At 58.4% G+C, this 115,343-nt stretch carries 104 protein-coding genes and 3 tRNA genes (2 of these 107 only partly in view); 26 read left to right on the top strand and 81 right to left on the bottom strand.

The genetic code is table 11. The features are described 5' to 3' along the window. From AC2T9U_RS02680 to AC2T9U_RS02665, 4 genes are all read left to right on the top strand, one after another. Positions 1-13, top strand: the 3' portion of a protein-coding gene (locus AC2T9U_RS02680) for a glycosyltransferase (RefSeq protein WP_208303798.1). Its footprint begins 1,385 nt before the window's first position; the window shows 13 of its 1,398 coding nt (coding positions 1,386-1,398); its start codon lies beyond the left edge, outside the window; it ends in the stop codon at positions 11-13. After that, positions 10-807 carry a hypothetical protein gene (locus AC2T9U_RS02675; RefSeq protein ID WP_115031155.1) on the top strand — a complete coding sequence of 266 codons (798 nt, stop codon included), beginning with the start codon at positions 10-12 and terminating at the stop codon, positions 805-807. Before AC2T9U_RS02680 ends, AC2T9U_RS02675 begins: the two co-directional genes overlap by 4 nt. Before the next feature lie 122 nt (positions 808-929). Continuing rightward, positions 930-1,685: a response regulator transcription factor gene (locus AC2T9U_RS02670; protein ID WP_493696566.1), complete on the top strand. Its 756-nt coding sequence runs from the start codon at positions 930-932 to the stop codon at positions 1,683-1,685. Further along, positions 1,682-2,959 carry a HAMP domain-containing sensor histidine kinase gene (locus tag AC2T9U_RS02665; RefSeq protein WP_493696565.1) on the top strand — a complete coding sequence of 426 codons (1,278 nt, stop codon included), beginning with the start codon at positions 1,682-1,684 and terminating at the stop codon, positions 2,957-2,959. Before AC2T9U_RS02670 ends, AC2T9U_RS02665 begins: the two co-directional genes overlap by 4 nt. 6 nt (positions 2,960-2,965) lie before the next feature. Here AC2T9U_RS02665 and AC2T9U_RS02660 read toward each other — a convergent pair whose 3' ends face one another. Then, on the bottom strand, positions 2,966-3,481 hold the full coding sequence (locus AC2T9U_RS02660; protein ID WP_115031158.1) for a hypothetical protein: 516 nt from the start codon (positions 3,479-3,481) through the stop codon (positions 2,966-2,968). Between the two features lie 106 nt (positions 3,482-3,587). After that, positions 3,588-4,025 (bottom strand): hypothetical protein, encoded by a 438-nt coding sequence (locus AC2T9U_RS02655; RefSeq protein WP_115031159.1) that lies wholly within the window; start codon positions 4,023-4,025, stop codon positions 3,588-3,590. A 370-nt stretch (positions 4,026-4,395) separates the two neighbouring features. Between AC2T9U_RS02655 and AC2T9U_RS02650 the strand changes: the two genes are divergently transcribed. Beyond that, positions 4,396-5,847 carry a DUF1846 domain-containing protein gene (locus AC2T9U_RS02650; RefSeq protein ID WP_243889217.1) on the top strand — a complete coding sequence of 484 codons (1,452 nt, stop codon included), beginning with the start codon at positions 4,396-4,398 and terminating at the stop codon, positions 5,845-5,847. A gap of 85 nt (positions 5,848-5,932) precedes the next feature. On the opposite strand, the gene AC2T9U_RS02645 is transcribed toward AC2T9U_RS02650, so the two are convergent. Continuing rightward, positions 5,933-8,599, bottom strand: a complete 2,667-nt coding sequence (locus AC2T9U_RS02645; RefSeq protein WP_493696564.1) for a glycosyltransferase family 4 protein — start codon at positions 8,597-8,599, stop codon at positions 5,933-5,935. A gap of 79 nt (positions 8,600-8,678) precedes the next feature. Between AC2T9U_RS02645 and AC2T9U_RS02640 the strand changes: the two genes are divergently transcribed. Further along, entirely contained in the window at positions 8,679-10,118 is a 1,440-nt protein-coding gene (locus AC2T9U_RS02640; protein WP_493696563.1) for an O-antigen ligase family protein, read from the top strand. Here the strand turns inward: AC2T9U_RS02640 and AC2T9U_RS02635 are convergent. The 10 genes from AC2T9U_RS02635 to AC2T9U_RS02590 all read right to left on the bottom strand — a co-directional run bounded on the left by AC2T9U_RS02635 (position 10,086) and on the right by AC2T9U_RS02590 (position 23,143). Continuing rightward, on the bottom strand, positions 10,086-12,512 hold the full coding sequence (locus tag AC2T9U_RS02635; protein ID WP_493696562.1) for a glycosyltransferase: 2,427 nt from the start codon (positions 12,510-12,512) through the stop codon (positions 10,086-10,088). The two genes, AC2T9U_RS02640 and AC2T9U_RS02635, sit on opposite strands and share 33 nt — an antisense overlap. A 172-nt stretch (positions 12,513-12,684) precedes the next feature. Beyond that, entirely contained in the window at positions 12,685-13,803 is a 1,119-nt protein-coding gene (locus AC2T9U_RS02630; protein ID WP_493696561.1) for a glycosyltransferase, read from the bottom strand. Between the two features lie 76 nt (positions 13,804-13,879). After that, positions 13,880-14,866: an ABC transporter ATP-binding protein gene (locus tag AC2T9U_RS02625; RefSeq protein ID WP_197697054.1), complete on the bottom strand. Its 987-nt coding sequence runs from the start codon at positions 14,864-14,866 to the stop codon at positions 13,880-13,882. Between the two features lie 46 nt (positions 14,867-14,912). After that, complete coding sequence (locus AC2T9U_RS02620) at positions 14,913-15,827, bottom strand: ABC transporter permease (protein WP_231935394.1); 915 nt, start codon at positions 15,825-15,827, stop codon at positions 14,913-14,915. Between the two features lie 3 nt (positions 15,828-15,830). Then, the gene (locus AC2T9U_RS02615) at positions 15,831-17,144 is read right to left on the bottom strand and encodes a glycosyltransferase (protein ID WP_493696560.1); all 1,314 of its coding nucleotides are present in this window, start codon (positions 17,142-17,144) and stop codon (positions 15,831-15,833) included. A gap of 8 nt (positions 17,145-17,152) precedes the next feature. After that, positions 17,153-18,238, bottom strand: coding sequence for a glycosyltransferase family 2 protein (locus tag AC2T9U_RS02610; protein ID WP_115031162.1), 1,086 nt, complete (start codon positions 18,236-18,238; stop codon positions 17,153-17,155). 5 nt (positions 18,239-18,243) lie between these two features. Continuing rightward, positions 18,244-19,890, bottom strand: a complete 1,647-nt coding sequence (locus AC2T9U_RS02605; protein WP_493696559.1) for an LCP family protein — start codon at positions 19,888-19,890, stop codon at positions 18,244-18,246. A 479-nt stretch (positions 19,891-20,369) separates the two neighbouring features. Continuing rightward, positions 20,370-21,017, bottom strand: coding sequence for a histidine phosphatase family protein (locus AC2T9U_RS02600; protein WP_115031164.1), 648 nt, complete (start codon positions 21,015-21,017; stop codon positions 20,370-20,372). 51 nt (positions 21,018-21,068) lie between these two features. Next, a complete protein-coding gene (locus AC2T9U_RS02595) occupies positions 21,069-21,767 on the bottom strand; it encodes a potassium channel family protein (protein WP_051277212.1) in 699 nt (232 codons plus the stop codon). Positions 21,768-21,802: 35 nt separating this feature from the next. Beyond that, on the bottom strand, positions 21,803-23,143 hold the full coding sequence (locus AC2T9U_RS02590) for a TrkH family potassium uptake protein (protein ID WP_493696558.1): 1,341 nt from the start codon (positions 23,141-23,143) through the stop codon (positions 21,803-21,805). A 373-nt stretch (positions 23,144-23,516) separates the two neighbouring features. Between AC2T9U_RS02590 and AC2T9U_RS02585 the strand changes: the two genes are divergently transcribed. From AC2T9U_RS02585 to AC2T9U_RS02575, 3 genes are all read left to right on the top strand, one after another. Continuing rightward, positions 23,517-23,589: transfer RNA gene (locus AC2T9U_RS02585), tRNA-Glu, on the top strand. Between the two features lie 124 nt (positions 23,590-23,713). Beyond that, positions 23,714-23,790: transfer RNA gene (locus tag AC2T9U_RS02580), tRNA-Asp, on the top strand. A 97-nt stretch (positions 23,791-23,887) separates the two neighbouring features. After that, positions 23,888-23,961, top strand: a tRNA-Phe gene (locus AC2T9U_RS02575). An 83-nt stretch (positions 23,962-24,044) separates the two neighbouring features. Here AC2T9U_RS02575 and AC2T9U_RS02570 read toward each other — a convergent pair. Next, positions 24,045-25,082: a DUF2891 family protein gene (locus tag AC2T9U_RS02570; protein WP_493696557.1), complete on the bottom strand. Its 1,038-nt coding sequence runs from the start codon at positions 25,080-25,082 to the stop codon at positions 24,045-24,047. A gap of 198 nt (positions 25,083-25,280) precedes the next feature. Here AC2T9U_RS02570 and AC2T9U_RS02565 point away from each other — a divergent pair, with 198 nt between their 5' ends. After that, complete coding sequence (locus AC2T9U_RS02565) at positions 25,281-25,931, top strand: histidine phosphatase family protein (protein ID WP_493696556.1); 651 nt, start codon at positions 25,281-25,283, stop codon at positions 25,929-25,931. 408 nt (positions 25,932-26,339) lie between these two features. After that, on the top strand, positions 26,340-26,993 hold the full coding sequence (locus AC2T9U_RS02560; protein ID WP_115031165.1) for a GntR family transcriptional regulator: 654 nt from the start codon (positions 26,340-26,342) through the stop codon (positions 26,991-26,993). Between the two features lie 79 nt (positions 26,994-27,072). Here the strand turns inward: AC2T9U_RS02560 and AC2T9U_RS02555 are convergent, their stop codons facing one another. The 32 genes from AC2T9U_RS02555 to AC2T9U_RS02400 form a co-directional block, all read right to left on the bottom strand. After that, entirely contained in the window at positions 27,073-27,480 is a 408-nt protein-coding gene (locus AC2T9U_RS02555) for a hypothetical protein (RefSeq protein WP_028326724.1), read from the bottom strand. After that, positions 27,458-29,503, bottom strand: coding sequence for a flagellar biosynthesis protein FlhA (flhA, locus tag AC2T9U_RS02550; protein WP_493696555.1), 2,046 nt, complete (start codon positions 29,501-29,503; stop codon positions 27,458-27,460). The genes AC2T9U_RS02555 and flhA overlap by 23 nt, the downstream gene beginning before the upstream one ends. A gap of 125 nt (positions 29,504-29,628) precedes the next feature. Then, the gene (locus AC2T9U_RS02545; RefSeq protein WP_115031167.1) at positions 29,629-30,825 is read right to left on the bottom strand and encodes an EscU/YscU/HrcU family type III secretion system export apparatus switch protein; all 1,197 of its coding nucleotides are present in this window, start codon (positions 30,823-30,825) and stop codon (positions 29,629-29,631) included. Beyond that, positions 30,825-31,610, bottom strand: coding sequence for a flagellar biosynthetic protein FliR (gene fliR, locus AC2T9U_RS02540; RefSeq protein ID WP_208303812.1), 786 nt, complete (start codon positions 31,608-31,610; stop codon positions 30,825-30,827). The genes AC2T9U_RS02545 and fliR overlap by 1 nt, the downstream gene beginning before the upstream one ends. Positions 31,611-31,616: 6 nt before the next feature. Then, positions 31,617-31,889 (bottom strand): flagellar biosynthetic protein FliQ, encoded by a 273-nt coding sequence (locus AC2T9U_RS02535; protein ID WP_028326727.1) that lies wholly within the window; start codon positions 31,887-31,889, stop codon positions 31,617-31,619. Between the two features lie 21 nt (positions 31,890-31,910). Continuing rightward, positions 31,911-32,774, bottom strand: coding sequence for a flagellar type III secretion system pore protein FliP (fliP, locus tag AC2T9U_RS02530; protein ID WP_493696554.1), 864 nt, complete (start codon positions 32,772-32,774; stop codon positions 31,911-31,913). After that, positions 32,771-33,250 (bottom strand): flagellar biosynthetic protein FliO, encoded by a 480-nt coding sequence (locus AC2T9U_RS02525; RefSeq protein ID WP_208303814.1) that lies wholly within the window; start codon positions 33,248-33,250, stop codon positions 32,771-32,773. The genes fliP and AC2T9U_RS02525 overlap by 4 nt, the downstream gene beginning before the upstream one ends. Then, positions 33,247-34,356: a flagellar motor switch protein FliN gene (gene fliN / locus AC2T9U_RS02520; protein ID WP_493696553.1), complete on the bottom strand. Its 1,110-nt coding sequence runs from the start codon at positions 34,354-34,356 to the stop codon at positions 33,247-33,249. Before fliN ends, AC2T9U_RS02525 begins: the two co-directional genes overlap by 4 nt. Positions 34,357-34,374: 18 nt before the next feature. Next, complete coding sequence (locus AC2T9U_RS02515; protein ID WP_493696552.1) at positions 34,375-35,169, bottom strand: flagellar motor switch protein FliM; 795 nt, start codon at positions 35,167-35,169, stop codon at positions 34,375-34,377. A gap of 248 nt (positions 35,170-35,417) precedes the next feature. Continuing rightward, positions 35,418-35,894, bottom strand: a complete 477-nt coding sequence (locus AC2T9U_RS02510; RefSeq protein ID WP_208303817.1) for a flagellar basal body-associated FliL family protein — start codon at positions 35,892-35,894, stop codon at positions 35,418-35,420. Positions 35,895-35,946: 52 nt separating this feature from the next. Continuing rightward, positions 35,947-36,849 (bottom strand): OmpA/MotB family protein, encoded by a 903-nt coding sequence (locus tag AC2T9U_RS02505; RefSeq protein ID WP_208303818.1) that lies wholly within the window; start codon positions 36,847-36,849, stop codon positions 35,947-35,949. Next, positions 36,849-37,634, bottom strand: coding sequence for a motility protein A (locus AC2T9U_RS02500; RefSeq protein WP_028326733.1), 786 nt, complete (start codon positions 37,632-37,634; stop codon positions 36,849-36,851). The genes AC2T9U_RS02505 and AC2T9U_RS02500 overlap by 1 nt, the downstream gene beginning before the upstream one ends. 2 nt (positions 37,635-37,636) lie before the next feature. Next, positions 37,637-37,891: a flagellar FlbD family protein gene (locus tag AC2T9U_RS02495; RefSeq protein WP_493696551.1), complete on the bottom strand. Its 255-nt coding sequence runs from the start codon at positions 37,889-37,891 to the stop codon at positions 37,637-37,639. A 241-nt stretch (positions 37,892-38,132) separates the two neighbouring features. Beyond that, positions 38,133-38,936: a flagellar hook-basal body protein gene (locus AC2T9U_RS02490; protein WP_493696550.1), complete on the bottom strand. Its 804-nt coding sequence runs from the start codon at positions 38,934-38,936 to the stop codon at positions 38,133-38,135. 123 nt (positions 38,937-39,059) lie between these two features. Beyond that, a complete protein-coding gene (locus AC2T9U_RS02485; RefSeq protein ID WP_493696549.1) occupies positions 39,060-39,962 on the bottom strand; it encodes a flagellar hook-basal body protein in 903 nt (300 codons plus the stop codon). A gap of 285 nt (positions 39,963-40,247) precedes the next feature. Continuing rightward, positions 40,248-40,961, bottom strand: coding sequence for a flagellar hook capping FlgD N-terminal domain-containing protein (locus tag AC2T9U_RS02480; protein WP_493696548.1), 714 nt, complete (start codon positions 40,959-40,961; stop codon positions 40,248-40,250). Positions 40,962-41,059: 98 nt separating this feature from the next. Further along, positions 41,060-43,429, bottom strand: coding sequence for a flagellar hook-length control protein FliK (locus AC2T9U_RS02475; protein WP_493696547.1), 2,370 nt, complete (start codon positions 43,427-43,429; stop codon positions 41,060-41,062). Beyond that, positions 43,429-44,634, bottom strand: coding sequence for a transglycosylase SLT domain-containing protein (locus AC2T9U_RS02470; RefSeq protein ID WP_493696546.1), 1,206 nt, complete (start codon positions 44,632-44,634; stop codon positions 43,429-43,431). Before AC2T9U_RS02470 ends, AC2T9U_RS02475 begins: the two co-directional genes overlap by 1 nt. Then, positions 44,634-45,152 carry a flagellar FliJ family protein gene (locus AC2T9U_RS02465; protein WP_115031181.1) on the bottom strand — a complete coding sequence of 173 codons (519 nt, stop codon included), beginning with the start codon at positions 45,150-45,152 and terminating at the stop codon, positions 44,634-44,636. Before AC2T9U_RS02465 ends, AC2T9U_RS02470 begins: the two co-directional genes overlap by 1 nt. A 164-nt stretch (positions 45,153-45,316) precedes the next feature. Continuing rightward, positions 45,317-46,246, bottom strand: a complete 930-nt coding sequence (locus tag AC2T9U_RS02460) for a DUF4300 family protein (RefSeq protein ID WP_493696545.1) — start codon at positions 46,244-46,246, stop codon at positions 45,317-45,319. Between the two features lie 131 nt (positions 46,247-46,377). After that, positions 46,378-47,652, bottom strand: coding sequence for a FliI/YscN family ATPase (locus AC2T9U_RS02455; RefSeq protein WP_115032761.1), 1,275 nt, complete (start codon positions 47,650-47,652; stop codon positions 46,378-46,380). Between the two features lie 77 nt (positions 47,653-47,729). Next, positions 47,730-48,479: a FliH/SctL family protein gene (locus AC2T9U_RS02450; protein WP_493696544.1), complete on the bottom strand. Its 750-nt coding sequence runs from the start codon at positions 48,477-48,479 to the stop codon at positions 47,730-47,732. Then, complete coding sequence (gene fliG / locus AC2T9U_RS02445) at positions 48,472-49,482, bottom strand: flagellar motor switch protein FliG (RefSeq protein WP_115031184.1); 1,011 nt, start codon at positions 49,480-49,482, stop codon at positions 48,472-48,474. Before fliG ends, AC2T9U_RS02450 begins: the two co-directional genes overlap by 8 nt. Positions 49,483-49,488: 6 nt before the next feature. Beyond that, positions 49,489-51,126 carry a flagellar basal-body MS-ring/collar protein FliF gene (fliF, locus tag AC2T9U_RS02440; RefSeq protein WP_493696543.1) on the bottom strand — a complete coding sequence of 546 codons (1,638 nt, stop codon included), beginning with the start codon at positions 51,124-51,126 and terminating at the stop codon, positions 49,489-49,491. After that, a complete protein-coding gene (fliE, locus tag AC2T9U_RS02435; RefSeq protein ID WP_208303827.1) occupies positions 51,123-51,476 on the bottom strand; it encodes a flagellar hook-basal body complex protein FliE in 354 nt (117 codons plus the stop codon). Before fliE ends, fliF begins: the two co-directional genes overlap by 4 nt. Continuing rightward, positions 51,473-51,871: a flagellar basal body rod protein FlgC gene (locus AC2T9U_RS02430; RefSeq protein ID WP_028326744.1), complete on the bottom strand. Its 399-nt coding sequence runs from the start codon at positions 51,869-51,871 to the stop codon at positions 51,473-51,475. Before AC2T9U_RS02430 ends, fliE begins: the two co-directional genes overlap by 4 nt. Positions 51,872-51,938: 67 nt before the next feature. After that, complete coding sequence (locus tag AC2T9U_RS02425) at positions 51,939-52,292, bottom strand: flagellar basal body rod protein FlgB (RefSeq protein WP_115031190.1); 354 nt, start codon at positions 52,290-52,292, stop codon at positions 51,939-51,941. Between the two features lie 256 nt (positions 52,293-52,548). Continuing rightward, positions 52,549-53,367, bottom strand: a complete 819-nt coding sequence (locus AC2T9U_RS02420; RefSeq protein ID WP_028326746.1) for a CheR family methyltransferase — start codon at positions 53,365-53,367, stop codon at positions 52,549-52,551. A gap of 3 nt (positions 53,368-53,370) precedes the next feature. Then, positions 53,371-54,558, bottom strand: a complete 1,188-nt coding sequence (locus AC2T9U_RS02415; protein WP_493696542.1) for a protein-glutamate methylesterase/protein-glutamine glutaminase — start codon at positions 54,556-54,558, stop codon at positions 53,371-53,373. Next, on the bottom strand, positions 54,558-54,923 hold the full coding sequence (locus AC2T9U_RS02410) for a response regulator (protein ID WP_028326748.1): 366 nt from the start codon (positions 54,921-54,923) through the stop codon (positions 54,558-54,560). Before AC2T9U_RS02410 ends, AC2T9U_RS02415 begins: the two co-directional genes overlap by 1 nt. A gap of 129 nt (positions 54,924-55,052) precedes the next feature. Then, positions 55,053-55,490 (bottom strand): chemotaxis protein CheW, encoded by a 438-nt coding sequence (locus AC2T9U_RS02405; protein ID WP_493696541.1) that lies wholly within the window; start codon positions 55,488-55,490, stop codon positions 55,053-55,055. Continuing rightward, positions 55,490-57,964, bottom strand: a complete 2,475-nt coding sequence (locus AC2T9U_RS02400) for a chemotaxis protein CheW (protein WP_493696540.1) — start codon at positions 57,962-57,964, stop codon at positions 55,490-55,492. The genes AC2T9U_RS02405 and AC2T9U_RS02400 overlap by 1 nt, the downstream gene beginning before the upstream one ends. Positions 57,965-58,358: 394 nt before the next feature. On the opposite strand from AC2T9U_RS02400, the gene AC2T9U_RS02395 reads away from it, so the two are divergent. From AC2T9U_RS02395 to AC2T9U_RS02385, 3 genes are all read left to right on the top strand, one after another. Further along, complete coding sequence (locus AC2T9U_RS02395) at positions 58,359-58,808, top strand: chemotaxis protein CheX (protein WP_493696539.1); 450 nt, start codon at positions 58,359-58,361, stop codon at positions 58,806-58,808. Between the two features lie 112 nt (positions 58,809-58,920). Next, positions 58,921-59,283 (top strand): response regulator, encoded by a 363-nt coding sequence (locus AC2T9U_RS02390; protein ID WP_028326752.1) that lies wholly within the window; start codon positions 58,921-58,923, stop codon positions 59,281-59,283. 6 nt (positions 59,284-59,289) lie between these two features. Next, the gene (locus AC2T9U_RS02385; RefSeq protein WP_115031200.1) at positions 59,290-59,778 is read left to right on the top strand and encodes a hypothetical protein; all 489 of its coding nucleotides are present in this window, start codon (positions 59,290-59,292) and stop codon (positions 59,776-59,778) included. A 75-nt stretch (positions 59,779-59,853) separates the two neighbouring features. Here the strand turns inward: AC2T9U_RS02385 and AC2T9U_RS02380 are convergent, their stop codons facing one another. The 15 genes from AC2T9U_RS02380 to AC2T9U_RS02310 form a co-directional block, all read right to left on the bottom strand. Beyond that, positions 59,854-60,837 carry a GDP-L-fucose synthase family protein gene (locus tag AC2T9U_RS02380; protein ID WP_115031202.1) on the bottom strand — a complete coding sequence of 328 codons (984 nt, stop codon included), beginning with the start codon at positions 60,835-60,837 and terminating at the stop codon, positions 59,854-59,856. A 111-nt stretch (positions 60,838-60,948) separates the two neighbouring features. After that, on the bottom strand, positions 60,949-61,521 hold the full coding sequence (locus tag AC2T9U_RS02375; RefSeq protein ID WP_493696538.1) for a hypothetical protein: 573 nt from the start codon (positions 61,519-61,521) through the stop codon (positions 60,949-60,951). A gap of 116 nt (positions 61,522-61,637) precedes the next feature. Continuing rightward, positions 61,638-62,537, bottom strand: a complete 900-nt coding sequence (gene flgL, locus AC2T9U_RS02370; protein ID WP_493696537.1) for a flagellar hook-associated protein FlgL — start codon at positions 62,535-62,537, stop codon at positions 61,638-61,640. A gap of 31 nt (positions 62,538-62,568) precedes the next feature. Beyond that, positions 62,569-64,056 (bottom strand): flagellar hook-associated protein FlgK, encoded by a 1,488-nt coding sequence (gene flgK / locus AC2T9U_RS02365; RefSeq protein ID WP_493696536.1) that lies wholly within the window; start codon positions 64,054-64,056, stop codon positions 62,569-62,571. 188 nt (positions 64,057-64,244) lie between these two features. Further along, positions 64,245-64,559: a hypothetical protein gene (locus tag AC2T9U_RS02360; protein WP_493696535.1), complete on the bottom strand. Its 315-nt coding sequence runs from the start codon at positions 64,557-64,559 to the stop codon at positions 64,245-64,247. 6 nt (positions 64,560-64,565) lie between these two features. Then, on the bottom strand, positions 64,566-64,955 hold the full coding sequence (gene fliS, locus AC2T9U_RS02355) for a flagellar export chaperone FliS (protein ID WP_493696534.1): 390 nt from the start codon (positions 64,953-64,955) through the stop codon (positions 64,566-64,568). Positions 64,956-65,140: 185 nt separating this feature from the next. Then, the gene (fliD, locus tag AC2T9U_RS02350) at positions 65,141-66,487 is read right to left on the bottom strand and encodes a flagellar filament capping protein FliD (RefSeq protein ID WP_493696533.1); all 1,347 of its coding nucleotides are present in this window, start codon (positions 66,485-66,487) and stop codon (positions 65,141-65,143) included. 132 nt (positions 66,488-66,619) lie between these two features. Next, on the bottom strand, positions 66,620-67,438 hold the full coding sequence (locus tag AC2T9U_RS02345) for a flagellin N-terminal helical domain-containing protein (protein ID WP_493696532.1): 819 nt from the start codon (positions 67,436-67,438) through the stop codon (positions 66,620-66,622). 203 nt (positions 67,439-67,641) lie between these two features. Beyond that, a complete protein-coding gene (locus AC2T9U_RS02340; RefSeq protein ID WP_493696531.1) occupies positions 67,642-71,037 on the bottom strand; it encodes a glycosyltransferase in 3,396 nt (1,131 codons plus the stop codon). After that, positions 71,034-71,543, bottom strand: a complete 510-nt coding sequence (locus AC2T9U_RS02335) for a histidine kinase (protein ID WP_493696530.1) — start codon at positions 71,541-71,543, stop codon at positions 71,034-71,036. Before AC2T9U_RS02335 ends, AC2T9U_RS02340 begins: the two co-directional genes overlap by 4 nt. A 279-nt stretch (positions 71,544-71,822) precedes the next feature. Further along, on the bottom strand, positions 71,823-72,851 hold the full coding sequence (locus AC2T9U_RS02330; RefSeq protein ID WP_493696529.1) for an acyl-CoA reductase: 1,029 nt from the start codon (positions 72,849-72,851) through the stop codon (positions 71,823-71,825). A 209-nt stretch (positions 72,852-73,060) separates the two neighbouring features. Beyond that, on the bottom strand, positions 73,061-74,161 hold the full coding sequence (locus AC2T9U_RS02325; RefSeq protein ID WP_493696528.1) for a LuxE/PaaK family acyltransferase: 1,101 nt from the start codon (positions 74,159-74,161) through the stop codon (positions 73,061-73,063). After that, complete coding sequence (locus AC2T9U_RS02320) at positions 74,158-75,588, bottom strand: AMP-binding protein (protein WP_493696527.1); 1,431 nt, start codon at positions 75,586-75,588, stop codon at positions 74,158-74,160. The genes AC2T9U_RS02325 and AC2T9U_RS02320 overlap by 4 nt, the downstream gene beginning before the upstream one ends. Beyond that, on the bottom strand, positions 75,585-76,310 hold the full coding sequence (locus tag AC2T9U_RS02315; RefSeq protein WP_493696526.1) for an SDR family NAD(P)-dependent oxidoreductase: 726 nt from the start codon (positions 76,308-76,310) through the stop codon (positions 75,585-75,587). Before AC2T9U_RS02315 ends, AC2T9U_RS02320 begins: the two co-directional genes overlap by 4 nt. Next, positions 76,307-76,546, bottom strand: coding sequence for an acyl carrier protein (locus AC2T9U_RS02310; RefSeq protein ID WP_493696525.1), 240 nt, complete (start codon positions 76,544-76,546; stop codon positions 76,307-76,309). The genes AC2T9U_RS02315 and AC2T9U_RS02310 overlap by 4 nt, the downstream gene beginning before the upstream one ends. 200 nt (positions 76,547-76,746) lie before the next feature. Between AC2T9U_RS02310 and AC2T9U_RS02305 the strand changes: the two genes are divergently transcribed. Together AC2T9U_RS02305 and AC2T9U_RS02300 are read left to right on the top strand one after the other, a co-directional pair. Continuing rightward, positions 76,747-77,772 (top strand): hypothetical protein, encoded by a 1,026-nt coding sequence (locus tag AC2T9U_RS02305; RefSeq protein WP_493696524.1) that lies wholly within the window; start codon positions 76,747-76,749, stop codon positions 77,770-77,772. Next, the gene (locus AC2T9U_RS02300; RefSeq protein WP_493696523.1) at positions 77,772-78,881 is read left to right on the top strand and encodes a glycosyltransferase family 4 protein; all 1,110 of its coding nucleotides are present in this window, start codon (positions 77,772-77,774) and stop codon (positions 78,879-78,881) included. Before AC2T9U_RS02305 ends, AC2T9U_RS02300 begins: the two co-directional genes overlap by 1 nt. A gap of 216 nt (positions 78,882-79,097) precedes the next feature. Here AC2T9U_RS02300 and AC2T9U_RS02295 read toward each other — a convergent pair whose 3' ends face one another. From AC2T9U_RS02295 to AC2T9U_RS02285, 3 genes are all read right to left on the bottom strand, one after another. Then, a complete protein-coding gene (locus AC2T9U_RS02295) occupies positions 79,098-79,898 on the bottom strand; it encodes a trypsin-like peptidase domain-containing protein (protein ID WP_028326764.1) in 801 nt (266 codons plus the stop codon). Between the two features lie 389 nt (positions 79,899-80,287). Then, positions 80,288-82,189, bottom strand: a complete 1,902-nt coding sequence (locus tag AC2T9U_RS02290; RefSeq protein ID WP_493696522.1) for a chorismate-binding protein — start codon at positions 82,187-82,189, stop codon at positions 80,288-80,290. 89 nt (positions 82,190-82,278) lie between these two features. Next, positions 82,279-84,756, bottom strand: a complete 2,478-nt coding sequence (locus AC2T9U_RS02285) for a glycogen/starch/alpha-glucan phosphorylase (RefSeq protein WP_493696914.1) — start codon at positions 84,754-84,756, stop codon at positions 82,279-82,281. Positions 84,757-85,019: 263 nt separating this feature from the next. Here AC2T9U_RS02285 and AC2T9U_RS02280 point away from each other — a divergent pair, with 263 nt between their 5' ends. After that, positions 85,020-85,940 carry an NADP-dependent oxidoreductase gene (locus AC2T9U_RS02280; protein ID WP_493696913.1) on the top strand — a complete coding sequence of 307 codons (921 nt, stop codon included), beginning with the start codon at positions 85,020-85,022 and terminating at the stop codon, positions 85,938-85,940. Here AC2T9U_RS02280 and AC2T9U_RS02275 read toward each other — a convergent pair. The 7 genes from AC2T9U_RS02275 to AC2T9U_RS02245 form a co-directional block, all read right to left on the bottom strand. After that, positions 85,927-87,015 carry a flagellin N-terminal helical domain-containing protein gene (locus tag AC2T9U_RS02275; protein ID WP_493696521.1) on the bottom strand — a complete coding sequence of 363 codons (1,089 nt, stop codon included), beginning with the start codon at positions 87,013-87,015 and terminating at the stop codon, positions 85,927-85,929. The genes AC2T9U_RS02280 and AC2T9U_RS02275 overlap by 14 nt on opposite strands. A 123-nt stretch (positions 87,016-87,138) precedes the next feature. Continuing rightward, on the bottom strand, positions 87,139-87,819 hold the full coding sequence (locus AC2T9U_RS02270; protein WP_493696520.1) for a Wzz/FepE/Etk N-terminal domain-containing protein: 681 nt from the start codon (positions 87,817-87,819) through the stop codon (positions 87,139-87,141). A gap of 72 nt (positions 87,820-87,891) precedes the next feature. After that, positions 87,892-89,637 (bottom strand): glycoside hydrolase family 71/99 protein, encoded by a 1,746-nt coding sequence (locus AC2T9U_RS02265; RefSeq protein ID WP_493696519.1) that lies wholly within the window; start codon positions 89,635-89,637, stop codon positions 87,892-87,894. A gap of 34 nt (positions 89,638-89,671) precedes the next feature. Next, positions 89,672-90,949, bottom strand: a complete 1,278-nt coding sequence (locus tag AC2T9U_RS02260; RefSeq protein WP_493696518.1) for a hypothetical protein — start codon at positions 90,947-90,949, stop codon at positions 89,672-89,674. Positions 90,950-91,125: 176 nt separating this feature from the next. Further along, positions 91,126-92,466, bottom strand: a complete 1,341-nt coding sequence (locus tag AC2T9U_RS02255; RefSeq protein WP_493696517.1) for a glycosyltransferase family 2 protein — start codon at positions 92,464-92,466, stop codon at positions 91,126-91,128. Positions 92,467-92,468: 2 nt separating this feature from the next. Continuing rightward, the gene (locus AC2T9U_RS02250) at positions 92,469-93,545 is read right to left on the bottom strand and encodes a glycosyltransferase family protein (RefSeq protein WP_208303851.1); all 1,077 of its coding nucleotides are present in this window, start codon (positions 93,543-93,545) and stop codon (positions 92,469-92,471) included. Positions 93,546-94,100: 555 nt separating this feature from the next. After that, positions 94,101-95,117, bottom strand: coding sequence for a sigma-70 family RNA polymerase sigma factor (locus AC2T9U_RS02245; protein ID WP_493696516.1), 1,017 nt, complete (start codon positions 95,115-95,117; stop codon positions 94,101-94,103). 385 nt (positions 95,118-95,502) lie between these two features. Between AC2T9U_RS02245 and AC2T9U_RS02240 the strand changes: the two genes are divergently transcribed. Then, positions 95,503-96,918, top strand: a complete 1,416-nt coding sequence (locus AC2T9U_RS02240; RefSeq protein ID WP_493696515.1) for a class I SAM-dependent methyltransferase — start codon at positions 95,503-95,505, stop codon at positions 96,916-96,918. A gap of 312 nt (positions 96,919-97,230) precedes the next feature. On the opposite strand, the gene AC2T9U_RS02235 is transcribed toward AC2T9U_RS02240, so the two are convergent. Continuing rightward, positions 97,231-98,151, bottom strand: coding sequence for a sigma-70 family RNA polymerase sigma factor (locus tag AC2T9U_RS02235; protein ID WP_258553216.1), 921 nt, complete (start codon positions 98,149-98,151; stop codon positions 97,231-97,233). A gap of 453 nt (positions 98,152-98,604) precedes the next feature. Here AC2T9U_RS02235 and flgN point away from each other — a divergent pair, with 453 nt between their 5' ends. From flgN to AC2T9U_RS02215, 4 genes are all read left to right on the top strand, one after another. Then, positions 98,605-99,132: a flagellar export chaperone FlgN gene (flgN, locus tag AC2T9U_RS02230; protein WP_115031247.1), complete on the top strand. Its 528-nt coding sequence runs from the start codon at positions 98,605-98,607 to the stop codon at positions 99,130-99,132. An 88-nt stretch (positions 99,133-99,220) separates the two neighbouring features. Continuing rightward, complete coding sequence (locus AC2T9U_RS02225) at positions 99,221-99,622, top strand: flagellar assembly protein FliW (RefSeq protein ID WP_115031249.1); 402 nt, start codon at positions 99,221-99,223, stop codon at positions 99,620-99,622. A gap of 80 nt (positions 99,623-99,702) precedes the next feature. Then, on the top strand, positions 99,703-100,011 hold the full coding sequence (gene csrA, locus AC2T9U_RS02220) for a carbon storage regulator CsrA (protein ID WP_208302099.1): 309 nt from the start codon (positions 99,703-99,705) through the stop codon (positions 100,009-100,011). Between the two features lie 270 nt (positions 100,012-100,281). Beyond that, positions 100,282-100,488, top strand: a complete 207-nt coding sequence (locus AC2T9U_RS02215; protein WP_028326778.1) for a DUF3073 domain-containing protein — start codon at positions 100,282-100,284, stop codon at positions 100,486-100,488. A 163-nt stretch (positions 100,489-100,651) separates the two neighbouring features. On the opposite strand, the gene purM is transcribed toward AC2T9U_RS02215, so the two are convergent. The 4 genes from purM to AC2T9U_RS02195 form a co-directional block, all read right to left on the bottom strand. Next, the gene (purM, locus tag AC2T9U_RS02210) at positions 100,652-101,788 is read right to left on the bottom strand and encodes a phosphoribosylformylglycinamidine cyclo-ligase (protein ID WP_493696514.1); all 1,137 of its coding nucleotides are present in this window, start codon (positions 101,786-101,788) and stop codon (positions 100,652-100,654) included. A gap of 31 nt (positions 101,789-101,819) precedes the next feature. Continuing rightward, positions 101,820-103,421: an amidophosphoribosyltransferase gene (purF, locus tag AC2T9U_RS02205; RefSeq protein ID WP_493696513.1), complete on the bottom strand. Its 1,602-nt coding sequence runs from the start codon at positions 103,419-103,421 to the stop codon at positions 101,820-101,822. 60 nt (positions 103,422-103,481) lie between these two features. After that, positions 103,482-103,826: a magnesium transporter gene (locus AC2T9U_RS02200; RefSeq protein ID WP_147279234.1), complete on the bottom strand. Its 345-nt coding sequence runs from the start codon at positions 103,824-103,826 to the stop codon at positions 103,482-103,484. 104 nt (positions 103,827-103,930) lie between these two features. Then, entirely contained in the window at positions 103,931-104,323 is a 393-nt protein-coding gene (locus AC2T9U_RS02195) for a sterol carrier family protein (RefSeq protein WP_493696912.1), read from the bottom strand. A 135-nt stretch (positions 104,324-104,458) separates the two neighbouring features. On the opposite strand from AC2T9U_RS02195, the gene AC2T9U_RS02190 reads away from it, so the two are divergent. Further along, complete coding sequence (locus AC2T9U_RS02190) at positions 104,459-105,391, top strand: spermidine synthase (RefSeq protein ID WP_493696512.1); 933 nt, start codon at positions 104,459-104,461, stop codon at positions 105,389-105,391. A gap of 38 nt (positions 105,392-105,429) precedes the next feature. On the opposite strand, the gene AC2T9U_RS02185 is transcribed toward AC2T9U_RS02190, so the two are convergent. Both AC2T9U_RS02185 and purD read right to left on the bottom strand, forming a co-directional pair. After that, on the bottom strand, positions 105,430-106,350 hold the full coding sequence (locus tag AC2T9U_RS02185) for a phosphoribosylaminoimidazolesuccinocarboxamide synthase (protein ID WP_493696511.1): 921 nt from the start codon (positions 106,348-106,350) through the stop codon (positions 105,430-105,432). A gap of 6 nt (positions 106,351-106,356) precedes the next feature. Beyond that, entirely contained in the window at positions 106,357-107,682 is a 1,326-nt protein-coding gene (purD, locus tag AC2T9U_RS02180; protein ID WP_493696510.1) for a phosphoribosylamine--glycine ligase, read from the bottom strand. Between the two features lie 74 nt (positions 107,683-107,756). Between purD and AC2T9U_RS02175 the strand changes: the two genes are divergently transcribed. Further along, a complete protein-coding gene (locus AC2T9U_RS02175; RefSeq protein ID WP_493696509.1) occupies positions 107,757-108,443 on the top strand; it encodes a helix-turn-helix transcriptional regulator in 687 nt (228 codons plus the stop codon). Positions 108,444-108,536: 93 nt separating this feature from the next. Further along, complete coding sequence (locus AC2T9U_RS02170) at positions 108,537-110,858, top strand: HelD family protein (RefSeq protein WP_493696508.1); 2,322 nt, start codon at positions 108,537-108,539, stop codon at positions 110,856-110,858. A 74-nt stretch (positions 110,859-110,932) separates the two neighbouring features. On the opposite strand, the gene AC2T9U_RS02165 is transcribed toward AC2T9U_RS02170, so the two are convergent. Together AC2T9U_RS02165 and AC2T9U_RS02160 are read right to left on the bottom strand one after the other, a co-directional pair. Then, positions 110,933-112,696 carry a lysine--tRNA ligase gene (locus AC2T9U_RS02165; RefSeq protein WP_493696507.1) on the bottom strand — a complete coding sequence of 588 codons (1,764 nt, stop codon included), beginning with the start codon at positions 112,694-112,696 and terminating at the stop codon, positions 110,933-110,935. Between the two features lie 14 nt (positions 112,697-112,710). After that, positions 112,711-113,994, bottom strand: a complete 1,284-nt coding sequence (locus AC2T9U_RS02160; RefSeq protein WP_493696506.1) for an adenylosuccinate synthase — start codon at positions 113,992-113,994, stop codon at positions 112,711-112,713. Between the two features lie 534 nt (positions 113,995-114,528). On the opposite strand from AC2T9U_RS02160, the gene AC2T9U_RS02155 reads away from it, so the two are divergent. After that, positions 114,529-115,080 (top strand): hypothetical protein, encoded by a 552-nt coding sequence (locus AC2T9U_RS02155; protein ID WP_115031266.1) that lies wholly within the window; start codon positions 114,529-114,531, stop codon positions 115,078-115,080. A gap of 107 nt (positions 115,081-115,187) precedes the next feature. Here AC2T9U_RS02155 and fbaA read toward each other — a convergent pair whose 3' ends face one another. Beyond that, positions 115,188-115,343, bottom strand: partial view of a class II fructose-bisphosphate aldolase gene (fbaA, locus tag AC2T9U_RS02150; RefSeq protein ID WP_115031268.1) — the 3' end only. Its footprint extends 876 nt past the window's final position; the window shows 156 of its 1,032 coding nt (coding positions 877-1,032); its start codon lies off the right edge, out of view; it ends in the stop codon at positions 115,188-115,190.

The following is a 115,343-nucleotide window of genomic DNA, read 5'->3' as shown; positions in this document are numbered from 1 at the left end:
GGAGCAGGCGTGAAGATTGTTTTGCTTGATACGGGTCGGGGTGTTTCTGCTGAGACGATCCGGATGTGGCGGGAGAATTTGGAGCTGTTGGACACTGATGAGGTGGAGTTGTTGGCGTGGCAGCCGCCGGTTGAGCCGTTGCCGGTGGCTCGGCATTTTGTGTTTGGTCCGCGGTTGGACGTGCGTCGGCCGGAGCCGTTGAGCGTGCAGACGTTGGGTGGCTCTGGTGTTGGCGCTGATGTTGCTGATTTGGTTGCCGAATCGGCTCCGGGTGAGCGTGGTGGAGTTGTTGGTGCAGGAGGTGAGGAGTCTCCGGTGAGCGTGTCTGATCTTGCTGGTCAGATGGGTGAGGTGGTGCAGGATCACGTGACTCCGGGGCGTATTGCTGACCCCAATGGTGGGGTGTATCGCACGGGTGCGGAGGCGCGTGCTTCGGTCTCGTTGCCGAAGTATCATCCGGAGCGGGTGCGGCAGGGGGTGAAGTGGCGTAGCCGTAGGGTTAAGGCCAAGGCTGTGCAGGTCAAGCGAGCGGCAAAAGCAAATATTAAGGCTAGTGATAGGCCGTTGGCGAAGGTGGCGCAGCAGGCGATTGCGGTGAGGCACGGCAGTATTTCGACGCGGTTTGCGGTGGCGTTGTCGCGGTCTCGGACGGCCTCGGAGGTGTTTGCGGGAGCGGATTTGGTGTTCCCTGTGGATGCGCGGTCGCAGCGGGGTGCGTGGTTGTTGGCTCGTCGGCATCCTGGACCGGATGTGGTGGTGGGGTATCCGGCGGCGAAGCGGGCGTTGCAGGCGCGGCGCGCACGGTGATGTGTGTTTTTAAGCAGGGGCGAGGCTGTGTGGCTTCGCCCCTGCTTGTGTGTGTTGTGGGTGGTTGATGGTGCTGGTGAGGGTCCGTGAGATGGGCTGCTTGGGTCTCTACCCTTGTGTGTATGGATGCTGACGTGAAAAGCGGCGACGAGGGTGGGCTGCGGGTGCTCGTGGTGGAGGATGACGACGATCTTCGGATGACGACGTCGTTGGTGTTGCGTAAGCAGGGGTTTGTGGTGGAGACGGCTGCTGATGGTGTGGATGCGTTGGAGTTGTTGGCGCGTTTAGATCGTGAGGGGCTTTCACCGCAGGTGGCGGTGGTGGATATTGCGATGCCTCGGATGGATGGGATCACGTTGACGCGTCGGTTGCGTGAGCGTGCTGCTCCGTTGGGGGTGATTATGTTGACGGCGCGGGAGTTGCCGTATGACCAGTTGGCTGGGTTTGAGGCCGGGGCTGATGACTATGTCATTAAGCCGTTCGATGGGGCTATTTTGGCGGCCCGGATTGTGGCTGTGTCACGACGTTCTATGGCCGCTGGGGTTCAGGCGGGTGCGGGGGCTGGGTCACGGTTGTCTGCGCCGCATGTGCAGGCAGTGGGTGATTTGCGGGTGGATCGGGATGGGATGACGGTGTTTCGGCATAGCGATGGGGTTGAGATCACTTTGTCGGGCACGGAGTTTCGTTTGTTGGCGACGTTTTTGGATCGTCCGGGCAGGGTACTGACTAAGTCGCAGCTTTTGGATTTGGTGTGGGATATCGGTGATTGGGGTGATGACCACGTGGTTGAGGTCAGTATTGGTCGATTGCGTTCGAAGATTGGTCCGGGGATTATCCATACGGTGCGGGGGCTGGGATACAAGCTGGTGGTGGAGTGAGTTTCGCTGGGTCTTCGTGTAGGTCGAGGAAGGGGTTGCCTGCATTACGGCGGTTGAGGTCGGTGCGGGTGTACATCACGGTGGCGGTGGCGGTGACATCGCTGTTGGTCTCGTGTGTGGTCAGTGGTGTGCTGGCAGTGCGGGCTGCGGATTCGGCGACGGATGCGGTGCGGGGGCAGGCGTTGGCACGGTTGATCGCTGCCAGTGAAGGGTATTCCTTGGATGGCCGGTTACGTTTGGGGGCTTCGATGGATACGGATTCTGCTCCTGAGGCGGTGCGTTCGGCACTGGCTGACCCGAATACGAAGGAGAAGACCACCTATTACGACGGCGCGCATATGTGGGCTGCAGCCAGGTTGGGACCAGAGGTGGCGTTGGTGGTTCAGCTGGATGCTTCAACGTTGGCTAAGCAGAACGAAGATCGTCTGCAGACGTTGGGTATCGCAGCTGCGGCGTCGTTAGTGCTGTCGGGTTTGTTGGGGTGGATTGCGGGTATCACTATCTCTTCACGGCTTCGCCGGGCAGCTGATGGGGTGGTGATGATCGCTGATGGTGAGGATGTTTCGGTGAGCCAGAAAGGTCACGATGAGGTGGCCGTGTTGACTGCTGCCATCGATGACATGGCGGCTACGCTGCGTGGGCGGGTGGAGTTGGAGCGTGCGTTTACCTCAGACGTAGCACATGAGTTGCGTACGCCGTTGACGGCGTTGGTCAGTGCTGCGGAATTGTTGCCCGATGACGAGTCTTCTTCAATTGTGCGACGGCAGGTGACTCGGCTGCGTCGTCTAGTAGATGACCTGTTGGAGTTGTCGCGACTGGATCGGGCTGCTGAATCTGCTGATGTGGAGCGGGTGGATTTGGCGGTGACGGTTCAGGAGTCATTGCGACGTCTGGGTGATGTGGGCGCTGAGGTGGAGTTCGTGGCTGGTTCGGCGGCGGAGGTGCTGGTCGATACTCGACGGTTGGATCGGGTGATCAGCAACTTGGTAACTAACGTGGTGCGCCACGGTGGTGGTCAAGCGCTATTTCAGGTGGATGGCAATACGTTGACGGTGCGTGATGCGGGACCTGGTTATCCGCAAGACGTTATTGAGAATGGTCCGCGCCCGTTTCATGCTGGGACTGGTAGTAAGGGATCAGGGTTGGGGCTGACGATTGCGTTTAAGCACGCTGAGACGATGGGGGCCGTGGTGACATTAGGCCGTTCTGAGCCTGATGCCCGGCATCCGGGGCTGTCTGGTGCGCAAACTGAGGTGACGTTTATGAGCGCGTGAGTCGCGTCAGCGTCGAGCGCTCCATACCGTGGTTTTATCTTGTCCTTCGGGGACTTTGTCGGTGTAGGTAATTTCGATGCTGGTGTAGGCGCCAGCGCCGTTAGCGGTAAGGGCGCCGGTGGCTTTGATCCGCACTGGGTAGGAGACAGGTTTTCCTTCAGCACAGTTAGGGACACAGCTGTTCTCGCGTAGGACTGCGCTGCCTGTGGCTTGGGTATCTCCCCAATTGTCCCATTTCACTGAATCGAGGGCGGAGTTTGAATCAGCGCATGCAAGGGTGAAAGAGGAGGGGCGTTGCACAAGTGACTTGTCACAGTCTTGGAGGTAGAACTGGCCTTTTTTCGCTGCGCTATTCAACGCGGCGTGGTCTTCTCCGCTGGCAGGAGTTACTGCTGGCAGGGCCGATCCATGTGCCGCGGTCACGGTTCCTTGGTCGGGGACGGAGCAGCCGGTGAGAGAGATAAGAAGCGCTAGCGCCGCAGTTGCAGCCATTTTTGCGCGGTTATTCATGGGCTGTGCCATGCCTTATGTCCTCTCATGGGACTGATCGTGTAGTGAGGGTAAGCCTGCCGGCCGGTGGGGTTGCGTTCTCTGGGGAGTTTCCGACCGGCAGGCGAGTAAGGGGAAATCAGTTGCTGTGAACGATGGCGTTCGCGGTGCGCCCATCCGGGGCAATAAGTGTGAGACGGATCCAGGAACCTTTAAGGTCGGCGGGGATCATGATGTCTGTGGTGAGTGCTCCTGCATCCGCGGCTGGGTGGAGGGTGCCTTTAATGCCGTGTGGCCCAACAACGGTGGCGTGGGTGAAGCTGCGTCCAGATTTGTCGCTGCCTGCGTCTGCGAACACGGTCAGCTGCTGTCCGTGCTTGAAGGTGGACTCGGTCCAGAGGCGGACGCTGGGTAGTTTGGGCCCGGCGGTCTTGCGCACGTTGGCGACTGTTTGGGCTTCTGTCGGTGCGGCCGAGGCGGTGCTGTCTTGAGCGATGATGCTGAGCGAGGGTCCTGCGATGAGGGAGACCGCCAAGACTGCAGAGGCGACTTTACCTACGGAAAAACGAGCGGACATTGTCTTCTCCTTCACATGACCATCGACACCGTCGGTGGTGCGTCCAGTGTCTTTGACGGTGGGGAACGCCTCGCGTGAGCGAGGCGCCCGGCCCCTGATTTCCGGGTTTCCCTACCGACATCTAGAACTCTGGGGCACGAACCTCACAAGAACCTCACATGACTTTCACGTCCCCCACACATATATTTTGGCGAGCCGTTAGTAGGTATTTGGGCGATGGAAAGCTCTCGTTGAAGCAGTTATTGATGTGATTGGGATGCGTCACATCGCACGTACTGGCAGGCCAAAACGATAAGCTCCCTGCGGCATACCCTGGGGAGGAATTGTGAACGCACACGCCATTGGCTTTGACCGCGACAAGTACATCCGTATGCAGACCGAGCACATCAGTGCACGTCGAGCACAGTTCGGTGGGAAGCTGTATCTGGAGTTTGGTGGAAAGCTCTTTGATGACCATCACGCCTCGCGTGTGCTGCCCGGTTTCACTCCGGACAACAAGCTGGTGATGCTCGAGTCGATGAAAGACGACGTCGAGATGGTCGTTGTTGTTAACGCTCGAGACCTTGCTTCTAACAAGGTCCGTGGCGATTTGGGTATCGGCTACGACGCAGATGTGCTCCGCCTAGTTGATGAGTTCCGCACCTATGGCTTGTACGTCGGCAGCGTGGTGATTTCTCACTGGAGCGAAGACAACCGCACCGCGAAAGCTTTCAAACGCAAACTCGAACGTTTGGGGCTGACTGTCTACCGTCACTACCCCATCAAGGGTTACCCCAACGATGTCGCGCTCGTTGTGAGTGAAGAGGGTTACGGACGCAACGACTACATCGAAACCACCCGCAACCTTATCGTTGTCACTGCCCCCGGCCCAGGTTCAGGAAAGATGGCTACGTGTCTTTCGCAGCTTTATCAGGACCATCAGCGCGGTGTGGAGTCTGGCTACGCGAAGTTCGAAACTTTCCCGATCTGGAACCTGCCACTGGATCATCCCGTGAACCTGGCTTATGAGGCCGCTACTGCCGACCTCGACGATGTCAACATGATTGACCCGTTCCATCTGGCTGCGCATGGTGAGCAGACAGTGAACTACAACCGTGACGTCGAAGTTTTCCCGGTCTTAAATCTGCTGTTCGAGCAGATTATGGGGGCTTCTCCCTACGCCTCCCCCACCGACATGGGTGTCAACATGGTGGGCTTTTGCATCAGCGATGACGAGGTCGTCCGCTATGCCTCTAAGCAGGAAGTGATCCGCCGCTACTTCAAGGCTTTAGCCCGCGAGCACAAAGAGCAGATCGAACCAGTTGAGAGCGAACGTATCGCGCTAACGATGAGCAAACTCGGGGTCGTCGACACTGATCGTCCTGTCGTTGAACCTGCCCGCAAGCTCGCTAAGCGTTCTAAGGGCCCTGCCGCTGCGATCGAACTACCTGATGGGCGCATCATCGCTGGCAAGACCAGCTCGCTGCTAGGACCGAGCTCGGCAATCCTGCTTGACGCACTCAAAGCATTAGCTGGCATCGACGACAAGGTGCATCTGCTCTCCCCCGACACGGTCGCCCCCATCCAAGCGCTCAAGACACAGCATCTGGGCAGTCACAACCCGCGTCTGCACACCGATGAGGTGCTTATTGCCCTGGCTGTGGGCGCCAAGCACGATGAAAACGCTCGCTTAGCTCTGGAGCAGCTGCAGAATCTGCGTGGCTGCGATGTGCACTCCTCCACCATCTTGGGCAGCGTCGATGAGGGCATTTTCCGGAACCTGGGCGTACAGGTCACCTGCGAACCCGCTTACGCAACGAAGAAGCTCTACCGCAAGAGCTGATCTGCCTTGCCGCTGAGGGGGCTTTCCATCGCTTGTGTCTGTTGGAAAGCCCCCTCACCGTTGCAGTGAAACTGGTGCAGTTTTCTCAGGAGTGGATGTTCAGCTGCTCAGCCAGCACTGCCGCGGATCGGGTGCCGTCATGCACTTGGCGCACAAACTCTGGTCCAGAAGCAGCCACTGCGCTGAATCCGTCACGATCAGTGAGGACCTCACGCAACACTGCCTCTAAACGGTCTGCAGGTGCCTCAACCACCGGTACTTCCAGCCCCGTTTGAGACTTCACATGCTCACGAACTTCTTCGATGACATGTCCAAGCACAAGTTTTCCTGCCGCCATCGCTTCACACGCGGCTACCCCGTACCCGCCTAAAGCGAATTGGTCGAGCACAATGTCAGCGCCTTTGACCAGGTCGACCATTTCTTTTTGGGTGGCGCCTTCTACCCGCTCATATCTGATAAGCCCTTCTTCGACGAGCGGCCCCACCGCGGCTTCAACGTGAGCGCTTCCTTTCAACGAGGAACGGCTCGGTGTGTGGAGCACTACAGGTACCGGTTTATCCAGCACAGCCGACTCAGCGCTCCACATCTGGACATCAACCACCACTGGAAGCCAATACGCACCCGGCATGTGCCGCAACAAATCTGGTGTTGAGACAAACACAGGACCGCCGAAGGCCTCGTCAGCCATGAAGGCTCGCACTTTCGGCGCGAGGATATCCACTACCCGTTGTAACCGAGCAGTTTGCTCATCTGCCGGGTCAGCGAAAGGCGACCATGGTGTCTGCTGGGCATTGATTGACGGGTTACGGATCTCACTGCCGTGCAACAGCAGCCCCACCCGTACACCTGCCGCGCGCAACACTTTCACATCCCCAACAAAGTCATGACCATGCCGCAACCCGAACACAGGCCGCCCGGCCTCCACCAGGGCATGCGTCCAGTCCTTCACTGCACGATTTTCCAGTGCCTGCGCCCACTTGACATCACGCCGATAGGTTGTCGTCTCGACCCACGTGTCATGCGGATACCGGAACTTCTGTCCCCGGTCCACTTCCATCACAGAGGTGCTCACCCCGGGTATCGCTCGCTCGAGTGCCTTAGCCCATTGCCATGCCTGGCCAGCCATATTTGCTGGCCCAAACCCAACGTAACTTGCCCGGTCATCATGACTAATTGGCCGCTCTACCATCTCTTCTAGAGTCGAACTAGATTGCGGCTCGCTTATCCCTGCATCCCCGACCGCGACACTATTCGCTCGCACCATCAACGACTTTCCTACCGGAAGCCCTCGACGGAATAGGTCGCGGTATAGCTCACGTAGTGTTTTTTCCTGATACTCCCAGGCGTATGGCGTCAATAGGTCGGTGTTTTGGCGGATACGTTTCTGAAATTCATCTTTACGCGATAGTGCTTCTTTGACCACTGTCGCGAATGAGGCTGGGTTGCCTGCCTCATGAACTAGCCCTACCTGTTCACGCTCAACGAACTCTTTCTGTGCACGCGTATCACTGACAACCACTGGTAGACCGGCAAATAAGTACTCAAACAACTTGTTCGCGAGCGCGAACTCGTGGCTACCGAAGTGCAGGATGGGGATGAGTCCGAGGTCTGCTTCGGCGACAAAACCGCTCACGTGATCTGGGCGCACCGGTTCGATGAAGTGCACTCGGTCCTCAACGCCACAGGTTCGCGCCAATTCGGTGAGTTCACGTACTGGGGCTGTGGTGGTTCGTGGCACACATACCACTGCCACATGCACCTCAGGTAGTGCGAGTAACGCGCGTACGGCTGTATCGACGCCTCGGGCGGCAGTGACCCCTCCCGAATACACCAGTAGTGGTGTTTTCTTATCAACGCCGCATACCTCACGAAGTGAGACCTCCGCCGAGCGTTCAGCTGCGGAAAGCACTGGGGCGTTCATCACCACTGTTGGTTGTCTGGCTAGGTCGTAGTCTTTCTGCAGCTGCTCAGCCAGGGGTTGTGTCACTGTGACCACGGCGTCGGCGTCGCGGATGTATTCGTTCTGCAGATCGAGGTAGGCGGCTCGTTTGCGCACTGGCCTGCCCGGATAGATTGAAAGACCAGCTACGTATTCGTGAGCGTCGTAAACCCAGGCTGCTTCCTTACCGTTGGCTCGCCTACGTGCTACCGCACGCGCGGCGATACCAACCATGTGCACGTCGTGGGCGTGAATGATGTCCCATTCCAGGGAATCAATTACTGGGTCAAATGCGAGCGCGTAGTCGTCAATTTCGGGGATATCGCGACGCCAGGCTACGAGGGCGGCAGAGTTGTCGATTGATTCGTACAGTTTTTGACGCCAGTTATCTTCGTACTTGCTCAAGCGTGTGGCCTGTTGTTCAAGCTTTGTTTGCGCTACTCGCCATAGGGCGGCTCGGGTAGCGCGATTTGCTCCGTTAGCGCCTTTTTGTTCGGCAGCTTCGCGTTGGCGCAGGCTGAGTTGAAGTTCGCGCAGTCTTTTTTCGCGCGGAGATGGCTCGTTTACCACAATGAGGCGTTTGTCTCGTCGTGCTTTGCGGGCGGCGTTAGCTCGGTCACGGAATCGCCATGCCACCGGTACGCGCACGATGCGTACTGGGCCCAGCGTTGATTGTTCCCGCACTCCTGTGGAGCTGTATCCCAAGATGGTGACCTCAATATCACCGTCGGCTAGCGCCAGCGCAGTTTTGAGGACACGGGTGTCGTGGCGAATGTCATTGCCAACCATCATGAGAACGCGTCGCGGAGTCACCTGTACCACTGTAGTTCCTGACTGTTTTCACGGTGGCGTATCCCCTGTATGGGCCGTAACGCCGATACGCTCAATTCTTATGCGAGGCGAAGATATTGATGAGGCGTCAGGCTTACTGGCCAGTGGCGAATTCAACACTTCTCGCCCACTGTCGGTGACGTGGTTTTCCTATCTCGTCGCTGCGGGGGGAGCTTGCGCCGTTGTTTTTACTGTGGCTGGCGGCTTGGTCTCTCTTCCCTTGCATGAGATGGGGCTAGAGAACGCTTTTTTGTGTGTTGTCGCTGCCGTAGCGTTTGTTGCTTTTATCAGTAGTGGCCCGCGCATTTTCCGACCTGCTGCGTGGGCTTTTCCCTTTTTTGTAGCCGCTTTTGTTTTCTGGTCTCCGTATGCTTTGGCTCGCACTCCTGACGTACGTGCTGGTGAGCTTGAGTTGACGCGACTGTTTACGGCTTTTGTTATGGCTTTAGCTGTTTATGCGTGCACGCAAGCAACCAGCGTTGGGATGACTGGTATGCGGCTGGGCTGGTTTTTTGGACTTGTGTTGTCAGTTGTTGTAGCTGGGTGGGAGATTTTTACACGGCAGCATTTGTGGACCTCTGCGAGGAATCCGTTTATTTTTCCTGAACCTGTCGTGGTGGGCACTTATATCAATCCCAATAATTTCGCGACTGCTTTGGTGGCGATGATCGTTGGGGCGATTGCGTTAGCGGCGCAGTCGCGTTCGCGCCTGTTTTCTGTGGTTGTGCTGGGTGTGGTTGCTGCTGGTTGTGTGGCGGTGGTTGTTACTCAAAGCCGTTCGGGGGTGTTGGCGCTGGTTGTTGTGCTGGCGTTGGAGGTGCGGCGGCGGATGCTTACTCGTCGTGGGGAACGTTCATTGGTTTGGCGGCAGCGGTGTGCTGGCGTATCTGGACGATCCCGTGTGCTGGTGAGGGTGGCGTGTGGGGTTATCTGCTGTGGGGTTGTTGCTGCTTTCACCGTGCCAGCGTTAGTGGCGCGTAATCCTGTTATGCAGATGCTGGTGGCGCAGGCTGGGGCAGAAACACGGCGTTCAGACACTCTTCGGTTGCAGTTACTGAAGGCTGCGTGGCGTTATTTGCGTGATTCTGGGTGGCTTGGTTCGGGGGCTGGTTCTTTTGAGTATTTGTTGTGGCATGATCCGGCTCCTGCAACTTTGAAGCTGACGAATCTTCACAACGCTTTTATGGAGTTGCTGACCCAGTACGGTGTTCCTATTGCTGTTTGTTACGGCATGTTCGTAGTTGGGGTGCTGGTGACGCTGGTGGGGTCTGTGCGTGTTCCTGATACCCGTGTCGCACGGTATGAGGCAATCGGTTATCTCATTGCGCTAGGTGCTTTGGGTGTTGCGGCCAGTTCAGCTCTGCATGTTTCGACGTGGTGGGTCATGCATGCAGCTGCTGGTGCGTGTGCGTGGCGGGTTGCTACGCACACGCACCGTTTGCCGTTATGGGGACAGGAAGGTGCGGGGTCAGTTGATCCAGGTGGCAAGGACATTTGCTGACTTAGTGCCGTCGTGTACTGCTCGAACGAAGTCTTGCCCTGCTTGACTGAGCGCTATTCTCCGCTGTGGATCTTCTGCCAGGCTGCGTAGCACCTGTTCGATCTGATCTGGCTTAGCCTCAACGATAGGTAGCTCTAGACCGGTGTCCGCGGTGATTTGTTCGCGGGTTTTTTCGGTCACGTGCCCTACGACAACTCGTCCTGCCGCCATCGCTTCACATGCAGTGACACCGTAGGTGCCAAGCGCGAATTGGTCGAGAACGACGTCGGCTGCTGCGTATCGGGCTCGCATACGGCTCGGCGCAGTGCCACCAACGTTGGAGTATGTGATGACGCCTTTGCGGGCCAGGTCGGTGACGGCTGGTTCGATAAGCATCGTTCCTTGCAACAGCGAGTGGCTGGGGGCGTGCATCACGCGCATCACCCCTTCGTGGGGGTTTTGTTCTTCGCTTTGCCAAGAGTCGACATCGACGACGATTGGGCACCAACGCGCCTGAGGCACGTAGTCGAGTAGGTCAGGAGTGGAAACGAACGTGTGCCCGCAGAATTGGGTCATCGCTTCGATGGTGCGTTGTGCGCGTTGTTCCAGAACTTCGAGGGAGGGCACACCGTCCCAGGTTTCGCCGTAAGGAGACCAAGGGTGTTCTTTACGGTGAATGCTGGGAACGCGCACATCTGCGCCGTGGGCGATGAGCGCGACGTTTAGGCCTGCTTCGCGCAGTACTGGTATCTCGCCGGTGGCGCGGGTTCCATGTCGGAAACCGGTCACGGGCCGCAACGCTTCGATGAGAATGTGCGTGTAGAACTCGCCGAGATAGCGTTCTTGCCGTTCGCTCCAGCTTTCGTCGGAAAAGAATGTTGGGTCGATCTGATAGTCGCTGGGAAAGCGCAGGAGATGGCCGCGGGTTGCCATCGAGGTAGCGGATACGCCATCTAGGTGAGTGCGCAGGGCGCGTGCCCAAGCTGTCCCTTGCCCGGCGAGGTTAGCTGGCCCGATGAACACTCGTCGTGCAGCGGTGAGATCGGGGACAGGTTTGAAAGGGGCTACTGGTTCGGCTTCGCGTTCAGCGAGTGCGTCGGTGGCGGTAGCAATTTTCCCGCCGGTGAAATGCTCGGAGAGCACTTTCGCTGATAGTCGCCCGTCATGAATTTCGGCGACGTAGTCCGGCCCTTTCGCGGCGAAGGCACGGGCGCTATCGCGGTCGGTGATGATGTCGAGGAGGACTTCGCGCAGGGTTTCTACAGTTGCTTCTTTAATAGGAATATCCAGTCCGGAGACTTCTTTGACACGCTGACGCACCACGTCACCCAGGAATGCCACAACTACGCGGCCAGCGGCGAGTCCTTCAATTGCAGTTACTCCGTACAACCCCATGACGAGTTGGTCGATAACAATGTCAGCTTCGCTGAACTCGCGTTGAATGTCAGTGTGAGATACGCCTCGGGGGGTGCGGTATTCGATGTGCCCTTCTTCAGCGAGCTGGGTGCAGATCTCGTCGATGAAGTCGCTTCCTTTGAGCTTGCCGTTGCTGGGAATGTGCACCACGCGTGGGATAGGGCGTGCCAGGAGGGGCCAGTCTGAATCCCAGTGGTAGGTATCGATGACGGTGGGGCACCAGTGGGCGCGCGGGGCATAGTCGATGAGATCTGGGGTGGAAACAAAAACGGGCCCATCGAACTGTTCGATGATGCGGGCGTTGTTGAGGGCCCGCTTTTCGAGGATTTGGTACGTCCTGTCCTCCGGGTCATCGAAGGGGCTGTGCGGGAACATTTGTGCGTGTTTAGAAGGGATGCGTAGGTCAGATCCGTGGGATATCAACGCAACAGCTAGCCCCGCTTCGGTGAGCCGGCTGATTTCGATCTCGCAGGTATTGCCGTATCGGGTTCCAAATAGGGGACGTTCGGCTTCGATGAGGGCGTGGGTGTAGTGAGCAAAGACGTATTTTTCTTGCTCTTTTTGCCAGCCGATGTCGCGGTAGGCCTCAGGGGCTACTTCTTGATCGACGGGGAATCGGATAGCTCCTTTAACAGCCATGGAGCGGGCTCCGACGCCGGTGATGTGTGTCTCCATCGCGTCTGCCCAGGCTTTTCCTTGGCCTGCGAAGTTCGCGGGGGCTACCCATACTCGAACAGGTTCGTTGGGTAGGAATGGCCGACGGGAGGCTGCGGCCAGTACCGCTGGGTCGATCGGTGCTGCTGGGGTTTTGCCTGTGCTGGCGTCGACAATGCGTACGGCGGCGGCGGGTAGGTGACGTCGTACGACACGCAGCTGTGTTTTGACCGGATCAGGCAAAGCTTTCCGAAGAGGTGATTGCGGACCAAGCGCGAGCCGTAGTGCCTTTCGTGCCGCTTTGCTCGCGGCTCGTCGTGCGTTGTTCGGGGTGGACGCGCTCATGGAAGTGGCCTCCCTCTCGTTGGGCGCTTTGTCGTGTGCTGTGGAGTTGGGCCTGCGGCGGCGGTGGAAGCGCGTGTGAGGCGTCCGGGGTTCATTCTGCCGTGTTTTGGGCGCTGTGGCCCGTCGTCAGGCTGGGTGATTCGCGCGCGTCTTCCCGCTTGAAAATGAATTATCAGCGGACTGTAAGAAGTTCACTAATAGCGTCGGCGAAGTCGTCGTAGCCGCTGCGAGCAGATCGCAGGCGGGTAGCCTCGGTGAGCGCAGCGGCGCGAGCGCGGGCGTGGATCTCTGGCAGCTCGGACCATTTCTGCATGTGGGCAGCAACTGCGGCACCGACAGCAGCATCTTCTCCTACCGGCACGAGGATTCCGGCTTCCGTGTCGGCCAGAACATCATGCTGTCGCGGCAGGTCGGTGCTGATTACTGGCAGTCCGCACGCAAGGTATTCGCCGAGCTTACTTGGCAGTGCCTGTTGGAAGGCAGGAGTCTCAGCGAGAAGTACTAAACCTGCCCAGGCTCCGCGCGCTATCTCCCATGCGGCGTGTGGCGGACGGCGTCCATGCAGGCGGACTCTCTCAGCTAGGCGGTTGTCGCTATCGCAGCTAGCAGTGAGTTCTTCTGCATCGGCGGGCGCTACTGGCCCGACAATGTCCAAAGTCCAGTCCGGAGCCAGACGTAGCGCCTCGATCATTGCGAATAAACCTCGGGATCTGCGCACATCACCGATATACACAGCCCGGGGTTTAGGGTCGGGGTCGGCGGGGTCTGGCAGGAGAGCTGGCACGGGCTCGTTGCGCAGAACGAGTCGATTTCGTGCCTCCAATGGAGGTACGTGATCGTCAGCGACAAGAGTTAGCGCGGCTCGTTTGGCGATGGTGGTAAATGCTTCTACGACACCGTTTCCAATGATGCCGGGTAATCCTGCTGCTTTGTTTGCCCATGGCCGGTCACGTAGGAGGGCTGCGTAGTCTTCATGAATATCGACGACAAGAACTCGACCGGAAGACATGACGATGGTTCCTGCAGCGACTGCTGAGTCAGGGTCGAGGGTGACCAGAACACGCCCACCGGCTGAAGCGGCCATCCTGGCTGCCAGTGGAGCTCGAGCGATGATGTGCGGGCGTTTCCACGTTCGCACAGACGCGCAGGTGGGGCCGTCTGCAGGGTCACCGAGTCCGAGAACTTCCACGGACATGCCGCGGGCCACCAGGGCCTGCACTTCACGATGCAGGCGGGCATCAGCGACATCGTGACCGCTTGTCACGAAGGACACGTCGTAGGAAGAACGCATGGTCCACGTTTACCAGGTGAGCGGGGGCGGAGCGAACCTGTTAGTACTATCCGCCCCCTGCTCGATGGTCACGAGGTTAGATTTCGTCCATGGTGGCAGGTGTTTTTCCGACCTTGACGAATTCGGTGTAGGCATCGATGCATTCCTCTGGGGAGGCGTGCATCATGATGCGTCCCTTGTGCAGCCAAATGGCGTCATTGCACATTTCTTTGATGCTAGACAGACCGTGAGAAACGAGGAACATTGCTCGCGCGGAGGCACGCAGTTCAGCCATTTTCGCGTTGGCTTTGGCGCGGAAGGTGGCATCACCGGTAGATAGCGCCTCGTCGATCATGAGGATATCGGGCTTCATGTGCACTGCCACAGCGAAGGCTAGGCGGGAGTACATACCAGAGGAGTACGTGCGCATGGGTGCATCAATGAATGCTCCCAGTTCGGCCCATTCGGCAACTTCTTCGGCCCGTTCTTCTACTTCCGCGCGTGACAGACCTGAGGCAAGCCCACCGAGGATGATGTTTTCGCGCCCGGAGAGCATGCCGTTGAATCCGACGCCGAGGGCCAAGAGAGTGCTGGCTCTACCCCACACCTCAATTTGCCCGTGGTTGGGTGGGAGGATGCCGGCGATGGCGCGTAGGAGGGTGGATTTCCCTGCTCCGTTGGCGCCGATAATGCCTATGGCAGTGCCGTTGGGAACATCGAAGCTGATGTCGTTGATCGCGTTGACTTCGATGACTGCGCGTTCGCCTCGTCCGGCACGGACGATGGCGTTTTTGAACGTTGGCACTCGCTCGAAGGTGGTGCGGTAAGTGATGTGCAAGTGCTGCACTGAGACTGCCAGGTCGGTACGGCCGGTGTTGTCGCGCAGTTGCTCTTTCTCACCGCGATAGCGGATTGAACCGGTTTTGGCGCTTTTGCCTGAGCGCATAGAGAAAACGCCACCGACAAGTGCCTCGCTGTTGCTACCGGGTTTAGCTTCGGAAGCTGCGCGCTCAGCAGATGCTGCGCGGGCTTTTTCCTGTGCGGCGAGCTTTTGTGCCTCGCGGTTGTTTTGTTCCTCGGTCATTTTGGCGCCTCCGTCGGTACCAGGGCCCGGTGTTGCGGGGGTGTTATCAGAGACGGACAGCGAACTCACGCTCCCTCGACAAGAAGAAGAACGAACCTGCGGCGACAGATACCACGCTCCACCCGATGGCCATGAGCCACAGGTCGAGCGAAGGAACGACGCCTTCTTGAAGTACCTGGTTGTACCCACCGATGAGGGAGTACAGGGGGTTGAAGGGGATGAGAGCTTTCATGACCGGGTAACGGTCAATGAGATCCACCGTCCACAGCACGGGAGATACGTACAGCCAAATTCGCATGATGTATGGCAGGAAGCTGCTGGTGTCACGGAAGTACACCTGGGCGGTGGAGAAAAGCGCTGCGAGCCCAAAAGTGAAAAGGGTGAGCAGGGCCAAGAAGATCGGGGCAACGATGAAGGTAGCCCAGGTGAAGGGATTACCGGCTGTGATGTGGAAGATGAAGTAGACGGGGATGGTGGGTAGGAATCGGAAGAGGGCGGTGCGTACCGATGTCATAGGCAGCAGAAGCCGCGGGAAAGAGGTGTTTACCACCATTTTTCCTGCTCCAGTAACAGAGGAAGCTCCCTGCAGTACTGCGCCTTGGAAGTAGTAAAAGACAAAGATGCCACCGGTGATGTGGGCTAGAAGGCTGGGTTGGTATCCCTTGCGTTGCAGGACGGTGACCAGCATGAAGTAGACCAGGGCAAGCAGAAGGGGGTTGATGACGAGCCATGCCTGTCCGAAGAAAGTCATGGTGTTTGCTGCGCGCATCCCTGCTCGGGAGTTCGCGACGGCGAACTCTTTTCTTTCCCAGAGGTCTTTGAAGTAAACCTTGAGGTTGGGAAGTCCTGCACGATGCGGCTCGTATTTGTGGTACGGGACCGCGTCGGCGCGGATGATGGATCCGTCGACAGCTCTGGTGACGGCGCGACCCGCCTCTTGTTCGACCGAGTCAGAACTCACCGGCTACTCACCTTTCCGCGTGCTTGCTCGTGTGTGTGCACGCAATGTTCTTACTGCTCTGGCCATTGGTTCCCGGACTACGCGCGCGGTGGTGTGTTGCGTTTTCGTTGTCGGGGGGAGGTGGGGTGGTGTGGCTCCTGAGAGAGAGTCGTACACCGATAGGAGGGCTGCGCCGTCACTTTCCCAGCTGAGTTCGTGTTGTGCGGCTTGTACTGATTGGCACAAGTCGGAGTATTTGGCAATGGCTTCTCGGGTGGCCTGGACAAGGCTGTCTGAGTTGCCGGGGGTGTAGAGGGTACCAAGGTTGTATTTGCGGACGACGGCGGCGAGTTCACCGATGTCGGAGGCAACCATGGGCACTCCAGCACGGACGGCGTGGAAAAGTTTGTTGGGCAGGGCAAGCTCATGGTTTTTCCAGCCGGAGGCAAGAGCTACCAGGACCAGGCCGCATGTTCGCAGGTGCGCGTCGACTTCGTCGGGGCGGGTGGGAGCAACGATGGTGGCTGCTCCGGTGTCGTGACTGTTGAGCCAGGTGTTGTCCACCGGCCCCATGAGACGAACATCTATTCCTTCATTAGTCAGCGTTGTTGCTGCTGCGGCGGCAGTTTCGAGTTCGCGGTGGGCGCCGATACGTCCTGCGTAGATGATGCCATGAGGTTTTTCGGGCAGATCGGGCAGGGAAGCGGTGATGTCTTCGGGCAGGGCGGGAAAGGAGTTACGGACCGTGGTGATGTGTGGCCAGTTGTTTTCTTTGTATTGCTGCCGCAGGGCCTCAGCGACGCCATCTCCGACGGTGATTACGGCTGCCGCCATCGCTGCGAGTTCGCCTTCGAGGCGTCGCTCATGTGCATCTTGCAGCGGTGTGGGGCGGTATTCGCGGGAGCGCCCTGACCAGAACTCGTGGGTGTCATAGATCAGTGGCACAGCGGCGTGTGCGGCAATCCTGACCCCAACTTCCAGTGAGGTGAAGTCGTGGGCATGGACTACGTCGAATCCATCACCGTTGATGACCAGCTCGTGCGCGATATGTTCAGCGGCTTCACCGAATCTGGCAAAGGTGGAATTGCGGTGCGTGGGGAGCATGACCCATCGAGCGAAGGCCATGGGGGGGGAGAGTTTACGGCCGGAGAGGGATTGGGCTCCTTGTTTACGGAGCACGGAGGAGGCTCCGACGGAGGAGATTGTGACGCCAGGAGGCGGCACAAAGTCGCCGGGCACATTTTTTCCGATGATGTGAACGGTGTGGCCGGCTGCGACGAGGGTTGTTGCTTCTTTGAGGACGCGAGCGTCAGTGGCCACCGCAGTGGCCACGATCATGAGACTTTTCACCGTTGGTCAAGCGTAGTCGCCGTGGCGCCTTCTTCGTTGTGCGTGGGAGAGACTTCGCGTAGTTCCTTTGGGCTGGTAATGAATCCAATTCCCCAAGACCAGTGCATAGTGGCGAGAACCGCAGGAAGAGTGGCTCGCACTTTTAGAGGTTCACCGCGGCTGGTTGAGAGGGCTCCAGCTGTGATTCCGGCGAGGTAGCCAGCGGGAACGATCCAGGCTGGATGCCATACCGTTCCTAAAACAGTGGCTGCGACGGTGCCTAGGACCATGGCAGGAGGCGCCAAGTAGCGCAGATTGATTGTGCCTTCATGTGTGGCTGCCACGACTCTGCGCCACCGTCCGTAGTTGCGGTACTGGGTAGCTAAGGCAGAGAAAGATCCCCTAGGGCGGTAGGTAACAGACAGGGCAGGGGTGAACCATACTGTTCCGCCTGCTTGGCGGATACGGTGGTTGAGTTCCCAGTCTTGGGCGCGGGTGAAGTGGGGGTCGTATCCGCCTGCTTTTTCAAGAGCGCGGCGACGGAAAACACCGAGGTAGACAGTGTCGGCTGGGCCAGCTTCTCCCCCGACATGGAAACGGGCGTTGCCAACACCGATTTTGCTGCGCATGGCGCATGCGACAGCTTTCTCGAAAGTGGTTCGTCCTTGGGCATTCATGATGCCGCCAACATTGTCGGCACCGACGCGAAGCAGTTCGGCAACAGCCAGGCGAATGTAGCCCTCGGAGAGTTCGGCGTGTCCGTCCACGCGCACGATGATGGGGTGGTGACTAGCGGCGATGGCAGCGTTGAGTGCATCGGGGGTGCGCCCTGAGGGGTTCTCGACGACGGTAACGCGTTCATCGGCAGCAGCGAGCGCGGCAGCAACCTCAGCGGTGCGGTCTTTGCTGGGGCCGACTGCCAGGATGACTTCCACTTCGCCTGGGTAATCCTGGGCGAGAACTTGTCGTACAGCAGCGTCGAGGTGGTTTTCTTCGTCGAGAACCGGGATCATGACGGTGACTGGTGGCCAGCTCTCTTCAGAGGCGAATTGCCCTAGAGCGTCGACCGGTGGCGTTGAGTGCGTTGGGTTTTGGTTGCTCATCGAACTCATCCTGCCGAACACACAGCAGCAAGGTCCTCGGTCATGCCGGTTGAGGCACTGCTGGAGCCACTGGGGCGGGGGGATGCGGTTGTGGTGGAGCGAGAACCGCGGGTGGGGTGTGCACTGCTCATGCTGCTACCGGTGGCTCGCTGTTGTCCGGGAGCACCAGGGATGTTTTCTCCGCGGGGAGAGATGACGTTGTCGTTTTTGAGGCCATTGGTGGAGTGAGGGCTATGGCTTGCTGATGCGCGAGAGGTCGAGCTGGCTCGGGAAGAGGAGCTTGCGGATTCTCCAGCGCGTTCAGTCTTGGCGATAGCTTCCGCGACTTTGTTGCGGATCACCTGGGGGTCATATTTCCAGGGGTTAATGATCGGCGGGGTGAAGTTGACGCTAGTCATTTTCTGGTCGCGGGCTTTGATTGCCAGGTCGCTCATGGTGCCTAGTTGAGAGGCGGGGATGTCGGTGCCGAGAGTGCTTCCGGCGGCGCCAGCAAGTTCTTGATATTTGGTGATGACCGTTGCTGGGTCGAGCTGGTGGAGCATTGAGGTCATGACGCATTGTTGGCGCTGCATGCGCTCGTAGTTGCTGGAACCCTCGCGGGAGCGGGCGTACCAGAGGGCGTGATATCCGTCGAGGTGCTGGTGACCTGGCTGGATGTAACCCTTAATGCGGGAGGTCCCACCGCCAATGGGGGTTGCTTTACGGACGTCAACATCGATACCGCCGACGGCGTCGATGAATCGTTGGAATCCTTTGAGGTCGACGAGTGCGTAGTACTGAATGTCGATACCGGAGAGGGATTCGATGGCTTCTTTGGTGGCTAGGACACCGACGTCTCCAGAGTTTGCAGGGAATTTGGAGGCGTTTTGGTGGGCCCAGGTGTAGAGACCGTTGAGGAGGCATTTGTCGCCGCAGTTCCATCCTTGAGGCATGAGCCTGCTCATGGTAGTTCCGGGGCGGAAGTTGATGTTTTCGGTGTCGCGAGCGAAGCCGAACATGGCAGTGCGGCCACTGTCTGCGTCAATACTGGCGAGCATGATGGTGTCTGGGCGTAGACCTTCACGACTTGCGCCTGAGTCACCGCCGAGCAGAAGAATGTTGTAACGGCCTTGTACTGGCTTAGCGGCCATTCCTGTGCCAAACATTCCAGAAACAGCAGAGGCACCAACGCGGATGACGTTGGCGCTCCAGGTGAGTGTGCCGCAGGAGATGACCATAAGCATCGCGGCCAAAAGTGAGACGCCGAGGCGAGTTCGCTTGGGGAGAGTACCTGGGCGGCTGAGGCGGACGGCGTCGATGAACAGCCATGCCCAGCCGACGGCGCAGGCTAGTACGACCGCTGCGAGTCCCCACAATACGGGTGGCCGCGCGAAGGTGTTGATAACGAAGGCTCGGTTGTAGAAGAACAGACCGATGATGACTGCGGCGGCGAGCACGAACAGGATGAGTAGGCGTATGACGAACCGCCCCAGTCGTTTGTTGCCGCCTACAAGCTGGGCGCTTCCCGGCGCGAACTGGGTTAACCAGATGAGCGTGTAGGCACGGCGACGGCGCACGGCTGCCGTTGCCGTGTTCGGCGACGACAACGCCTCGGTTCCGCCGCGGCCCACTAGGGACTGTTCCTCGGATGTGCGCTTGGGGTCACTGGTCATAATGAAACTAGTATCCGCACAAAGACCGTATGTATCCGAAAGTCCCGCTGAACGTCTTCCGAGAATGGGGTGGACGCAGCCCCCCTATGTCGTGTATTAAGCGCGCAGTTTTTGTGGAATTTTTCTCTCTCTGTAGTGCGCTACGGACTAAGCAGCGCTTGAAGTGGCGGGGCAAAGAAAAATATGCCCGGCATCTTTCGTCAGCGTATGGCGCATTTTTAGCCGGAAGTGTCATGTCCCTGCTGGAGGTAAAGCTGCGCTCTTGAGCGCGTAGCTGGTGTGCATTGGAGCCCACTTGTCCTGTGTTACATGGCACCCATAGGCATCTGTTTTGGTTACTTCACATCGAAGATGTGGGCCAAGAAGCACCCCATTTAGGACGTAAACCTTTGCCCCACAGCATTTTTCGCTGTGCGTGAACTAGCGCAGTGGGTACGTGTTGATAGGACCGCTTGGCCTCGACTGCCCTTTCTTTACTTCTACTCATTTTCGTAGATCGGCATAGCGGGGAGCGGATCACTGACGCCTAGAGGGTGGTCTCCCCAGTGCGCGAGGCTCCAATGCCCTGGCTTGCCGACGATGTCGACCGCAGCTGTGTTGGCAAGTGAGTTTTTTACGACGTAGTCGAATTCGACTCCGCAGACGAACATGGCAGTCCATCCACGTATGACCGCGCCGTGCGAGAAGACAACAGCCGTTCCGTCTTCACCCACGTGCTGATAAATCTCCTCTAGAACCTGGTTGTAACGATCCGCCACATTTTGTCCGGTTTCACCGTTGACTTTGCTGGTTGTGAAGTCGTCTTTCCAGCTAATGAGCATCCCGTGATAGCTCTCCAGTGCCTCCAAGTCGCCTCGCATTTCGAGATCTCCAGCAGAGATTTCGCGCACTCCCTCGCGGATCCATGGCGTGAGGTTGCGTTGGGCGGCTAGTGGTGCCGCTGTTTGCTGAGTGCGCACGAGGGTGGAGGTAACGATGAGGTCGATGTTGACCTCAGCAAGGGCTGCGGGGATGGCTTTTGCTTGCTCTATCCCCAAGTCGGTCAGATCTGCTCCGGGCTCTGCGGTATCCAACAGCATGTCGATGTTGGAACTGGTCTGTCCGTGGCGGATGAGGATGAGGCGCATGCGCTCATTCTCTCCTGTACGCCTGAGGATGAGCTAGACGCTGTTGAGGTTTCAGCTTCGTGAATCTTCAGGATCATCGTGTGGCAGGGCAGAGAATTTTTCTACTGCTTTGACGCTGCCAGAAATGATGAGTTCGTCGCCGCGGTGGGCGATCGTTTCGGACTCGGCGTAGGTGAAGGATTCTCCTTCGCGTTTGATGCCAACAATGGTGATGCGGTAGCGCGAACGGATATCTGAGCGTGAGAAGGGCACTCCCCACAAAATCGCAGGCGCAGTGGTGCGAGCGAGCGCGTATCCCTCGAATTCGAGGTAGTCCGAGAGCGATCCGACGATTTGATGGGCAACGCGTTTGCCCATGTCACGTTCGGGGTAGACGACGTGGTGGGCGCCAACGCGTTCGAGGATGCTGCCGTGTTTATCGGTGACTGCTTTTGCCCAGATCTCTTCTACGCCAATCTCGGACAGAGACAGGACGGTTAGGACGCTGGCTTCGATGTCGGTTCCGATGGCAACAACGGCTCGGTCAAAGCTGCTGACGCCGAGTTGGTTGAGGGCTTCACTGTCGGTGGCGTCGGCTTGAACTACGTGGGTGAATTCGCCAGCGAATCGTTGGACTAGGTCAGCATCGGAATCAATGGCCATGACTTCTTTTTCCATCTTGACCAAGCTTTGGGCTACTGAGGATCCGAAACGCCCCAGACCGACGACGAGGATGGATTCAGGTTCGCGTGCCATTCGGCGAGGCCACATGTGGTTCTCCTTGGGTTGATGTTATGCCGTGTGCGTCAGCCGACGATGGGCGCTTCGTTGGGTAGGTGGTAGTGGCGCTGTCTGGTGCGCAGCGCCAAAGCGGAGGCAACGGTGACGGTGCCGACACGTCCGATGAACATCAACACCATCAGGAGCACCTGCCCCCCTGGGGGTAGGTCAGGGGTGATGCCTAGGGATAGTCCACAGGTAGCGAATGCTGATACCACGTCGAAGAGTACGGCGATGAGTGGAAGTTCAGTGAGTGAAACGAGGACGACGGCGCTTGCAGTAACGACGCCAACTGATAGGAGCGCGATTGCCAGGGCCTGTCGGATGGTGGCATTCGAAACGCTGCGGTGCCCGACGGTGACATCGTGTTCGCCGCGGATTTCGGCGAGGATCACGAAAGCCAGGAGGAAGAAGGTGGATACTTTCAGGCCGCCGGAGGTTCCTGCAGACCCTCCACCGATGAACATCAGGACGATGGTTGCGACGGTGGACTCGTCAGTGATTTGGGCATAGTCAACAGCGCTGAATCCTGCGGAGCGGGGCATGATTCCTCCGGCGAGGGCACCATTGATTTTTCCCATCACATTAAGTGGACCCAGAGTGCCGGGGTTATTCCATTCGAAAAGCGCGAAATACCCCACGCCAACAACCATGAGGAAAAGGAATCCCCAGAAGGTCAGCCGCATATGGACGCTCCAGTGGTGGGGACGCCGCCATTTGGTTTGCAGCTCGAATAGAACGGGGTAGCCAAGGCTGCCAAGGATAATAAGCAGGAACAGCGGCCACATAATCCAGGGGTCACCGACGTAATTCACCAACCCAGCGTCGGGGGTGAATCCTGCGTTAGTGAATCCCATGGCGGAGTAGAAGAAGCCATGGAGCACAGCGCCGCTGAAGGGTTCCCCGCGGATAAGCAGCCGGATGGTGAGGATGACGCCGGCGAGGACCTCGAGAGTGAGCATGACAGCGGCGATGCGGGTGATGACGCGGCGCACTTCACCGAGGGTGCGGGTTTGTTTTTCTGTTTGGGCGACGAGGGTGCCAGTCAGGTCTAGACGACCATTGACGGCTAGGGCGAACAGTGTGGCGGCAGACATGATGCCGAATCCGCCAAGTTGAGTAAGGACGATGATGACTGCTTTACCGAAGGGGGTCCAGTAGGTCGCTGTGTCAACAACAGTCAGGCCGGTGATGCAGGTGGCGGAGACTGCCGTAAAGGCCGAGGCGAGGTAGTCAACTTCGCCGGGATGAGAGATCGGTAAAGCCAGCAGTGCTGCGCCAAGGGCCATAAAAAGGATGAACGCTATGGGGACAAGACGGACCGGAGAGGCGAGCCATCGTCCTTGTCGCCGCCAGAGGCTAACCACATGTCCTCCTGGGGGTGCACGGTGTGTACCGCTTGCGGGGGTGCCCGCGCATCCCGTCACCACCTTTTCGCCCTGTCGAGGTTCCCGCGTGCGCGGGTCTTTTCGATTGTGCCAGCAGATAGTGGGGCTCTTCACCCTGGGTTGCAGCAGGGGTGGCTCACCATTGCTCGGGGTGGCTTGTGGAGCAAAGAGCACGCAGGCCCACTGGCCAGGGCCGGCTTTTAGGGTGATGACCAGCACAGATGCCGCCGTTTTGCCGCTTGGCCTGTTTGTCACATATGCTTCTTCATGTCCTCGCGGGGTCAACCGGAATTTAATCCGATGCAGTTCGCTGCATCAGAGATAAAAAGCTGGTAGAGACCGTAAGGAAAGGGTCCCCATCGTCTAGCGGCCTAGGACTCCGCCCTTTCACGGCGGCAACACGGGTTCAAATCCCGTTGGGGATGCGCAGAAGAGCTGATTGGCACGAAGCGCACACAATGTGCTTAGATAAACCAGTCGCTCAGAGCAACACAGCAAAGAACTTACTGATGAGAAGTCTTCTCTCAGAAGAGAGTTCAATGCATTCTAGGCCCCGTAGCGCAGTTGGTTAGCGCGCCGCCCTGTCACGGCGGAGGTCGCCGGTTCGAGCCCGGTCGGGGTCGCCAGTTCTTTTGGCAATCGCTCTCTTGATCTCTTGATTCAAGGGAGCGATTCTGTACCAGCCACTCTGTATGGCAAGAACTGACAGGAAAATGTTCCTGCGGCCAGGTAGCTCAGTTGGTACGAGCGTCCGACTGAAAATCGGAAGGTCGGCGGTTCGACCCCGCCCCTGGCCACAAGCAAACCCGAGATCACATCCCATGATCTCGGGTTTTTTCATTCGCTTACAGCATCACTATCAGCAGAGAGCAGACGGCACTCACGCAGTCACAGCCAACAGCGCGAACGAGACCAACCAGTGCGTTGCCATGAAATCGCCAGCCACAATCGCCTCCTGCACCGAAGCAACCTGCTCAGCGGTCACCACACGAATACGCCGCTCAACCTCATTCCCCACATACGGCCCCAACCGCCGCAACACTGCTGCCCGAGACAACACCAACCCATACAAATGGGCGCCCTTGCCATCGGCAGGATCGGACACCTGCGGCACCTTCAATAACGAACATCCCTCCTGTCCCAACCCCGGAAGAAAATCAGCCAACCACCCAACAAACTCACCCTCCGGAAGAATTCGGCGCATTAAATCCGCCTCCGTCAATGCAGGCGACAAAAAATCAGAACCGCCAGGCTCCCACGCCACCGGATAATCCCGATCCTGCCCAAACCACGCACGCCCACGCTCCACCACCAACGACCGCAACCCTCGATCGCTGCGAACTACCCCGCATGCCGACATCACATCCAACGCATCCAGCACTAACCCCATCCCGAAAGCCACATTCGCGTGCTCACCCGAACGCACCGGATACAACAACCGTGGCAGCCACTGCCTCACCAGCTCAAACACAACATCCAACAACGGCCTACTCGCCCTAGCCCACTCCCCTGCCCCAGGGACCCCCGCGCTCTGCGCCTCAAACGCAGCAGCCACCAACATCGCCGCCCATCCCCACCCATACGGCCGCTCAAACCACGGATGCTCCCGCAAATACGCGACCTCAACTGCGACATTCTCCGGTGTCAAGCGCTCATCCAAGAGCTTCACCAACCCCGCCCGCTCAGCCTGCGGCAAATCCACCAACGTCAACAACCGCAACGCAGACCACTGCATATGACACGACGAATGCCAATCCAAAGCCCCATAAAAAGCTGGATGCAACACATGCGGAGTCACATCACAATCACCCCGTTCGGCAGACATATGCGACGACGCATAGGGAAACTCTGTCCCCACCACATCAGGAACAGTCCGCGCCCACTGCACCGCATACAACGAACGCCAATCAGACAACACCACACACCCGCCAATCCAACGAAAACACCCAGCTAGCTACACCATCAAGAACAAACGACGTACATAATCACCACGTTGCACACCCACACCAACACCCATCACAAAATCAGCACCACCAGCCACCCACTCCCCCACCCAAGCGACATACACCGATTCACTCCACAACCACCCTCTTTCCACGCGACATACTGTGAAAACGTGACCACCCCCCTACCCAACACCCCCGCACCCAACAATCCACCCGGAAAACTCGTCATCATCCGCCATGGCGAAACTTCCTGGTCCAAACTCGGACGACACACCGGACTCACCGATATCCCCCTCACCCACCACGGCGAAGAACTCGCCCGACGCGCAGGCACCCTCGTCAAGGACTACAACTTCACTCTCGTTCTCTCCTCACCCCTCCAACGCGCCCGACGCACCGCCGAACTGGCCGGGCTAATCCCAGAAATAGAAGACCTCATGGTCGAGTGGGACTACGGCGGCTACGAAGGCCGCACCACCGAATCCATCCGTGAAGAACTCGGCTACAACTGGACTGCCTTCACTCACGGCGTCATCCGTGGCGAGACCCCCGGAGAAACTGTCGAAGAAGTCGCAGCCCGCGCATCCCGCGTCCTCACACGCGCTCTACCAGCTATGACACGCGGAGACGTCGCCCTCATAGCCCACGGGCACTTCCTACGCATCCTCACAGCCGTCTTCCTACGCATGGCCCCCCGCTTTGGATCAGCCCTCACCCTCGACGCAGGCTCAGTTAGCGTTCTGGGCTACCACCGCGAAGCTCCCGCCATCCTCGCGTGGAACCACGGCCCCACTTTGCCTCGAACCCCCTGTGAATCGTAAAGAATCCACCACCAAATCCACCCCTACTGCCACCAGAATCACAACTATCACCCACGCCTGAACAGAAGAATCCACTGAGAAGACAAGTAACACCAAACAAAGCACTATCCACCTTCTCTTTTTCTACAAAAATGAAAATGTTTTTAACACTTGTCCATGTCGATCGACCATTCACTCTCACGATTACCTAAAGACCTCAGAAAAGTTGATAAAAATACATGTCGACCTGGACACTTGACTACAAAAACATACCCTCACCTGCAGTATTCCTCTTGGACAAAGAGACTCAGAAGCGCTACCTTCATTGATAGCGACTACAAGTCCAGGGGGAGATCCCAGCCATACCAAGGGATCTATTTTTCAACACCTAAAATTCCGCAAGGAATTATGGCAACTGGAGGGAGAGGCATGTCGCGTGCAATATCTGCGACTGAACGCGCCTATAACGCCACACGAGGAAAAATCCTCGATGGGGCGTTGGCCGGTGGTGACGTCATCACCGAGGGCGCGGTTTCCACCGAACTCGGAATCAGCCGCACACCAGTACGCGAAGCGTTCCTCCGCCTCCAGGCGGAAGGGCTTCTGCAGCTTTACCCCAAACGCGGTGCCGTTGTGGTACCAGTCACCGCCGAGGAAGCACTCTCGGTCGGTGAGGCGCGCGAAATCATCGAATCCTTCGCCGTCACCAAACTCCTATCCGAGTCTCCTGAACCTCCAGCGGAACTCGTAGACCGCTTGTGGGAATGTCTCAACGCACAACGGCAAGCAATCCGCGCCCACAATGCCTCAGCATTCATCGATGCCGACACAAGCTTTCACCTGGCCATCGTGGAGCTGAGCGAAAACGACTTCTTCTTTGACCTCTACAAAAGCCTGCGCGACCACCAGCGTCGCCTAGCAGTACACGCAGGCGCCCTCACCCCCGCCAACATGACCGCCTCATACAACGAGCACGTCAAACTGGCAGGACTTTTAAGTGAAGGTGAACTCGACAGCTATCTTGCTTTCCTGCGCAAACACTTACGCGAAGGACGCAAACGCATGGGCATCGACATAGTCTGACGCTAACTAAAGGGGTGGTTCCTAACCGTACGGTCAGGAACCACCCCTTTATCTATTACCTAAAAAATCATTTCGATCATTATTCTCCAGGCATCCGCTCCCGCGGCGGCTCGTAACCAGTCGCCCCGTTAGGGACACGGTAATTCTGCCCACCTAGCATCTCGCCAGTGACATGATCGATTTTTGTAGCTTCGATCTTTGACTCATTCTGTTGACGAAAAGATTTCGCTACTCCATAAACAAGGTTCACCAACCCCCATGCCACGATGAGCGCGGCAAGGTAACGAAGAATCATTTGATCGAATTCCATCCCGCCATCTACATACTTAAGTAAAGCAGGGATCGTCATCACCGTGGCGAAAAGCACACTGATACTAAAAGGGGGAAGGTCAGGCTTCTCTTCCACGATAATCGTGGTGACAGACTCCTTTCCTTTCTTTCCCTTCTTACCTTTTTTGCCTTTTTTAGGCTGCGATTTCGCCGACATTCACCACTCCTGACGTGACAAGCGTGAGCTGACCGCCCAACTCCGAATAGGAAAGAACAGGGATCCTCGGCGCCACTTGTTCCAGAAGGCGCCGTATCGGCAGCCGTAATGGCTGCGCACACACAAACACAGGTGGATCGCCAGTAGCCTCGGCTTCTGCGGAAACAGAGGCGATCTGGTTAGCCACGCTCTCAGCGAGCATCGGGTCGATCATCAGGGTCGCTCCTGCCTCAGTAATCCGCAGGCTCTCAAGCAAACGCTGCTCAAGAAGCGAATCAAAAGTGATCACTGACAACCGGCCATCAACCGCGTGACTAGAAGCGATAGCTGGCCCCAAAGAAGCACGCGCAGCTTCGGTCAGCCCATCAGGGTCGGTGGAGATTTTGGCCCGCATAGACATGGCCTCGAAGATGCGAACGAGGTCACGTATACACACACGTTCATCGAGGAGCGCCTGGAGAGTGCGTTGAATTTCACCCAGACTCAACGGCGTAGGAGTGAGCTCCTCGATTACTACCGGGTTTGATTGACGGACCATGTCTACGAGCATCTTGACGTCTTCGCGGCCGAGAAGCTCTGCGGCATGAACGCGAACAACCTCAGCCATATGGGTGGTGACCACGGAACTGCGGTCAACGACGGTGGCAGTGGCCAAAGCCATGTGTTCACGTAGTTCACCTGGCACCCATTTAGCGGCGAGCCCGAAGACGGGTTCTGTGGTGGGTGTTCCTGGTAGGTCATCGAGATCGTCGCCGATGGCCAAGACCATTCCTGCCGGTGCGGTGCCGCGGGCGACTTCGACTCCGTGCACGCGGATGGCGTAGGTGCGTGGCGGCAGGTCAAGGTTGTCCCGGGTACGTACCAAAGGCACCACGACGCCGATTTCTTGTGCAAGTTTGCGTCGCAGCGCGCGTACTCGATCTAAGAGGTCACCGCCGTTAGCGGCATCAACCAAGTCAATGAGGTCGTAGGCCAGTTCGAGTTCAAGCGGTTCGACCCGCATGTCTTGCGCGATTGCCATAGGCGAATCTTTTTGCGGAACAAGGGGTTCGAGATCTTCGGGAGTCTCGACTTCCGGTTCTTCTCCCAGTTTGGGAATCCGTGTGGACAGGAACATGACTGCACCGCCAATAAGCGCAAATGGCAGGAACGGCATGCCAGGGACGATCGCCAGCAGAAGGATGACACCAGCAGCGATTTGGATGGTGATGCGGTTGGCGCCGAATTGTTGGAGGAGGTCGGTTCCAAGCTCGTTGTTAGTGCTAGCGCGGGTAACTACGACACCGGTTGCAACAGAAATGAGCAACGCAGGGATCTGAGAGACGATGCCGTCTCCGACAGTCATGAGCGAGTAGGTCTGTAAAGCGCTCTGGAAATCCATGCCACGCTGGACCATGCCGATGATGAAGCCACCGACGAGGTTAATGATGGCGATGAGGACTGCGGCGATGGCATCGCCTTTGACGAATTTGCTGGCACCGTCCATGGAGCCGTAGAAGTCAGCTTCGGCTGATACCTCGGCGCGGCGAGAACGGGCTTGATTTTCGTCGATGAGGCCAGAGTTGAGGTCGGCGTCAATAGCCATTTGTTTACCGGGCATGGCGTCGAGGGTGAAGCGAGCCGAGACTTCGGCGACGCGGCCGGCACCGTTGGTGATGACCATGAACTGGATCACCATGAGGATGATGAAGATCACGAGACCGACAACGATGGACCCGCCGACGACGAACTGACCGAAGGCTTCGATAACGTGCCCGGCGAACCCGTTGAGAAGAACAAGTCGGGTGGTGGAGATGTTGAGGGCGAGGCGGAAAAGAGTGGCCACGAGGATGACCACAGGGAAGGTGGAAAATTCGAGGGGTTTCTTCACCCGTAGGGCGAGGACGAGGATGACAGTAGCCAGGGCGAGGTTGGTGACGAGGAGAAGGTCGAGCACGAGGGTGGGCAGAGGGATCACCATCATGACGACGATGCCGATGATCAACGCCGGTACCCCGATGGTGGCGATGTAATCCTTTTTCACGGCACCTCACGAGCGCTGGACGGGGTTGGGGGCCAGATAGTTCTGGTCCCCTTGGCTACGCATGCTCATCGGCATTGCGGATAGTGATCTGAGAGTGCTGGAGGGATAGGGGCTTTGGTTAGAAGCTAGTAGGTGGAGGTGTTGGAGTAGGAGGCACCTTCGGGTGCTCCGAATTTAGCGATGCCGAGTGCTTCGTCGGATAGGTCCTCGGGCAGATCGACTCCGTTCCAGCCTGGATGTTTCACCGGGGATGGGTGGGCGCCTTCGGTGCGGCGGATGTCGGACATGCGCATGATGAAAGCCAGGACGGTGGCGATCGTGTCGTAAAGCTCGAAAGGTATGTAGGAGTCGACTTCGCACATTTTGAACAATGTGCGGGCGAGGATGACATCTTGGACGACTGGGACTCCGCTGGCTGCGGCTTCGTCTTTGATGCGTTGAGCAAGTAGCCCTGCGCCTTTGGCAACGACTTGGGGGGCTCCTTCGCCGGATATGTAGCGCAGGGCCACGGCAACGTGAACGGGATTAGTTAGGACAACGGTGGATTCGCTGACGGCAGCCATCATGCGGCGTTGGCCCATCTCGCGTTGACGGGCGCGGCGTTGGCCTTTGATATGAGGGTCGCCTTCTTGTTGTTTGTTCTCGCGTTTGATCTCGTCTTTGCTCATACGGAGTGATTTTTCGACGCGGTGGCGTTCGACGCCGTAGTCGAGGGCGGCGATGACGAGCCCGACGACGATGATCCAGAGCATGACGCGGTAGGCGGCGTTACCTGTGACTTCTAAGACGGTAGTGATGCTGCGTTGGCCGGTGCCGGTGAGCATAGAGATGGTGTCTTTGACGCCCATGTAGGCGATGACGCCGAAGACGACGAATTTGATCATAGTTTTGGCGAAGGTCCAGGCAGCCTGCATGCCGAAGAGGTTTTTGATTCCGGTAAATGCGTTGAGTTTTTTCCATTTGGGTTTGAATCGTTTGGCGTTGGGGCGAGTACCCCCTTGGACAAGATGCCCCACGCTTCCTAGAACCATGCACAGGAGGATGATCGGCCCGGCGATGCGTACGTAGGCAACGAGATTGTTTGCGAAGAGTTCGAGGGCTTGCCGAGGGTCGGGTCTGATGATGATTCGTGCGATGTCGTGCAGGGTGGTAGTGACGGTTCTGAAGAGGGTGGATAGGGCGGTGGGCCCGAGTACGTAGAAGGCTAAGACGGTCAACCACATAGAGAGGTCGTGGGTTCTGGGGATGTTGCCTTCTGCTTTTGCTTTGCGGAGTTGTTCGGGGGTGGCTTTTTCGGTCTTGCTGGATTTGTCTTCGGCCATCAGCTTTTCCCTCCGAGCATGTCGGTCATAGCGGGGAATCTGGCGACAGCGTCAGCGATGGTGCGAGTGACAGCTTCTGGGAAGACAAGGATGAAGACGGAAGCGAGGGTGAGGGTAAGGATGAGTTTGATGGGGAAGGAAAGTTGGAAGACGTTCATGCTGGGCACGGCGCGGGAAACGAGTCCGAGGGCGAGGTCGGCGAGGAAGAGGACGGCGAGAACAGGCGCGGCGATTTGGAGGGCGGAGGTGATCATGATGCCGAAGTCGTGGATGAGGGCTTGAGCGATGGCTCCGGTGTCGATGGCTTTGGTGACTTGGATGTCGAAGGATTCCAGGACGCCGCGGATCATGATGAGGTGGCCGCCGGAGGTGAAGAGTAGCGCGGTGGCGAGCAGTCCGGTGTAGCGGCCGATGATGGAGCTGTTGGTGCCGCTAGTGGGATCGAACATGCTGGCCATAGCGAATCCGCCAGTCATATCGACGTATTGTCCGGCGGCCTGGAAAGCCGTGAAGAGGATGATGACGCTCAGACCGAGAGTGGCGCCGACGAGCACTTGAAAGCCGATGGCGGTGGCGAAGTTGGTCAATGAATTCCAGGTTTGCGCAGTGACGGTGGGGCGCACGACAGGAGCTACGGCTAGGGCGATCGCGAAAGACATGGCGGCGCGGGCGCGGGCGTTGAAGTTACGACCAGCGAAGGGTGGGGCAAGGGTGAAAAAGACAGAAAGTCGGGTAAATACCAGCAGCATCGCGACGAGGAGGTCGTAGGCGAGGTTGAGGTTCATTGGTGGTTACCGCTGGAGGTAGCGGGGGATGTTGTTGATGAGCGTCTCGGTGAAGGTGACGGTTTCGTGCATCATCCAGTTGCCAAAGAAGAGCAGGATTGCGGCGACGGCGATGAGTTTGGGGACGAAGGTCAGGGTCATTTCCTGGACCTGGGTGACGGATTGGATGAGGGAGATGATGAATCCCATCACAAGGGAGACGATGAGGACTGGTCCAGCGAGTTTGGTTCCGAGAATCATCGCTTGGATAGCCAGTTGCATGACGTCGTGGTCGCTCATGGGTGGCTCTTTTCGGTCATGTCAGCCTCCCACGTAGCTGGTGACTAGCGCGGTGGTGATGATCCCCCAGCCGTCGACCATGACGAATAGGAGCAGTTTGAAGGGCAGGGAGATCATGACGGGGGGAAGCATCATCATTCCCATGCCCATAAGGATCGATGCGACGACGAGGTCGATGACGAGGAATGGGATGTAGATGACGAAACCGATGATGAATGCGTTCTTAAGTTCGGAGATAACGAATGCGGGGATGAGGGTGGTGAAGGTGGTGTCGGTGCGATCACCTGGGGGGTTTTGGCCCGATAGGCCAATCATGGTGCGTAGTTCTTGTTCACCGGTGTGATTAAGCATGAAGTTTTTGATGGGATCGCCTATGTGGTTGAGGGCGACTTCTTGGCTGATTTTTCCGTCGAGGAAGGGTTGGACGCCGTCGTTCCAGGCAGTACCCAGGACGGGGGTCATGACGAATAGAGAGAGGAAGAGCGCGAGTCCGGCGATGATCTGGTTGGGGGGGATGGTAGGGGTTCCGATGGCTTGTCTCACAAGTGCCAGGACCACGGCGATCTTCGTGAATGAGGTCATGAGCAGCAGGATTGAGGGAGCGACGGAGATGACCGTCATGAGCAGGATGATCTGCACTGACAGGGAGCGGTTGTTGCCGGTGTCTCCGAGGTTGATGTTGATGTTGGGTGCGGGTGTGGCTGCGTAGGCGTGGGTGCTGCCGAGTAGGAGTGCGGCGGTGATGAAGATGGCGGCGAGGATGAGCGCGGTGAGGATGGCTGGGATGAGGGTGCGGCGAATGAATCGAGGGGTGAAGGAGCCGTGGAGGGTGGGGATGGGCCCGGTACTAGTGGGCTCTGATGTGGGGCGGTTCCGGGTGCTCATCGGGCCTCCTGCGAACCGGTGTGGGGGTTGGTGTTTCTGGGGTCGAGTCGGGCTGCGGTAGCTGCGGGGTCGCGGTGGCGTCCGGTGCGGGCAGTGACGGCGGCGACGATGCGGGTGGCTGTTTCGTGGTGGCGGCGATTGATGAGGGGGTGGATGGTGGCGTGCTGGGGTGAGGCGTTGTCGTTGTCGTCGTCGCTGGTCAAATCATTGGGGCCCAGGTCGGTGAGTACGCTGATGCGGGTGTCGGTGACGCCCAGGACGAGTACTTGTCCTCCCACGCGGACGATGTGCATGGATGCGTTTTTGGTTAAGGGGGTGCGATTGAGTACCTCGGTGGCGATGGTGGTGGTGCCTCGTGCTTGGCGGGTGTTGCTGGCTTTTTCTAGCCATCGCATGAACAGGACAAGTAGTGCTAGAACGGCCCCGAGGGAGAGGATTGTCCGCACAGCAAGCTCGAGGCCGGAGGTTCCGCTCATGCGGTGATTGCACCTTCTCGCCCGACTACTTCGGAGATCCTGACGGCGAATTCTTCGTCGACGACGACGACTTCGCCGTGGGCGATGAGGGTGCCGTTGACGAGTACGTCGACGGGTGCGCCGGCGGCGCGGTCGAGTTCCACGATGGACCCGGGGGTTAGTCCGAGGATTTCTTGGACAGTCAGTTGGGTGCGGCCAAGCTCAACGGAGACTCCCATGATGACTTCGCGGAGCAGGTCGATGCGGCGAGGGTCGGCGGCCATGACCATGCCGCCATAGAGGGGCTGGAACTGGGGAGCTGTGGTGGAGGGTTGGGCTGCTTGCCGAGCGGCGACGGCTTGGGCGTGCATGGCTGCGGCTTCTTCGGGGCTGAGTCCTTGGAGTCCGCCGGGGCCGGGGTATGCAGGCATTCCTGCGTAGTAGGCAGCGTAAGGGTCGGGGGCTCCTGGCATTCCCGGTGGGGGGAAGCCGGGGGGTGGTGTGGCGCTGGCAGCGGCTGCGGCGGTGTCGTCGGTGGTGTCCTCAGCGGTGGTGTCTTCACTGCCGCTGGTTTCGTCAGTGGTGTCTTCGCTGTCGCTGGTTTCGCTGTCTTCGTCGTTTTCTTCTGCTTCGGCGGCGGCGATGGCTGCGGCCAGTTCGGCGGCAGCGCCTTGGCCGGTGGCTTCTTTGGGCAGTGCGATGAGCATGCCAGCGAGGGTGTCTTCATTGAATACGCCAACAACGTTGGATTCGTCTGCTTTTTCGAGGGCGTCGAAGGCGTCGACCATGTGGATTTGGCCGTTTTTGAAGTCACCGATTTCGCCTTTGAGGGCTTCCATTGCTTCGGTGAGCGCGGCTGTCCATAGGGTTCGGGCTTCGTTGCGGTCGAAGATTTCACCTTTGGCGTGATCGATAAGTCCTGTGACCACCATGACGAGGGTGCCGAGGTTGTCAGCGTTAGAGAGGTTTGTCTCTACGCCGATCGCGCCACCGGGAAGGGACATGGTGGTTGCCTGGATCGGGTCGAGGGTCTCCAGCCGCAGGGCGTCTGTGTCCGCGAAGTGCGCGGGTAGTACGCCTGCCGCGGCTAAGAGCGCGGAGTCGACGTCCAAAGAGTTCGTGGACATGCAGTGATCCTTCAGCGGTCAGAGGGAGACGATTTGGCAAGCAAAACGGTGGCCATGCGATCCAGGTACTGCTTTAGCGACAGGCACTCCGTCGGCTGACATCGTGAGCGGCTGGTTGGTCGGATGACCCAGTGGGAGCACGTCCCCTACCTCGAGATCGAGGATGTCTCCACTGGTGAGCGTGATTTCATCGAACGCGACGCGGACTACTTGCGGCACGGTCGAAACTTGTTGGCGAAGTTGTTCCACTGCTACTGCCCGGGGTCCGGTGAGTTCCAGTGGTGGTTTTTCCGTCAGTTTGTCTAGGGCGGGTTGAACTGTGGAGATCGGGAGTGCGAGGGAAGCTTTTGCTTCCTGCTCCCCCAGGCGCAGTTCGAAGGTTGATACGACCATCGGGTCAGATGGTTGTACCAGTTGGATGAATTGCGCGTCGCTCTCCAGTGCCCCGACTACGGGTTGGATTTTTTCGAGTGTTTCGAATGCGTAGGCGAGTTCGTTGATCATGCGCCGCAGCACGTTCCCGATGAGCCCTGCTTCCATTTCGGATAGGGCCCTGGTGGGTTGTGTGGCGGTGCCTGGTCCACCGAGTAGACGGTCGATAACGTTCATTCCCACTTCGAGTGGCATGTGGAACAGGCCTGCGTCAGGCAGAGGGTCCAGTGTCACGATGGCCAGCAACGATGGGTTGGGCAGGGTAGAAATGTATTCGTCGTATGTTGTTTGCTCTACCTCCTCGAGGTTGCAGTGGACCACCATCCGCAGTGTCGTCGAAAGCACGGTCGCGATCTGGCGGGAGAACGTTTCGTTCGCCACCTGAAGCGCCCTAAATTGCTCGCGACTGAACCGGTTGGGGCTACGGAAGTCGTAGACGATCGGCTCAGCACTCACATGGGATCTGATCGACAGCTGGTGGGACGATCTGAGGCGAAACGTGGTGTGGGGATGCGAATCATGGCTGGGGGCAGAAGGCTTCGAGCTGAGGGTGCAGCGATGGGTGGGGTGGCCGGTATGTCTGGCCACCCCACCCATCGTGTCGTCAGCGGGGTTGTGTTGGTTGGGCTTTATTGCATGACGAACTCTGTGAAGTACACGGAGAGCACGTCTCCGTCGTACCGTTTTTTCACTTCTTTGCTGAGGTTTTGTTGTGCTTCGTTTTTCTTTTCGGGCTGGAGGAGTTCGGAGTATTTGTATTTGGAGAGGATCTCGATGGCGGCGTCGCGGGCTTTACTGAGGTCGGGACCTTTAGCTGGGTCGATCCCGGCTTTGGTGAGGTTCTCGTCTCCTGCCTTGCTCATTTGGATAGCAAGGTTGACTTTGAGGAATTTTCCGTCGGCGAGGTTGAGAGTCATGGGATCTTTCATCGCGTAGACGGCGCCGTTTTGGGTGGCGGGGTCGGGCTCGGATTCTTTATTCCCTCCGAGCAGCATCATGACAATGACGCCAGCAGCAACGAGTACTACGACGAGAGCGGCGGCGAGGATGATGATGAGTTTTTTGTTTCCGCCGGATTTTTTATCGTCTTCTTCGCTGTCGGCCATGGTATTTTCTCCTTAGAGGGGTGACTGCTGACGGTTGTGTGGTTAGTGCGGCTTATGGGCCGACTTTGTTTGATGGCGTGTTCGCTGCCGTTCCCGCTGGTGGTTGTTGGACGGCGTTGCTGGCTGCGGCGGAATTGTTCAGTGGCACGGTGGGAAGAATCACTACGGCTACGCGTCGGTTCATGGCGCGACCTGCGTCGTCTTTGTTGCTAGCGATGGGGCGCTGATCGGCGTACCCAGATGCGGAGACTTTAGAGGCTGGGATTCCGTCGGTGACGAGAGTGCGCAGCACTGCTGCGGCACGGTCGGTGGATAGTTCCCAGTTTGAGCGGCTAGCAGTGTTGAGGGGGACGTTGTCGGTGTGTCCTTCGATGGCGATGTAGTTGGGGATGCCTTTGAGGATGGGCGCGACGGTGTCGATGACTTTCTTTCCTGCAGGGCGCAGGTCTGCTTTACCGGTATCGAAAAGCACTTTGTCGGTGACAATGTTGACTACGAGTCCGCGCTCGTTGATTTCAAATTTGGCAGCGTTGGCTAGGCCAGCTTGTTTGAGTTGAGAAGCGATTTTGATTTGGAGTTGTTTGAGGGATTCTTTTTCTTTTGCTGCGGCTTGAGCTGCGGCTTGTTCACGTTGGAGGGCCGATTGGCTCAGCGGTGAGGGCTGGGCTGCTTCATTGTCGGGCACTTTTGTTTCTTGACCAGGTTTCTGATTTTCTAGGATCCCGTCACGCCCGTCGAGGTTTCCGCTTTTTCCTTGCATGGCAAGGTTTGCTTGTCCGAATGCTTGGGCGGTTCCTTCGGCGAAGGTTTGCAGTTTCTGCTGGTCCACTTTGGAGATTGCGAACATGACGATGAAGAGGGCAAGCAAGAGGGTGAGAATGTCTGCGTAGGAGAGCATCCACCGTTCGTGGTTGGCGTGTTCTTCGTGCTCTTCGTGTTTCTTTTTCCGCGCCATTATGCTGCCTTCGCTTCCTTGCCTTTACCGGTGTCTTTTCCACCGCTGGGCAGCGCTGAGCGCAGTTTTTGTTCTACAACGCGGGGGGATGTTCCGGCTTGTACGGCGAGGACACCTTCGATGATCATCTCCATGCCTTTGACTTCGAGGGCGGAGAGTCGTTTGAGTTTGGCGGCCATGGGCAACCACACGGCGTTACCGATGAGGACACCCCAGAGGGTGGCGACGAAGGCTGCACCAATCATTTCGCCGAGTTTGTCGACTTGGTCAAGGTTTCCGAGTGCGTGGATGAGGCCGATGACGGCGCCGACAACACCGAGGGTGGGGGCGTATCCGCCTTGGCCTTCGAAAAACGCGGCACCGACTTTGTCTTGTTCTTTTTTGGCGGTGACACGCATTTCGAGGATTTCGGCGATTTCGTCGGCGTCGGAGCCGTCGACGGTCATTTGGATGCCTTCTTTGAGGAGGGGATCCTCGATTTCTTTTGCCATGTCTTCGAGGGCGAGGAGCCCTTCACGGCGGGCGCGGTCGGCCATTTTGACGATGACGTCAACGAGTCCGGAAGCGTCGGGGGCTTTGCTGAGGAAGGCACGTTTGAATCCGCGAGGAATTTCAGCGAGGTCGGCTTTGGTCATGCCTGCCGAGGCGGCACCGAAGGTGCCGACGAAGATAAGCATGAGTGCGGCAGGCTGGATGAGGACGGTGACGTGGACACCGTCGAGGAGCATTGTTCCGATGACGCCCACGAAGGTGAGCCCCACCATGATCATTGTGATCGGATCCATGTTTAGCTCTCCGGGTTCGAGACGGATCGGAGCCGTGTGTGACGGGGAACGTCGGGCGACGGCGGCGTGTTTGTGGCGATCAGGACGGAGGCGCGGAAGTCGCGTACGGCGTGGACAAGGTCTTCGACGGGTTCGGCGACGACGTATTTGGTGCCGCCGACGAGCGTGATGACGGTGTCTGGTGTGGCTTCGATGCGCTCGATGAGGTCGGGGTTGAGCGCGAAGCTTGTCCCGTTCCGTCTCGTGCAGATGATCATGGGGTCCCGTCCCTGGTTGTGTTTCGTCGTCCGGTCCTTGGCCGACAGTTGCTTATCGACGCTGGGTGGGCGGAGTTGAGCACAGCAGCAATCGGATTGCGGCAGCGATTCGCGCAGGTGAGCGGGGTGATTAAGACAAGAAGCCTGTAGATACGCAGGTTCGCTGTAAGCGGGTGGATGGGTGCCTTGGTGAAGGGCAACTCAGCCACCCGCTTATTCAGGTACCTCATTGACTTTTATGTCATTGCATTTGGTTGATGCGGTCGGCCATTTCGTCAGTGGTGGTGAGGACTTTGGCGTTCGCTTGGAAGCCACGTTGGGCCATGATCAGGTTGGTGAACTGGTCAGCGAGCTGAATGTTGCTGATCTCGGTGACACCGGAAATTGCTTGGCCAAGCCCATTGGTTCCTGGTGCCCCTTCGATGGGGGCGCCGGATGCGGCAGTGGCGCTGAATTCGGTGTTTCCTTCGCGGAGCAGGCCTTGCTGATTAGTGAATCGGGCTAGTTTCATCTGACCGATAACAACGCCACCAGGATCACCGTTGCGCACGACTAGTTGTCCGGAGGCATCCATATAGAAAGGCGTGTTTTGGTACTGGGCAGGCACCTGGAGGGGACGGTTGTCAGTGCCAAGGACTTTTTTACCGTCGCCAGCAACGAGGGTGCCGGTCGAGTCAAAGGTGAAGTTGCCGTTGCGGGTATAGACCGGGCCTTTAGCTGATTGAAGAACGAAGTAGCCTTCGCCCTGGATACCGAAGTCGGTGGCTTGGTTCGTGATTTTGAAGGCGCCTTGGGCGAAGTCGCCGGGAATAGCGCGACGTGTCACGCCGAGCCCGGCCATGGCTGCGTTGATGGCACCTTGAGGTTGGGGGCGTGGTGGGGCGATTTTGGTGCCGTCGACGAGTTGGTTGAGCACCTCATCGAAAACGAACTGGCTGCCTTTGAATCCGTCGGAGTTGACGTTGGCGATGTTGTTACCGACGACATCGAGGTACTGCTGGTGGTAGCGCAGCGCGCTAGCGGCCACGTCGTAAGAGCGGAACATGCCGGCCTCTCGGTTAGTGAAGAGCTAATGAGTGCGCTGATAGCGCTTATGCTGCTCACCTCGTGCCGCCCTATCCAGAGAAAGAAGGGGCGGCACGAGGTGGCGAGTCACTTAGTCAGCGGATTAGCGCTTCATGTTGATGAGGTCTTGGAGTACCTCATCGGAGGCGGTGACAACTTTCGAGTTCGCTTGGAAGCCGCGCTGGGCCATGATCAGGTTGGTGAATTCACCAGCCAAGTCGACGTTGGACAGCTCCAACGTGTTCTGGATGACCTGACCTGCGCCAGCACGATCAGCTCCTGTAACACTCGGGTCGCCCGAGTTCAAGGTGGGGCGGAACATGGAGCCACCCACTCGGTCAAGACCCTGCGGGTTATTAAACCGTGAGACGGCAATAACACCGATGACCTCGCCAGCTGGCTTATCTGGGTTGAACCCGGTGACAGTGCCGTCGGGTGAGACCTGCCAGCTGGTGTATCCGGTTCCTGTAGGTGCAGTAGCTGAACCATTTGCTTGCCATACAGGAATCTTGATATTTGGCAAAGCAGCGATGTCACTTGCAGCAGACACAGCGGTATTTGCGGTAGCTGCATCCTTGAATCCCTTTACATATCCGCCGTCACCGGTGACGAGGTTGCCATCTTTATCGAGACTGAATGCGCCGTTCCGGGTGAAAAAAGTTTGTGCGCCTTTTTGCACTACAAAGAACCCATCGCCCTGGAGTGCCATATCTGTGGGGACGTTAGTGACTTGGAGACCACCTTGTTTGAAATCGCCAGAGATCTGCCCTAGACGAACACCAAGCCCAACCTGTGTCGGGTTAATGCCACCAACTGCACCGTCAGCTGGGGCACCTGCACGTGGGGCAGCCGCGTTGCGGATGGTCTGCGAGAGGCTATCTTCGAATACAGCGCGTGTGGATTTGTAGCCGTGGGTGTTGACGTTGGCGATGTTGTTACCAGTGACGTCGAGGTAGATCTGGTGGTTGCGAAGGCCGGAGACGGCGGACCACATTGAACGAATCATGAGTGGGAATCCTCCTGCTCACCCTCAATATGGGGGCTGGGGTGAGCGACATGTGTTTTTTAGCGGTAAGACGGGATCTGCCGTCGGGGGTTTCGCTCGGCGGGATCGCCGCCGTATCAGGCTGTACGCAGGTGCCAGGTGGCTTACGTGCCGGTGGAGGGGCCGGTGCGTTGCGTACTCCCAAAAGGTGTGGTCATCCGTGACCGGGGAGGTTCCGCGTCATCCATGATGCGGATTGGTTCGCGAGTCAGTGTGGTTACCCGCTACTGGTGAAGAGGCTGTGTGTCAGGCCTGCGTGGCAGTGCCGCGCGCGACCGCTGTGATTGAGTCGACCGGGACGTCTGTCCCGTTCACTTTAAGAATCGGCCCATTTGTCCCGATCTTTACGGATTCAACGGTGCCCTGTTCAGTAGTTGCCGTGTCACCGGTGCCTTTGGTGTAGGTGACAGTCTGTCCAATGAGGCCAATGGCGGCTGAAAGTGACTGCTGAGCAAGAAGGGACCCTAAGTGTTGGGTCATAGCTGTGTTAGATGTAACGAGTTCTTTGTTAGCCGCGGCGAGAGACTCACTGGATTTGGTCATAGCCTCTGCGGCGCTGGCCATCTCATTAATACGTTCGATCATGCCCATCGACGCAGTCTGTTGCATCATCTGGGTAGTATCAGCTGGTTTTGATGGGTCTTGGTACTGGAACTGCGCGACGAGAAGCTTCATAAAGTCGTCGGCTTTTAGTGTTGTGCCGTACTTCTTGCCAGTTTCTTTGGCGAGATCTTGCATTTCTGGGGTGGTAACGGATGTCCACCCCCCTTTTCCATCCGAGGTAGCCCTGGGCATGGTGAAGGTGTATTTGCTGCCGTCCGGTTGAATGATGGTGACGGTCTGCCCATTCACTGTTGCTGTTCCAAGTTGGGCACTGCCAGTGGAGCTGCTGGTAGGTGAGCTAGTGGTGGGGACGAATCCGCTTGTGGTGCTGTTGGTGATGCCAGATGTGTCAGTCATGGTGGTCCTCTTGGATAGTGAAGGGGGGGCGAAATACTCGGGTAGCACGCAGCAGCTGGTGAGTGCCTCATCGGAGGGGAAGAAGCGTGGGTGTCCGGTCAGAGTTGGACGTTGAGGCGGTCGTCGCTGCTCGTTGTGGGGGTGGTGGCTGGCTGTTGTAGCTGTTCGGTGTCGGAGTTGGTTTGTCCGTTGCCGGTGGTGACGGTGGATGAGTCTTGCCATTGGCTGTCTGCGCCGAGGGCTTCTTCGAAACTTTCGGTGTCTCCGCTTTCACCTGTGGAGACATCGATACTTCCGGTTTTCACGCCGAGTTGTTCCAGGGTTTGTTTGAGGTCGTCGAGGTTTTCTTCGACGAGTTGTCCGGTGGCGGCATCTACTGCTTTGACATGGATGGATACCTGGCCGGATTTGACGCTTACTTGTAGTTGCACGTGTCCGAGGTTCACGGGGGTTAGTTGCAGCATGAGGGCGTATTGCCCGTCAACGCCGCGCAGCATCGGGGACACCCCGGTGACGAGTTGCTGGTAGAGCGGAACGGCGGGTGCGCTCACCATGGGGGCGGGCGTGCTACCAGAGGGAACGGTCGCTGAGGTGGGCGTGGTGACTGAGACCCCCTGTGTTTGCTGTGCAGGGGTTGTCTGGTTGGCAGGTGCGGGTTGTGATGCTGGTGGGGCTGCTTCCGCGGGTGGGCGTGAGCTGGTTGGCGCAAGAGGCTGTTGTTCAGCGGTAGATGGAGGTGCCTCCGGGCGGCGGGAATCAGGGCGGGAGGGCTCCGGTGTGGGAACAGGTGTTGGGTTCTCTGGCCGTGGGGCCGGGGATGGCAGGGTGGGGCGTTCGTTGGCTGGTGGGGCAGGGACCTCTTCGGTGGGGGTGGGTGGTGTGGTGGGGGCGGCAGGTGTGGTGGGCCGGGTGGTGTCTTCCCCGGGGGTGTTGGCTGGGTCGGTGGGGACCTCGTTGGCAGGCGGGGGCGCAGTGGGTGTGGGGGTTTGGGGGGTGGAGTCGGTTGGCGCTGGTGTGGCGGGCGCGGCTGGTGCGGGTTGCCCGGTCACTGGTGAAGTGGCCACGTTTTCGGGTGTGTCAACCGATGGTGCTGTGAGTTCGTTTCCTACTGGCGGCTGTTGTGCCCCGGTGCTATTGGGGAGGGTACCTTGTTCAGGGGTGTTTTGCGCCGTTGGTTGAGGTGTAGGCGTGGGGAACGAGGTGGACGCTGGGGCTGGGGTGGGGGTTAGTGGGGCGGTGATTGTGGGGGTTGTTGCGGCCTCGGTGGTGGCTTCGGTCGGGGCTGGGGTGGGGGTGGGTGCTGGTGGTGTTTGTCCCAGCGAGTTGGGTGTAAGGAGACCTAGTTCGCTGGCTTGCACGGAGATATCGGTAGCTGTGGGGGTGCCTTGCGGGGTTTGCGGGTGTGTTTCCGCGGCGGTGCGCACGTTCTGGTCAGCGGTAGGTGTGGTGGGTTCAGGGAGTGTGGGCTGTGGCGCAGTCAGGTCTGGGCTGTTGGGTGTGGCGTGGAGTTCAGGTTGTTCATTAGTGGGTTGGTTGGGTGTCGGGGTTACCGGCTGCTGGGGGGATGTCGGTGTTGAGGCGTCACGGTTGTTAGGTGCAGCAGGTTGTGGGGGCAGCTGTGCAGCGTTGTTGCCTTCTTCAAAGGCGGGGATGTCGTTGCTGGTGGCAGGCGTTGCTGTGGCAGATGGGTCAAGAACAGGTGGTGTGGACGCTGCTTGTTCAGGCGCGCCCACGGCCGGCAGCGTGGTTTGGTCGGTGGTGGGGGTGGTAACTGGCAGGGTGGGGGTAGCCGCCGGTGCTGTGGGGGCGGCATTGATCGGGGTGTTCGTCTCCTGTGTGCCAGTGATGCCAGGGATGGTGGAGGTGGTGGGTGAGGATGGTGATGGTGAGGTTTCGGTGATGGCGGGTGTAGCGGTGGTGGCTGCGCCGTTAGCTTCAGACAGTCCAGGAAGCACTCCGGTCACGGGACCAGCAATCGGTGAGGTGTACGCCATGATGGGAGCGTCAGCGCCGGTGAGGGGGGCTGCGCCGATGCTAATCATTGGTTCTTCAATACCGGGTGTGCCTGGTAGAAGTGCTGCTACTCCCCCGGTGACGGTGGGCGTATTCGGGGTTTGTTGGGCGTTATTGATCCCTTGCTGCAGCGTGTTGTGTTCAGATGCAGTGGGAGTCTGCGCCTGAACAGGTTGGGTGGAGCGCACGGTATTGGGCTGTTCGGTCCCATTCGGCTGTGGGGAAGTGTGAACGTGGCCGGTGTCGGTCTCGGAGTTCTTGACGCCCAGTGGTGAGGAGGTGCGATTTTGGGCTTCGCGAGAGACTCGGCGGGGGGTGTCGGTGGCGCTGCGGAGCGCTTCACCGAAGGCACGGTCGTGGGAGTCGCGCGCGGCCATCCCGGCGCGGGATGACTTACGTAAACGGGTGAGGGCGGCCTCAGCGGCGTTCACCGGCGAGATTTCCAGACGGCTCATCAGGCTCTGCTTCCCTTGAGGTTTGCGGTGATCCTGCGGACATAGTTTTGGGTTTCGGCATAGGGGGGAATGCCGTGATATTTACGGACCGCTCCTGGGCCGGCGTTGTAGGCGGCGAGCGCGAGTTCTACTGTTTTGAAGGTTTTGAGGTGGTCGCGTAGGAGGCGTGCGGCGCCGTCGATGGCTTGGGCTGGGTCGAAGGGGTCGGTGACGCCCAATGCGCGGGCGGTGCCGGGCATGAGTTGCATGAGGCCACGTGCGCCAGCGTGGCTGACCACTGTGGGGTTGAAGCTGCTTTCTTGTTTGGCGACGGCGGCAAGGAGGTCGGCGGAGACTCCGTATTTGTCCTCAGCGGCGAGGAAGAGTTTTTGGTATGCGGCGGGGGCTTGGGCTAGGACACCGGCGACGGAGCGTGGGGCAGCGAGGGTTTCGGTGCGTGCTGCTTTGAGGGTGGTGACCGGAGGTGTCCAGGCGTCGTTGGGTAGGACTCGGCGGATGGTGGAGAGGTCTTTGTGGAGTTTGGAGATTTTGACGACGTCGCCGGTGTGGGGGGCGTGGAGCATTTTGCCGTTGCCGACGTAGATGCCGACGTGGTGGGCGGGGTCGCCGAAGTAGACGAGGTCGCCGGGTCGGGCGTCTTTGATGCTGTCGATTTTGGTGCCGATGCGTTGTTGGTCGGCGGCGACGCGGGGCAGTTTGATGCCGTGTTGTTTGTAGACGAGTTGGACCAGGCCGGAGCAGTCGAGGCCGACGTTGGGGTTGGTTCCGCCCCATTTGTAGGGGATGCCTAGGTATTTCTTGGCGGTGGCGATGAGTTTGTCGGCTTTGGTGCTGCCGTCCATGTTGACGGGGGTGTCGGTGACGGCGCCGGTGGTGGGGGTTTCACCGCGGGCTGCTGCGGCGGCTTTGGCGAAGACGTCTTTGGCGTCGCTTTTGAGGGCAGCTTCGCGGGCGGAGGGGTTGTAGATGAAGGGGCGTTCGACGGTGGCTGCTGCCCTGTTTTTGGCATCGATTTCTGCAGAGCCGGTGATGGGCAGGGCGGTAGCAGTGTTGGCGGGTTTTTTGATTGCCTCCAGGGCGTTGTCCATGGAGGTGGAGAAGGCGGTGCCGGTGGTAGGGGCGGGCATGTTTGACTGGCCGAACATGCTGTTCAGCTGGGCGACTCGTGCCTGTGCTGCGGTGATTCCGCTCACCTCGACGGCCATCATGCTCCCCTCGTGTGCTGCTCGTGCGTGTCGTGCGGTGTTTCTGGGTGGTGTTGGGTTTGTGCGGCGCGGCGTGCTGCCTCGGCGGCGGCCTTGCGGGCACGGACCCCTGCAGTACTCTCTTCGGCTACCTGTTGGTCGGCGGCAAGCATTCGTTCGAAGCGTTCTTCTTTGGCGCGTTCGACGAGGCGTTCGAGGCCTTGGGTGCGTTGTGAGGCTTTGGTGACGTGACCGAGGGCGGTTTGTCTTGTTGTGTCTGCTTTTTCGGCTTCGTAGCTGGCCCACATGATGGATTGGGCAAGGCGTTGGCCGTGGAGTGCTTCGCGCATGAATCCGTTGATGTCGGTCTCACCATGTGATTTGTTCATGGCGTCGCGGTGGGCTTGGCGGGTGGAGTCTAGGCGTGCGAGGGCGGCGCGGTGTTCGGCGTTGGCAGCGGCGAGGGCGGCTTTGGCTTTGTCTTCTTCGATGCGCCGTACGCGCAGGAGGGTGTCGTATGGGGTGGTGAATTTGGGCATGTCACCTCCTGCGGTGGGTGCTGTTGGTGGTGGGGTGTCTGTGCTCTTATCGGCGCGGTTGGTGGTGCTTGTGAGGTGCTTGTTGGGGTTGGGTGGTGCGAAGAAAAGGCCTCGTGCACGGTGGGTGCGACGAGGCCTTTTGTGAGAGGGAAGAGTTGGGGTGTTTATGCGGCGCTGGGGGCGCCTTCCATGAGTTTGTCGTTTTCCATGATGATGGGTTTGGCCAGTCCAAGGTCGGGGTTGTTGAGGTCGTACTGCTTGAACAGGTGGTTGGCTAGTTCGGTTCGGTTGGCGAACATGGTGGTGACGTAGGGCTCTTGGAAGGCGAGTTTTTCGACGAACAGGACACGACCGTCGTTTTGGGGGAAGGCCACGCCTGTGTGTCCGATGAACAGGTCGTCTTTGTCGATGTTGTTGTGCTGGAACACTGAGATGAGGCGGGCTTTGGTGTTTCCGGTGAAGGTGACGCCGCGTTTTTTCCAGGCTGCTTGCACGGTTTCGACGTGGGTTTTTGTTGAGGTTGTGTGGGTGGTGGGGATGGTGGTGAAGATGTTTTTGAAGGCGTTGATGTTTTGTCCGCCGATGAGTGCTGAGGGGTCAGTTTTAAGGGATTCTTCGTCAAGGAATAGGTCGGGGTGGGCGGGTGTGGGTGCTGGGTTTTTTCCGACGGTGATGTGTGGCCCCATGAGTGAGTAGGCCGTGATGCGGCAGTTGTATCCGTGGAAGTTGGGGTGTTTTTTGTTCCATTTTTCTTGGAGGTCGTAGACGTCGTATTTCTTTGTGAAGGGCAGTGGTGTGAATGTGCCACTGAGCTTGACTGGGTGGATTGCTGCGGTGAATTGGTCGGCGTGCTTCAGGAGCACGCCGATACGTTTTTTCTCGACACCGGCGGTGGTCAGGGCTGCCTGAAGTTGGGCTTTGGAGGTGGGGCCGGCCAGGTGTGACCAGGTGTGGGTGGCGATCGGTGCGGGGCTGGCGGCTGTGGTTCCGTGGTGGAGGCGGTTGGCCCAAGCGCTTGTGGTTCCTGCTGTCACAGATAGTGCTAACGACATGGCGCTTACTGCTGCCAGAGCGCGGGCGTGCGTGTTTTTCATGTGTCCTCCAATGTCTGCCGCAGGTGCGTTGGCTCGCCTGCTGTATTTCCCTGCTTTAAGGGAACACCCTTGAGTTCACAAGGAACTCACAGGTTGGGCTTCGATGGAGGTAGGGCGCCAGGGGTGGTGAGTTACTTCGCGGCGATCGCGGACAGTTGCGCCCAGGACTGGTCGTAGGGGGTGAGGTCTTCCATGTCCTGCACAAGGAAAGAAGAGATCTCTGGGGCTAGTTCGAGAGCTTTATCGACGAGTGGGTTAGTGCCTTTGACATAGGCACCGATATCGATGAGGTCTTTAGCATCTCGCTGCGCGGCCATGAGCTTACGGACGGTTGTGGCAGCTTCACGCTGTTCACGAGTAGTGAGGGCTTTATTGGCACGAGAGATGGACTCCAGCACGTCAATTGCGGGGAAATGTCCTTGAGTAGCGAGTTTGCGGGACAAGACGATGTGCCCATCGAGGATGGAACGCACGTTGTCGGCGATGGGGTCGTTGAGGTCATCACCGTCAACAAGAACCGTGTACAAGCCCGTGATAGACCCGGTGGCTGCCATCCCGGCCCGCTCCAGCAGTTTGGGCATGATCCCAAAAACGCTCGGGGGGTATCCGCGGGTGGCGGGTGGTTCCCCGGATGCCAGCCCGACTTCGCGCTGAGCCATCGCTACACGCGTCACCGAATCCATACACAGGATGACGTCCTGGCCTTGATCCCGGAACCACTCGGCGATACGGGTGGCAGTGGAGGCGGCACGCAAACGCACCAGCGCAGGCTCATCAGAGGTAGCCACCACAACCACCGACCGCGCCAAACCTTCGGGGCCGAGATCACCTTCAACGAACTCTCTGACTTCACGACCGCGCTCGCCCACCAAGGCCAGTACACACACTGGCGCTGAAGAGCCCCGAACAATCATCGACAGCAGCGAGGACTTTCCCACACCTGATCCAGCGAAAATGCCTAAACGTTGTCCTTTACCGCATGGGATCAACGTGTCCATTGCGCGCACCCCTAAGGGCATCGGGGTGCCGATCCGTTCCCGATCCATGGCCGGCGGTGGGCTTCCTTCGGTGGTGACGAGGGTGACATCACTCAGCGGCGGCCCACCATCCATAGGGCGCCCCAACGCATCTACTACCCGCCCTAGCATCCCTGGGCCGACGGGCACTTCCAGCGCGCCACCGGTGGCGATAGCTGGGTTGCCTGCCCGAACCCCACGCAAATCCGAAATCGGCATGCAGGAGGCGTATCCCTCGTGTAAAGCCACAACTTCGGCCATGATCGGGCCATCGTCCCCGAGGATCCGCACGGCCTCCCCTACCGCTAGTTGGAGCCCGGCCACGTCGATAGATAACCCCACCGCACTGACCACGGTGCCGTGCGCGACCGGAGCAGTGGCGCGCAGCATCTGTGCCCGCAAGTCTGCATAGACGCCCCGATCAAGTAAGTAGGAACGTTCGCTTTCACGCGCTGGGACATCAAGGTTCACGGATGCAGCACCTTCCGTACCGCCGCAACCGCGTCGGCCAACGTCACCGTCACTTCAAGGTTGCGCGCTGTTGCCACGACATCGCCATGAGCAATCGTGTCATCAGCAATAGCTCGCACTCGCCGTTCTTGTGAGACAGATCCGGCGTAGTTGGCCACCAATTCCAGATCCTGCGGGTTGACCCGTAATGTCACATCGACGTCTCGCGGAATCGAAGCGAGGGCTCGCTGCACCTGATCCACCGCGGCGCACTCCCCCACTGCCAAATGATGTCCTACGAGTTCTTCAGCGATATCGACTGCTAAGTCAGCGACGAGTCCTCGTAGCTCTTCCACCATCGGCATCTGATAGTCCAGAGCATTCTGTACTGCGTTCTCTACCGCGGCGTGGAACTCTTTGAGTCTGGTGCGGTTGGCTTCAGCTTCGGCTTCGGCAGCTGTTTTCATCTTGGTGATCTCGCCGGCCATCATCTCTAGCCCAGCGACCCGGCCATCCTCGAACCCTTGAGTATGTCCTTCTTCATAGCCGCGGCGTCGGCCCTCTTCACGGGCTTCTTCCACGAGCTTATGCATGTGCGGGTCAGTCAGGCGCGGGTCGGCATAGTCAACACCAGCGAACGGGCTCATCACTAAGTCCGAAGAGATCACTGCGCGTCGGGTGTTTTCTTCAGCTTCTTTACCGCGCAGCACGAATCCACTGCGCCGACCAACCAGCGCTGCCGAGCTCTGTCGGTTCGACTTAGGCAACGAACTCGTCCCCTCCGCCACGTGCCACCACGATCTCGCCGGCTTCTTCCAGCATGCGGATCTGGCGGATCACCACGGCCTGAGCTTCCTCGACCTGTTTGAGTCGCACTGGTCCCAGGATCGAGATCTCATCGGCCAACGACAAGGCAGCCCGCTCGGACATATTGCGGGTGATTTTCTCGCGCACGTCTTCACGCACACCCTTCAACGCCACAGCAAGATCCTTGGACTCGACCTTGCGCAGCACTACCTGGATGGCGCGGTCGTCCAAGCCAGTGATGTCCTCGAACATGAACATGTGTGCCCGGACCTCTTCGGCTAGGTCGAGGTCGCGTTTCTCTAGACCGTCGAGGATCATCCGTTCGGTAGTGCGGTCGGACTGGTTGATGATGTCAACCAGTGGCTTAAGGCCACCAACGGTGGTGGAGTCAGCGGCCTGCACCACCGTCGATAGACGCCGTTCCAGGTGAGACTCCACCTGCTTAACGATCTCCGGACTGGTGCGATCCATGATGGCCAACCGGTGTGCCACTTCAGCCTGTGTTTCTGGCAACAACCCAGACAAGACAATGGCGGCTTGATCAGCAGGAAGGTAGGCAATGACCAAGGCGATCGTCTGCGGGTGTTCGTCGGCCAAGTAGGTCAGCAACACTTTGGGCTCAACTCGCCGCAAGAACTCGAACGGCATCTCCACCATCGAGGCAGACAGACGCTGCATCACCTCGTTCGCTTTGTCTTGCCCCATCGTGGCGACGAGAACCTCTTCAGCGAACGAAACACCTCCCTGCACGTAATACTTACGGGCCTTGGCGAGCTGCTGAAACTCTTCGAGCACACCGTCCAACGTGTCGACGTCCACGTTTTCTAGACGAGCGATTTCAGCGGTTAATGCCTCCACTTCTGGCTCACGGAGCTGTTTAAGAATCTCAGCGGAGTGTTCTTTACCGAGCTGTACGAGGAGGATCGCGGCCTTACGCAGACCGGACAATTGCGCGGTACTCATGAGGGGCTACTTCCGTTCTGCCATCCACCCGCGCAACAAGCGGGCAACTTCTTCGGGACTGTCCTCGACGAGACCAGAGATCTCTTCGCGTGCGGCGGCCCGCGCAATCGATTGCGGATCCACCGGCGTAGCTTCGACCACAGGAAGTTCGTCGCCGTCGAGGTCGTACGCCGCCGGGCTTCCTTCCAGCTCGCCCATCGCGCCACGGCCTCCGGGCAGCTCGGGCAGCGTAGGAGTGTCGATGCTTTCGGACTCCTCGATCTCCACCTCGCGTTTGCGGGTGCGGGTGGACAGGAACCCAATCAGCAAGGCGAGCAACAGGAGCAACAGCAGACCGATGTTCTTGGCCAGCGCCCACAGATCGTCCATACGTTTCTGCTCTGCGGCTGCGGCATCGGCCTGGGCTTGAGCCTGCGCTGCGGTCTGATCGAAAGGCACCTTTGAGACGGTGATGACATCACCGCGTTGGGGGTTGATGCCTGCTGCGGTGGCCACCAGCTGCTGAATCTGTTGCTGGTTGATAGCCCCGGTGGTGCGCTGGTCGAGCATGACCGCCACATTGAGCCTGCTGACCCCGCCGGTAGCTTGGTCGGTGAGGGTACGGCGGGTGCCGTACGGCTGGACCTCTTTAGTGGTGGTCTTCTCCCAGTTTTGGCGACTATTGCCAGCATTCCCGTTGGGGACGGGGATGTTGTCTGGGCCAAGCACTCCCCCGATGGGAGTCTGTCCCGAACCGGTCAAGGTTTCGCGGGAGTTGTCGTTTTGCAACGCTGGTGCGCCGGGCTTGGGCTGGAGGTATTCGTTTGTTTCGACCTTGGAGTTGTCGTAGTTCATGTCGGTATTGACGGTGGTCGTGGAGTTTCCCACACCGACGGCCTTGTCCAACATTGCTTGGATTTTGGTTTGCAACGCCATGCTCGTGGCTTGCTGTTGGGCTAGCCGGGCTTCGCCAGCGCTGGCACTGAGGGTCCCTTCGGCTGACAAAAGACGGCCTTGTGAGTCAGTAACGGTCACGTTGCCTGGGGTCAGCTTCGGCACAGACGCCGACACCAAGTGCACGATCGACTCAACTTGTGAGGCAGAAACAGTCTCGTTTGGTTTAGGCGTCACCAACACTGAGGCGGTGGGGTTAGTTTTCTGCCGAACGAAAACGTCTTCTTTGGGCAATGCAAGGTGGACTGTTGCCTCTTGGACCGTGTCAATTTTTTGGATCGCTGCAGCCAATTCACCTTCGGTGGCGCGTTGGATAAGAATGCGCTGCTGCTCATCAGAGGCGGTGACTGGCGCTTTTTCGACCAAACCATAGCCTTGTGAGGCGTCGGTTTTGCTTGGCAGGTTTTCAGCTGCAAGGTCGAGACGTACTTTGTCGCGTTGGTCTTGCGGCACTTCGAAAGTGTTCCCACTGAGCGTGTATTTCACACCTGCGGAAGTCAGTTTGCTCTGGATAGCGGCAGCGTCTGTGTCACTGACAGGAGTGGTGTAGAGCGGCACCATGGTGGGTTTGCTCACCCACATGAAGAAAACTACGGCTCCAGCTATCGCAACGAGAGTGGCAATGATCGTTACGGCTTTCTGGCCGCGAGTGAAGTCGTTGAACGTCCCCTTGACGCGGGTGACGATGTGTTGGATTTTTTCGTTCTTCACAGCTGCATCCGCATGATCTCGTTGAACGCTTCAAGGCCCTTGTTGCGCACGGCAACAGCAAGCTGCGTGGCCACGCCTGCCTCAGCCGCGGCGATGGTGTACTCGTGTACGTCTTTAAGGTCACCGGTGGCTGCGGCGCGGGCCAGCTCGTCGGTGCGCAGGTGCATCGTGTTCAGCTGGTCGATTTTCTGGGCGAGCATTTGACCGAAAGAAGGGCCAGCTACTGAGTCGGGGTCGCGCAGGGCGCTTGGCGTGGTCGGAAGCGTGGCAGAGACGCCGTAGGCCGGGTTGATCCCGAATCCTGGCGTCACACCGAAGCCGACAGATGGAGGGATGGGAGCAATACTCATTTGCCGATTCCGATCGCTGCTTCGTATGTGGTCTTTGCTCGTTCAGCCACCGAGGCATTGGCCTGGTAGGCGCGTTGAGCCATCATCAATGAGGCCATTTGGTCAGATAGATCAATGTCAGGTACACGGACTAGGCCGTTGGCATCAGCCAAGGGGTGGTTCGGCATCGAGATGAGCCGACCGTTGGGATCCCCCCACATGTTTCCGGCCACGTAGGTCCCTTTGGGTTCGCCGTAGCTGGCGGCCCTGGCAACGATGAAGCGCTCCTGGAAAGCGGATTCATTTGTGGAGGTGATGTTGTTCATCCCCGCGATGTTGTCTGAAACCGCGTCAATCCATTTACGGTTCGTTGACAACCCTGACGCTGCGATGTTCATCGAATCGAACATGCTCATGTGCGTCTCCCTTCATCGAATCCGTGAGCTGGCGCGGCTCCACGGGCCTGGAGTCTTATCGGCCGTTTCACTGACCAATAGCGTTCTTGATTCCGTTAAATTTGTTGGTGAGCGCTTGGGCGATCAGCTGGGTGTGCAAAACGGTTTCTTGCCCGGCCAGAGTTTCTTCATCGAGATTGACGTTCGAGCCGTTAGCGCGTGTCGGTTCAAGGCTGCGAGCGGTGGCTATCTCGGTCAGGCGGGGGTCTTCACCGTCGGCGAGGGCTTGCCGCAGGCTGGCTTCGAAGTCGACTTTCCCGGCAAGGAATCCGGGGGTATCGACGTTGGCGAGGTTGTCCGAAATCGTGCGCTGCCTCGCTGCCAGGCCCGACATTGCCTGACTCAATGTCCGCACGGTCACGTCGCCGATGAAATCGTTCATCCGCATACCCCCAAAGAAATCCGGTGACGAAGCAGGGGCAGCCCGCACATCGCCACGAGTGGTCGCTCTACTGATCGGCTGTGGCTGGGGTTTTCCTTAACCGATTCGACCCACCATTTGGTGTTTCCTTGACCCTGAGACAGCAACGGATCTGCCCATCAAGCAACCGGGCTCACACCTCTACGCGGTACAACGTGGAGCCGGTCGCCTACAACGGCAACCGGCTCCACATCACTGCTCCCTCACGAGGATGTGTTTAGTCGGGTCGGTACACCGTGGCGCGGCCGATCATTTCGCGCTTCCACGAGTTATCGATATTCATCGTGGTCTCAGCACCACCAAGGAACAGGTACCCATCTGGTTTGATGATTTTCCGCGCTCCCTGGAGGATTTGCCGCTTCATATCCACATCGAAGTAGATGAGCACGTTACGCAGAAAGATGATGTCCATCGAGGGCATGGGCGGCAATGGCTCAGACAAGTTCAAGAACTTTGTCTCCACCATTGCCCGCAGCCGCGAATCGACCTGGTACTGCATACCGTGCCGAGCGAAGTAACGCACCAGAAGCGGCGCCGGCAGACCACGGTTGACCTCGAACTGGTTGTAGATGCCATCACGAGTACGTTTAAGCATCTGCGTATCGATGTCGGTGGCCAGCAGCCGCACCCGCCACGACGGGTCAGCCCCAATCAACTCCTGGATCAGCATTGCAATCGTGTACGGCTCCTGCCCCGAGCTGGAAGCCGCGCACCAAATGTTCAACGTGCGCTCGCGTCCTCGGGAGACGATCAGCTCCGGCAGAATCTGGTTCTGCAGCGCCATGAAGGGGTGTCCGTCGCGGAAGAACGAGGTTTCGTTGGTGGTCATTGCCTCGATCACTTCGTCACGCAGCGGCCCTTTCGGTGCGCTGCGCAACTTACGGATCAAGTCGTCGACGGAGGCATCTCCTCGACTGCGCGCCAGGGTCTGCAGCCGCGACTCAATGAGGTATTCCTTACTGCGGTCCAGCACGATGGCTGAGCGTTCTCGCACCACAGTCGCGATGAAGTCAAGGTCATTTCCGTTAAGTGCCATGAGTCAGCTCCTTGGCCGGGCGGCAGCGGCGCCAAGGCCCGCATTAACGCGGGTCATGATCGCCTCGGCCAATTTGTCGAGGGAGTACTGCTGGAGTGGCAGACCGGCGGCAACAGCTGCGCCAGGCATGCCCCAGACCACGGAAGTGGCCTCGTCCTGCACGATCAGTTGCCCACCTGCAGCGAGGATGGGTTCTGCTCCGCGGTAACCGTCATGCCCCATACCTGTCATGATCACGGCCAATACATTGCCCTTATATGACTCGGCAATAGAGCGGAACATTGGATCTACAGCGGGGCGGCAATAGTTTTCTTGCGGACCTTGGTCAAGTTCCGCAACGGCACCGGCAGCAGTTTTCTTTATTCGCATATGCCAGTCGCCAGGAGCGATCAGTACCTTGCCTGGTTCGAGGCGTTCACCTTGTTTAGCCTCAACTACCCGCAGTTTGCTACGCGTATCAAGACGTTGGGCGAATAATTCGGTGAAAACGGGCGGCATGTGCTGGGTCACGACAATCGGGACCGGGAAATTGCCTGGCAAAGTCGATATAACGCGGGTCAATGCGTCTGGGCCACCGGTAGAAATACCGATCGCAACCACATCGACAACTCCCGTGGGCTTTACCGCACTCAGGTCAACAGGCGCGGCTCCTTGCGCGGCGCCGGGAACTCCCGCGCTAGCTGGGGGACGACCACCGAAAATACCGCGGTTCGGGGGGCCCGCCTCTGGCGGAGCACCTGCCCCGAATGCAGGACGAGCCGTAGGTAAGGCCCGGGGGGCCCGCCCGGTAAGCGACTTGATCTTGGGGATCAGTTCGCTACGAACCGCTTCCATCGACTCGGAGACGGATCCAACATTCGCCGGTTTGGCCACATAGTCACTGGCGCCTCGCTCTAGAGCATCCAGAGTGGCACCAGCACCACGCGCAGTCAGTGTGGAGAACATGATGATTGGGATTTTTGCATCCCGCTTGCGCACTTCGACGAGAGTTTGCAAACCATCCATCACCGGCATCTCAACATCCAATGTCATGATGTCCGGTTTCAGGATCGGTAATTTCTCAAGCGCGTTCTTACCGTTAACGGCTGTACCAACAACTTCGATCTCGTTATCGGTTTTCAACACGTCCGTGATGAGACGCCGCAACACCACTGAGTCATCTGTGACCAGCACTTTAATGGGGGCACTCATCACACCAACCCCAGCATCGCCAACTTGCCCTCAATGACGTCCGCGGTGAAGGGCTTGATCACATACTCGTGCGCACCAGCGGCGAGCGCTCGAACAATGTTGGCTTGTTCGGCCTCGGTCGTGACCATCATGAGAGTAACGTCACGCCAGTCCCGGTTCTTGCGAACCTCGACGATGAACTCCAGCCCGTTCATCACAGGCATATTCCAGTCGATCAGGCACACATCTGGCAGTGGCCCGCGCGTCATCGCGTCAATGGCTTGCTGACCATCACCGACTGCTTCCACCTCGAATCCGAGGTTGTCCATCGTGCGCGTGAGGATGGTCCTCATCGCACGTGAGTCGTCGATCACAAGAGCTCGCATGCTGGTCCTCGGGGTGCAGAGACCGCTTCCGGTCTAGGGGGTACCGCGTTCAGCGGATTGTCGGCTAGGAGGGTGGCGCGGTGCGCCAGGTGGCTGGTTGCCCCGGGTGGGGCAACCAGCGAAGGCAGATCACGCCGTGACCGGCTCTTTCTCAACTGCTTTTTCTGTGTCGAGAACGAGCATCAATTCCCGGTCGAGCTTGCATACCCTTGTCACCAGCTCACGGAGGCGGGCTGGGACGGTGTCTGGCGGAGGCTCGAAGCGGTCGACGTCTGGCTCTAAGACGTCGCCGATCTTGTCGACCAGCATGCTCGTCACTGTGTCGTCGGCGGTGCGGACTACCACGTTGGTGATTTCCTCACCTGGTTCGCGCGGCGGTAGCCCCATGCGTTCGCGTAGGTCGACCGTGATCACGATCTGTCCGCGTAGGTTGATCAGGCCTGAGACTTCTTTAGGGGCCAGGGGGACGCGGGTGAGTTGTTGCTCGCGGAGCACTTCTTTGACCGTGTCGACGGGGATACCGAAGAGGTGGCCTCCGAGGCGGAATGTGCAGTATTGGTTGCTCATCAGAAGCCTCCTGCGTAGGCGCCGAGATCGTCTGGTTCGGGGGCGACCATCCCGGCCAGGGCGGTGTCGATGTTGAGTAGCTCGGTGACGTGCTCGTCAACGACGGCCGATCCGAGGTTGCCGCCGGTGTCAAGGTGGGTGCGGATGGCCAGTTCGTCTTCGACGATGTCGAGTACTTGGTCGACGACGAAGCCGAACAGTTGCCCGTGGTACTGGCACACGACGACCTGTAGAGGTTTGTCTGCGTCGACTTGGTCGTAGCTGCCGTAGTCGTCGGCTAGGCGCAGTAGCGGCAGGATGACACCGCGATACTGGACTACTTGGTTCTGGCCAACTGTTTCGATGCGAGAGATGGGGAACTCCTCGAGTCGCTCGACTACCTTCAGCGGCAATGCAACTCGACGTCCCGTAGAGAGGCGCACCACCAGCAGGCTGGCGGAATCCTTTGCATCTCTGGCGCGGGCTTCTTCCAGAGCACTGTTGAACTCTGAACCTTCGGAAACCATGCCCGAAGCGTTCGCTAAGGCCATCGTGTCCAGAATCAACGCGACCCGGCCATCACCCATTAGCGTGGCCCCTGAATACAGGTCGATGCCGCGCATCTGCTTGCCCAGTGGTTTGACCACGATTTCTTCGGTGTCTTCGATGTCGTCAACAACGAGGCCGAAGCGTTGCTGGTCGGCGCGAAGAACAGCGATGAATGTGGTGTCTGAATCGCTGGGCTCTATGTTGAGTTGTTCGCGCAGATACACCAGCGGGAGCAGGTCGCCGCGTAGGCGGTAGACCGGGGTGCCCTGAATTGTTTCAAGGCGCTCGGCAGCCTGTGCAGCATCCAAACGCACCAGTTCCAGCAGGTTGACCTGCGGGATGGCGAACATGTTGTCCTGTCCTCGCACAAGGAGGGCCGGGATAATGGCCAGGGTCAGGGGAATTTTGATTCGGGTGGTGGTGCCTTCACCGAATGTGCTGGTGACATCGATAGTGCCGCCGATTTTTTCGATGTTGGTTTTGACCACATCCATACCGACACCACGTCCAGAGACGTTCGAGACCTTATCGGCGGTGGAGAAACCGGGGCGGAAGATGAGGTGATTGGCGTCGCGGTCGGACATTTTCTCCGCGTCGTCGCGGGTGATCAGGCCCTTTTCAACAGCTTTGGCTTTGACTTTCTCGACGTTGATACCGGCACCGTCATCGATGATTTCGATGTTGACCTGGCCACCTTCGTGGTAGGCCCGCATCGTCAGTACACCTTCGGGGTCTTTGCCTCGGGATTGGCGTACGTCTGGTGGCTCGATGCCGTGGTCACAGGAGTTACGCACCAGGTGCGTCAGTGGGTCTTTGATGGCCTCGAGGATCGTCTTGTCGAGCTCGGTTTCTTTACCTTCGAACTCCACCCGGATCTGGCGGCCTAGGGAGGTCGCTAGGTCGCGGACAACGCGGGGGAAGGTGCGCCACACATGGTCGATGGGCTGCATACGCGTCTTCATGACGCCTTCTTGCACCTCGCTAGCCACGAGCGAAAGCTGGTGCATTGATCGGACGAGCTCTGGGTCATCAGATCGGGCAGCGTGCTGGATAGCTTGGTTACGGGCCAGAACGAGCTCGCCGACGAGGTTGACGAGGCTGTCCAGCAGGTCCACGTCAACACGGATGGAGCTGTCGGCTACGGAGCGTTTGTTCTCGTCGGGTTTCTTAACCTTTGGCGCCGGTTTTTCTGCCTCTGGAGCTGTTGTTTGGGGAGTTTGGGCATCGGCGGCAGCCTGGGCTTGAGCCTCGGCTGCTGCTTTGGCTGCGTCTTGGGCAGCTGTCACTGCGGCTGCTTGGGTGACAGAGAGGTTTTCTTCTGCCGGTGGTTGTTCCGGTTGCGCAGGTACCTCTGCCGCTGGTGGTGCTGTATCTGAGCCTGCAGGGGTGGAGGTTGCTGTTGCTACCGCAACCGCGACTGCCACTTCAGCTTCAGCTGCACCGGCGGCTTCGGTGGGGGCTGCGTCGGCAGGTGCTTCAGTTGCGGCTGCCGGGGCTGTTGTCTGCTCCCCCATCGCCAATGTGCCGGCTTTAGCTGCATCGACGACTGCCTGGGCATCTTGGCCATCCAAAATGGCGTGGAGCTTGGCTCGCAGTTCGTGGTACTCCTCGGTACCTTCACTGCCTTCGTTTTCGATGTTTTCCAGCAGGGCACGCACCGCGTCGACCATCTCTAGCAACACGGTTGTCATTGCGGGGTTGAGCGTCATCTCGCCGTCGCGCAGCTTGCTCAGCAGCGACTCACCGGCGTGTGCGACTTTTTCCAGCGTGTGCAACGCAAGGAATCCTGCTGTGCCCTTAATTGTGTGCAGCGTCCGGAAGATGCTGGACAGCAGATCGCGCGACGTCGGATCCTGCTCCAACGCGAGCAAGTCCTGGTCCAGCTGATCCAGGTTCTCGTGGGATTCGACCAAGAATTCTTGGACGATCTCCTCCATGCCTTCCATCGGCAGTCTCCTCGGGGGTGGTCAATGGGAACCGCTCTGCTCATCGGCCCCGGCGACACCGACCTGAGCCACGTTCACCACCAACGTGTCTGACTCGGGTTTGCGGCGGCATTGCTGCAGCGTTTCCGCACCCTCTCTGCCCGTATATATGCCTCGGTTGTATTCGCTGTATGTGTTGTTGCACCGAAAATGCTGCCAATACAGGCGGATCGAACCTGACCCTTAGAACGTGATCCCTCAAGTCCGTTGCGACACCGCCGATATGGCGTGTGTCCACACTCATGGGCTCGAGACACGACGGGGTTTCGCCGACGCGGCAATGCTTCCCGCCTCGGCAGATCCTCGAGACCACCCGCTCGGAGGGCGAACCCCGAGACTCACCGAAGGACCGAGAATGCAACTGTTGAGCGACGACGTCGCCGCGATCGTCCAAGAGGTCTGGAGCTCAATGCTCGGACTCGACATCGAACCTATCGGCGAAACCGAGGGCGTTAAAGGCCAGGCCATCGCCGGATCCGTTGGAGTCACCGGCGCTAGCGACTGCCTCATTGCCCTTGAAATGACTGTCGACACCGCCAAGCTTGTCGGAGCGACGATGTTCATGATGGGCCTCGATGAGGTCTCCATGAGTGATGTCACCGACGCCGTCGGTGAACTCACCAACATGATTGGCGGCAACATTAAGTCTTTGTTGCCTGAACCCAGCACGCTGTCGTTGCCGGTCGTTGCCCAGGGCGAGCCCCCCACGATGAAAGTTATTGGAGGCGAGACCATTCTCTCCCAGGGCTTTGCATGTGGAGATGGCCGCGTTTCTGTGACGGTATGGAACCGGCAGGCCAAGTGAGGCGCGTTCCTACTCTCTCGCACTATCTATCTTTCAGCCCTTTAACGCCGGGAGTGGTTCTGCTACCGGTTTTTGATTCACTGCCTTGTGGGCAGTAGGAAGCGAGTTACTTGTGAAGGTCGTAGTCGCCGACGACAGCCGAGCAATGCGCATGATCGTGGTCCGCACACTTCGCCAGGCTGGGTATGACTCTGCCGAGATCATCGAGTGCGAGGATGGCGCTGAGGGTTTGGCCAAGGTGAAGTCTGAGTCTCCCGATCTGGTTTTGTCTGACTGGAACATGCCAAACATGAGCGGGATTGAGTTCCTTCAGGCTCTTCGTGCTGAGGGAAACAATGTGAACTTTGGGTTCGTGACCTCTGAAGGGTCCGATGCGATGCGTGAGCAAGCTTCTGCTTCCGGAGCTTTGTTCCTTATCGCCAAGCCGTTCACTGCTGACATGTTCTCTGAGGCACTTGCGCCGGTTTTCGGCTGATCTGATATGCCGATCGCGATACCCGACCCCAAACCGATCAAGGACTTGTTTGAGTCGTTGCTTGGTCGGGATGTCAGCATGCTCCCTTTGGACAAGCCCGTTGTGCCTACGGCTCGACGTGCTTGCTGTGTAGGGCTCTACGTCGATACAGATCAGAATGTGAAAGCGCTGGTAGCGGCGGATCTTCCGTTGGCTGCTCGTGCTGGTGCCGCGCTTGGTCTTGTTCCTAAAGCAGGGGCAGATACCGCTATTGAGAACGATGAGTTGCCTGCTGCGTTGTACGACAACTTTTACGAGGTGATGAACATCTTCTCGTCGTTGTTCAACGTGGGTGATCCGGAGGATCACTTGAAGTTGTCTCAGGTGTTTCAGCCGGGGATGGTGATTCCGACGAATGCGGCGAAGATGCTGCGTGGGTTGGGCAAGCGCGCAGACTTCACGTTGAGTGTCGATGGGTACGGCGATGGTGCTCTTGGTGTGGTGGTTCCTTTCTGATTGGTATCACTTACGTGCATGTGTGAGGGTGGCGCCCGGTGTGGGCGCCACCCTCACACATGCATTGTCCGGTGGTTAAGAGTGGGTGGTGTGGTCGGCGACGTTCGCGCCGCGGGCGTCAGTGGTGTTGTTTTTGTACCAGTTGTAGGCGTCGGTGATGCCTTCGCGCAGGCTGATGCGGGGCTGCCAGCCGAGTTTTTTCATGTTGGTGACGTCTAGGAGTTTGCGGGGGGTGCCGTCGGGTTTTGTGGGGTCGAGTGTGATGGTTCCGGTGAATCCGACGATGTCGGCGACGAGGTGGGCTAGGTCGGCGATGGTGATGTCTTCGCCGGTGCCGATGTTGATGGGGGCTGGGTTGTCGTAGTTTTCCAGGAGGGTGAGGCAGGCTGCGGCGAGGTCGTCGACGTGGAGGAATTCGCGTCGGGGGGTGCCTGTTCCCCAGATGGTGACGGTGTCGGTGCCGTTTTCTTTGGCTTCGTGGAAGCGGCGGATCATGGCTGGTAGGACGTGGCTGTTTTGGGGGTCGAAGTTATCGCCGGGACCGTAGAGGTTGGTGGGCATGGCGCTGATCCAGTGGCGGCCGTATTGGGTGCGGTGGGATTGGATGGCGATGATGCCGCTAATTTTGGCGATGGCGTAGGCGATGTTGGTTTCTTCCAGTGGTCCGGTGAGCAGGGAGTCTTCGCGGATGGGCTGTTCTGCATGTTTGGGATAGATGCAGGATGAGCCGAGGAAGAGGAATTTTTCGACGCCGGCGGTGGCGGCGGCGTCCATGAGATTGAGTTGGATGCGTTGGTTGTCTGAGAGGAATTCGGCTGGGTAGGTGGAGTTGGCGAGGATGCCGCCGACTTTGGCTGCGGCGTCGATGATGACGTCTGGTTTCTCGCGGTGGATGAAGGTGTGGGTGGCGTGAGCGTCGCGGAGGTCTAGTTCGGTGGAGGTGGCGCCGATGAGGTTGGTGAATCCTTGGTCGTGGAAGTGGCGCCAGAGTGCGGAGCCGACGAGGCCGCGGTGGCCAGCGATGTAGATTTTGGCGTTGCGGTCGAGGGTGCCCGGCATGGCTCTCCTTGGGTCGCGTTGGGTGCACCGGTGCCGTTGGTGGCGTGGTGTGTGAAAAACAGTAACGCGGCCGGTGGGGTTGGTCGGGTGGGCGCGACCGGTGGCGAGTAGTTAGGGGGTGTTGGTGGTGGGGGTGTAGGCGTTGAGGCGGCGACGAAGTAAGGGGTTGGGGCCGTCGGGTGGGGCAGGGTTGGCGTCAAGGGTGGCGGGGTCGGTGCAGGTGAGGGTCAGTTCGTGGCAGGCGGTGATGGCTAGGGCGAGGTCGCGTAAGAGTAGTTCGGGGTCGCCGGTGGGGATGATGGAGGCGATGGCGTGTTTGGTGGCGGTGGTGTCGAAGGATTCGATGAGGATGCCGGCGTGGGGAGTGTTGGGTGCGAGGGATTGCAGGAGCAGTCGGGCTGCGGTGTGGTCGCGGCGGGTTGGGGTGTGAGGCAGGGTGAAGACGAGGTCGATGGGGGCTTGTGGTGGGACGATGCGGGTGAAGGCGTGGAGGATGAGGTAGGGGACGGTGGCGGCGTGCCAGTCGGTGGCCACGACGATGCGGTAGTGGCGTGGGATGGTTTCGGTGTGGCGTGGGGGTGTGTTGGGGGTGCCGGTCAGGCCGCGCAGGATGGGGCCCATGATGGTGTCGATGTCGTGGGCGAGGTGGCGTTGTTCTTTGGGTAGGTGATCGTAGGTGCCCATGCTGGAGTCCTTTCCGGTGCACCGGTGGCGGTGGTGGGGCCGCGTCCGTGCGGCGGTGGGTGGTGCATGAGGCAGGGCGCCGCGGTGTGGCCGTGGCGCCCTGGGGTGGGGTGTGGTTAGCGGAGGAAATCCATAAGGGAGGGTTGGATGATTTTTGCTGAGGCGGACAGGGCTGCTTGGTAGGCGTTGGATTGGATGGATAGGTCCATGGCGGCTTTGATGAAGTCGGTGTCTTCGACTTTGGAGAGGGAGATTTTGGAGGAGTCGTCCATGCGGCCGTTGAGGTTTTCGAGGCCTTGGAGGCGGTTGACGCGTACGCCGACGCTGGTTTGGACATTGAGGATGCTGTCGTTGAGTCCTTCGACAGCGGTGAGCCCGGCTTGGATGCCGGCGTTGTCGCCTGCTTCGATGGCGTCGGCGAGTTTGTCGAGGGCGCCGCTGCCTTTAACGAGGGCTGTGCCGAAGGCGTCGGATCCGCTGATGCCGACGTTCATTTGTCCGGCGTCGCCGGGTGAGTCGGAGACTTGGCGTAGGACGGGCAGGGTGTTGCCTTGGTAGGTGCCGTTGGCGTCGAAGGCGTTGTCTAAGGGGGTGGTTCCGCCGAAGAGGGGTTGGCCTGCGTATTGGGAGTTGGCTTGTTGGAGGATGCCCACGCGTAGTTCGCGGATTGATGAGGCGAAGGCTTTGCGTTGGGCGTCGCCGTTGACTCCGTTGAGCGCGGAGACGGTGGTGGAGCGGATTTTTTGCACCATGCTCAGGGTTTGGGAGAGGGCGTCGTCGCCAGCGGAGAGGCGGGAGAGTCCGTCGGTGATGTTGGCGCCGAATTGGGCGAGTTGGCTTTGTTCGGAGCGGAAGCGGAGTGCTTGGACGGTGCCGACTGGGTCGTCGGAGGGGCGGTTGAGGCGCTTGCCGGTGGTGAGTTGTTCTTGGGTTCCTTGCAGTCGAGACAGGCTGGTGTTCAGGCCCATCATTTGGGTGCGGTTCATTGAGTTTTGGGTGATGCGCAGCGAGGTCATGGTGGTGCTCCTTTCGGGTGTGTGGGCCTGATCAGTTGGTCATGTGGATGAGGGTTTGCAGGGTTTCGTCGATGACTCCGATGAATTTCGCGGCGGCGCTGAAGGAGTGTTGGTATCGGACGAGGTTGGTCATTTCTTCGTTGAGGGAGACTCCGGCGACGTTGTCGCGGGCGTCTTCGGCTTGGCGGACCACGTTTTGTTGGACGGTGACGTTGCGGTTGACGGACTGGGTTTCGACGCCCATTTGGACGATCATGGCGCTGTAGGTGGCGTCGGCTCCGCCTTTGTCGTTGATGTGGCGGGACATGGCCAGGGCGTTGTTTCCGTCGAGGCTTGCTTTGGTGGGGTCGCTGTCTTTGGGGTTGCCTGCTGAGACGGCGATGCTGTTGGGTACGGCGTCGGCGGCGACGCGGATGTTGCCGGCGGTGATGGCTCCGCCTCCGGCGCCGTTGACAAAGAGGTTTGCGCCGGTGGCTCCGTTGACGGTGTACCCGGCTGCTTGCTGGGTGTTGACGGTGGCGGCGACGGTGGCGGCGACTTGGTCGAACTGTTTCATGTAGTTCGGGATGGTGATGTTGAGGTTGGTGAGTTGCCCGGCGACGCGGCCGGTGTCGATGCCGACGTCTGCTGATGCGGCTGGGCCGTTGGGGTCGGTGGGGGCGGGGCTGGCCCATTGCACGGCGATGGGTTTGGGTGCGCTGCCGTCGGTGGGGTAGGTGCCGTTGTTGGGGTCGTTAACTTTGAGTTGGGCAGCTTGAGTGCCGTAGACGAGGGCTTTGTCGCCGATCATGACGTCGACGGCTTGACTGGGGAAGTCTGAGTTGGCGTCCATGGCGGCGGGGCGGACGGTGGCGCCGGTGAGGGTGGAGAGTTTTTTTATGAGGACGTCACGTTGGTCGAGTAGTTCGTTGCTGGGAACGTGGGCGATGTCGTTGTTACGGATTGCTGCGTTGAGTTTGCCGACGTCTTCGGCCATTTTGTTGATGTCGGTGACGTTGGCTTGGAGCTCGACGGTGGTGTCGTGCCATTGGGTGGTGGTGGAGTTACTGATGAGGTTGAGTTGAGAGGCCACACCTTTGGCGCGTTCGAGGGCTTCAGAGCGGGGGGCTTCGTTGGTGACGCTGGGGCTGTTGCCGGCAGCGCCCATCGCGTTCCACATTTCTTGGAGTTTTTTCTGTAGGCCGGTGTCGCTGGGTTCGCCGACGGTGCGTTCGAGGGCGGCCATGGTTTTTTGTTGTTCTTCAAGTTTGCCGAGGGCAGCGTTGGAGTTGCGTGCCCGCGCTTCGAGGAACTCGTCGTTCATGCGGGTGACGCTGGTGACTTTGACGCCTTCGCCGGTGCCGTCGTAGCGGGACCAGAAGGCGGGTACGCCGGGGCCGCCGACGGCTTCGAGGTTGACGCGTTGGCGTGTGTAGCCCTCGGTTGCTGAGTTGGCGATGTTTTGGCCGGTGACATCGAGGCCGCGTTGGGCGGCGTGCACCGCTGAGGTGCCGATGAAGAGTCCTCCGAAGGCTGACATGATTTCCTCGTCCGTGAGTGTGGCGGCGCCTCCGGGGTGTCCTTTGGGCCGGTCCGTGGGGTGGTTAGTGGTTGTTCAGGGTGAAGGGTGATCTGAACGGTTGTCTTTTACATCGGCCGGTGGGGCGGTGGTGTGAAGGTTTGTGTGGGGGTATCGCGTGGGGTGGGGGCGATGAAGAGGCGGGAGGTTTAGACGCTGGCGTCGAGGAAGACGGCGACGGCGTGGTTGAGGGTGCTTTTGTGTTCTTGGCGTCGGGCGTGTTCGCGGTCTGCGTCGAGTGCTTGGAGTTGGTATTTGACGAAGGTAGAGAGGAGGTTGATGCGTTCGATGAGGTGGTGGGCGCGGTCGGCGAGTTCGGGTGGGAGGTCGCCGAGGTTTTCGGGTGGTTCCCAGGGGGCGACGGGGGTGGTGCTGCCGTTACGGACGTCGGCCTCGTGGGCGTTGAGTTCGTCTTCCATCTGGGTGAGGGCGGCTTCCCAGGCTGTGTGGTTGGTGGTGGGCATGGGTGGTTATTTTTCGCCGGTGATGCCGCTGTGGGTTACTTCGGCCCAGGTGTCGCGAAGGGGTTGCATGACGTCGCGGGCGTTGGTGACGTGGGTGGCGTCTTTTTCGAGGTTGGCGGCCATGAGTTCTTCGAGGACCCAGTCGTAGAGGCGGGCGAGGGATTCGCCTTCTTTCCAGATGGAGGTGTCGAGGGAGGAGCGCAGTTCGCGGACGATTTCTTGGGCGTGCATGAGGCTGCTGTGGCTGGCGGCGATGTCGTTGCTGCCGAGGGCGGTTTCGGCGGTGGAGAGGTCTTTGAGGAAGCGGTCGTACAGCATGACGACCAGTTGCGCTGGCGTGGCCGTGGTTACTGCCTCGCGGGCGTAACGGCTGCGGAGTTGGGCCTGCGTGCTCATGTGGTGTCCTCTCGGTGTTCCGCATCCGGCGGTGGGTGGGTTGAGGGGTGCCGGTGTGGTCTTTTTCTCATCGGTTGGGCGGGGGTTGTCTTTACCTATGTGGGGTTTGCTGCTGTCGCTGGGGGTATGTGTGTGGTGCCGGGCCCCTGAGTTGGGCCCGGCACCACACGAGGGGGGTTGTTCGGTTATCTGAGTCCAGCGAGCTGGCTGGAGAGCCAGTTTCCTTGGGATTTCATTTTGCCGAGGAGGGAGTCCATGGCGTTGAACTGGGCTTCGAGGGCTTGCTGGCGTAGGTCCATGCGGTCGTTGAACTTGCTGATCTGGTCCGAATAGTCCTTGATCATCGTGTTCTGGCTGTTGACCTGCATGGTGATGAGGCCTTTATCGGCGTCTGTGGCCTGGGTGGAGACATCAGACAGGGAGCTGGCGAAAGCATTGATTGCTTTTTGGGCTGCTGCTGGGTCTTTGGCGTAGAGGTCTTCGAATTTTGTCTTGTCGAAGGTGATTGTTCCGGTTTTGTCGATGGAGATCCCGGCGGCCGATGGTGCTGCTGCGGCGTTCCCGACTGCTGCGTTCTGGAGCTGGTTGGTGAGGTCGCGGGTGAGGGAGTCACCGACGAACGGCCCGGAGCTAGAAGGGCTGTCTTTGTTGTATTTGCTGTTGATGCGGATGTTGGAGAGGGCATCGTTAGCAGCGGTGACGAGGTCTTCAACTTTTTTGCTGATGCCGGCGGTGTCTTGAGTGACGTCGACGGTGACTTGGGTGTTTGGGTCAGCTTTGGTTGGTGAGATGGTCACGCCGGGGAGGAGATTTTTGACGTCTTTGGTGGTGGAGGTGACGTCATATCCAGCGGTGGGGTCGCCGATGTGCAGCACGGTGTCTTGGCCTTTGGCGACTTCGTTGAAGTTGCCGAGCACGTCGGCAACGACGGGTGGAGTGGAGCCGTTGGTGACGGTGACGCTGCTTTGTGCCCCGGTGGTGGCAGAGGTGAGCTGCATCTGGTAGCTGCCGGTGGCGGTCTGCACCATGGTGGCTTTGACGTCGGCGCCGGCTTGTTGGTTGATCGCGGCGACGACGTCAGCGAGCTTGGCGCCTTGGCCAACGGTGACGTTGGTTGTTTTTCCGTTGGCGGTGACGTTGAAGTCGAAGGCGGCGCCACCATTGACGGTGTCAGTGCCGGTGAATGATTTATCGGCGAGCGTGGTGCTGGCTTGGGCGATGCTCTTCACCGCGAAGGTGAGGGTGCCTGCTTGGGCTCCGGTGCCAGTAGTGACTTTGGCAATGTCTTCGTTGCTGCTTTTAGCGGTAACGCTGTTCCAGGCGGGGGTGTCGAGCACTGATTTGGGCACGAACTGGTTAGCGGCATCGCCGATAGCTTTCATTTTGCTGTTAAGGCTGGTGTAGGCGCTAACGAGGGCCTGGGCGTTAACTTTACCTTTGGTGAGGTAGTTACCGGCTTGGCGTTCGACGCTCATCAGCTGGGTGATCATCCCTGCGGTGTCGACACCTGATCCGAGTCCTGAGATCTGCATGGTTTTCTCCTTTGTTCCTTCCGTGGATGTGGTGTTCCGGGTGAGTGGCTGAGGGGCTTCACGCCCGAGGGGGCGCAGGCGCACGGCCTACGCCCCCTCGAGGGTTATGAAGTTTTCTCAGATCACTCCGGATCAGCCCAGGAGACGCAGAACGCCCTGGCTGCTCTGGTTTGCCTGCGAGAGCATCGCGGTACCGGCCTGCTGCAGGATCTGCGAACGGGTGAAGTTCGTCATTTCCTTGGCCATGTCGGTGTCGCGGATGCGGGACTCGGAGGCGGCCAGGTTTTCGCTCGAGACACCGAGGTTCTTGATGGTGTGGTCGAGACGGTTCTGGAGAGCACCCAGGTCGGCACGCTGGTCAGAGATCTTGCCGATAGCACGGTCGATCCTACCGATGGCAGTCTTGAGACCAGCCGCTCCGGTAATGGTCAGGCCAGCGATGCTCAGGCCAGTAGTGTTCATCGCCTTGATGGAGACAGACATTGTCTGGCCGGTGTTGGCACCAATCTGCAAGGCTTTGCCGGTGAAGGTTCCGTCCAGCAGGTTCATGCCGTTGAACTGCGTGCGAGTGGTGGTCGAGTCGATCTCTTTGAGGAGCGCCCCGATCTCCTTCTGGATGGCTGCGCGGTCAGACGACGTGTTGGTGTCGTTTGTAGCTTGAACAGCCAGCGTCCGCATGCGTTGCAGCATGGAGTGGGTCTCGTTCATCGCGCCTTCAGCGGTCTGAATGAGAGAAACACCATCCTGAGCGTTGGCCTGGGCCTGGTTGAGTCCGTTGACCTGCGAACGCAGCTTCTCGGAGATCGCCAAACCTGCAGCGTCATCCGCAGCGCGGTTGATACGCAGACCGGAGGACAGACGCTCAAGGGAGGTCTGCTGCGAGCCTTGCGTACCGGACAGGTTGCGGTATGCGTTGAGGGCGGCGACGTTGGTGTTGATCTGAAGACCCATGGTGAAAGCTCCTTCGTGGAATCGGGTCCGGGCTCCCCATCCGTGGTGAGCCCGAGGGACTTCCGCTGTGAAAGCCCCGACGGGGTAGTAGCCCCGGCACAGTGCCGAGGTCTTGTCCCCGACACCTGGCTCATCGGCCCCGCAGCCCTACCTCTGAGCGATCTGCGTGTTTTTTTGCGGTGTGTTTGGAACACCTGACTGAGTCAGGCATTGCGCAGCGCAGCAGATGCTTTATGCACTAGTTCTTGATCGTTACGGGCTTTCCCTAAGCGAAGAAGTGCTCGTGCTATGGCAAGCGCGTCATCTGTTTGCCTGGCTGCTGCTAGCTGCGCTTCGGCAACTACTTCACGAGATAGCGGCAGCCCTGCCGCATCGACCACCTGGTCGAGAGATTGCACGATATGTAAAGCCTCGCTGGTTTGCCCCTGGGCTAGCTTGAGGTGAACTTCAAGCCATCGTGTGTATGAGTCAGTAGGAGCGAATCCTTTGAGGACATCTAGCTCCCGCGCAGCAGCATCAATATTTCCGGTTTCGAGTTCAATGCGGATAAGCCATTGATAAGCCCACCGGTAATAGGTAGTGGAGGGGTCCAAGGCGATAGCTGCGTGGAGTGACTTGCGAGCATTGTCTGGATCCCCTGCTCCCCACTGGGCGCGGGCCTGATCGACAAGCGCTGCCATTTGATCGGCCGTGTCTGACCGGGAAGCCTTGGCAACTTCTGTCAGAGATAACGCACGTTGCACACTGTTTTTTGTTCGAGAAGCGGCGAATCCATCATTCTCGATGCGAATGGTTTCGGGGGCCAACTCGGTTGATTCGTTGAAGCGGTGGCCGTCGAGTCCGCGAAGTTCGGCATGAACTGGGCGGGCGTAGTGGGCTAAATCTGGCCGGTAGATGCGCGGTGACATCCAATATTCATTGCCCTGCATGCGTTCACCGGGGGCGCTGGTAGGCGCGGCTTCAATGTAGAGAACAACGTCATTAGCGGCTTCTGCTGCAGCGAGTTCATGTGCGAGACGAGTGGGGTTTGCGAATATTCTCTCATCCGCATCTAGCACAAGCAGCCAGGGAGCGTTGCTCATGGCAGCGGCTGCATTGCGGGCGCGTGAATAGTTGTTATCCCAGAATCCTTCGACCACTTTTGCGCCGTGAGCTCGTGCGATATCGCGGGTTGTGTCAGTGGATCCAGTGTCGTAAACACAGATTTCACCAAGGAGTGGGCGCAAGCTTTCGCAAGACTCCAGTGTTTGAGCTAGGTGTGCTTCTTCATTCTTAACGATCATCACCACATCAAGTGATCCATCAGGCAAAGCAGCAAGGTCCTTCACATCGCCACGTTGCGAGGTCTTTGTCGTAGAAGGCGTAGATGCGTGGTCTGGTAGGGCTATGCCCAGGTCTCGACATCCTTGTTCCACGATTTCAAGGTTGCGCGCAGCCAGGTAACTTCCTCGTCCGATGACATGCCCGAACAGGTCGGTGGGTTCACCAATTTCGAGAGCTCGGCGGAATTCTGCGGCGGATTGAGGCAGCAGTTCAGCGGCGAGTTCTGGCTGCTGGGTGGCGAGGTCGAGCAGCACGTTACCGGCAACGAAGTGGTAATCCGGTGAGTGATCAAACTCATCGGTGTATTCCCCGAGAAGGGTAAGTGCATCAAGGCTGCGGTTGATCGCGGTGAGTGTATGTGCGCATTGCACGATAAGGATGTGCTGCCACGGTTCAGGAGGCAGCGTTTTACGGTCGATCTTGTCGTACTGTTCAGCGGCTTCGTGCAGACGCCCTTGCGTTTCTAAGTTTCGGCCAAGTTGATACCGCAAATAAGGATCGGCAGGCTCGGCTGCGACGGCAGCGCGTAGCATTTCTTCGCGTCTGGGGAGCTTTTTAGCGAGCTGTTCTGGCTCGTACCCGTCATGCTCGATGGTGATCCGTACTTGACGCAGTGGAAGATCATGCTGCGGGGCGGCGTGAATGATGCCGCGATAGCGCACCGTACCGGGGAGAATCCTCGACTGGGGTTCACTCTCCGTAGTGATGGTTTCACCAAGGCGGAATGAGCTAACAACGTTGACGGTGAGAACAAATTCGGGCGATAGGTCGTGAAGATCGTATAGCTCGCGCCCCCCAGCGGCGATAACTTCGTCAGCGTCGATAATCACATGCCAGTCCGCTCCAGCGGCATCGAGCGCTGCATTGCGCGCTTCGCTGAACTTATCAGTCCAGGGAATGTGGATGACGCGGGCTCCGGCTGTTTCGGCGAGTTCGGCGGTGTTGTCTTCGGAACCCGTATCAGCGACGAGGACTTCGTCAACGAATGGTTTGATGCTATTGATGCAGCGCTGGATGCAGCGTGCTTCGTCACGAGCAATGATGACGGCAGCAACAGAGTATCGCTGACGGCGCTCGCGGATAGTCCGTGCTACGAGGGTTCCCGGGTAGGGGCTGCGATCGAATTCGTCGGCGATGGCTTCGAGGTGGTTGGTTCGGGCTTCAAGAATTACTTCACCGAGTTCTTCGGGGCGTCTCTTGCCCCATAGTTTCAGCAGTTTTTTCCCAGCACCGTCAATTTCCATTCCGGCGACAAGGAGCGCGAGTCTGCTGGTAAGTTCATCGTGTTGGCGTCCAGCCTGATAGGCAAGTCGTAGCCGAGACCGAAGAATGGCTTCTTCTGAGAAAGGAGCACCGAGAGTAGGTGCAGGACGTTCCAGATGTTGCATCAAATCGAGTGCTTGGCTTGTTTTTCCTGAGGCCATGCACCACCTGGCGCGCAGCCAGGTTGCGAATTCTGGGTTAGGGCCAGATTCGAGTTGTTCAAGCAGTGGCACAGCATCCTCAAGACGTTTTTGGCTGGTGAGTAGGTCTGCCCATGCTTCGCGTGCAGCCCAAGCCCAAATATCCTCTCCAGCAGCAACCGCCTTGTACTCCTGATAGGCAGCGTCAATATCTCCTAGATTTTGGAGTTCTTGCGCTATCTCATAGGAGATCTGACGATCATTCTCTTTACTACGATCAGCATCTTTTTTGAGTCGCCCGAGGCGCCGTGAAAATTTTTCTTCAGGCAAGGGAAACTTTGAAAAGAGAGAAGTTACCTGAAAAACGCTTTCAGAAATATCAATGAAACTCCTCTCCGGAGCGAATCCTGTGTCAATCGTTTCCCACAGGGACCCATCCGCATGGATATTCTCAGGACGAACGATCCGGCCAAAATGATATTTTTTTTCACTTACATTGATCCGGACAGAGGCATAGTCAACGGACCCATAAAGAGGATTATCGAGAATCTTTAGAAGATTTCTCACATTACCAGAGAGGAAATCATGCACATCAAGGATAATCGCCCAGTCCGAGGTAGTTACATTAAGCGCATCAAGTCGAGCACGCCCTAGGTCGTTATCCCAAATTCCTCGAATGATTCGTACATTCTCTTTCCAACCATGGCTGCTGATACCACCCCAGTCTTCACCGGCATAGTAGATGCATACACCATTGAGATACTTACCAAACCAATCGTGCACGTGCTTAATGAAATTTTTCACCTCGTCAATGGTTTCCCCTGGCTGAACTACAGTGATGACATCCAGACGAAGCAAGCCTTTTGCAGTCATGCGGAAAACTCTTCTAAGCGTTTTTTCAGTGCACCGAGGTCGCCTTTATTTGCCCTACTAGGAAGACTAGATCCATCAGTGGGCATACCTCGGGAGATATCGAACATGCGAGTAATGAGTCCACCCACTTCGGCGATAAGTAGCGAGGGGTCACCCGTAGGAACAATCGCGGAATCGTAGGGAGTTTTGCTTGCTTCTTCAAATGAGGCCACGCTCACATTGGCCATTGCTGAACCGCCGAGACCTTCGATGAGAATATTTGCGCATTCCTCATCCACAGCTCCCGGCTCATGTGGCACAGCAAAACAAAGCTCTACGGGAGCATCCCTAGGGAAAACAGCCGCATATGCCCGCAATACTGTCAGCGCCGCGGCAGCATCAGACCAGTCTGTTGCGATAACGAAGCGCACGGGCGCAGCTTTGCAACCATCCCCTACCATCTCTGCCTGCTTTTTAAGCTCTTCAAGACGTGACGCGATGGCGGATAGAGATTTTTCGTCAGACACGAGGTCTCCTCAGATCATTAGGACTCACTCGCTCATCGGCATACAGATGCAGAGACTGAGCCAATCTTCTTGACCGCAGCTCTCATCGACTGATCAAAATGCAATGGTTCCTGCCCTTGAGGTCACCCGAAGAGAGAATCCGTTCTACACAAATCCCAGTTTTCTGATTTCTACATAAACAATTAGACCATGGGGTAACAGAATTTGTTCCATTAAAACAAATTAATCGAATATTCAACTTTCCCTAGTCGGCATAAATAAGGATTCAATAGATTAACCTTACCTAGGATGAACGCGAGTCACTCGGGTCAAATGTGCCAGCAAATCATACCCATCCCAAACATTGTCAAAAGACAAAGCATCACCAATGGGAACAATCCGATCGATACCATGATGATTTGCAGTCTTCGCGAGCTCGTTTAGATCCATCGCTGGAATTCCGAATACCGTGAGAGTTTGGGTAGAACGGGTCACGATACTTGCGAGATCGGTGGAGCGTGCACAGGTGCCCGCCCATAGAATCCCACCACCGGGGAACCTGTTAGGCGCCTCGAGTGGCCAGTTCGCTTGAATGATCGCAAGCGCGTTAGACCGCCAATCAACAGCAATAGCATCACCGTCGGCTGCTGCGCCTGCTGCAGCCGACATTTTCTGCAGGGCCACTGCCGTCGACACTTCGTAATTGCGCGCTTGTATCTCGACTACCAATCGGCGAATCAGGTCTTGATGCAAATCTCCGACAGGAACTGATATTGCTCCATCAGATGTCTCTAGCACCCAAACCAATCGTCGTGGTGAGGCACATCCCATCTGATCGAAGCTGAATAGGTCATTCGCCAGTCGGCGCACGAGTTCTGTCCGGACAGCATCATCAGCGGCTAGGTATGCAGCTGCCCCGATCGCTGCGAGACTCTCACGGTCAGCGAAAAGAATCTCTGTGGCGTGTGCAGGAAGCGGGATACTGCGCACGTGTTGGATGGTGGCGTCGCCGCCCCAGATCACACGAACGTCGCACATTTCGGACAACAAGGCTGTGGCGTCGTCATCATGCCCATACTGCAGGATTGTCGTACCAGCCGCCACGGTGGGATGTTCGCCCCGCTGCAAAGTGTCCACGAGCGCATCGAGGATCACTACGCTGTCAGTTCCATTACCTGTTGATAAACGGATGACATTGGCGTTTCCAGCCAAGATCGAGATCAACATCGAGTAAGCGAACATCGTGTCGACGTTAGACGGAGTGATATGGAAAACCAGCCCACGAGCTGTCGTGAGAGCATGACGCGGACGCGGAAGGTCGTCATACATTTCTAAAATTCGACCGCGCCGAGCCCAGAACGCTAGGGAAGCGAGAGCAGGGTTTCCCTTAGCTAGTGGGCGCAGAGACCGGGCGAAGACATCGCAGAAGTCCACAGCTTCATCTGAGAACGGCGGTAGGCAAGGCACATTCGTCAACCGCCCACGCAGATCTGTTATTTCGTTCCCCGCGCGGGGGATCAACCAAGTCACCGAGTCGGTCATAAGCTGTTTTCCCTCTCTGTGCGGAGGGTGTATGCGGCAGCGTGAGTATCACTACAACCGCGTAGCTCTGCTTGCGGTACGCGCCCGATGATTTCGAGTCGTGTGCCAGCCCAACCATCGGATCCCTCATCGACACCATGGATGACACCGAGATCCTCGGTCAGTATCGAATGACCTGGGTAACTGGTCGGCAAGAGGGAAAGTAGCTGGATTACTCCTACTTTGCCGGGAGGTGCAGGAGACCAGGAGACGGGATCACGCACAATGACATCGGCGAAGTTCGGCGGGCGAAGGTACCCGTCGTTGGCTTCGAGGTAAGTCGAGCCAATTTGCTCCACCATGCCATAGAAATCGTGAATATTTCTGACCCTTAGGGTTTCTCTGGCCACGCATTTAAACTCCTCTTTGGAGACTGACTCAGACTGCAACTTCTTCCATCCGCCAGCATGAATGAGGGTCGCACCGCCTAGATCGACGTCATACGCCTGCTTCCTCAGCTCCTGGACCAGGTGTCTCCACACCATGAAGGTGAACCCAAAAACGAGCGTTTCTTCTCCACGGTGCGAGTCAATGAAGCGCATCAAACCTTCGACATCCAGGTTCATCTCTTCGTCAAGGCAATAAAAATGGTCACGCCCAAACGGCAACATGCCAACGATGCCTGCAGCTCGAGCACTAAAATGGCGACGATCCCGGATGAGGCCAGCAGAGTCCACGATGATCATTGGTCGTCGAGTGCTGCCAAGAACACGTTCCATGATGCGAGTAAGAGCAAGACTCTGGCGTGTGGCGGTTTGCCGATCAAGGAAGATATGGCTCACTGCTTGCCCAGTAGTGCCGCTAGACGTCAACGTCTTGAAAATCTCCTCCTGCGGAATGCTGAGGAGACGATGGGTTTTGAACAGTGAAATAGGAATGAACGGAATCGCGGCCAATCCTTCGCCAGACGGAGGAGGCATGATGGAGAGCATGCGGGCATACGGTTCGCATCGTTCCCGGTGATATTCAGTCAGGTCCTGCAATTCACTGCACAAGACGGTGTTCTTCTCGCTCGGCGGAATTGAGAACTGCGGACGTGTCAGCAACTCGTCCTTCACTGTTCATCCTCGGTATTTAATGCTGCGGCAAGGCTCAGATAATCGGTTTTTCCAACGGCTGTAGTTGGCAGTTGCGGCACAAGGTGTCCAACCAAATCGCGAGGCCGGAGTCCTAGCCGTTCAGCGACATTGCCAAGAGTTTTAGTCACAAGGTCATTCTCAGCACACACATGGGCGACGAGTACTTGATCATCGGCGGGCAGCGCTGCTACAGGACCAATGTCTGCGAGAAGACGTTCGATATCGTCAAGCGAGATGCGCAAGCCATGCACCTTGGCAATCCGTTTCAAACGACCTGTGATCCAGATGCGCCCTCGGGCGTCAATTCGTGCAAGGTCGCCAGTGTCGAGTATCCCGCCGAGCGTGTCGCCGAACGTGGTATCAGCGCGATTCGAAGCGTAACCCCACATAACACTGCGGCTGAAGTAACGCAATTGTCCCTGCTCACGATCAAACGGTTCAGTAAGGATGACGCGTGTTCGAGGCAAGGGATACCCCCCAGAAACAGGAGCATCAAGTACCTCTTCGGGAGGAAGAGTAGAAATACGAGCCGACGACTCAGTCTGTCCGTACATGAGGTACAACTCCGTGCCGTTACCCTGCCCCCGACGCGCGAACTCCGTGGCCGTGGAGGCGTCAAGCAATGCCCCAGACTGAGTGAACTTACGAAGTGACTCATGTGATCCCGGATCGAACCTCAGCCGCCGTAGTAGGTGGTAGATCGAAGGGACGCCCGGCATCGAGGTAGGTCGGTGCGAAGCGACGCCTGTCCAGAATCCACGTTCGACAACGCTGCGGTCATCGAGCAGCAGCGAAGCCCCCGCTAAAAGATGTGAGTGGAGGACAGAGAGTCCGTAACCGTAGAAGAACGGCAAGGTTGTGACAGCTCGATCCGATTCAGTAATACGAAGCACTTCCGCGATGCCATCGGTGTTGTCGTAGAGTCCGGCTGCACCGAGGAGTACGCATTTGGGGTTTCCTGTGCTACCGGAGGTGCTCAACATGAGGCATAGTCCCTCGGCTGGGGCTGTGTCGAGGACTGTCGTGCGCCTCAAATCACCTCTCGATGTCCTCTCGTACGAAGTGGACTCGGGTGTAGGTATGCCGAGAACCCACCCAGGAGCGTAGGCATCTATCAACCTGGGAACACTATCTCTCGCCAACGGGTCGCAGACGAGCACGGCATGACCGGCGAGCATAGCCGCGAAATAGTCAACTACTCCCCCGACACTACGGCGGCCTGCAAGGAGAGCAATATCGCGCTCACCTGCCAATTCGTCAGCACGCTGCCGAACTCGAGAACGGAGTTCAGAGTAGGTCACGGCCTCTTCAGTGCGCGGATCGACCAGTGCCACCGCTCGGTTGTCTCCTGCACCAAGAATCATCTCAGCAAACCCAGAAGCTGTGCTGGGAAGATCGACACTCACAGCACCATTCCTCCGTCGACGCCAATGACTTGGCCAGTGATGTAGGAAGCCTTCTCAGAGAGAAGGAACGCGATTAAGGCCGCTACATCGGTAGGACTACCAACGCGCCCCATGGCGATCTGGCTCAAGCGCTCATCACGAACAGACTGTTTCAGCCCTGCTGTCATCGGTGTATCGATGAACCCTGGCGCTACTGCATTTACCCGCACGCCCTTCGACGCCAACTCTTTGGACGCAGAACGTGTGAGACCGACAACAGCCGCTTTAGAAGCGGCATACAGGCTTTGCGTCGCCGCGCCATGTGTCCCCATGATCGATGTGAGGTTAACGACGGCCCCGGCTGTCTTGGCAAGTGGGCGTGCAGCCAATTGGATGAGACGGAGAGTTGAAGACACATTAACACTTAACACTTCTTCAATCTGCACGTCACTGATCATTCCCAAGACCCCGTCTCCAAGAATTCCTGCAGCATTAACGAGACCGTCAAGACGCCCGTAGGAGTTAATCGCAGCCTGCATGATTCGACGCGGAGCCCCAGGATCAGTTAAATCGTCATCAACACCGAGATGGTTCTGCCCACTGGTCGAAGGCAACATTGCCGCGAGCTTCGCTGATTCAGACCGTCCAGTCACAACAAGATTCCACCCCTGTCCAGCGAGCAACTCAGCTGTTGAGTGGCCAATGCCACCGGTGGCCCCCGTTAGGAGAACGACGCGGCTCATGATGTGCTTTCGTAGCGTTCGACCATAGCTACTGCTGCATCGAAGCTATCGAGGTCTATGACTGCATCCGTATCCAGCACAATCCCGAACTCATCCTCCAACGACGCTACGAGCTCCATGTGAGCGAGCGAATCCCAGTCCGTTACCTCAGCAAATTTCCAATTAGCTGGATCCGAATCGGCAGGCATATTGAGTACCCGGATAAATACAGCCTTGACGGCTTCTCGCGTCGTCATCTCATGTCTCCTATTCCAAGGGCTACCGTCCTTTTCGGCAGGAGTAGGGGATTCGTGAGTTAGTGCGAGGAAATCAGATGCATCCTTATAGGCGGGTTCATTCGGTCCTTGGCACATCTCAGAACACCAAGCGAAGTGCCGAAGGGAAAAAGTCGATGCCTCAGGGCATTCCCACACACAAGCCCAAGCCAGGAGGCCTCATGTCTACGTTCCTTACGTCTGCACCAGGGCTACGCCGCTTCGGGCCGATGTCTACCCGCGAATTGGCTGCGCGGTACGACCTACGCATTATCGGAGAAGACCGTGAAATCGATGCCTTCGCGCTCCTGACAGCTCCTATGGGCGGGGCCCCGATCAGCTACGCCGGAAGCCGTCGATGGCTAGGTATGGCGCACCATGATCTAGCTGCAGTTATCGTACCCAGCGCAGAATGGGAACCACCTATCCCCCAGATGACTCTCTTAGCCACTTCAGGCCGAGATCCTGAAAACGTCTTCTTTGAAATGCTGGTCGACTCCATTGACGAGGGGGCCTGGGGTGTGTGGGTAGACAGCATCGACCCAACAGCCTGCATCCACCCCACAGCCGTGATTGAAAAGGGAGTCACGATCGGACCACGCTCCATCGTGATGGCAGGTGCAGTACTACATGCAGGAACCCGTATCGGCGCAGACGTAACAATCAAAGCCCAGGCCGTAATCGGGGGAGACGGATTTCAGGTACGCCACATTCGTGGACGACGCAGGGTCGTTCCTCACGCTGGCGGTGTGCTAATAGAAAACGGCGTATCAGTCGGTTCCCAGACTTGCATCGACCGAGGTTTATTCGGTGAGTCAACAATCATCGGCGAAGAGACCATGGTCGACAACCTCGTTCAAGTCGGTCACATGGTTCATATCGGCCGCGGGGCAACCATCGTAGCCAGCACTGAAATCTCAGGCGTCTGCCGTATCGGCGATGGGGTCTGGCTAGGGCCAAACAGTTCTCTAGTGCAGTTCACTCGCGTTGGTAACCATGCACACGTTGCTATGGGGTCCGTGCTCACACGCGATGTGCCTGCCTTCACTCGCGTCAGCGGTATGCCCGGGCGCATTTACGGATGGGTGTGTCGCTGCGGCGCAGACCTTGACTCTGAAGTAATTCGAGCTCGGCGAGCTGTGAACTGCGACAAGTGCGGTTCTGCCTATGTCCGCTGTGCCGACGACTCTCTCCAGGTGAACGTCTGATGATGACAACCCAGAAAGCTATTTCTGAAGAAAAATTTTCAGTAGTTCACGGCCCCATTGAGATCGCGAATCAAATGGCCCTTTTGAGCACAGGACTGAGATCACGCGGACATGACGTGTTGTCACTGAATTATTACCCTAGCTATCTCAAATATGTTGGCGTCACTGAGTTAGACATGTCATCCATTCAGGATTTAAATAGTCGAGTGCTTCTTAGTCGCCAAGTTGCAGAAGAAACCTACGGAAAAGCACAGATTTACCACTATTACTTCGGGCACACTCTAGCAATGGATTACAGTGACCTATTAGAGATAGGTAACTTCGGTGCCGTGGGAATCATGCATCACTTTGGCTCAGACGTGCGCCGGTTAAGCGTATCAAGAAACTTTGCTCCCGACATGCCCGTGAAAGATCCTGACGAATTTGGAATTCTCCGCAGGCTAGAATTTTTGGGAAAACATATTCGACACACAGTAGCCCACGACTGTGAAATGTACGAGTTGATTAAAGATTTTTACGAACACGTACACTTTATCCCTAGTGCAATTGATGTCGACTCATTCCAACCTCACCCTGCAGGAACATCACCCAAATTAAAGATCGCACATGCTCCCACTTCGCGACAAATGAAGGGGACTGATGCCATCCTTCCAGCAGTAGAACGTGTTGCAGATCGCCTAGACGCCGAGATCATTTTGGTGGAAGGAGTCTCCAATACTGAAGCGAGAAAACTTTTTTCTGAGTCGGATGTCGTGATAGACCAAGTCCTTGCTGGAGGCTATGGAGTCGCAGCATTAGAAGCCATGGCTATGGCAAAACCCGTGATTTGCTGGATTAGCGACTGGCGACGTGACTTCTACCCTGCTGACCTACCAGTCGTGAGCGCAAGCAAAGACGATATCGAGGATGTCTTAACAAAACTTCTTTCAGATCGATCTAGAATCCAAGAAATAGGCTTCGCGGGACGTGCTTATGTAAAGCGATACCACGATATTTCCTCAATTGTGAGTCGCGTTGAATCCATGTACCGAAGCGCGCTAGGAACGCAGCCATCACCAGAGAAAAAAGGTTTAGGCCGCTGGTCTTGGGAGCAAGGGAAACCAATGTGAAATCAGCACACCTGAATTATATGTACGTAGAGATACACAACATCACGGATAATCCTGTTCTTTCTTACCGAATTTCTGTAAATCACCGGAGAGCGCACAGTTCAAACACTCATTCAAAAAGTGGCCTTACTGAATGATACAGCGAGGCCACTTCCTTGAAATAAACATCTTCGAAAATCTAGATTTTCTCTCTAGATCTAGTCAATATTTAAATTATTACTTCCCCGCGGGGTGGAGTTTGCAGGTGTTCGCGGAGTAGGAGCCGTCTTTCACGCATCCGAGGAGGGCGGAGGTTTGGGCGCCGAATCCGTGAACGCGTTTTCCTGGGCCGTCGCCAACCATGGAGACGATGCCGCGGATGCGGCCATCAGAGTCACTGATGATTGGGGAGCCGCTGGCTCCCTCGCGTAGCTGTTCGCACTGCTGGCCAGAAACCTCAACGAAGTTGTTCCAGGTCCACGAGTTCACCTTCTTGGTCAAGCCGGTGTTCTCGATCTTGCAGCCATGGAAAGACTGGCCGATCCCCGGTGCTGGAACCGAGACAGCGTCACCCTTTTTCAGATCATCGCCAGGGATTTCACGAGCTTTAATCCCCGCAAGCTGTAGCGCAGCATACGTTTTGTCGATTTTCATCAGCGAGACGTCCGTGCCCGTCATCGTCGCGTAAACAACATCCGTGACATGGGTCTGCAGCGGGTTCAGGTGGTTGTCTTTATCTGCGCCCTTGTGAATCTGCACCCGGTTACCCGTGCCAGAGATCTTCTTATTCGCGACCGACTCCCCCGTCTTCAAATGAGGCCCAGGAATACAGTGGCCCGCGCTGAGCAGCAGGGCCTTATCCGTTGGTTTAGAGTCCTTGAGCTTCACAATCGCGCCGCTACAGCTTTTGCCATCAAAGCTCAGCGCCGCGATAGCGTCCGCGTCTTTCCATTGACCTGCCGCATGCGCAGTTCCCGTGCTAGCCAAACCAGCCGAAGCAGCTGCGGCCACAAGCAATACAGCAATCCTCTTTTTCATAAGAAGACCTTCCTCCGTAATAAGATTTCATAAAAAATTTTTGATAAATAACGGAGGTCAACCGTAAGACGGGTCGCTAAAAAGGTATTCGTCACATAGCCAGCACTAGCGCCGATTCCGCTGCATCCATAAAGCATTCCCCGAAAGATGCAGAAGATGCACTAAGACTATGGGTCCCCCTGATCTGACCTATCTATGAAGTAGCCCCCAGTGAGAATCTTTTCTCTAATGCGGAGAAAGACCCTCGAAACCAAGGTTTGGTAATGGTTTTCACCTCGGTTGCAGGGAACCTACGTTCGCAACCTGATAAAGCAACCAAAACAACCTGAATAAAAGATGTGAATTTTGTTGCGTTTCAACAGAATTCGCGGAATTAGTTTGTGGTTGAGTCACAACACCTTCCCCCACCGCCACCCCCGCAGATCATTAAAAACAGCCACCCCGTCTGCCTGCCGCACATCATCTGCAGACAAACACCCCTCCACCACCACACCCGACTCACACAACACCCGCCGCGCCGTACCAGGCAACAACCCCTCCCCCAACGACGGCGTCACCCACCGGCCATCCACCAACACAGCAACATTCGACACCGTCCCCTCCGTCACACGCCCCTTCTCATTCACCAACAACACCTCATCCGCACCCGGATGACGCTCCCGCCGCGACACATACACCTCACGCAAACTCGTCTTATGCCGCAACCGCCAATCCCCAGACCACACCGGCTCCTCATCAATCACCACCCCCAACATCTCCTCCCCCAAAACTCCACACTCCACCGGCGGCACCACCGGCAACGGTGAAAACGACGGCGCCTCCACTGCCACAACCCCCACCTGACCATCACGACACAACGTCAACCGCACCTTCGCCGCGCCTCCACCAGCACGCCAAAACCTCGCAACCTCCTCCTCCACCGCAGCCCGCACCACACCCTCATCCCACCGAAACCCTAAAAACCTCGCCGACGAGGCCAGCCGCTCCACGTGCTCATCAAAATGCACCACTGCCCCATCCACAGCACGCATCGTCTCAATCAAATGAAAACGCCCCGGCCCCCGCTGGAGCACCCGCGTCTTAGCAGCAAGCTCCCGCCACTCCGCCGCCGCACGCGAGTCATACGTCACCCCACTACCCACCCCATACACCGCACGCCCCGCACCCGCATCCACCACCGCCGTACGAATCGGAACATTAAACCGCGCCCGATACGGCACAACCCGCTGCCCCGGAGGCGTCACCAACCCCACAGCACCGCAATACACCCCCCGCGGACTCGTCTCAAGCTCCTTGATAATCGACATCGTGCTCGCCTTCGGCGCGCCCGTCACCGAACCACACGGAAATAACACCCGAAACATATCCGTCAGCCCAACCCCATCACGCAACTGCGCAGACACCGTCGACGTCAACTGATGCACCGTCGGATACACCTCCGGAGTAAGCAACTCCCGTACCTGCACACCCCCAGTCACCGCAATCCGCTGCAAATCATTCCGCACCAAATCCACAATCATCAGATTCTCGGCACGTTCCTTCTCACTAGCTAAAAGAGCAGCCACCGCAGCCTCATCCCCCTGCTCATCCGCACCACGCGGCGCCGTCCCCTTCATCGGCCGCATCGTGACAGTCCCCGCCCCCGACTCCCCCGCACCAGGAGCTTGCCACTGGAAAAACAACTCCGGACTCGCCCCCACCACCGTGTGCCGGTTCGTCTCGATGTAGGCGTTATAGCGGCCACGCTGCTGACCAGCCAACCGCTCATACACATGCACCATGTCCGCAGGCCCCACCCCGCCACCGCGCCCACGCCGCTGCAGCGACGCATAACTACGACACGTCAAATTCACCTGATAGGTCTCACCGGCAGCTATCTGCCCCCGAACAGCCTCAACAGCGTCGCTGTACCTACCCTCATCCCAATCAAGATGCCAGGACCCCACATCCATACGCCTCGCAGCACGCTGCGGGGTAACCCTGCGGACACCACAACGCCCCGCGCTGCCCACTGCGGGAACTAACGCAACCTGGTCAGCGAACCCAAACCACACCAATGGAAGCCCCGGCATTGGCTCGTGCGTGCTCAAAGTTGAGTCAAACGCCGAGGCCGCCTCGTAAGCGACATACCCGAAAGCCCACTGCCCTGCCGCCGTACGCCGCTCAACCTCAGCCAACGCAGCCACAACCTCATCGAGATTGTGCGCTACCACCTGGCCACGGCTAGCACGAACAACGACGGCCGTGCCGTCTACAAGATCATCGAATCTGGCCCATCCCGGGAATTTCACGGACCACACTCTGACACTGCAAACACCACCCACGCACCCAGACAGCTTCAGGTGGGCGTGTCCAACACCCACCTGAAGCTGCCGACTGGCTACTTCCAGATGCGGTCCAGGTAATCACGCATTGACCGGTCCGAAGAGAAAAACCCAGAGCGGGCCACATTAAGAATCGCGGACCGAGTCCACGCTGCTTCATCGGCGTAGAACGCTTCTACTCGTGCCTGCGCTTGCATGTAGGAATCGAAATCAGCGAGCGCCATGAATCGGTCTGATCCGAGGAGGTCGCCAACGAAGGCGTCCGTGGCGTGACGGTCGCCGTTGGTGAAGTGTCCAGAGGAGATGAGGTCGATTGCGGCTTTGAGGGTGGGGCTGGATTCATAGAAAGAAGCGGGTTGGTATCCGGTGTTGTCGAGTTCGACTACTTCGGGTTCGGTCATGCCGAAGAGGAAGAAGTTGTCGTCGCCGACTTTTTCTCGGATTTCGATGTTGGCGCCGTCGTCGGTGCCAATGGTCAGGGCGCCGTTGAGGGCGAGTTTCATGTTGCCGGTGCCAGATGCTTCTTTTCCGGCGAGGGAGATTTGTTCGGAGAGGTCCGCTGCGGGGATGACGCGTTGGGCGAGAGTGACGTTGTAGTTAGGTGGGAAGGCAACAGCCAGGCGCCCGGCAACGCGTTCATCTGTGTTGATGGTGGTGGCGATGGCGTTGATGAGAGCGATGGTTTGTTTGGCCATGAAGTAGCCCGGGGCAGCTTTGGCGCCGAAGATGACGGTGCGTGGGGTGATGGTGCGCGGGTCGCTCGCACCGGAGATGATGCTGTTATAGAGGGCGACGATGTGAAGCAGTTTGAGTGATTGGCGTTTGTATTCGTGGAGGCGTTTGACCATGACGTCTACGAGGTGGCCTTCGGGTAGGTCGATGCCGTCACGGTTTTTGAGCAGTGCCCGCATGCTGCGTTTGTTGGTGTTTTTTGCTTCGCGGAATCGGGCTTGGAATTCGGGGTCGTCGGCGTATTTTTCGAGTTCGGTGAGGCGTTCGAGGTTGGTGACCCAGCCGTCGCCGATGGTGTCGGTGATGAGGTTGCTCAGGGGTGGGTTGGCCAGGCATAGGAAGCGGCGGGGTGTGATGCCGTTGGTGACGTTGGTGAATTTATGAGGCCAGTATTCGCAGAAGTCGGGAAGGACTTTGTCGCGCAGGAGCTGGCTGTGTAGTTCGGCGACTCCGTTGACTTTGGTGCCTGCGATGGTGGCTAGGTATGCCATGCGTACGGCGCGTACCGGGGTTTCTTGGATGATGGACATGCGTCGTACGCGGGCTTCGTCACCGGGCCATTGGCGGCGTACTTCGTTGAGGAAGTCTTCGTTGATGCGGTAGATGATTTCGAGGTGTCGCGGTAAGAGCCGGCCGAGGAGTTCTACGGGCCATACTTCTAGTGCTTCGGGTAGCAAGGTGTGGCAGGTGTAGGCGAAACATTGCTTTGTGATGTCCCATGCTTCATCCCAGGTGAATTGTTTTTCGTCGACAAGGATGCGCATCATCTCGGGGATGGCGATGACGGGGTGAGTGTCGTTGAGCTGGAAGATTACTCGTTCTGGCAGGTTATGAAGGTCGAGATTTTCTGGCATCGTCTGTTCAATGAAATCTTTCAGCGATGCTGCGACGAAGAAGTATTGCTGTTGGAGTCGGAGTTCTTTGCCTTGTGGAGTTGAGTCTTCTGGGTAGAGAACTTTTGTGATGTTTTCTGCGAATGTTTTTGCCCGTACTGCTTCTGCGTAGTCGCCTTTGTTGAAGAGGTTGAGGTCGAATGCTTCTGTTGCGCGGGCGCGCCATAGCCGTAGTGTGTTGACAACGCCGTTGCGGTATCCGGGAACCATGATGTTGTAGGGAACTGCTTCGACGTTCCAGCCTGGGTTCCAGCGCACGTGCTGGGTGCCGTCGTTGTCGGTGTATTGCTCGGTGTGTCCACCGAAGTTCACGATGACCGCGCGGTCGGGTTGGGGGAATTCCCATGGGTCGCCGAGTTTGAGCCATCGATCGGGTATTTCTACTTGTTGTCCGGTGTGGTCAAAGGTTTGTCGGAAGATGCCGTACTCGTAGCGGATGCCGTAGCCGATGCTGGGGGTGTCCAAAGTTGCCAGAGAGTCTACGAAGCATGCGGCTAGGCGCCCGAGTCCACCGTTGCCTAGGCCTGGTTCGATTTCTTGTGCCCGTAAGAGTTCGAGGTCGATACCGAGTGAGCTCAATGCTTGGCTAGCGATTTCTTCTAGCCCTGTTTGCAGGAGTGCGTTGCCAAGTTGTCGGCCGAGGAGGTATTCGGCGGACAGGTAGCCAATGAGTTTTGTGGCTGTGCCGGTTTCGGTGGCTTCGCGGCGGCGGCGGGCAGTTTTCAGCCAGTCTGCTTGCATGAATTGCCGCACTGTGCGCGCTAGAGCTAGGTATTGATCGTTTACTGTGGCTCGTTCTAGGGAAACCCCCTGGCCAAAGTTCAGTTCTTCGAGGAATTCTTGGGCGAATCCTTCCACTGTTCGTGGTGGTGCTACTGCCGCTTTCCCTGCGAGGACGCTCGTTGGCATGAATTGTGGCCCTTTTCCGTATAGAGCCAGTTCTGGTGTTTCATCGGCGAGGTCCTCCAGGCTTGGCCCACTGGGTACGGGTTCGCGAGCAGCGGTCATGGTGCCTCCACGGGTCTGAAAGGTCAGGGATTTTCAGCTATGTCCCTCAACGGTATTCGCGGATTCTTCGCTTCTACTGTGAGACCGCACAAAATCCATCACAAAGCTGTAAATACATGCTCGTGGTAGGGAATGTCCCGCGGGCCTGCAACGCTGAAGAAGCTATGAAGGCAATCGCATACTCCAGCTATGGCGGACCGGAAGTTCTCACCCACACTGACCTACCAGAGCCGAAAGTCGGCCCGGGAGAACTGCTCATCCGTGTCAAAGCCGCTGCCGTCAATCCAGTGGATTGGAAAATAATGCAGGGGCATCTGGATCCCGTCATGGATGTCACTTTCCCTGCTGTTCCGGGATGGGATGTGGCTGGTGTTGTCGAAAAAGTGGGATTCGACTGCCCTGAATGGCAAGTCGGTGACGAACTCATCGCATATGCCCGCAAAGACTGGGTCCAGCACGGAACGTGGGCTGAACAGCTCAGCGTGCCAGTGCGTACCGCAGCTCGTAAACCTCGTTCACTCACTTGGGAGCAAGCAGCCGCGCTTCCTCTGGCAGGTTTGACTGCTTACCAAACAATTCACCGTCTTGCTGTCGAGGCGGGCCAGAGCGTGCTCATCCACGCTGCAGGTGGAGGTGTGGGGTCTTTCGCTACCCAGATCGCAGCCGGGCTGGGGGCTCGTGTTATCGGCACTGGTTCGCCTGCTAACCATGACCGTCTGCGTGAGCTTGGCGCGGAGCCTGTCACGTATGGCGAAGGGCTTACTGAACGGGTGCGTCACATGGCACCCGAGGGGGTAGATGTTGTTCTGGACTACATCGGTGGCGTGGTCGATGTGACTACGGCAGTGCTTGCTCCGGGTGGACGCCATGTTTCGATCATTGACCCCACCGTTATCGGGTATGGCGGGCAGTACATGTGGGTTCGGCCAAGCAGCACAGACTTGACCGCGTTGGGGCAGCTGGTCGATGAGGGCACAGTCCGGGTCGATGTTGCTGCTTCTTACCCTCTGGAGCAGGCTGGCGATGCGGTGCGTGCATCGATGGAGGGGCATGCCGCGGGCAAGATCGTTCTTACTGTGGAGTGACTGGGAGTTTTTCTGTCGGCTTGTGCGACCAGGTCGCTGCCGCGGCTGTTGATGAACGGTGAACTGGCTCTGGTGTCGTTGTGTCCTTGGGTTCAATGACTGTGGGGGCGGTTTCTTGCTGCATCGGGTGTGTTACCGCAGTTGCAGGTGCAGCGAGCACAGATGTCGCGTTCGTGGCAGCGACCTGCACAACTGCCCCAGGTGAGGGGGCACTCTCAGTTGTGGTGTCGTGATTTTGCGGCGGCGTTGGTGGCAAGAGCATGTCGAGCACAGATCGTTGAACAGTGAGCACTTGTGCCATGAGAGCGGCACTGGTGTTCACGAGGAGTTCGGAGTGCGCTAGCCGGACACTGTCTGCTGCGATGTCGGTGTCTTCTCGGCGTGAGAGCGCTTCATTTTGCTGAAGCTCGGCTACTGCTAGTGCCCGCGCAGCGTGTGCCATGCGGGTTTCCATGGCTGCCACAGCGGCCTGTTCGGCGAACAGTTTGTCGAGGGCTTCATTGAGTATTTCGAGAGCAGACTTAGCGCCGTCAGCTGTGCGCAGGTCAATGCCTGGGTTGTTTTGTTCTCCTAAGCCCAGCGAGGCAGGGTCAACTTTGGCTTTGTCGAAGGTGACACTCTGGCCTGCGTAGGCGCCGGTTTGAATGGTGATGGTGCCGTTTCCTAGAACGGATTGGCCATCGACCCGCGTGCGTTCGATCATCGCTGACATCTCGCCAAGGTTGAGCACAACGACGCTGTGGAGCGCGGCACGTTGACCGTCGCTATATGTTCCGGTGGCAGCTTGGACGGCCATGGTGCGCATGCGCTGCAGCATGGCCGTCATCGAGGTCATCGCTCCTTGTCCTACCCGGGCCAGGGCGATGGCGTCTTGTGCGTTACCTCCTGCTGCGGACATGCTGCGAGCCAGGGCGCGTTGACGCTCGGCGATTGTGATTCCTGCACTGTCGTCAACGGCGAGTTGGTGTGTGCCGTTGGTCAGGGATGCGGCCGCTTTTGTTGCGATGTCAGCGTGGTGTTCCCAGTTTCGGTGTATGACGCTGGCCAGCGTATTCATGTCTGCGGGGATACGCATGGTGGACCTCCTTGTGCTGTTTCACCTTCCGTGGTTGTTGACCGGCCAGCGGCCGAGGCACACATGGGGTCGTTTGCCTTATCGGCAAGTAGTGGCAGGCAGTGAAGAGGTTTTGTTACCTGTTCAGGACACTTGTTCAGTGACCTGTAGGGATGTTGTGGCTGGCTGCTCGGCGGGGGCAGCGCTGGGGGTGATTGCGGCGGCATTAGTGTTTGGGGTGTTTGCGCGGGCTCGTGCGAGCAGCAGTGCAATGACGAATCCGGTGATGAGTGCGCCGAGTACGTATATGCCGGTGGACGCTCCCTTGGTGGTGACGGAGTCAGCTCCACGGGTCATACGGACGGTTGTCATGGTGGGTTGTCCGTTGGTGGGGTTTTTGGGGGCGAGTTGCCCGACGACTTTGGATAGGGAGTCGGCGGTGGCGTCAGCTAGGGATACGGCTTCGTTAGAGGAGGTTCCGGTTGCGGTGATTTCTAGCAGGGTGGAGGCGGTGGGCACATTGACTTTGATGCGTTTGCGCAGAGTGTCGAGTGATTCTTCGGGGGTAACGCTTTGTTTGACGGGGCTGAGCACTTCACCGGTGGTGGTAGAGGTGGCGAAGGTTTGCATCATGCTTGCGATCGCGCCTGTCATGGGGTCTTGGTTAGCGTTGCCAGTGCCTTGGGCGGGAACGACGGCCAGGGTGGCTGTAGAGGTGTATGTCGTTGGGGTCAAAGCGGCCCAGGATCCGCCGATGACTCCTCCGAGGACAGCGAGAGCACCAATCATGATGAGGTTTTTGCGGATAAGCCGCAGCATGTCCATAAATGTCACTTTTATCCCCCGAGAAGTTTTATTTTTCTTACTATTCATCATTGGTGGATTAGGGGAAGTGTCTCAACTGCGTGGGTCGCTGATGTATACGGGGTCTGAATAAGCGACTCTTTCATTGGAATCAATGATGCGACCAACATAAAAACCGGCGGAATCGGTGGTTATTTTCTGATTTCCGACAATGGTGCGCGATAGGGCCGAAAGGGCGCTGGTAGCTGTTGCGGTATCGAAGCTGAGTTTGGCTGAGCGTGTGTTTTGGAGGATTTCGACGAATCGCATGGAGTGCGCGGCGGTGAGTGTGGCGTTTCCTTGCGTGGCGTCGCCGGTGAGGCTCAAGGTTGGGTTGGCCGGCAGGGCGCGAGCTGCGGGGATGGAGTAGTAGTGGGTGCGTTGGTTGGTGGTGCGCAGTTTTTCGTTGGCGCCGTAGACGACAACGGGTGCGGAGACAACGTGTTGTAGGGGTATCCCGCCAGTGGTGAGGCTCCAAGCGTGGGCGCGTAGAAAACGTCGTGATGGTGGCTGATCTGCAGGAAGGGGGGTGTTGGTGGTGGCTGCAGTGGCTTTACCTGCAGGGGCAGTCATACGGATGGGCTCTCCGATGGGGGCTCCACTGCCGTCATGGAGTTGCACATTGACGATGACGTCGGTTTTTCCACCGTTGAGAATGAGTGCTTCTGCGTGCACTGTTTGGCCTGCTCGGGTGTGGTTGGGGGTGGTGATGTAGAGCTCGGCGCGGGGTGCCGGTGGGGGGAGGCCGCGGAGTTTGGCCGCGTAGAAGGCGTTGATGTCTGAGCGGGTGATGTTCCAGTCGCTGCTGGGTTTGATGTCGGTGTGTTCGACGAGGTCATTCCAGGTGATGATGTTTTGCCAGGGGGCACCGGAGGTAAGGGCAGCTTCCCACTGATTGCGCATCATGGTGGTGCCTTGGGCGTCGACGATGCCCCCGCCGGGGGTTTCGCGGTTGTAGCCGGGCATGATTCCTCCGGCGTAGGGCAGGCTGCGGGAGATGGTGTAACGCAGAATGTCGTTCCAGATGTACTGGGAGCTGTCTTCAAAGTTCCAGGCAGCGTCAAAGGCGTGGGCGTAGGTGTCGATACGGCTGGCATCGAGGGTGTGCCCGGTTTGGGAGGAGTCGGTCTGGAGGTCGCCGATGAGGTAGACGGGCAGCTGCTGCTGGTCAATGGTGTCGCGGACTTTTTCCCATTGTTGTGGCGGCATATTTCGGGGACCGTAAATGTAGATAACGAATTTGTCGCCTATTTTTGCCGCTGATGCATGTTCTTTTGCGATTTCAAGGTATTCGCGGATCATACGGATGAGCCCGTCGGAGCTGGATGCCATAAAACATGGAGCGATAGAGAAGTCGTTATCTGGGTGGGAGTCATTCCATGTTGGGTCAGCTTGTTTCATCCATTCTTTTGTGAAGTCGCTGCCGCGGTTAATTCCTTCGAATGTGAGTATTTGCATTCCGGTGAGTCCGGCTGCTTGGGCGCGGGGTAAACCTGAGGTGGGGCGAGGAGGTGAGCTAGGGCCGCCGGGGATGAGGTCCAGGGGGTAGGTCGATCCGTAGTCAGTTTTACCTGGCTTTTCGTGGTAGTCGGCGAGTCCGTGAGGAACCATGTGTGCCCACACTTGTTTGCCGGGCAGCTGGGTGGATGTTGCAGCGACCAGGGTGGCCAGAGTGCTGTCGGGTGAGTGGGCGAGGATGCTGCGTCGGGTTTCTGCTGCGATGGGGGTTTTACTGGTAGCGATTCCGGCACCTGCGGTTAGGAGGATCGCGGCTGTGATGATCGTGGTGTGTCGTGTCATACGTCGAAGTGAGGTACCCATAGCGCTCTTTTCCTCAGGTTGTCAGGGCGGGTGCGTCAGGGGGCTGTAGTTCGCTAGAGCGGAAATGAGCTAGGAATGCTTTGGCTAGATAGAACGCCAGGGCCAGGGCGATCATCATCGTGACGACGCGGTTGACGTTGCGGGTGTTGTATTGGGTGATGTAGAGGACGCTGATGAGGGATAGGCCTAGTTGGGCGGCCAGGAAGAGCAGGGATAGTCCGCAGTCGGGGTCGGCGACGAGTTGAATGCATAGTCGCAGCAGGGTTCCCCAGACGAAGACGGCCACAGTGAGTGCGAGGGCGCCGAAGCTGGCGAATTCTCCGAGCATTGAGTAGGGGATGTAGTAGTGGACCCGCATGGAGGCGACGATGCGGTCCCACCCGGCGATGGAGGCGGGGGCGGGGTTGAGTTCGATGAGGATGTCATCGATGGTGATGCCGCGTTCTGCGGCGACGTGGACCAGGAGAGGGACGGTGAAGCCAACGTTTTCAGCGATGGTGGAGATGACGGTGGAGAGGTACCCGGGTTCGCTGAGGTGGCTGATGGTGGCTTCGGTGTAGGGGATGAGGCCGTGGGTGAGTTGGTTGCGTAGCAGTAATGGGATGGGTAGGGCGATGGCGGCGGAGGTGCCGCCGAGAAACCAGGCCCACACGTGGACGCGGATGCCGCCGAGGAGTCGACCGATGAGGAAGAGTACGGCCGATCCGGCGAAGAGTCGGGTGGCGCCGGAGAAGAGGATGGTGGCCATGGCGATGGCTAGGAGTGCGCCGGTCCAGGGGTGTCGGGTCGAGACGATGCCTGCGGCGATGAGTGCGACGGGGGCGATGACGCTGGCGAGGGAGATGATGGGTGGGGGTGCTTCGAAGGTGAGGTAGGCCGGTGCCCAGAGAAGGTATTGCCCTTTGGCGATGAGACCGAGGGTGACTCCGCTGGCGGCGATGGTGAACCAGAGGGCGGTGCTGCGGGTGGTTGGGGTGTGGGTGGTGGTGCGCCAGGTGAGGGGGATGGGGTGTTTGAGGGGGATGGTGGCGGCGCCGAGTAGGCCGATGAGCGCGGCGGTGACGAGGGTGATGGCGGTGGCGCGGTCGTAGGAGGCCCAGACGGGTCGGAAGGGGGTGTCGGGGATGACGAGTCCGGAGTTGAGGTAGATCTCTGCGCCGGCGAGGCTGAGGATGAGGAGGGCGGCCAGGGCGAGCAGGGGGACGCGGTCGAGGGTGATCCAGGTGTGGCGGTGGTGTGGCTTGGTGGTGTGTTGGCGCGTGTGCCTGGTGTCGGGCGTGGTGCTCGTCACAGGTGTCCCCTTGTGGTTGTTCCCCCGGTTTGGTGCGGTTGTGCACCTTTGTTTGTGAAGGTATAGATGGGGGCTTTCCACATGCGGTGTGGCTGTATACCAGGGGGTGTTTTCGGGGACCCTGTGGCGATGTTTGTGCTGGTGGCTTGTGGTGTTGTGTTGCGTGGATGGGGTGGTTAGTGGGTGGGGGCGGTGGGGGTTTTTTCGCTGGTGGGTTCGAGCAGGCTGGCGGCGATGGTGGGGCCGGGTTCGGCGAGTTGGGCCAGGGCTGCGGCGACGGCGGTTTGGTTGGGTCCGCCTGTTTCGATGAGTCGTTCGGCTAGTCCGGCGGCGGATCGTCCGCCCCAGAGTTTGAGGAGCATGCGGGCGAAGCGTTGTGGTTGGCCGTGGACGGAGACTAGGCGGATGCAGCAGTCGAGGGCTTCGTCGAATTCGCCGATGCGGGCGGCGAGGATCATGCGTTCGTTGAGGATGGTGGTGGTGGGGACTTTGCGGCCGTCGGCGGCGGTGACGTTGTGCAGGGTGCGTAGGGTGCGTAGGGCGGAGTAGGCCTTGCCTTGTGAGGCTGAGGATAGTGCGCGTAGCCAGGCGGTGTATTCGCTGTCGGCTCCGTCGCGGTCGAGTTCGGCGATGACAGCGCTGGCGGCGTTGTGGTGGTTGTGGGCGATGAGCAGGGAGGCGAGGTCTTGGCGGGCGCGCCAGCGGCAGATGCGTGTGGCTCGGGTGGTGCGTGCGCGGGTGAGGTCGGTGAGGGCGGCGTTGTCGTCGCCGAGGGCGCGGTGGAGTCGGGCGCGTTCGACGAGTGCGGTGACGAGGGCGTCGCCGGCGGTGCCTTCGTGTTCGAGGGTGGTGATGGCTGTGGTGGCGCGGTGGCGGCGGCGTTCGAGGCGGGATCGGTTGGTGGCGGGGTCGGGGGTGTTGGTGGTGCGGTTGATGGTGATGACGTCGCGGCCGGGGGTGAGGGTGGTGGGTTTGCGGCCGGGGATGAGTGGTTCGAGTTGGGGGTTGTGGATTCCGCGGAAGCGGGCGATGGCTGGGCGGTAGAGGAGTTTTTCGCGGTGTTCGGTGGGGTCGTCGTCGTGGGTGAGGAGGATGGATAGGAGGTCGGGTTGGGCCATCATTCCGGGGGTTGCTTGGATGAGGCGTTCGAGGCGTTCGGTGTCGGCGGTGACGCGGTCGTTGGGGGTTAGGTGCAGGACCCAGGTGGCGTCGGTCATGGCGGCGGCGTTGTTGCGGGCGAGGCTTTCGTCGTATTCGCCGGTGCCGGTGGTAACGGTGGCGCCTGCGTTGGTTGCTTGGTCGAGGATGCGGGGGTCGGCTCCGATGCTGTAGACGCAGATTTCGGAGACGAGTGGGGTTAGGCGCTGCAGTGATGCGATGCACGCGCGCAGGTCGGTGGCTTCGTCGGTGGCGACGATGCAGGCGGCGAGCAGTTTGGTGGTCATGGTGTGCTCATCGGCGTTGTTTTTACTCGTTTGAGTAAGGAATTTGTCTGTGTTGCTTGCGTTTTGCGGCACGGTTAGCCGAGTAGTCGGGGTCGGGCGGCGTAGGGTGCTGCGCTGCGTAATTCGTGTGCTTTGGCGAACCAATGGTCGGCTTCGTCTGGGTGTTGGAGGGTGGTGTGCATGACTGCCATCGCTTGAGCTGCGAGGAAGCTTCCGCGCCCGGTGACGGTGCCGGGCAGGTTTGTGGTGTCTCCGATCGACATCGCTCGTTTCCAGCACGCTTCGGCCATGGGTGCGAGCGTAGCTGCTTTGTTGGGGTCAGCGAGGATCATGTCGAAGAACAATTCGCCTACTAGGTAAGGAAAGTCAGGTGATTTTTCCCACTGTCCCATTTCTGCATCGATGAGTGCTAGGGCGTCGCTGTGGCGTTTGGCGGCGCGTAGGGCATCGAGGGTTTCCATCACGTAGGTGTGGCGGTCTAGCAGTCCAGGGGCGAGGGCGTCGGCGGCGCGGGCGAAGCTGCCTGCGGCTGCGCTGGGGTCGCCTTGGGCGCGTTGCCATTTGCCAAGTTCAGCGAGGATGCGGGGGTCATCTGGGTGGATGAAGAGGGCTTGGGCTACTGCGGCTCCGACGAGGTTGCGATCGAGGGACCAGCCGAGGACGTCGGCGTCGTCGCAGGCGATAACGGTGGGCAGGGGGTGGGTTTTCATGCCGGGGTAGGCCGGTTCGGGGTGGAATCGGCCAGTGAAGCGTACAGATCCGGGCAGGATTCGTGGTTGGAGGTGAGGTGCTTCGGCTCCTCGGGATGTTGCTCCGGGGATGATTTCGATCAGGCCTACGCGGTTGGGAGGCCATGTGCGTATGTGTTCGAGCTGGTGAGCGCCGCTGTCGATCCATTCGTGGGCTTCGAGGATGAGATGCCAGTCGGCGTTGGCTGCAGACAGGGCTTGGTTCCACAGCAGTGAGGGGTCGTCGTGCCAGGTGGCTTTGGTGACGTGGGCTCCGGCGCGGCGGGCGCGTTGTGCGGTGTCGTCGCGTGAGCCCAGGTCGAGAACGATGCTGGAGTCTACGTAGGGGTGAGCACTGGCGAGGGCTCGTTCTATGTATCTGGCTGAGTCACGCGCGATCATCACTAGGGCGATTCGGGCCACGTGAGTTCCTTTCGGCTGTGCTCACAGCTGTGTTTGCGCAGTACGTTGGCGTTCTTGTGGCTGTATGTCAGGCCGGGTGGGGTTGAGTGTTGGCGTGAATAGGCTCCCGCCGTTGATCGGCGGGAGCCGTGGTTCGTGCTGAGTGTTGCTTTCCTCGAGGGTTTTCGCGTCCATGCGTGCGTGTGACCGCTCCTGAGTGTGTGACCGCCCCCGACCGATCATGTCTGCTCTCGAGGCCGCAATCACGTCGGTGTCTGTTCGGGACAGGCTCCCATTCGGCATGTGTTTATGGGCGTTGACAACATTCGTGGGGAAAGTCTGGACAACCTGTCTTGCACGGGTGTTTTACGCCCGAATGGGTGGGTCTGATTGTTTTCTTGCTGTGGCTGTGACCAGCGATAAGTCTTGTGTTGCAGTGTTTTTCATGGGTGCCTGTTTTTCTTGAGTGTGATTCACGCCACACAAGAGATGTGTCTCACTTGCCGAGATGGCTCGAGTTACGAGAGGCAACCGCCATGTGACACGCAGGAGCAACCCCGCTATTTATGAAACACCTCACGCTGATTCGCGTGAGCTAAATAGTGTGATTTCGTCTGAGGCATCAATAGCGGTCGTCAGTCGTTCGCGGTAGTTGGAACGAGCAGCGACCTGCGCGTAATACGCAGCCTTACGCCGCGCTACCGCACCACCACCGCCAACACCACCCCGCCCACCAGACTCCAACATCTCCGGCGACAACTGCGAATTCATCCCATCACGCAACAACTTCAACGCCTCCGCACGCATCTGCGAAATACGCGACTCCGTCACCCCCAACTCCTCAGCCAACTCACGCATCGGGCGATCCTCGAAAAAACACCCCCGCACCACAACACGCAACCGCTCAGGCAACACAGCCACCGCATCACGCAAATACGCACGACGCTCACGCGCCAACAACGTCGCCTCAGGCGTAGCCACACTCGAAGGCAACAACGCATCCACCCCAGAGCCATCACCACCGGCCCCATCAGTAATCACATCAAGACGCAACACCACCGACGAATGCAGATCAGCATCCAACTTCTCCAACTCAGACACCGACGCACCCAACGCCTGCGCAACCTCACCCACCTCAGGACGACGCCCCAACTTCGCAGCCAACTCATCATGCACCGCATCACGACGACGCACCTTTGAGCGCAACGAACGCGTAGCCCAGTCCGCAGAACGCAACTCATCCAACAACGCACCACGAATACGCCGCACCGCGTACCGACCAAACGGCACACCCAACGACGGATCAAATGAGCGCGCGGCAGCAGCCAACGCCGCCATACCCGCAGACACCAAATCATCCATATACACATGCGAAGGCAACCGAGAACCGATCGACCTCACCTCAAAATGCACCAAAGGAAGATGCACACGACACAACTCATCAATGGACATTGATTCAGGGGTTTCCAACTGTTCCTGACCGTTTTCACTTTCATTGAGCAGCGCGCGGGCAGCGAACCTATTCATGTGGATGTTCTGGTTTTCTTTTTCGCCCTTCCCCTTGGGGCTTGTCATTGAATTAGAAGCAGTCACGAAACGAAACCTAGAAATCACTAAACACCCTGACTACCCGTGTCTATATACTGAGACATAGCAGGTCAGATGGTCAATATCAGGATATTCACAGTTTTATCCACGGCCTCATGCGTGCATGGGATAACCATTTATCACTGTTGCGCAAAAAAATTTACCCACCTATAACCAGCTCAATAATACGGAGCTTGTAATTCCGAACGTGACATCAAGACAACCGTTCACAACAAAGAGAAAACGCTTTCCTTACTCATTCAAAAGCGTTCCCATACCAGTGAATTCATTTACAACCGCGCCATATTCGCCGATTGGCTTCACATCCCGGACCGGGACCGCGAACCCCGCACAGCCCGGACCCCCTCTTTCCGGGCAAGCAGGAGGTTCCGTGTTCGTCTTCGGTGTACACATCGAGTGCCAAGACGTTTTCGACAAGCACTGTCTACCCGGCATCGCCGACCACGGCGGTCGGGATGCAACGTTGATCACCACTACAGACTTGCCACGCAGTCAGGCATACGCCGACATGATGGAAGCTGCCGCTGCCATGGAGGCAGTCGAAGCAATCATCCTGCTCTCGGAAAAAACCCGCATCACCGATCCTCTTTTCGCTATCAAAGTCACTCGCGCCCTGACCGCAGACCCCGCCCTGGATGTTTTCGGCCCTGAACGCGACGGCGACGTCGCCACCGACTGCCTCATACTTCGCCCTGAGGCCCCACGTCGCCTAGCACCCCTGGAGACAACGCACACTCCCCCAGTCGGTTCAGTTCCCGTAACACCAACCGAACCGCCCTGCCCACAAGACCTTGACGAAATCGACGCTGTCGGCAGATCGATCTTGGAACGGGCACGCCTGAGCGGAATGAACGTTTCTCCCATCGAGCTATCCACCACAGACTTCACCGCTAACAATCCCCTTATCGACCAAACACAACAGTTCCAGATGGCCGCTGTGGCTTGGCAAGGACGCGCAGCTCACCGCATCACAAAAGCAATGCTGCAACGCTGGCGCGAACATCCGACCAACCCCACAAACAACCTCACTTTTGAGGCTCAACTTCCCCCCACTACTGAAACCCCCACCAACATCCCCATGGGCGATGCCCTCGCCCTTGAACGAGGCGAGCTCCTACATCACATCCCCGAAGGAACCCGGCGCGTTCTTGATGTCTCATGCGGAACAGGTAGTCGAGGGGCAGCAGTCAAAGACCGCTTCGGTGCACACGTCGTGGGCATCGAATCCAGCGCTCCCCTGGCAACCGCTGCCCGCACCTGTCTGGATGAGGTACACCACCTAGACCTCAATTCCGTCGACTTCACCCGCCCAAGAGCGCTGCCTTTAGACGGCGAACCTTTCGATGTCATCGTCCTCGCAGGGACCCTCGAACGCCTTGTCGATCCCGAAGGGCTCTTGCGCACCCTCATCGATCACCTCACTGATGATGGACTCCTCATCGCAACCCTGCCCAATATCAAACATTGGTCGGTCATCCTGCCGTTGCTACTTCAAGACCGGTTCACCTACACCACCACAGGCCCGATTCAGCCCGCCCACCTGCGCTTCTACACCATGATCGAAGGAGCAAGCCTACTGCGACGTAGCGGCTTTAACTGGTGCGAAGCAGCAGCCGCCACCACACTGCCACTGGCTGACCCCTCCCAGCTCACTCCGCTTTTAGATGCGCTCAGCGCCTACGGAGTAGATAACAATGAAGCCCGCACCCTGTTCGAGGCATACGAGTTCGTACTCACCGCCCGCAAAGAGCGCCCCGAAGAACACCAGGACAATTCCGATATGTAGCCACCGGGCACACGCAAGGGCCTCTGCGCCGAGTGTTGGGGGCACTCAGGCGCAAAGGCCCTTGTCAAAGCCGGCAGGGGGAAAGCCGGCATGCGGGGGGAGGCTGGGGAATCCTCTGACTTCCCGCATCGCAACAAAGTTTTCAACTCCACTGTGTGGAGGTCCAACCCACCCGCTAGCCGTCCCAAGCACGTAGCCGAAGACCATCAGGCGATGATTGTTCATCGAACTCACCTTCGTATCGACCTTTTCCTTCGCTGCTTAAGAAAAACGACCGATACTTCCATCAATACGCCTCACCGGCGTGAGCCATCACATCGCGGCATTGTGGTTATCAATGTCCTCATCACCTTGTGCTAGGGAGAGTCGTTCGCGGTAGTTGGAACGAGCAGCGACCTGCGCGTAATACGCAGCCTTACGCCGCGCTACCGCACCACCACCGCCAACACCACCCCGCCCACCAGACTCCAACATCTCCGGCGACAACTGCGAATTCATCCCATCACGCAACAACTTCAACGCCTCCGCACGCATCTGCGAAATACGCGACTCCGTCACCCCCAACTCCTCAGCCAACTCACGCATCGGGCGATCCTCGAAAAAACACCCCCGCACCACAACACGCAACCGCTCAGGCAACACAGCCACCGCATCACGCAAATACGCACGACGCTCACGCGCCAACAACGTCGCCTCAGGCGTAGCCACACTCGAAGGCAACAACGCATCCACCCCAGAGCCATCACCACCGGCCCCATCAGTAATCACATCAAGACGCAACACCACCGACGAATGCAGATCAGCATCCAACTTCTCCAACTCAGACACCGACGCACCCAACGCCTGCGCAACCTCACCCACCTCAGGACGACGCCCCAACTTCGCAGCCAACTCATCATGCACCGCATCACGACGACGCACCTTTGAGCGCAACGAACGCGTAGCCCAGTCCGCAGAACGCAACTCATCCAACAACGCACCACGAATACGCCGCACCGCGTACCGACCAAACGGCACACCCAACGACGGATCAAATGAGCGCGCGGCAGCAGCCAACGCCGCCATACCCGCAGACACCAAATCATCCATATACACATGCGAAGGCAACCGAGAACCGATCGACCTCACCTCAAAATGCACCAAAGGAAGATGCACACGACACAACTCATCAATATCAACCGAACTCTCAGTGGAACTCGCTGCGGAGAGTTGGTTTTCATCAGAAACGGTCACGAATCCACTGTCAGACCAGATACTTTGAAGCATCAAAGATTGACCACATTTTGAGAAATGCCTGGCTGCAGCCCTATTTGAGCTTGATTACTTTACGATTTACTGAACACTTGAATGCAAGAAAACAGTCGCTTCGGAGAGTTGTCGACAATTAACTGGACATACGACTGTTTTAAAAAGAAGCAATAAAACGACCAACAAAGACGAGTGCACAACTTTTCATCGAAGCTCGAATTCTCCACCTGAGAATATTTTCCCAAAAAATCACACCCACGTATTTCTCAGTGATTTTTCGGAATCATTTACTCACTCAACATTCTTCGTCAGATTAATTATCGAAAAAAGTTCTTTTTAAGGTAACTGCACGCAGAGAAACTCCTGGTCACCACCGCTTTCACTCAACTCCACCGCTGGCACGTCGATGAGCCGAATGTGAACGACACGCAGACCGCGATGAGGAACTTGTCCCTCGACGACACAGCACTCATGGCGCTGTCCAACCTCTCCACAGGGTTGTGGCGCATCCAGGAGCTGCTTGAACTTCTCACTTACCGCCTCGACACACAACAGGCGCTAGTGGAAACAGGCAGATCTCGTTGGCTGGGCCGCTCAACCCGGGAGATCGAGCTCGTTCTTGCAGAAATGCGAGAAGCAGACCTGATGCGCGCAGTCGATGCCCAACCCGTATGCGAAGCACTCGGACTAAGCCCCGAAACCCCTCTCAGCGCCATCGCTGCAGCAGCTCCTGCACCGTGGAACGAGGTACTGGCAGAACACCGCCAGGCCCTCAGCGTTGCCAGCGCAGAACTAGCAGCACTGAGCCGCACCAACAGCGAAATGCTCGAGGTTAGCTACAAAGCAGTGCAGGACACGCTCGAAAAGTTCAATCACACCCCCGGTCCCACTGGCGATGACACTTACACAGCCAAAGGGGCCCGAGCAAATAGCCGTTCACGCCACCTGTTCGACCAAAAATCGTGACCCTTACGACCATGGCCGAACTGACCGCCGGGCGGCACCAGGCCGTCCGGGAAGACAACCAACCAGTACAAGGGTGGGAGACACACCTATGACCACAACGACCGATGTCAACACAAGCGTCGACATCACTCTCGATGCCGGTCTCGTCGGATTCCCTCTGGCGCAGCACTTCCGTCTCAGCGAGGCAGAAGGCGGCCTGTACGAAATGGAGTGCCTAGACATTCCTGACATGGCGTTCGTTGTTATCGCACCGAACCCGTTCTTCCCCGATTACTCACCAGTCATCGACCCGTCCACTGCTGCCCGACTGGGCATTGACTCCCCCGAAGAAGCATTGGTTTTCCTCGTTGTGAACCTCGGCTCTGAAAACGAAGGGCCCGCAGCGAACCTCATGGCACCCCTCATCGTCAACACAAAGACACGCAAGGCAATGCAGGTAGTCCTCGACGGGCAGAATCTGCCACTCCGTGCGAGCCTCCCTGTCAGTTGAGTACTGCCGCGCTACCGTAACCAAAAGCAGCAGTTCCCACCCCTCCACCTTCGGTGCACCTGCCGAGAAAAGGAATTCACGTGCTGGTACTCAGTCGCCGACCCCAGCAAAGCCTCCTGATCGGTCACGACGTAGTCGTGACCGTGTTGGAGGTGAACGGGGACACCGTCCGGATCGGCATCAAGGCTCCTTCTGATGTTGATATCCACCGCGAAGAAATCTATCGGGACCTTCAAAAAGCTAATGCGGCAGCCGAGGCCAAACCTGGCTCCGCCGCTGAACTGGCTCGCCGAATCCACGCGGGGAGTAAGAAGAAATCCGAAGAAAGCTCTGCGGCGGGCGAACAGACCGCATCACATGCGGAACCAGGAGCTCAACACCAACCGTGACCGGCGGTTCCGCTGGCTAGAAAACCGGTTTTGGTGCAAAGAAATGACACGCAGTATTCCTGATGTGCGTTTCTGATAGCCGCCACGGTTCCTGGTTGGCGATTCCGTCCTGTACGGTAGAGGTACGAACCATGACAGAATTTCCGGAGCCGTCCCGGCTCCACCCCGAACATGCTGGACCACGCTGCCGAGATTGTGTCGGCCACGTGGTCTCTTCGTGGGAAGGGCGAGACGGGATCACTCCGACGGACGCGTGAGGGGGTCGACGCCATGGGGCGCGGCCGAGCCAAGGCAAAGCAGACCAAAGTCGCTCGGGAGCTCAAATACTGGACTCCTGACACTGACTTGAGGGCACTTGAGCGCGAGCTCCACGGAGAGCAGACGCGTCAGCCAGGTCGTGGGAATGCAAGTAAATCCCACGATGACTGGGACGACGACGAAGACGATTACTCGGGCTGGGCTTCGCGTAGTCACTGACGTTTCGCTCACCAGTAAAGCCACGCACAGTAGTTGAGGGACCGCACCATTCGTGGTGCGGTCCCTCAACTACGTCCAAAACAGCCCAACAAGAGCGTGTGGTGTGAGTAACAGGCCCATTGCCTGTACTCACACCACACGCCCCGTCAGGCCTTCGTGAACCTCAGGCGCCTACACCATTGCCATGATGCCCAACCATCGCGACAGCACCGCCCTGCACGCCCTTGGCTCCCTGAACAAGCCCAGAACCATCGGCAAGACCAGCAGCCTCATCAAGATCCTTGATCTCACCCATATGCCAGGCATCCACACCAGCAGCGCGAGCCTTCTCGATCACAATTTCAGCCGTCTGCGGCGCCACTACAGCAACAAACCCAACACCCAAGTTGAGGGTTTTTTCCATATCTGCGCCAGGAACCGCTCCCAAGCGCTGAATCACCTCAAAAACAGCCGGAGGATTCCACGTAGAACGGTCAACCACAGCCGCAACGCCAGCGGGCAACACCCGCGCAAGGTTGGCTGCCAAACCTCCACCTGTCACGTGCGACAACGCATGCACATCGGCACCAGGTGCACGCAGCACATCCAAAAGCAGTTTTGTGTAAATACGGGTCGGCTCCAGAAGCTCCTCCCCCACCGTGCGGCCAAACTCATCCACGTGACGGTCATACCCCCACCCGGCAGAATCCATCACCGCACGCACCAAGGAATATCCATTGGAGTGCACCCCAGAAGAAGCCAAGGCAATCACTGCATCGCCAAGACGAACCCGGTTCGGGGTGAGCACATCGTCATACTCAACAACACCAGTTGCCGCGCCAGCACAATCAAACTCATCCGCAGCCATAAGACCAGGGTGCTCTGCCGTCTCACCACCGACCAGAGCCACACCCGCTTGGCGACACCCCTGAGCAATCCCAGAAACAATCGATGCGATCCGGCTGGGCTCCACCTTGCCGCATGCGATGTAATCCGTCATGAACAGCGGCTCAGCACCACACACAACAATGTCATCCACGACCATGCCGACTAGATCAATACCGATCGTGTCGAGAATGCCCGTTGCACGTGCAATCGCAACCTTCGTGCCAACACCATCAGTGCTCGTTGCCAACACCGGTCGCTTCATCCCCGCCAGCGCAGAGGCATCAAACATCCCCGCGAAGCCGCCCAACCCTCCCAGAACCTCAGGGCGCTGCGCACGGGCCACAGAGGCCTTCATCAACTCAACAGCACGGTCGCCAGCCTCAACATCAACGCCAGCCGCGGCATACGTGATCGGTGAAGTGTTTTCGCTCATGGTGGTCCTTCCAGAAACAGGCTTACGAGGGTCAGTGGTCGCTGCCGGCAGGGGCATGAGCCGACGGCGCATCAGGAGAAACAACACGACCCGTACCGCCATGACGCACCTCAGTAAGCTGTGCATCAAGCAGACCCGAATCGGCCTCGGCATCAATAGCAGGGCGCAGCCCCTTCTGCTCAAGCACAGACTTGCCTAGATCTCCTGGCTCAGGCAGCTCGATCGGATAGTTACCCGAGAAGCACGCCGTGCACAGGGTGCTTACTTCCTGCTCAGTAGCCGCGACCATGCCCTCATCACTGATAAATCCCAGCGAGTCAGCACCGATACTTGCGCAGATCTCATCCACATCAAGCCCATTAGCGATGAGCTCAGCACGAGTAGCGAAGTCAATACCGTAGTAGCAAGGCCACTTCACCGGCGGAGAAGAAATACGTACATGCACCTCAGCTGCACCGGCCTCACGGAGCATCCGCACCAGGGCACGCTGTGTATTCCCCCGCACAATTGAGTCATCCACCACCACGAGCCGCTTACCAGCGATCACCTCACGCAGCGGATTGAGCTTCAAACGAATACCCAACTGGCGGATGGTTTGGCTAGGAGCGATAAACGTACGCCCCACATACGCGTTCTTCACAAGACCGTTGCCATAGGGAATCCCTGACTCCTGGGCGTACCCAATAGCTGAAGGCACCCCCGACTCTGGCGTAGCCATCACCATGTCGGCTTCGACTGGGTGCTCACGCGCCAGCGCCCGCCCCATCTCCACCCGGGACGTGTAGACATTACGGCCATGGATAGTCGTATCCGGGCGAGCCAGGTATACATATTCAAAAACACATCGAGCCGGAGCAGGATCAGCAAAACGCGTGCTGTGCAAACCATCGGGACCGATGGACAAAAACTCACCAGGCTCAATCTCGCGCACGTGGCTGGCACCGACGATGTCCAAAGCCGCGGTTTCACTGGCAACCACCCAGCCGCGCTCCAAACGCCCCAACACAAGCGGACGCACACCCTGCGGATCACGTGCCGCATACAACGTGTTCTCATCCATGAATACGAAGGAGTAAGCACCCCGCAGCAGCGGCAATACCTTCAGCGCACGCTCTTCCAAAGACGCACCTTCGCTGTGCGACAGCAACGCCGTCACCAACGCAGTATCCGTAGTGTTCCCCTGCTTCAGCTCACCGTGATGAGCCCCACCAGAAAGCTCCTGCACAGCCTCACGAAGCTCCGCCGAGTTAATAAGGTTGCCGTTATGCGCCAGCGCCACCGTGCCCTGACCAGCATCCCCCAAAGTGGGCTGGGCGTTCTCCCAGCGGCTAGCCCCAGTAGTGGAATAGCGGGTATGGCCAATAGCGATGTGGCCAGTCAGCAAGCTGAGACTGTTCTCGTCAAAAACCTGGCTAACTAGTCCCATGTCTTTGTAAACCAGCATGCGCTTGCCATTACTGGCAGCGATACCGGCAGACTCCTGGCCACGGTGCTGCAAGGCATACAGACCGAAGTAGGTCAGCTTGGCGACCTCCTCCCCCGGAGCCCAAACACCGAAGACGCCGCAGTGGTCCGCAGGGCCGTGGTCGTCGTCGAGAAGGTTGTGGTTCAGTCGTCCGTCACCGCGATGCACGTGTTCAGTCTGTCACAGGCACGACGGCGGGCAATTTCTTCGTGGGCAGATCCGTACCCTTCAGCCCTTACGATCAAGAGCCAAAGCCAGCACGCACCCCAGGAAAGCACCAACAAGACCAATCACAGCGACAACGAACATCGTCATCGACGTATCGCTGTACTGCACTGCCCCGCCCGAAACCCCACCAGCCCAGATAGGGGCATAGAAATCAAGAAGAAGACCAATCAGCATCCCGCAGATAAACCCCACACCAATAAACCGCCCATACCGCGGTGACCTGCGAACACGCATCCGCGCAGTAATGATCGGATCTTGCCCCGAGAAAGTCACCGGTTGAGGCACAGGCTGACCGGAGGCATCAGTGGACTCATCATCAGTAGGTGGAGTCTGCTCAGCATTCACACCCCCAGCCTACGTGGACCCGCAGCCCAATTCAGGACCCGACAACCGACGCTGCGCCGCTGCTTGACTTACATACAACACCCCAACAATGCACCTGTTGGCCATCACGCAAACAGCGGCAACATCCCCGATAAGTCAGAACGCTCACCCGAAGCCGACACGCGACCCGCGGCGCACATGTGCTCCCACGACAGCTGCCCCACCACCAGCCCTAGCCACGTCTGCGCATCCATTTCCACCACATTCGGAGGAACTCCCCGTGTGTGCCGAGGCCCCTGCACACACTGCACCACCCCAAACGGCGGCACCCGCACCTCCACACTGTGCCCAGGATGCCGCTGACCAAGCTCCTCTAAGGAATATCGCACCGCCGTCGCCACCAATGACCTATTCACCTGCATAGGACGCTCCTGCTGCAGTGAGCCATCCTGCTCAACCTGGTCACGCCACTTCACTAATGCTTCATGTCCAACAACTGGGTCTACCCGACGCCCCATAGCAAAACCCTCCACATGCACAGCCCATCACCCTGTGACAGCCATCGACACAAACACCTCCTCATCCTCCACCAACCCGCCCGGCACGCGAACACTGTTCAGGGCTTCCCAAGCTGCGCGGCGTACGATGCAGTGATGGGCAGACGTTCCACACGCCGCGGCGCACGACTCACAACAACCCAGGCCACAGCCCGCACAAACACCACCTTGGCCCCCTCTCACACCGACGTGCTCGACCGCACTACCGACCCAGGCACAGAAACCACCGACACCTTCGAACTCATCCCTGACGAACTCGGCGGAGTCACCGTCATGATCGATGGGTTCCCCCAGTCCTACGTCCACACTGCTGACCCTGGCCTCATCCCCTTCGAATACATGCAGCAACTCGCCGCCGTAGTCGATGTGCTGCCCATCGGGAAGATCACCACCACACACATCGGCGGCGCAGGCCTAACCCTGCCCCGCTACATCGAATACACCCGCCCAGGATCCCCCCAGATTGTGCTCGAGCCCCGAGCAGACGTCACCGCACGAATCCGCGAAGAACTCCCCCTGCCCCGCGGGCACCGCATCCGCGTGAGAGAACAGCTCGGACAAGATGGCATCACTGCCCTCGCCGATGACAGCGCAGATTTACTCGTTGTCGACGCCTTCGCCGCCGGACGCATCCCTGCACCACTGGCCACATCTACGTTCTGGAATCAGATTGCGCGAGTATTGCGCACCGCCGGACTCGCAGCATTCAACGTGCCCGACAAACCCGGCCTAGCCTACGCAGCCCGCATGGTCGCCACCGCTGCCAGCGCCGGTCTAAGCCACGCCGTCATGATCAGCACCCATGACGTACTACGCGGACGCCGGTTCGGCAACGTAGTGATCGTCGCTTCAGCAGTTGCATTACCCGAAGAAGAACTACGCCGCCGCATCCTGCGCGCCTCATTCCCCACCGGGATGCGCGGGGAAGAAGAAACCCGACGCCTGAGCGCCACCGCCGCACCCATCGGGGCACACGAAGACGCCCCCTCCCCCGAACCGCCTACCCCATCAGTATGGCGGGCGGTCTAACCGAAATAACCACGAAGTTAAACCGCCCGCCATCACACTCACACGAACGTGACTCCCGTCAACGCCTCATAAGCAGCTACATACGTAGCCCGCGTTGCCTCAACAACCTCCTCCGGCAATGCCGGAGGAACCTGACCACTACGGCGATCCCAGCCACTAGCCGGTGACAGCAACCAATCCCGCACAAACTGCTTGTCATACGATTTCTGTGCCTGCCCCGGAGTCCACTCCTGAGCCCGCCAAAAGCGCGAGGAGTCCGGAGTCAAAAGCTCATCAGCCAAAATCACATTCGGAACTCCATCAGCATCCACACCCTCGACACCAAACTCCACCTTGGTATCTGCCACAAGGATGCCCCGCTCCCCCGCAATCTCATTGCCACGCTTAACAATCGCGACAGTCAAATCACGGACCTTCTCTGCCAACGCCTCACCGATCTCCTCCTGAACCTGCGAGAACGTCATCGGCGCATCATGCTCACCCAACGGAGCCTTGGTCGTCGGCGTGAAAATCGGCTCCGGCAACTTCGAAGCCTCACCCAAACCATCAGGCAACGCCACACCACACACACTTCCCACCTGCTGATACTCCGCCAAACCACCGCCTGTCAGATACGCCCGACCGATGCACTCCACCGGCAACATCTCCAGACGCTTGACCAACACAGCCCGACCCTGCACCTGCTCAGGCACATCGGTGGAAACCACATGGTTAGGAACCAAATCAGCGAACTGCTCAAACCACCACAGCGACATCTGCGTCAACACTCGACCCTTGTCAGGGATATCACTATCCAACACGTAATCGAATGCAGAAATACGGTCAGAGGCAACAAGCAGCACCTGATCCGATCGCGGCTCACCCGTCACCGGATCCAACGGCGCATACAAATCACGCACCTTGCCCGAATACACGTGCGTAAAACCATCCAAAGCCGTTCCCGGCGTGTAAGCACCCATACCTGCTCAGCTCTCCAATCCTGCGCCAGCAGCATCAGCGCCACCGGCCATCACACGACCCTCAATTGCGGCAACAGCAATGTCGCTGCGGTGATGCCCGCCCCGCAACCCAATCGACTCAACACCGGCATACGCAACATCACGCGCAGCTGCCAGATCCTGACCCAAACCAACAACGCTCAACACACGGCCACCTGCCGAAACAACACCACCCTCACCAGCAGCCGTACCCGCATGCAACACATACGGGCCAGACTCCCCAGCCTCTACAAACACCGAAGAATCAAGCCCCTCGATCACATCCCCCGTCACCGGAGAAGCCGGGTAATTCTCCGCCGCCACAACCACAGTGACAGCAGACTCCGAACGCCACCGCAACGGCTCCATCTCACCCAGACGTCCCGTGGCCGCCGCCATCAGCACACTCGCCAACGGCGTCGCCAACCGCGCCAACACCACCTGCGTCTCCGGATCACCGAAACGGGCATTGAACTCCACCACCCGTGTGCCATTACTGGTCAACGCAAGCCCTACATACAGCAACCCCACAAAAGGAGCACCACGACGCGCCATCTCATCAACCGTTGGCTGCGCCACCTGCGCCACTACCTCATCCACCAACCCCGCAGGCGCCCACGGCAAGGGAGAATAAGCACCCATACCACCAGTGTTCGGGCCCTCATCGTTGTCGTATGCCCGCTTGAAATCCTGAGCAGGCTCCAACGGAACCACATTCACGCCATCACATAAACAGAACAGCGACACCTCCGGGCCATCAAGGAACTCCTCAACCACAACCCGGCCACCCTCAACCTGCACACACGCACGCGCATGCTCAAGTGCCACATCACGATCCGAAGAAACCACCACCCCCTTACCCGCAGCCAAACCGTCATCCTTGACCACATACGGCGCGCCAAAAACATCAAACGCCGCCTCCACCTCAGCAACAGAAGCACACACCCGTGCCCCAGCCGTCGGCACTCCAGCAGCAGCCATCACATCCTTAGCGAAAGCCTTACTACCTTCAAGACGAGCCGCCTGCGCACCCGGACCAAAACAGGCAATCCCCGCAGCACGCACCGCATCAGCAACACCAGCCACCAACGGCACTTCAGGCCCCACCACAACCAAATCCACGCCCAACTCAGACGCCAACTCAGCCATACCCGCAACATCACTCAACCCACCCGGCAACGGATGACGCATAGCCAGCGCCTCCATCCCCGGATTACCCGGAGCAACATGCAAAGCATCAACCGACGCATCAGCCGACAACGCGCGAACGAGCGCAGCTTCCCGCGCCCCCGTACCCAGGATCAGGATCTTCACGCCCCCAGCGTAGACGGCTCCCCGCGCCACCAAACACCGCCCAAGCCCAAAAACGCACCACCACAATAGAAACCATGAACCCCACACCCACCCACCCCCGAACCCTCAACGACATACTCGAACACCCCACACCAGAAGTCCCCCTGACCCACCCCGACGAAATCACCCTCATCGCCAACCACATCTTCACCACCGCACGACGACACGTCATCGGACTGTTCGACAACGCCGCCAACACCAGCCGCTACTTTCCCCACCCCCACCTAACCCCCACCCGACCCACCCACCGCATCACCCAACTCATCTTCGAACCCTCCATCCTCACCTACCCAGAAACCCTCAATACCCTCCAACACAGCGGCAACCGCCACGACGCCATCCGCATCCTCGACCGCATACCCATCACTGTGCTCATCGCCGACAATGACCTCGCCCTACTAGACCTATCCACCTACGACGACCACACCACCAACTCCCTCCTCATCCGCAACCACCGCCGCATCCTGGCCTGCCACTCCCTCTTCGACACTTTCTGGTCCCTCGCCCTACCCGCACCATCACGCGGAGCCCCCAACCTCGACCCCAACACCCACCGCATCCTGGCACTCTTAGCCTCCGGCGCCACCGACACCACCATCGCCGAAATCACCGGCCAATCCGTACGCACCATCGAACGCCGCATCCATAACCTCTTCACCCACCTCGGCGCCACAACACGATTCCAAGCTGGCGCTCAAGCCGCTCGCCGCGGCTGGATCTAACCCCCTAAACTTGACCCCCTTCGCTCTCACGCGGACACAACACATCCCGCGCGAAGCACTCCACCCCCACAGCTCACAGCGACAGGCGGTCACGTGAACCAACGCGAAAACGGCGCAACCGACGACATCCTCAACAACGAACTGGCCACCGAACAGGCCTACGTCGACAATGTGTACGCACACCTCGACGCCGCACGCACCCGCGCCGATCTCGTCGCCACCGAAGGAATGTCACGCGGACGCACCGACCGCACCGGAGACATCCGCGACGAAGAAGTAGCCGGCCTCTTCGAACGAGACGCTCTCGTCTACAACGCAGGACGCCGACGCGCCAACCTCGAACGCCAAGACGAAGGCCTCGTCTTCGGACGCCTAGACATGGATCACTCCATGCCCAAAGAACCCACAGAAGACGACCCCCGCGAACCCGGCGCCCCCATCAACGACACCGACCACGAAATCCGCTACATCGGCCGCCTAGGCGTACGCGACAACGACTACGAAGCCCTCGTCATCGACTGGCGCGCCCCCGCAGCAGCCCCCTTCTACCGCGCCACCCCCACCGACCCCATGCAAGTTGTGCGCCGCCGCGTCCTACGCAGCCGCGGACGCACCATCATCGGCGCCGAAGACGACCTCATGGTCACCCAACCCCCCGAAAACATGCCTGTCCTAGGCGAAGGCGCCCTCCTAGCCGCCCTCAGCCGCTCCCGCACCGGAGGCATGCGCGACATTGTCGCCACCATACAAGCCCACCAAGACGAAGCCATCCGTGCCGCAGCACGAGGCGTCACCAGCATCACCGGAGGACCCGGCACCGGAAAAACCGTCGTCGCCCTTCACCGCGCCGCCTACCTCCTCTACTCCGACCGCCGCAAATACGAAGGCGGCGGCGTCCTCGTCATCGGCCCCTCCGCCGCATACACCGCCTACATCGAACGCGTCCTGCCCTCCCTGGGCGAAAACTCCGTCTCCCTACGATCCCTCGGCGACGTCAACGAAACCCTCTCCGCCACCCGCCTAGACACCGCCACTGCCGCCCATGTCAAAGGCTCCAGCAAAATGGCGACCTTCCTCAACCGCGCCGTCCGCGACAGCATCCCAGGAGCCCCCACTCAACTACGCACCTTCGTTGCCGGACACCCCATCCGCATCGAAAAAGACGAACTCGACCGCCTGCGCGCCACCATCCTTAAACGCAGCCAACGCAACACCTCAGCCCGTCAAGCACGCCTAGCCCTCAACCAGCTCGCCTGGGAACAGGTACGCGAAGGCGAACGCGAAGACTTCAACGAACGCTTCAATGAAAACGGTGACGTCGACACCTTCCTCGAAACGTGGTGGCGCCCCGTCGACCCACGCGAAGTACTGCTTTGGACCGGGGACTCAGAACGCGCCCACCGCTACGGCCATGACCTATTCACCGCCGAAGAACTCCATGCCTACACCGCATCAATCCAAACTGCCTTAGACACCGCTACCTGGTCCGTCGCCGACATCGCCCTCATCGACGCAATCTCCCCCAAAATCGGACTCGTCCCCGAAAAAGATGACGCCGAACGCGGCTTCTACGAAGTAGAACTTCTCGAAGATGCCGAAGCAGAAGCCGTCGCTGCCGGACAACTGCGTGCCTACACAACCTCGAATGAATCCCCCTACCGCGAGCGCACAGCCCGAGACGCTGCCTGCCTGACCCCTGAAGACCGACGCGACATCCTCTTGCAAGGACGTATTGGTGCTGTCGATGAGTTTGCTCACGTCCTTATCGACGAAGCCCAAGACATCTCCCCCATGCAGTGGAAAATGATCGGACGACGAGGTCGGTGGGCGAGCTGGACCGTTGTCGGTGACGCAGCGCAAGCATCCTGGCCAGATGCGCAGGAGGCGCAGGCTGCCCAAGAAGAAGCCTTTGGCACTGGCCCCCGCCGCCACTTCCACATGACAACGAACTACCGCAATGCCAAAGAAATATTCGATGTCGCCGCTGAACTGATCCGCGAGGTGATGCCTGATGCAGACATCCCCAACGCCGTCCGGATCACTGGCATTGAGCCTGTACAGCGATCACTTGAAACAACCAGCCCTGAGGAAGACACCGCTACCGTGGTCAGTGCCGTGACTCAAGCCATTACACAACTGGGAAGCGAAGTGGACGGTTCGATTGCTGTTATTACGCCCAGCACTTGGGCATCGGCGCTGACCACCGCGCTAGAAGAAAACACTCTCACTGACGAAGCCAGTGTGACTCGTCGAGTGCAAATCCTCGATGCCATGACCACTAAAGGCCTCGAATACGACGCCACCATCGTCGTAGATCCAGACGGAATCGTCACGGAATCTCCCGGTGGGGAACGGGTGCTCTACGTCGCCCTCACTCGCGCTGCTCACCGGATGCACGTTCTACGCCTGCGCTGATGAAATAAACGATTCCGCCGCCTGTACACGCTTTGTGTACAGGCGGCGGAATCGTTTATTTCATCCCAAAAGGTTTAGTGCCCTATGAGAGTGCGGATTTTTTCCGGACCCACGATGAGCAACAACGTCGGTAGGCGTGGCCCTGTCTCGCTGCCAATCAGCAGGCGGTACAAAAGCGCGAACAGCGAGCGCTGCGCCGTCTTAACCTCCGGCGGGAGCTTTTTCTCATGAATTGGTAGCCCCGCCTGCAACTTCGGGACCCCATAGACGAGTGTGGTCAGCCCTTCCAAAGACCAGTCCTCTTCGAGCTTGTCTGCGAGCAGGGCCAACGACTCACGCTGTGCTTCATCAAGCGAGGCAAGCAGTTCGGTGTCGGGTTCGCTGCGCACCTGGGTGCGATCTTCTGGAGCCATCTGGGTTTCGACCCATTTCATAGCTTTGCTTAACCGCGGCTGCAGCTCCTCCAAAGAACCCAGCTCCGGCTCGCCAGAAGCAATCATCGCCCCAAGGATGCGCTGCATCTGCTCGGGGTTACCGCCGGTGATGTCCGCTGTGGAAGCAATCGCTCGATACGGCAAGGGGCGTTCTGTGCGGGGTAGTTCACCAGCGGCGGTGCCGATGGATCGTTTGTACACCAACAAATCGCCGGGCTGGGCTTTGTCTGTGCCAATTTTGCGGCCAAGCGCATCCCATTCATCGTATAGACGCTGAATTTCGGCGTCGAAGGCGACCTGGAAAGACTGATTCGGTTTACGACGGGCATACATCCACCGCAACAGCTGCGGTTCCATGATGCTGAGCGCATCTGCCGGGGTGGGCACACCGCCTTTAGAAGAGCTCATCTTGGCCATACCGGCAATACCGACGAACGCGTACATCGGGCCAATCGGACGCTGCGCACCGAAAATTGGCGCGATGTCCTTACCCACTACCCACGACGATCCCGGGCTCTGGTGATCGACACCTGAGGGCTCAAAATCGACGCCCTCGTGTGCCCACCGCATGGGCCAGTCGACCTTCCAGACAAGCTTGCCGCGGAAGTCCGCGTTAAGGTGCATGCTCTCTTCTACCTGTTCCCCATTGGGACCAGTAGCGGTGTACGTCAGAAGCGTGCTCTGTGGGTCATAGCTGGTGACCTGCGTATTGTCGGTACCGAAGGCCAGACTGTACGGCTTGAACGGGTAGTAGTCTCCCGCGCTAGAACCGTCATCCTCGCTAGCGGCACCAGAGCCCTCCACTGCCGTTACCTCAGCCTCGTCTGCTCCCTCAGCGCGGGCGACTTCGGCTGCGGCTTGCGGGTCTACTTTGGTGCGGTATCGAGCCAGGACCGCGTCGATCTCAGCGCGGTGCTCCATTGCGTGCAGGATGGCCTCGACATACACCCCCGAGGTGTACTGAGCTGTCTGGCTGATGCCACGGAACTGCACACCCAAGTGGCCCAGCGATTCGGTCATCGCTGCTTTGAAGTGTTCAGCCCAGTTCGGGTATTGGCTGCCGCGGGGCGCAGGAACGCTGGTCAACGGTTTACCGATGTGCTCGGCCCACGACTCGTCGATGCCTTCAACACCGAACGGCACCTTGCGATAGCGGTCGTAGTCGTCCCAGCTGATGATGTGCTCGACGTCGTAGCCACGGCGGCGGATCTCATCTGCCACCAGGTGCGGCACCATCACTTCACGCAGGTTGCCCAGGTGAATGGGGCCCGATGGGCTGAGCCCGGAAGCACATACGATTTTCTCACCGGGCTTACGTGCGGTAGCGGTCTCGATGACCTCATCAGCGAGGCGGTCGACCCAGTCCCCGATTTCAGAGGTGTTTGTGGAATTGCTGCGTGCCACGGATGCGCTCCTTCTTAGATCAGGTCGTGGCGGACGATGACCTCATCACGGCCCGGGCCCACACCGATAACGGAAATACGAGCACCGATCTGCTTCTCAACGAAGAGGACGTAGTCCTGGCAGTTCTTCGGCAACTCCTCGAACGTGCGAGCGCCACTGATATCAGACTTCCAGCCCGGAAGAGTCTCGTAGACGGGTGTTGCGTGGTGGAAGTCCGACTGACTAGCTGGCATCTCGTCCATCCGTACTCCGTCAACCTCGTAGGCGACGCAGACAGGGATCTCGTCGAACTCGGACAAGTTGTCCAGTTTGGTCATCACAAAGTCGGTGACGCCATTGATGCGTTGGGCGTAGCGGCCTACTACTGCGTCCTGCCAGCCGATCCGGCGGGGGCGTCCTGTGGTGGTACCGAACTCGCCACCGATGATGCGTAGCCGGTCCCCGACCTCGTCATGCAGCTCCGTGGGGAACGGGCCTTCGCCCACACGAGTCGTGAACGCCTTAATTACGGCAACCACACGATCCACGCGTGTAGGAGGCAAACCCGCGCCGGTGCATGCGCCACCAGCTGTCGCGTTAGAACTTGTCACATAGGGGTATGTGCCGTGATCAACATCGAGCATCGTGGCCTGTCCTGCTTCACAGACCACCGTCTTGCCCTCATCTAGAGCCTGCGCGATCACCAGGGAGGTGTCACAGACCATCGGGCGCAGACGCTCGGCATAGCTCAACAACTCCTGCACGACCTGTTCAACTTCGATCGCGCGGCGGTTGTAAATCTTCACCAATGTTTGGTTCTTGATAACGAGTGCGGCCTCTACTTTTTGCCGCAGAATCGACTCGTCATACAAATCCTGGACACGAATACCGACCCGGCTCATCTTGTCCGCGTACGACGGGCCAATACCTCGACCAGTTGTGCCGATCTTTCGGCTGCCCAAGAAGCGTTCATTCACCTTGTCCAAGGTGACGTTGTAAGAAGGAATCACGTGCGCATTCGCTGAGACCTTCAATAGCGATGTATCCACACCGCGCGCATTCAACGCATCGAGTTCTTCGAACAACACAGGCAAAGACACCACGACACCGTTACCGATGACCGGCGTCACACCTTCAGACAGAATCCCGCTGGGAAGAAGGTGCAGCGCATATTTCTCTTTGCCAATCACCACCGTGTGGCCTGCATTGTTGCCACCGTTAAACTTCACAACCACATCGGTGCGGTCACCGAGCAGATCGGTGGCCTTGCCTTTACCCTCGTCACCCCATTGGGCACCGATCAGCACAATTGCAGGCATCGGGCCACTCTCCTCACGTCTCTCATCTCCTGACCGAACTCAGCCACATGGCTACAAACGCTGGGCCACCCGTGGTCAGGCTGCTGGCGGGCGCCTGCGCCGCTCAACTCCCCCACCCAAGGCGAGGAGGACAGCGCGAGCCTTACAAAGCCACAGCGACAAGCGCACATATGCGTGCACTCGCGATATTCAACCCTACCGTGTGAGACACACGCTCAGGAATGAACACGATCCGCACTGCCACCCACAAAAACACGCCCTGGCTCGCTGACAACACCCACTCGCCTTCGCCTCAACAACGCTGAAGAAAAGCAACAATGTGAAAACAATATGGTTTCAAGAGGGATTAATAAATGGACGATCACTTTTTCCCTTCTACTCTGAGTTTGTTACCTCATGCGTGGTCATGCCCCGGCCACTACTCACCGGCTTCAATACCCGATCACACCAGGCGCAGTTATCTGAGAAATCGCCCCTCACAGCCGATCAGGAAGAGAAGCCAACCGGCCTAGCCGAGCAAGGAAGAAGAAGATCATGAAACGCCAACTGTCTACAGGCGCAGTGATCGCTATTGCGGCCACCGCCCTTGCCGCTCTCTCTGCATGCAGCAATCAGGCAGACACCCACAACGTAGCCTCCACTTCCACCCCTTCGGCATCAACCAGCGCACCTGTCACCCCCAGCACCACCCCCACACCCACACCAACTAAAACCAGCAGCACCAGCCCCACACAGCACACTCACCCAGCTGACGAACTTCGCAGCGCGCAAACCTCCACCAAAAACAGCGGACGAGCTAACACACAAATCGGCACGCTACCCACCTCAGCAGGTGACTACACAGAATCCCTCGTTCAAGCGTGGAACGCTGGCGACAAAGGCGCTATGAACACCTACGCCACCGCCGGAGTGGTCGACAAACTCACCTCTAGCTCTCCTAAAGGCGCGCTCCTACGCACCGCCTGCGAAGACGATATGTGCAGCTATACCAGTGAAAGCGGGCGCCGCGTCACTCTCACTGTTGACCCAGCCAAAGTTGATGCTGGCACTCGCCAGGCCGTAACAGGCGTAAAAATCGATCATTAACTGACGCCAATAACAACGTAAAGAGCGGGCCGTGAGAATCCTTTCCCTAGGAAATCTCACGGCCCGCTACCACATACGGAGAAAACAACCGTTATCTCCGCGTCACCTCACTTAAGCGACTTACCTGCGCTACGCAGGTTTTCACACGCCTCAACAACGCGGGCGGCCATACCCTCTTCAGCAGCTTTGCCCCACGCACGCGGGTCGTACTGCTTCTTGTTGCCTACCTCACCGTCAATCTTCAGAACACCCTCGTAGTTGCT

The sequence above is a fragment of the Dermatophilus sp. B7861-1 genome (assembly GCF_058996045.1).
This window is presented reverse-complemented; position numbering and strand designations above follow the sequence as displayed.

Excerpts from the sequence above, each read along its gene's own strand:
- AC2T9U_RS02670 (WP_493696566.1), top strand. The coding sequence starts at position 930 with ATGGATGCTGACGTGAAAAGCGGCGACGAGGGTGGGCTGCGGGTGCTC.
- AC2T9U_RS02660 (WP_115031158.1), bottom strand. The coding sequence starts at position 3,481 with ATGGCACAGCCCATGAATAACCGCGCAAAAATGGCTGCAACTGCGGCG.
- AC2T9U_RS02655 (WP_115031159.1), bottom strand. The coding sequence starts at position 4,025 with ATGTCCGCTCGTTTTTCCGTAGGTAAAGTCGCCTCTGCAGTCTTGGCG.
- AC2T9U_RS02650 (WP_243889217.1), top strand. The coding sequence starts at position 4,396 with ATGCAGACCGAGCACATCAGTGCACGTCGAGCACAGTTCGGTGGGAAG.
- AC2T9U_RS02640 (WP_493696563.1), top strand. The coding sequence starts at position 8,679 with ATGCGAGGCGAAGATATTGATGAGGCGTCAGGCTTACTGGCCAGTGGC.
- AC2T9U_RS02635 (WP_493696562.1), bottom strand. The coding sequence starts at position 12,512 with ATGAGCGCGTCCACCCCGAACAACGCACGACGAGCCGCGAGCAAAGCG.
- AC2T9U_RS02630 (WP_493696561.1), bottom strand. The coding sequence starts at position 13,803 with ATGCGTTCTTCCTACGACGTGTCCTTCGTGACAAGCGGTCACGATGTC.
- AC2T9U_RS02625 (WP_197697054.1), bottom strand. The coding sequence starts at position 14,866 with ATGACCGAGGAACAAAACAACCGCGAGGCACAAAAGCTCGCCGCACAG.
- AC2T9U_RS02615 (WP_493696560.1), bottom strand. The coding sequence starts at position 17,144 with ATGATCGTGGCCACTGCGGTGGCCACTGACGCTCGCGTCCTCAAAGAA.
- AC2T9U_RS02610 (WP_115031162.1), bottom strand. The coding sequence starts at position 18,238 with ATGAGCAACCAAAACCCAACGCACTCAACGCCACCGGTCGACGCTCTA.
- AC2T9U_RS02605 (WP_493696559.1), bottom strand. The coding sequence starts at position 19,890 with ATGACCAGTGACCCCAAGCGCACATCCGAGGAACAGTCCCTAGTGGGC.
- AC2T9U_RS02600 (WP_115031164.1), bottom strand. The coding sequence starts at position 21,017 with ATGCGCCTCATCCTCATCCGCCACGGACAGACCAGTTCCAACATCGAC.
- AC2T9U_RS02595 (WP_051277212.1), bottom strand. The coding sequence starts at position 21,767 with ATGTGGCCTCGCCGAATGGCACGCGAACCTGAATCCATCCTCGTCGTC.
- AC2T9U_RS02560 (WP_115031165.1), top strand. The coding sequence starts at position 26,340 with ATGTCGCGTGCAATATCTGCGACTGAACGCGCCTATAACGCCACACGA.
- AC2T9U_RS02555 (WP_028326724.1), bottom strand. The coding sequence starts at position 27,480 with ATGTCGGCGAAATCGCAGCCTAAAAAAGGCAAAAAAGGTAAGAAGGGA.
- AC2T9U_RS02545 (WP_115031167.1), bottom strand. The coding sequence starts at position 30,825 with ATGGCCGAAGACAAATCCAGCAAGACCGAAAAAGCCACCCCCGAACAA.
- fliR (WP_208303812.1), bottom strand. The coding sequence starts at position 31,610 with ATGAACCTCAACCTCGCCTACGACCTCCTCGTCGCGATGCTGCTGGTA.
- AC2T9U_RS02535 (WP_028326727.1), bottom strand. The coding sequence starts at position 31,889 with ATGAGCGACCACGACGTCATGCAACTGGCTATCCAAGCGATGATTCTC.
- fliP (WP_493696554.1), bottom strand. The coding sequence starts at position 32,774 with ATGAGCACCCGGAACCGCCCCACATCAGAGCCCACTAGTACCGGGCCC.
- AC2T9U_RS02525 (WP_208303814.1), bottom strand. The coding sequence starts at position 33,250 with ATGAGCGGAACCTCCGGCCTCGAGCTTGCTGTGCGGACAATCCTCTCC.
- fliN (WP_493696553.1), bottom strand. The coding sequence starts at position 34,356 with ATGTCCACGAACTCTTTGGACGTCGACTCCGCGCTCTTAGCCGCGGCA.
- AC2T9U_RS02510 (WP_208303817.1), bottom strand. The coding sequence starts at position 35,894 with ATGGCCGACAGCGAAGAAGACGATAAAAAATCCGGCGGAAACAAAAAA.
- AC2T9U_RS02505 (WP_208303818.1), bottom strand. The coding sequence starts at position 36,849 with ATGGCGCGGAAAAAGAAACACGAAGAGCACGAAGAACACGCCAACCAC.
- AC2T9U_RS02500 (WP_028326733.1), bottom strand. The coding sequence starts at position 37,634 with ATGGATCCGATCACAATGATCATGGTGGGGCTCACCTTCGTGGGCGTC.
- AC2T9U_RS02495 (WP_493696551.1), bottom strand. The coding sequence starts at position 37,891 with ATGATCATCTGCACGAGACGGAACGGGACAAGCTTCGCGCTCAACCCC.
- AC2T9U_RS02490 (WP_493696550.1), bottom strand. The coding sequence starts at position 38,936 with ATGTTCCGCTCTTACGACGTGGCCGCTAGCGCGCTGCGCTACCACCAG.
- AC2T9U_RS02485 (WP_493696549.1), bottom strand. The coding sequence starts at position 39,962 with ATGATTCGTTCAATGTGGTCCGCCGTCTCCGGCCTTCGCAACCACCAG.
- AC2T9U_RS02480 (WP_493696548.1), bottom strand. The coding sequence starts at position 40,961 with ATGACTGACACATCTGGCATCACCAACAGCACCACAAGCGGATTCGTC.
- AC2T9U_RS02475 (WP_493696547.1), bottom strand. The coding sequence starts at position 43,429 with ATGAGCCGTCTGGAAATCTCGCCGGTGAACGCCGCTGAGGCCGCCCTC.
- AC2T9U_RS02470 (WP_493696546.1), bottom strand. The coding sequence starts at position 44,634 with ATGGCCGTCGAGGTGAGCGGAATCACCGCAGCACAGGCACGAGTCGCC.
- AC2T9U_RS02465 (WP_115031181.1), bottom strand. The coding sequence starts at position 45,152 with ATGCCCAAATTCACCACCCCATACGACACCCTCCTGCGCGTACGGCGC.
- AC2T9U_RS02460 (WP_493696545.1), bottom strand. The coding sequence starts at position 46,246 with ATGAAAAACACGCACGCCCGCGCTCTGGCAGCAGTAAGCGCCATGTCG.
- AC2T9U_RS02455 (WP_115032761.1), bottom strand. The coding sequence starts at position 47,652 with ATGCTGCGCGCCACTGCTCCGGTCGCGCACGGCACCGTGGTCAGTGCG.
- fliG (WP_115031184.1), bottom strand. The coding sequence starts at position 49,482 with ATGAGTACCGCGCAATTGTCCGGTCTGCGTAAGGCCGCGATCCTCCTC.
- fliE (WP_208303827.1), bottom strand. The coding sequence starts at position 51,476 with ATGAGTATTGCTCCCATCCCTCCATCTGTCGGCTTCGGTGTGACGCCA.
- AC2T9U_RS02430 (WP_028326744.1), bottom strand. The coding sequence starts at position 51,871 with ATGAGCATGTTCGATTCGATGAACATCGCAGCGTCAGGGTTGTCAACG.
- AC2T9U_RS02425 (WP_115031190.1), bottom strand. The coding sequence starts at position 52,292 with ATGAACGATTTCATCGGCGACGTGACCGTGCGGACATTGAGTCAGGCA.
- AC2T9U_RS02420 (WP_028326746.1), bottom strand. The coding sequence starts at position 53,367 with ATGGCACTTAACGGAAATGACCTTGACTTCATCGCGACTGTGGTGCGA.
- AC2T9U_RS02415 (WP_493696542.1), bottom strand. The coding sequence starts at position 54,558 with ATGAGTGCCCCCATTAAAGTGCTGGTCACAGATGACTCAGTGGTGTTG.
- AC2T9U_RS02410 (WP_028326748.1), bottom strand. The coding sequence starts at position 54,923 with ATGCGAGCTCTTGTGATCGACGACTCACGTGCGATGAGGACCATCCTC.
- AC2T9U_RS02405 (WP_493696541.1), bottom strand. The coding sequence starts at position 55,490 with ATGAGCAACCAATACTGCACATTCCGCCTCGGAGGCCACCTCTTCGGT.
- AC2T9U_RS02400 (WP_493696540.1), bottom strand. The coding sequence starts at position 57,964 with ATGGAAGGCATGGAGGAGATCGTCCAAGAATTCTTGGTCGAATCCCAC.
- AC2T9U_RS02395 (WP_493696539.1), top strand. The coding sequence starts at position 58,359 with ATGCAACTGTTGAGCGACGACGTCGCCGCGATCGTCCAAGAGGTCTGG.
- AC2T9U_RS02385 (WP_115031200.1), top strand. The coding sequence starts at position 59,290 with ATGCCGATCGCGATACCCGACCCCAAACCGATCAAGGACTTGTTTGAG.
- AC2T9U_RS02380 (WP_115031202.1), bottom strand. The coding sequence starts at position 60,837 with ATGCCGGGCACCCTCGACCGCAACGCCAAAATCTACATCGCTGGCCAC.
- AC2T9U_RS02375 (WP_493696538.1), bottom strand. The coding sequence starts at position 61,521 with ATGGGCACCTACGATCACCTACCCAAAGAACAACGCCACCTCGCCCAC.
- flgL (WP_493696537.1), bottom strand. The coding sequence starts at position 62,537 with ATGACCTCGCTGCGCATCACCCAAAACTCAATGAACCGCACCCAAATG.
- flgK (WP_493696536.1), bottom strand. The coding sequence starts at position 64,056 with ATGTCAGCCTTCGGAGGACTCTTCATCGGCACCTCAGCGGTGCACGCC.
- AC2T9U_RS02360 (WP_493696535.1), bottom strand. The coding sequence starts at position 64,559 with ATGCCCACCACCAACCACACAGCCTGGGAAGCCGCCCTCACCCAGATG.
- fliS (WP_493696534.1), bottom strand. The coding sequence starts at position 64,955 with ATGAGCACGCAGGCCCAACTCCGCAGCCGTTACGCCCGCGAGGCAGTA.
- fliD (WP_493696533.1), bottom strand. The coding sequence starts at position 66,487 with ATGCAGATCTCAGGACTCGGATCAGGTGTCGACACCGCAGGGATGATC.
- AC2T9U_RS02345 (WP_493696532.1), bottom strand. The coding sequence starts at position 67,438 with ATGGGTCTTCAGATCAACACCAACGTCGCCGCCCTCAACGCATACCGC.
- AC2T9U_RS02340 (WP_493696531.1), bottom strand. The coding sequence starts at position 71,037 with ATGACTGCAAAAGGCTTGCTTCGTCTGGATGTCATCACTGTAGTTCAG.
- AC2T9U_RS02330 (WP_493696529.1), bottom strand. The coding sequence starts at position 72,851 with ATGTATGACGACCTTCCGCGTCCGCGTCATGCTCTCACGACAGCTCGT.
- AC2T9U_RS02315 (WP_493696526.1), bottom strand. The coding sequence starts at position 76,310 with ATGAGCCGCGTCGTTCTCCTAACGGGGGCCACCGGTGGCATTGGCCAC.
- AC2T9U_RS02310 (WP_493696525.1), bottom strand. The coding sequence starts at position 76,546 with ATGACGACGCGAGAAGCCGTCAAGGCTGTATTTATCCGGGTACTCAAT.
- AC2T9U_RS02305 (WP_493696524.1), top strand. The coding sequence starts at position 76,747 with ATGTCTACGTTCCTTACGTCTGCACCAGGGCTACGCCGCTTCGGGCCG.
- AC2T9U_RS02300 (WP_493696523.1), top strand. The coding sequence starts at position 77,772 with ATGATGACAACCCAGAAAGCTATTTCTGAAGAAAAATTTTCAGTAGTT.
- AC2T9U_RS02295 (WP_028326764.1), bottom strand. The coding sequence starts at position 79,898 with ATGAAAAAGAGGATTGCTGTATTGCTTGTGGCCGCAGCTGCTTCGGCT.
- AC2T9U_RS02285 (WP_493696914.1), bottom strand. The coding sequence starts at position 84,756 with ATGCCAACGAGCGTCCTCGCAGGGAAAGCGGCAGTAGCACCACCACGA.
- AC2T9U_RS02280 (WP_493696913.1), top strand. The coding sequence starts at position 85,020 with ATGAAGGCAATCGCATACTCCAGCTATGGCGGACCGGAAGTTCTCACC.
- AC2T9U_RS02275 (WP_493696521.1), bottom strand. The coding sequence starts at position 87,015 with ATGCGTATCCCCGCAGACATGAATACGCTGGCCAGCGTCATACACCGA.
- AC2T9U_RS02270 (WP_493696520.1), bottom strand. The coding sequence starts at position 87,819 with ATGGACATGCTGCGGCTTATCCGCAAAAACCTCATCATGATTGGTGCT.
- AC2T9U_RS02265 (WP_493696519.1), bottom strand. The coding sequence starts at position 89,637 with ATGACACGACACACCACGATCATCACAGCCGCGATCCTCCTAACCGCA.
- flgN (WP_115031247.1), top strand. The coding sequence starts at position 98,605 with ATGAGGAACTTGTCCCTCGACGACACAGCACTCATGGCGCTGTCCAAC.
- AC2T9U_RS02225 (WP_115031249.1), top strand. The coding sequence starts at position 99,221 with ATGACCACAACGACCGATGTCAACACAAGCGTCGACATCACTCTCGAT.
- AC2T9U_RS02215 (WP_028326778.1), top strand. The coding sequence starts at position 100,282 with ATGGGGCGCGGCCGAGCCAAGGCAAAGCAGACCAAAGTCGCTCGGGAG.
- purM (WP_493696514.1), bottom strand. The coding sequence starts at position 101,788 with ATGAGCGAAAACACTTCACCGATCACGTATGCCGCGGCTGGCGTTGAT.
- AC2T9U_RS02195 (WP_493696912.1), bottom strand. The coding sequence starts at position 104,323 with ATGGGGCGTCGGGTAGACCCAGTTGTTGGACATGAAGCATTAGTGAAG.
- AC2T9U_RS02190 (WP_493696512.1), top strand. The coding sequence starts at position 104,459 with ATGGGCAGACGTTCCACACGCCGCGGCGCACGACTCACAACAACCCAG.
- AC2T9U_RS02185 (WP_493696511.1), bottom strand. The coding sequence starts at position 106,350 with ATGGGTGCTTACACGCCGGGAACGGCTTTGGATGGTTTTACGCACGTG.
- AC2T9U_RS02175 (WP_493696509.1), top strand. The coding sequence starts at position 107,757 with ATGAACCCCACACCCACCCACCCCCGAACCCTCAACGACATACTCGAA.
- AC2T9U_RS02160 (WP_493696506.1), bottom strand. The coding sequence starts at position 113,994 with ATGCCTGCAATTGTGCTGATCGGTGCCCAATGGGGTGACGAGGGTAAA.
- AC2T9U_RS02155 (WP_115031266.1), top strand. The coding sequence starts at position 114,529 with ATGAAACGCCAACTGTCTACAGGCGCAGTGATCGCTATTGCGGCCACC.